The 112400-nt window shown below is 53.7% G+C and carries 117 protein-coding genes (2 of these 117 running past the window's edge); 63 read left to right on the top strand and 54 right to left on the bottom strand.

The annotated features are described in order from the left end of the window. Nucleotides 1–589: the 3' end of a DEAD/DEAH box helicase gene (locus BOP93_RS07760; protein ID WP_104502150.1), read on the top strand. 2102 nt of this gene lie to the left of the window's left edge; 589 of the gene's 2691 nt are visible here — the last part of the coding sequence; the start codon falls outside the window, past its left edge; it ends in the stop codon at nt 587–589. A gap of 101 nt (nt 590–690) precedes the next feature. Here BOP93_RS07760 and nagZ read toward each other — a convergent pair whose 3' ends face one another. Then, nucleotides 691–1701: a beta-N-acetylhexosaminidase gene (gene nagZ / locus BOP93_RS07755; RefSeq protein ID WP_104502149.1), complete on the bottom strand. Its 1011-nt coding sequence runs from the start codon at nt 1699–1701 to the stop codon at nt 691–693. A gap of 135 nt (nt 1702–1836) precedes the next feature. Further along, nucleotides 1837–2544 carry a TetR/AcrR family transcriptional regulator gene (locus BOP93_RS07750; protein ID WP_065886340.1) on the bottom strand — a complete coding sequence of 236 codons (708 nt, stop codon included), beginning with the start codon at nt 2542–2544 and terminating at the stop codon, nt 1837–1839. A 263-nt stretch (nt 2545–2807) separates the two neighbouring features. Between BOP93_RS07750 and lexA the strand changes: the two genes are divergently transcribed. Together lexA and sulA are read left to right on the top strand one after the other, a co-directional pair. Then, a complete protein-coding gene (gene lexA, locus BOP93_RS07745; RefSeq protein WP_017137423.1) occupies nt 2808–3416 on the top strand; it encodes a transcriptional repressor LexA in 609 nt (202 codons plus the stop codon). Between the two features lie 10 nt (nt 3417–3426). After that, entirely contained in the window at nt 3427–3900 is a 474-nt protein-coding gene (sulA, locus tag BOP93_RS07740; RefSeq protein ID WP_065886339.1) for an SOS-induced cell division inhibitor SulA, read from the top strand. A gap of 23 nt (nt 3901–3923) precedes the next feature. Here the strand turns inward: sulA and BOP93_RS07735 are convergent, their stop codons facing one another. The 7 genes from BOP93_RS07735 to BOP93_RS07705 all read right to left on the bottom strand — a co-directional run bounded on the left by BOP93_RS07735 (nt 3924) and on the right by BOP93_RS07705 (nt 12423). Further along, the gene (locus BOP93_RS07735; RefSeq protein ID WP_026136850.1) at nt 3924–4157 is read right to left on the bottom strand and encodes a hypothetical protein; all 234 of its coding nucleotides are present in this window, start codon (nt 4155–4157) and stop codon (nt 3924–3926) included. Nucleotides 4158–4220: 63 nt separating this feature from the next. Next, nucleotides 4221–4742: a DUF6586 family protein gene (locus tag BOP93_RS07730; protein WP_104502148.1), complete on the bottom strand. Its 522-nt coding sequence runs from the start codon at nt 4740–4742 to the stop codon at nt 4221–4223. 249 nt (nt 4743–4991) lie between these two features. Then, on the bottom strand, nt 4992–7613 hold the full coding sequence (gene topA / locus BOP93_RS07725) for a type I DNA topoisomerase (RefSeq protein WP_104502147.1): 2622 nt from the start codon (nt 7611–7613) through the stop codon (nt 4992–4994). Nucleotides 7614–7727: 114 nt separating this feature from the next. After that, entirely contained in the window at nt 7728–7964 is a 237-nt protein-coding gene (locus tag BOP93_RS07720; protein WP_065886336.1) for a DUF1653 domain-containing protein, read from the bottom strand. 97 nt (nt 7965–8061) lie between these two features. Beyond that, on the bottom strand, nt 8062–9237 hold the full coding sequence (gene fadA, locus BOP93_RS07715; RefSeq protein ID WP_024074080.1) for an acetyl-CoA C-acyltransferase FadA: 1176 nt from the start codon (nt 9235–9237) through the stop codon (nt 8062–8064). 29 nt (nt 9238–9266) lie between these two features. Continuing rightward, nucleotides 9267–11414, bottom strand: a complete 2148-nt coding sequence (gene fadB / locus BOP93_RS07710) for a fatty acid oxidation complex subunit alpha FadB (protein WP_104502146.1) — start codon at nt 11412–11414, stop codon at nt 9267–9269. A 571-nt stretch (nt 11415–11985) separates the two neighbouring features. Next, nucleotides 11986–12423 carry a hypothetical protein gene (locus tag BOP93_RS07705; protein ID WP_104502145.1) on the bottom strand — a complete coding sequence of 146 codons (438 nt, stop codon included), beginning with the start codon at nt 12421–12423 and terminating at the stop codon, nt 11986–11988. A 107-nt stretch (nt 12424–12530) separates the two neighbouring features. Here BOP93_RS07705 and BOP93_RS07700 point away from each other — a divergent pair, with 107 nt between their 5' ends. Continuing rightward, nucleotides 12531–12971: a universal stress protein gene (locus BOP93_RS07700; protein WP_104502144.1), complete on the top strand. Its 441-nt coding sequence runs from the start codon at nt 12531–12533 to the stop codon at nt 12969–12971. 182 nt (nt 12972–13153) lie between these two features. Here BOP93_RS07700 and BOP93_RS07695 read toward each other — a convergent pair whose 3' ends face one another. After that, nucleotides 13154–15073: an ATP-binding cassette domain-containing protein gene (locus tag BOP93_RS07695; RefSeq protein ID WP_104502143.1), complete on the bottom strand. Its 1920-nt coding sequence runs from the start codon at nt 15071–15073 to the stop codon at nt 13154–13156. 213 nt (nt 15074–15286) lie between these two features. Between BOP93_RS07695 and BOP93_RS07690 the strand changes: the two genes are divergently transcribed. Continuing rightward, on the top strand, nt 15287–17215 hold the full coding sequence (locus tag BOP93_RS07690) for a transglycosylase SLT domain-containing protein (RefSeq protein WP_065932330.1): 1929 nt from the start codon (nt 15287–15289) through the stop codon (nt 17213–17215). Nucleotides 17216–17880: 665 nt separating this feature from the next. Here the strand turns inward: BOP93_RS07690 and BOP93_RS07680 are convergent. After that, nucleotides 17881–19638 carry an ABC transporter transmembrane domain-containing protein gene (locus tag BOP93_RS07680; RefSeq protein WP_104502142.1) on the bottom strand — a complete coding sequence of 586 codons (1758 nt, stop codon included), beginning with the start codon at nt 19636–19638 and terminating at the stop codon, nt 17881–17883. Nucleotides 19639–19883: 245 nt separating this feature from the next. Between BOP93_RS07680 and BOP93_RS27590 the strand changes: the two genes are divergently transcribed. Continuing rightward, on the top strand, nt 19884–20057 hold the full coding sequence (locus BOP93_RS27590) for a PA1571 family protein (RefSeq protein ID WP_163001695.1): 174 nt from the start codon (nt 19884–19886) through the stop codon (nt 20055–20057). Nucleotides 20058–20111: 54 nt separating this feature from the next. Here the strand turns inward: BOP93_RS27590 and pdxB are convergent, their stop codons facing one another. Next, entirely contained in the window at nt 20112–21254 is a 1143-nt protein-coding gene (gene pdxB / locus BOP93_RS07675) for a 4-phosphoerythronate dehydrogenase PdxB (protein ID WP_104502141.1), read from the bottom strand. A 177-nt stretch (nt 21255–21431) separates the two neighbouring features. Here pdxB and BOP93_RS07670 point away from each other — a divergent pair, with 177 nt between their 5' ends. Then, nucleotides 21432–22835: an MATE family efflux transporter gene (locus BOP93_RS07670; RefSeq protein WP_104502140.1), complete on the top strand. Its 1404-nt coding sequence runs from the start codon at nt 21432–21434 to the stop codon at nt 22833–22835. Nucleotides 22836–22925: 90 nt separating this feature from the next. Here the strand turns inward: BOP93_RS07670 and tusA are convergent, their stop codons facing one another. Together tusA and rlmM are read right to left on the bottom strand one after the other, a co-directional pair. Continuing rightward, nucleotides 22926–23180, bottom strand: a complete 255-nt coding sequence (gene tusA / locus BOP93_RS07665) for a sulfurtransferase TusA (protein ID WP_065886327.1) — start codon at nt 23178–23180, stop codon at nt 22926–22928. Between the two features lie 125 nt (nt 23181–23305). Beyond that, nucleotides 23306–24382 (bottom strand): 23S rRNA (cytidine(2498)-2'-O)-methyltransferase RlmM, encoded by a 1077-nt coding sequence (rlmM, locus tag BOP93_RS07660; RefSeq protein ID WP_065895781.1) that lies wholly within the window; start codon nt 24380–24382, stop codon nt 23306–23308. Between the two features lie 191 nt (nt 24383–24573). Here rlmM and acnA point away from each other — a divergent pair, with 191 nt between their 5' ends. Beyond that, nucleotides 24574–27315, top strand: a complete 2742-nt coding sequence (acnA, locus tag BOP93_RS07655) for an aconitate hydratase AcnA (protein ID WP_104502139.1) — start codon at nt 24574–24576, stop codon at nt 27313–27315. A 130-nt stretch (nt 27316–27445) separates the two neighbouring features. Here the strand turns inward: acnA and BOP93_RS07650 are convergent, their stop codons facing one another. Further along, nucleotides 27446–28384, bottom strand: a complete 939-nt coding sequence (locus tag BOP93_RS07650; protein ID WP_104502138.1) for an aspartyl/asparaginyl beta-hydroxylase domain-containing protein — start codon at nt 28382–28384, stop codon at nt 27446–27448. Nucleotides 28385–28634: 250 nt separating this feature from the next. Continuing rightward, nucleotides 28635–29609: a cysteine synthase A gene (cysK, locus tag BOP93_RS07645; RefSeq protein ID WP_104502137.1), complete on the bottom strand. Its 975-nt coding sequence runs from the start codon at nt 29607–29609 to the stop codon at nt 28635–28637. A 125-nt stretch (nt 29610–29734) separates the two neighbouring features. On the opposite strand from cysK, the gene BOP93_RS07640 reads away from it, so the two are divergent. The 3 genes from BOP93_RS07640 to BOP93_RS07630 all read left to right on the top strand — a co-directional run bounded on the left by BOP93_RS07640 (nt 29735) and on the right by BOP93_RS07630 (nt 33049). Continuing rightward, nucleotides 29735–30811 carry a DUF748 domain-containing protein gene (locus BOP93_RS07640; protein ID WP_104502136.1) on the top strand — a complete coding sequence of 359 codons (1077 nt, stop codon included), beginning with the start codon at nt 29735–29737 and terminating at the stop codon, nt 30809–30811. A gap of 214 nt (nt 30812–31025) precedes the next feature. Then, the gene (locus BOP93_RS07635; protein WP_003189627.1) at nt 31026–31871 is read left to right on the top strand and encodes an AAA family ATPase; all 846 of its coding nucleotides are present in this window, start codon (nt 31026–31028) and stop codon (nt 31869–31871) included. Continuing rightward, nucleotides 31871–33049: a vWA domain-containing protein gene (locus BOP93_RS07630; RefSeq protein WP_065932335.1), complete on the top strand. Its 1179-nt coding sequence runs from the start codon at nt 31871–31873 to the stop codon at nt 33047–33049. Before BOP93_RS07635 ends, BOP93_RS07630 begins: the two co-directional genes overlap by 1 nt. A 136-nt stretch (nt 33050–33185) precedes the next feature. Here BOP93_RS07630 and BOP93_RS07625 read toward each other — a convergent pair whose 3' ends face one another. The 3 genes from BOP93_RS07625 to BOP93_RS07615 are packed head-to-tail and all read right to left on the bottom strand — an operon-like array spanning nt 33186 to nt 35538. After that, on the bottom strand, nt 33186–34100 hold the full coding sequence (locus tag BOP93_RS07625) for a biotin-dependent carboxyltransferase family protein (protein ID WP_104502135.1): 915 nt from the start codon (nt 34098–34100) through the stop codon (nt 33186–33188). Next, a complete protein-coding gene (locus tag BOP93_RS07620) occupies nt 34097–34801 on the bottom strand; it encodes a 5-oxoprolinase subunit B family protein (RefSeq protein ID WP_104502134.1) in 705 nt (234 codons plus the stop codon). Before BOP93_RS07620 ends, BOP93_RS07625 begins: the two co-directional genes overlap by 4 nt. Then, nucleotides 34798–35538 carry a 5-oxoprolinase subunit PxpA gene (locus tag BOP93_RS07615; RefSeq protein WP_104502133.1) on the bottom strand — a complete coding sequence of 247 codons (741 nt, stop codon included), beginning with the start codon at nt 35536–35538 and terminating at the stop codon, nt 34798–34800. The genes BOP93_RS07620 and BOP93_RS07615 overlap by 4 nt, the downstream gene beginning before the upstream one ends. 177 nt (nt 35539–35715) lie before the next feature. On the opposite strand from BOP93_RS07615, the gene BOP93_RS07610 reads away from it, so the two are divergent. Further along, nucleotides 35716–36627, top strand: coding sequence for a LysR family transcriptional regulator (locus BOP93_RS07610; protein WP_104502132.1), 912 nt, complete (start codon nt 35716–35718; stop codon nt 36625–36627). Nucleotides 36628–36746: 119 nt separating this feature from the next. Here BOP93_RS07610 and BOP93_RS07605 read toward each other — a convergent pair whose 3' ends face one another. Genes BOP93_RS07605 through BOP93_RS07595 form a run of 3 tightly spaced genes read right to left on the bottom strand, consistent with a single transcriptional unit; the run spans nt 36747 to nt 38640 of the window. Then, nucleotides 36747–37289, bottom strand: a complete 543-nt coding sequence (locus BOP93_RS07605; RefSeq protein ID WP_065886315.1) for a DUF2937 family protein — start codon at nt 37287–37289, stop codon at nt 36747–36749. A gap of 10 nt (nt 37290–37299) precedes the next feature. Continuing rightward, nucleotides 37300–38076: a class II glutamine amidotransferase gene (locus tag BOP93_RS07600; protein WP_053136626.1), complete on the bottom strand. Its 777-nt coding sequence runs from the start codon at nt 38074–38076 to the stop codon at nt 37300–37302. A 30-nt stretch (nt 38077–38106) separates the two neighbouring features. Beyond that, entirely contained in the window at nt 38107–38640 is a 534-nt protein-coding gene (locus BOP93_RS07595) for an MFS transporter (RefSeq protein ID WP_104502131.1), read from the bottom strand. A gap of 24 nt (nt 38641–38664) precedes the next feature. On the opposite strand from BOP93_RS07595, the gene BOP93_RS07590 reads away from it, so the two are divergent. Both BOP93_RS07590 and BOP93_RS07585 read left to right on the top strand, forming a co-directional pair. Then, the gene (locus BOP93_RS07590) at nt 38665–40707 is read left to right on the top strand and encodes a S9 family peptidase (protein ID WP_104502130.1); all 2043 of its coding nucleotides are present in this window, start codon (nt 38665–38667) and stop codon (nt 40705–40707) included. Between the two features lie 68 nt (nt 40708–40775). After that, on the top strand, nt 40776–41249 hold the full coding sequence (locus BOP93_RS07585; protein ID WP_104502129.1) for a cyclic nucleotide-binding domain-containing protein: 474 nt from the start codon (nt 40776–40778) through the stop codon (nt 41247–41249). Here the strand turns inward: BOP93_RS07585 and BOP93_RS07580 are convergent. Then, nucleotides 41246–41524 (bottom strand): hypothetical protein, encoded by a 279-nt coding sequence (locus tag BOP93_RS07580; RefSeq protein WP_065893510.1) that lies wholly within the window; start codon nt 41522–41524, stop codon nt 41246–41248. The genes BOP93_RS07585 and BOP93_RS07580 overlap by 4 nt on opposite strands. Before the next feature lie 78 nt (nt 41525–41602). Here BOP93_RS07580 and BOP93_RS07575 point away from each other — a divergent pair, with 78 nt between their 5' ends. The 4 genes from BOP93_RS07575 (at nt 41603) to BOP93_RS07560 (ending at nt 43798) form a co-directional block, all read left to right on the top strand. Continuing rightward, complete coding sequence (locus BOP93_RS07575) at nt 41603–42289, top strand: spermidine synthase (protein ID WP_104502128.1); 687 nt, start codon at nt 41603–41605, stop codon at nt 42287–42289. 59 nt (nt 42290–42348) lie between these two features. Beyond that, the gene (locus BOP93_RS07570) at nt 42349–42723 is read left to right on the top strand and encodes a YajD family HNH nuclease (protein WP_003210675.1); all 375 of its coding nucleotides are present in this window, start codon (nt 42349–42351) and stop codon (nt 42721–42723) included. A 176-nt stretch (nt 42724–42899) separates the two neighbouring features. Beyond that, nucleotides 42900–43367 (top strand): RNA methyltransferase, encoded by a 468-nt coding sequence (locus BOP93_RS07565; RefSeq protein WP_104502127.1) that lies wholly within the window; start codon nt 42900–42902, stop codon nt 43365–43367. An 80-nt stretch (nt 43368–43447) separates the two neighbouring features. Then, entirely contained in the window at nt 43448–43798 is a 351-nt protein-coding gene (locus tag BOP93_RS07560; protein ID WP_065935559.1) for a YgaP family membrane protein, read from the top strand. Nucleotides 43799–43941: 143 nt separating this feature from the next. Here the strand turns inward: BOP93_RS07560 and BOP93_RS07555 are convergent, their stop codons facing one another. Next, nucleotides 43942–45162, bottom strand: a complete 1221-nt coding sequence (locus BOP93_RS07555) for a hypothetical protein (RefSeq protein WP_104502126.1) — start codon at nt 45160–45162, stop codon at nt 43942–43944. A 12-nt stretch (nt 45163–45174) separates the two neighbouring features. Beyond that, the gene (locus BOP93_RS07550; RefSeq protein WP_003172524.1) at nt 45175–45624 is read right to left on the bottom strand and encodes a YcgN family cysteine cluster protein; all 450 of its coding nucleotides are present in this window, start codon (nt 45622–45624) and stop codon (nt 45175–45177) included. A 153-nt stretch (nt 45625–45777) separates the two neighbouring features. Here BOP93_RS07550 and BOP93_RS07545 point away from each other — a divergent pair, with 153 nt between their 5' ends. Next, on the top strand, nt 45778–46362 hold the full coding sequence (locus BOP93_RS07545) for a nitroreductase family protein (protein WP_104502125.1): 585 nt from the start codon (nt 45778–45780) through the stop codon (nt 46360–46362). A gap of 123 nt (nt 46363–46485) precedes the next feature. On the opposite strand, the gene BOP93_RS07540 is transcribed toward BOP93_RS07545, so the two are convergent. From BOP93_RS07540 to BOP93_RS07525, 4 genes are all read right to left on the bottom strand, one after another. Further along, on the bottom strand, nt 46486–47418 hold the full coding sequence (locus BOP93_RS07540) for a D-2-hydroxyacid dehydrogenase (protein ID WP_104502124.1): 933 nt from the start codon (nt 47416–47418) through the stop codon (nt 46486–46488). A gap of 107 nt (nt 47419–47525) precedes the next feature. Next, entirely contained in the window at nt 47526–47819 is a 294-nt protein-coding gene (locus BOP93_RS07535; protein WP_057723020.1) for a YcgL domain-containing protein, read from the bottom strand. Continuing rightward, nucleotides 47816–48949: a ribonuclease D gene (gene rnd / locus BOP93_RS07530; protein WP_104502123.1), complete on the bottom strand. Its 1134-nt coding sequence runs from the start codon at nt 48947–48949 to the stop codon at nt 47816–47818. Before rnd ends, BOP93_RS07535 begins: the two co-directional genes overlap by 4 nt. Before the next feature lie 122 nt (nt 48950–49071). Then, nucleotides 49072–49671 carry a class I SAM-dependent methyltransferase gene (locus BOP93_RS07525; RefSeq protein ID WP_104502122.1) on the bottom strand — a complete coding sequence of 200 codons (600 nt, stop codon included), beginning with the start codon at nt 49669–49671 and terminating at the stop codon, nt 49072–49074. 165 nt (nt 49672–49836) lie between these two features. Between BOP93_RS07525 and BOP93_RS07520 the strand changes: the two genes are divergently transcribed. Next, nucleotides 49837–50610 carry a transporter substrate-binding domain-containing protein gene (locus BOP93_RS07520; protein ID WP_104502121.1) on the top strand — a complete coding sequence of 258 codons (774 nt, stop codon included), beginning with the start codon at nt 49837–49839 and terminating at the stop codon, nt 50608–50610. On the opposite strand, the gene cynR is transcribed toward BOP93_RS07520, so the two are convergent. Beyond that, nucleotides 50585–51451 carry a transcriptional regulator CynR gene (cynR, locus tag BOP93_RS07515; RefSeq protein ID WP_104502120.1) on the bottom strand — a complete coding sequence of 289 codons (867 nt, stop codon included), beginning with the start codon at nt 51449–51451 and terminating at the stop codon, nt 50585–50587. The genes BOP93_RS07520 and cynR overlap by 26 nt on opposite strands. Before the next feature lie 112 nt (nt 51452–51563). On the opposite strand from cynR, the gene BOP93_RS07510 reads away from it, so the two are divergent. From BOP93_RS07510 to BOP93_RS07500, 3 genes are read left to right on the top strand one after another with little or no spacing between them, the layout of a single operon-like run. Then, nucleotides 51564–52205 carry a carbonic anhydrase gene (locus BOP93_RS07510; RefSeq protein ID WP_065886300.1) on the top strand — a complete coding sequence of 214 codons (642 nt, stop codon included), beginning with the start codon at nt 51564–51566 and terminating at the stop codon, nt 52203–52205. A 27-nt stretch (nt 52206–52232) separates the two neighbouring features. Continuing rightward, nucleotides 52233–52703, top strand: a complete 471-nt coding sequence (gene cynS / locus BOP93_RS07505) for a cyanase (protein ID WP_104502119.1) — start codon at nt 52233–52235, stop codon at nt 52701–52703. A gap of 56 nt (nt 52704–52759) precedes the next feature. After that, nucleotides 52760–53599, top strand: a complete 840-nt coding sequence (locus BOP93_RS07500) for a cache domain-containing protein (RefSeq protein ID WP_104502118.1) — start codon at nt 52760–52762, stop codon at nt 53597–53599. Between the two features lie 591 nt (nt 53600–54190). Here the strand turns inward: BOP93_RS07500 and BOP93_RS07490 are convergent. Continuing rightward, on the bottom strand, nt 54191–55693 hold the full coding sequence (locus tag BOP93_RS07490) for an MDR family MFS transporter (RefSeq protein ID WP_104502117.1): 1503 nt from the start codon (nt 55691–55693) through the stop codon (nt 54191–54193). Between the two features lie 66 nt (nt 55694–55759). Continuing rightward, entirely contained in the window at nt 55760–56953 is a 1194-nt protein-coding gene (pobA, locus tag BOP93_RS07485; RefSeq protein WP_104502116.1) for a 4-hydroxybenzoate 3-monooxygenase, read from the bottom strand. A gap of 180 nt (nt 56954–57133) precedes the next feature. On the opposite strand from pobA, the gene BOP93_RS07480 reads away from it, so the two are divergent. Then, nucleotides 57134–58000 (top strand): helix-turn-helix domain-containing protein, encoded by an 867-nt coding sequence (locus tag BOP93_RS07480; protein ID WP_104502115.1) that lies wholly within the window; start codon nt 57134–57136, stop codon nt 57998–58000. 178 nt (nt 58001–58178) lie between these two features. Here the strand turns inward: BOP93_RS07480 and BOP93_RS07475 are convergent, their stop codons facing one another. Then, entirely contained in the window at nt 58179–58358 is a 180-nt protein-coding gene (locus tag BOP93_RS07475) for a hypothetical protein (RefSeq protein ID WP_057723028.1), read from the bottom strand. Between the two features lie 100 nt (nt 58359–58458). Next, nucleotides 58459–59364, bottom strand: coding sequence for a LysR family transcriptional regulator (locus tag BOP93_RS07470; RefSeq protein ID WP_065886294.1), 906 nt, complete (start codon nt 59362–59364; stop codon nt 58459–58461). A 106-nt stretch (nt 59365–59470) separates the two neighbouring features. Between BOP93_RS07470 and BOP93_RS07465 the strand changes: the two genes are divergently transcribed. The 4 genes from BOP93_RS07465 to BOP93_RS07450 all read left to right on the top strand — a co-directional run bounded on the left by BOP93_RS07465 (nt 59471) and on the right by BOP93_RS07450 (nt 63532). Beyond that, a complete protein-coding gene (locus BOP93_RS07465) occupies nt 59471–60337 on the top strand; it encodes an MBL fold metallo-hydrolase (protein WP_104502114.1) in 867 nt (288 codons plus the stop codon). Between the two features lie 35 nt (nt 60338–60372). Further along, nucleotides 60373–60987 carry an NAD(P)-dependent oxidoreductase gene (locus BOP93_RS07460; protein ID WP_104502113.1) on the top strand — a complete coding sequence of 205 codons (615 nt, stop codon included), beginning with the start codon at nt 60373–60375 and terminating at the stop codon, nt 60985–60987. 284 nt (nt 60988–61271) lie between these two features. Beyond that, entirely contained in the window at nt 61272–62459 is a 1188-nt protein-coding gene (locus tag BOP93_RS07455; protein ID WP_104502112.1) for a cyanate transporter, read from the top strand. Between the two features lie 137 nt (nt 62460–62596). Next, on the top strand, nt 62597–63532 hold the full coding sequence (locus BOP93_RS07450; protein ID WP_104502111.1) for a LysR family transcriptional regulator: 936 nt from the start codon (nt 62597–62599) through the stop codon (nt 63530–63532). Nucleotides 63533–63538: 6 nt separating this feature from the next. On the opposite strand, the gene BOP93_RS07445 is transcribed toward BOP93_RS07450, so the two are convergent. Continuing rightward, the gene (locus BOP93_RS07445) at nt 63539–63901 is read right to left on the bottom strand and encodes a 5-carboxymethyl-2-hydroxymuconate Delta-isomerase (protein WP_104502110.1); all 363 of its coding nucleotides are present in this window, start codon (nt 63899–63901) and stop codon (nt 63539–63541) included. Between the two features lie 51 nt (nt 63902–63952). Next, nucleotides 63953–64876, bottom strand: a complete 924-nt coding sequence (locus BOP93_RS07440; protein ID WP_104502109.1) for a LysR substrate-binding domain-containing protein — start codon at nt 64874–64876, stop codon at nt 63953–63955. Between the two features lie 256 nt (nt 64877–65132). On the opposite strand from BOP93_RS07440, the gene BOP93_RS07435 reads away from it, so the two are divergent. Continuing rightward, the gene (locus BOP93_RS07435) at nt 65133–66440 is read left to right on the top strand and encodes an MFS transporter (RefSeq protein ID WP_104502108.1); all 1308 of its coding nucleotides are present in this window, start codon (nt 65133–65135) and stop codon (nt 66438–66440) included. Then, a complete protein-coding gene (locus tag BOP93_RS07430) occupies nt 66437–67195 on the top strand; it encodes a substrate-binding domain-containing protein (protein WP_104502107.1) in 759 nt (252 codons plus the stop codon). The genes BOP93_RS07435 and BOP93_RS07430 overlap by 4 nt, the downstream gene beginning before the upstream one ends. Here the strand turns inward: BOP93_RS07430 and BOP93_RS07425 are convergent. Continuing rightward, nucleotides 67187–68089 (bottom strand): LysR family transcriptional regulator, encoded by a 903-nt coding sequence (locus tag BOP93_RS07425; RefSeq protein WP_104505247.1) that lies wholly within the window; start codon nt 68087–68089, stop codon nt 67187–67189. The two genes, BOP93_RS07430 and BOP93_RS07425, sit on opposite strands and share 9 nt — an antisense overlap. Before the next feature lie 210 nt (nt 68090–68299). Between BOP93_RS07425 and BOP93_RS07420 the strand changes: the two genes are divergently transcribed. The 17 genes from BOP93_RS07420 to BOP93_RS27380 all read left to right on the top strand — a co-directional run bounded on the left by BOP93_RS07420 (nt 68300) and on the right by BOP93_RS27380 (nt 82877). Continuing rightward, a complete protein-coding gene (locus BOP93_RS07420) occupies nt 68300–68704 on the top strand; it encodes a ribbon-helix-helix domain-containing protein (RefSeq protein WP_104502106.1) in 405 nt (134 codons plus the stop codon). After that, nucleotides 68701–69003, top strand: a complete 303-nt coding sequence (locus tag BOP93_RS07415) for a type II toxin-antitoxin system RelE/ParE family toxin (RefSeq protein ID WP_104502105.1) — start codon at nt 68701–68703, stop codon at nt 69001–69003. Before BOP93_RS07420 ends, BOP93_RS07415 begins: the two co-directional genes overlap by 4 nt. 150 nt (nt 69004–69153) lie before the next feature. Next, on the top strand, nt 69154–70005 hold the full coding sequence (locus BOP93_RS07410) for an STAS domain-containing protein (protein ID WP_065886286.1): 852 nt from the start codon (nt 69154–69156) through the stop codon (nt 70003–70005). Between the two features lie 2 nt (nt 70006–70007). Further along, nucleotides 70008–70370: an STAS domain-containing protein gene (locus tag BOP93_RS07405; protein ID WP_017254285.1), complete on the top strand. Its 363-nt coding sequence runs from the start codon at nt 70008–70010 to the stop codon at nt 70368–70370. Beyond that, on the top strand, nt 70367–70771 hold the full coding sequence (locus tag BOP93_RS07400) for an anti-sigma regulatory factor (RefSeq protein WP_065886285.1): 405 nt from the start codon (nt 70367–70369) through the stop codon (nt 70769–70771). The genes BOP93_RS07405 and BOP93_RS07400 overlap by 4 nt, the downstream gene beginning before the upstream one ends. After that, entirely contained in the window at nt 70762–71769 is a 1008-nt protein-coding gene (locus BOP93_RS07395; protein ID WP_104502104.1) for an ATP-binding protein, read from the top strand. Before BOP93_RS07400 ends, BOP93_RS07395 begins: the two co-directional genes overlap by 10 nt. Further along, nucleotides 71762–72625: a sensor histidine kinase gene (locus tag BOP93_RS07390; protein ID WP_065886284.1), complete on the top strand. Its 864-nt coding sequence runs from the start codon at nt 71762–71764 to the stop codon at nt 72623–72625. Before BOP93_RS07395 ends, BOP93_RS07390 begins: the two co-directional genes overlap by 8 nt. After that, on the top strand, nt 72615–74540 hold the full coding sequence (locus BOP93_RS07385; protein WP_065886283.1) for a response regulator: 1926 nt from the start codon (nt 72615–72617) through the stop codon (nt 74538–74540). The genes BOP93_RS07390 and BOP93_RS07385 overlap by 11 nt, the downstream gene beginning before the upstream one ends. A 245-nt stretch (nt 74541–74785) precedes the next feature. Next, nucleotides 74786–76012, top strand: a complete 1227-nt coding sequence (locus BOP93_RS07380) for an MFS transporter (RefSeq protein WP_104502103.1) — start codon at nt 74786–74788, stop codon at nt 76010–76012. Nucleotides 76013–76690: 678 nt separating this feature from the next. After that, nucleotides 76691–76930, top strand: a complete 240-nt coding sequence (locus BOP93_RS07370; RefSeq protein ID WP_057723048.1) for a type II toxin-antitoxin system RelB/DinJ family antitoxin — start codon at nt 76691–76693, stop codon at nt 76928–76930. After that, nucleotides 76920–77207 carry a type II toxin-antitoxin system RelE family toxin gene (locus tag BOP93_RS07365; RefSeq protein WP_104502102.1) on the top strand — a complete coding sequence of 96 codons (288 nt, stop codon included), beginning with the start codon at nt 76920–76922 and terminating at the stop codon, nt 77205–77207. Before BOP93_RS07370 ends, BOP93_RS07365 begins: the two co-directional genes overlap by 11 nt. 260 nt (nt 77208–77467) lie before the next feature. Next, a complete protein-coding gene (locus BOP93_RS07360; protein WP_157943481.1) occupies nt 77468–79045 on the top strand; it encodes a DUF6538 domain-containing protein in 1578 nt (525 codons plus the stop codon). 353 nt (nt 79046–79398) lie between these two features. Next, nucleotides 79399–80217, top strand: a complete 819-nt coding sequence (locus tag BOP93_RS07355; protein ID WP_104502100.1) for a ParA family protein — start codon at nt 79399–79401, stop codon at nt 80215–80217. A gap of 13 nt (nt 80218–80230) precedes the next feature. Further along, the gene (locus tag BOP93_RS07350; protein ID WP_104502099.1) at nt 80231–80644 is read left to right on the top strand and encodes a hypothetical protein; all 414 of its coding nucleotides are present in this window, start codon (nt 80231–80233) and stop codon (nt 80642–80644) included. 209 nt (nt 80645–80853) lie between these two features. Continuing rightward, the gene (locus tag BOP93_RS27385) at nt 80854–81156 is read left to right on the top strand and encodes a hypothetical protein (RefSeq protein WP_157943480.1); all 303 of its coding nucleotides are present in this window, start codon (nt 80854–80856) and stop codon (nt 81154–81156) included. A 201-nt stretch (nt 81157–81357) separates the two neighbouring features. Further along, nucleotides 81358–82206 (top strand): N-6 DNA methylase, encoded by an 849-nt coding sequence (locus BOP93_RS07345; RefSeq protein WP_104502098.1) that lies wholly within the window; start codon nt 81358–81360, stop codon nt 82204–82206. Between the two features lie 125 nt (nt 82207–82331). Further along, the gene (locus BOP93_RS27380) at nt 82332–82877 is read left to right on the top strand and encodes a hypothetical protein (RefSeq protein WP_157943479.1); all 546 of its coding nucleotides are present in this window, start codon (nt 82332–82334) and stop codon (nt 82875–82877) included. A gap of 256 nt (nt 82878–83133) precedes the next feature. On the opposite strand, the gene BOP93_RS07340 is transcribed toward BOP93_RS27380, so the two are convergent. Beyond that, entirely contained in the window at nt 83134–84390 is a 1257-nt protein-coding gene (locus BOP93_RS07340; protein WP_104502097.1) for a Y-family DNA polymerase, read from the bottom strand. After that, nucleotides 84390–84821, bottom strand: a complete 432-nt coding sequence (locus BOP93_RS27375; RefSeq protein WP_157943478.1) for a LexA family protein — start codon at nt 84819–84821, stop codon at nt 84390–84392. Before BOP93_RS27375 ends, BOP93_RS07340 begins: the two co-directional genes overlap by 1 nt. Before the next feature lie 195 nt (nt 84822–85016). Between BOP93_RS27375 and BOP93_RS27370 the strand changes: the two genes are divergently transcribed. Continuing rightward, nucleotides 85017–85370: a hypothetical protein gene (locus tag BOP93_RS27370; RefSeq protein WP_157943477.1), complete on the top strand. Its 354-nt coding sequence runs from the start codon at nt 85017–85019 to the stop codon at nt 85368–85370. A 95-nt stretch (nt 85371–85465) separates the two neighbouring features. Then, nucleotides 85466–85801 carry a hypothetical protein gene (locus BOP93_RS27365; protein ID WP_157943476.1) on the top strand — a complete coding sequence of 112 codons (336 nt, stop codon included), beginning with the start codon at nt 85466–85468 and terminating at the stop codon, nt 85799–85801. 136 nt (nt 85802–85937) lie between these two features. Here the strand turns inward: BOP93_RS27365 and BOP93_RS27360 are convergent, their stop codons facing one another. Then, nucleotides 85938–86159, bottom strand: a complete 222-nt coding sequence (locus BOP93_RS27360) for a hypothetical protein (RefSeq protein WP_157943475.1) — start codon at nt 86157–86159, stop codon at nt 85938–85940. A gap of 405 nt (nt 86160–86564) precedes the next feature. Between BOP93_RS27360 and BOP93_RS07335 the strand changes: the two genes are divergently transcribed. From BOP93_RS07335 to BOP93_RS07325, 4 genes are all read left to right on the top strand, one after another. Beyond that, on the top strand, nt 86565–87080 hold the full coding sequence (locus tag BOP93_RS07335) for a hypothetical protein (protein WP_157943474.1): 516 nt from the start codon (nt 86565–86567) through the stop codon (nt 87078–87080). Nucleotides 87081–87624: 544 nt separating this feature from the next. Continuing rightward, nucleotides 87625–87876, top strand: coding sequence for a hypothetical protein (locus BOP93_RS27355; RefSeq protein ID WP_157943473.1), 252 nt, complete (start codon nt 87625–87627; stop codon nt 87874–87876). Nucleotides 87877–87980: 104 nt separating this feature from the next. Continuing rightward, a complete protein-coding gene (locus tag BOP93_RS07330; RefSeq protein ID WP_104502095.1) occupies nt 87981–88232 on the top strand; it encodes a hypothetical protein in 252 nt (83 codons plus the stop codon). A gap of 45 nt (nt 88233–88277) precedes the next feature. After that, on the top strand, nt 88278–88790 hold the full coding sequence (locus tag BOP93_RS07325; protein WP_104502094.1) for a hypothetical protein: 513 nt from the start codon (nt 88278–88280) through the stop codon (nt 88788–88790). Between the two features lie 48 nt (nt 88791–88838). On the opposite strand, the gene BOP93_RS07320 is transcribed toward BOP93_RS07325, so the two are convergent. The 4 genes from BOP93_RS07320 to BOP93_RS27350 form a co-directional block, all read right to left on the bottom strand. After that, nucleotides 88839–89327 (bottom strand): hypothetical protein, encoded by a 489-nt coding sequence (locus BOP93_RS07320; RefSeq protein WP_104502093.1) that lies wholly within the window; start codon nt 89325–89327, stop codon nt 88839–88841. Between the two features lie 86 nt (nt 89328–89413). Continuing rightward, entirely contained in the window at nt 89414–89650 is a 237-nt protein-coding gene (locus BOP93_RS07315) for a hypothetical protein (RefSeq protein ID WP_104502092.1), read from the bottom strand. Next, complete coding sequence (locus BOP93_RS07310) at nt 89647–90141, bottom strand: hypothetical protein (RefSeq protein WP_104502091.1); 495 nt, start codon at nt 90139–90141, stop codon at nt 89647–89649. Before BOP93_RS07310 ends, BOP93_RS07315 begins: the two co-directional genes overlap by 4 nt. Nucleotides 90142–90266: 125 nt before the next feature. Then, nucleotides 90267–91385, bottom strand: coding sequence for a hypothetical protein (locus BOP93_RS27350; protein WP_157943472.1), 1119 nt, complete (start codon nt 91383–91385; stop codon nt 90267–90269). Between the two features lie 520 nt (nt 91386–91905). Between BOP93_RS27350 and BOP93_RS07295 the strand changes: the two genes are divergently transcribed. From BOP93_RS07295 to BOP93_RS07255, 8 genes are all read left to right on the top strand, one after another. Continuing rightward, a complete protein-coding gene (locus tag BOP93_RS07295; RefSeq protein ID WP_104502088.1) occupies nt 91906–92532 on the top strand; it encodes a hypothetical protein in 627 nt (208 codons plus the stop codon). Nucleotides 92533–92657: 125 nt separating this feature from the next. Then, nucleotides 92658–93227 (top strand): hypothetical protein, encoded by a 570-nt coding sequence (locus BOP93_RS27345; RefSeq protein ID WP_157943471.1) that lies wholly within the window; start codon nt 92658–92660, stop codon nt 93225–93227. A 138-nt stretch (nt 93228–93365) separates the two neighbouring features. Beyond that, nucleotides 93366–94184 carry a hypothetical protein gene (locus BOP93_RS07285; protein WP_104502086.1) on the top strand — a complete coding sequence of 273 codons (819 nt, stop codon included), beginning with the start codon at nt 93366–93368 and terminating at the stop codon, nt 94182–94184. Between the two features lie 632 nt (nt 94185–94816). Further along, nucleotides 94817–95290, top strand: a complete 474-nt coding sequence (locus BOP93_RS07275) for a hypothetical protein (protein ID WP_104502084.1) — start codon at nt 94817–94819, stop codon at nt 95288–95290. A gap of 10 nt (nt 95291–95300) precedes the next feature. After that, the gene (locus BOP93_RS07270) at nt 95301–96080 is read left to right on the top strand and encodes a hypothetical protein (RefSeq protein WP_157943470.1); all 780 of its coding nucleotides are present in this window, start codon (nt 95301–95303) and stop codon (nt 96078–96080) included. Between the two features lie 2 nt (nt 96081–96082). After that, nucleotides 96083–96406 carry a hypothetical protein gene (locus tag BOP93_RS27340; protein ID WP_157943469.1) on the top strand — a complete coding sequence of 108 codons (324 nt, stop codon included), beginning with the start codon at nt 96083–96085 and terminating at the stop codon, nt 96404–96406. Between the two features lie 59 nt (nt 96407–96465). Further along, nucleotides 96466–97616, top strand: a protein-coding gene (locus tag BOP93_RS07260; protein ID WP_104502081.1) for an IS3 family transposase whose coding sequence is annotated in 2 segments (ribosomal slippage) — nt 96466–96700 and nt 96700–97616 — 1152 coding nt in all. Because the reading frame shifts where the segments join, the coding sequence is not laid out codon by codon here. A 48-nt stretch (nt 97617–97664) separates the two neighbouring features. Further along, entirely contained in the window at nt 97665–99725 is a 2061-nt protein-coding gene (locus BOP93_RS07255; RefSeq protein ID WP_162303209.1) for a hypothetical protein, read from the top strand. A gap of 22 nt (nt 99726–99747) precedes the next feature. On the opposite strand, the gene BOP93_RS07250 is transcribed toward BOP93_RS07255, so the two are convergent. From BOP93_RS07250 to BOP93_RS27320, 8 genes are all read right to left on the bottom strand, one after another. Next, nucleotides 99748–100815: a hypothetical protein gene (locus BOP93_RS07250; protein ID WP_104502079.1), complete on the bottom strand. Its 1068-nt coding sequence runs from the start codon at nt 100813–100815 to the stop codon at nt 99748–99750. 58 nt (nt 100816–100873) lie between these two features. Then, nucleotides 100874–101881, bottom strand: coding sequence for a hypothetical protein (locus tag BOP93_RS27335; protein ID WP_157943467.1), 1008 nt, complete (start codon nt 101879–101881; stop codon nt 100874–100876). 96 nt (nt 101882–101977) lie between these two features. Next, nucleotides 101978–102961, bottom strand: a complete 984-nt coding sequence (locus BOP93_RS07240; protein WP_157943466.1) for a hypothetical protein — start codon at nt 102959–102961, stop codon at nt 101978–101980. Between the two features lie 129 nt (nt 102962–103090). After that, nucleotides 103091–103636, bottom strand: coding sequence for a hypothetical protein (locus BOP93_RS07235; RefSeq protein ID WP_104502076.1), 546 nt, complete (start codon nt 103634–103636; stop codon nt 103091–103093). Nucleotides 103637–103794: 158 nt separating this feature from the next. Then, nucleotides 103795–105393 carry a hypothetical protein gene (locus tag BOP93_RS27670; protein WP_205885795.1) on the bottom strand — a complete coding sequence of 533 codons (1599 nt, stop codon included), beginning with the start codon at nt 105391–105393 and terminating at the stop codon, nt 103795–103797. Between the two features lie 67 nt (nt 105394–105460). Further along, nucleotides 105461–107380 carry a hypothetical protein gene (locus tag BOP93_RS27325; RefSeq protein ID WP_157943465.1) on the bottom strand — a complete coding sequence of 640 codons (1920 nt, stop codon included), beginning with the start codon at nt 107378–107380 and terminating at the stop codon, nt 105461–105463. Nucleotides 107381–107591: 211 nt separating this feature from the next. Further along, nucleotides 107592–108140 carry a hypothetical protein gene (locus tag BOP93_RS07220; RefSeq protein WP_104502073.1) on the bottom strand — a complete coding sequence of 183 codons (549 nt, stop codon included), beginning with the start codon at nt 108138–108140 and terminating at the stop codon, nt 107592–107594. A 66-nt stretch (nt 108141–108206) separates the two neighbouring features. Further along, nucleotides 108207–108548, bottom strand: a complete 342-nt coding sequence (locus tag BOP93_RS27320; RefSeq protein WP_157943464.1) for a hypothetical protein — start codon at nt 108546–108548, stop codon at nt 108207–108209. Nucleotides 108549–108712: 164 nt separating this feature from the next. Here BOP93_RS27320 and BOP93_RS07215 point away from each other — a divergent pair, with 164 nt between their 5' ends. Further along, nucleotides 108713–109027, top strand: a complete 315-nt coding sequence (locus BOP93_RS07215; protein WP_104502072.1) for a helix-turn-helix domain-containing protein — start codon at nt 108713–108715, stop codon at nt 109025–109027. Between the two features lie 262 nt (nt 109028–109289). Beyond that, nucleotides 109290–109586, top strand: coding sequence for a hypothetical protein (locus BOP93_RS27315; protein ID WP_157943463.1), 297 nt, complete (start codon nt 109290–109292; stop codon nt 109584–109586). 231 nt (nt 109587–109817) lie between these two features. Here BOP93_RS27315 and BOP93_RS07210 read toward each other — a convergent pair whose 3' ends face one another. Beyond that, the gene (locus tag BOP93_RS07210; RefSeq protein ID WP_104502071.1) at nt 109818–110336 is read right to left on the bottom strand and encodes a hypothetical protein; all 519 of its coding nucleotides are present in this window, start codon (nt 110334–110336) and stop codon (nt 109818–109820) included. A gap of 108 nt (nt 110337–110444) precedes the next feature. Further along, a protein-coding gene (locus tag BOP93_RS07205; RefSeq protein WP_157943462.1) for a hypothetical protein crosses the window boundary here: on the bottom strand, nt 110445–112400 show its 3' portion. It continues 447 nt past the right edge of the window; only the last 1956 of its 2403 coding nucleotides appear in the window; its start codon lies off the right edge, out of view; its stop codon occupies nt 110445–110447.

Raw genomic sequence — 112400 nt, 5'->3', positions numbered from 1 at the left:
GGTGTGCTGCGATTTGCGCCTGGTCAACGACGCCACCCTGCCCGCCCGTGGCAGCAGCTCGGGCAAGCTCGACAGCCTGATGCAGATGCTTGAGGAATTGTTTGCCGAGGGGCGGCGGATTCTGCTGTTCTCGCAGTTCACCTCAATGCTGAGCTTGATTGAGGTCGAACTGAAGAAACGCGACATCGCCTACGCCTTGCTGACCGGCCAGACCCGTGATCGGCGCACACCGGTGAAAGACTTCCAAAGCGGCAAGCTGCAGATTTTCCTGATCAGCCTCAAAGCGGGCGGCGTCGGCCTGAACCTGACCGAAGCCGACACCGTGATCCACTACGACCCGTGGTGGAACCCCGCCACCGAAAACCAGGCCACCGACCGCGCGTATCGCATCGGCCAAGAGAAGCCGGTGTTCGTGTACAAAATGATTGCCCGGGGCACGGTGGAGGAGAAAATCCAGCACTTGCAGAAGGAGAAGTCCGACCTGGCGGCGGGTGTGCTGGATGGGCGTACGACTGGGGACTGGCAGTTGGGTAATGAGGATATCGAGGCGCTGTTTGCGCCGTTGCCCAATAAGCAGGAAAAGCGCTGACTGTTGGATCGCCATCGGGGGCAAGCCCCCTCCCACACATTGAATTGCGAATACATTCAAATGTGGGAGGGGGCTTGCCCCCGATAGGCGCGACGCCGTCTTCAGTCGATCAACTGCGCATCCCGCAACGCGGTAAGCGCTGTCAACCAATGTGGATCCTGCTTGTAGTCTGTCGATGCAACCGCCTGCCCACGCATACGCGCAATCCGCGCCGACGGCGTGACCTTCATCCGCTGCGCCGCGCTCAGCGCCAGTTCGGCAGCCGCACGGTCATTGCACACCAGCCCCATGTCACAACCCGCCGTCAGTGCCGCCTCGATTCGACTCGCCGCATCGCCCACCACATGGGCGCCCGCCATGGACAGGTCATCACTGAAGATCATCCCGTCGAACTGCAACTCGCCGCGCAGGATGTCCTGCAACCAGCGGCGTGAGAAACCGGCCGGCTGGCTGTCCACTTGCGGGTAGATCACATGCGCCGGCATCACGGCGGCCAATTGCTTGCTCAGGCGCGCAAACGGCACCAGGTCATTGGCGCGAATCTGTTCCAGGCTGCGCTCGTCATTGGGAATCGCGACGTGGGAATCGGCCTCGGCCCAGCCATGACCGGGAAAGTGCTTGCCGGTGGCCGCCATGCCGGCGCTGTTCATGCCACGGATAAAGGCACCGGCGAGCACGGCGGCACGCTCGGGATCGCCTTCGAACGAGCGGGTGCCGACCACGGCGCTGCGCTGGTAATCAAGGTCCAGCACGGGGGCGAAACTCAGGTCGAGGCCCACGGCCAGCACTTCGGTGGCCATGACCCAGCCACACTGTTCGGCCAGGTGCTCGGCGTTGGGGTTATCCGCCAGCGCGCGCATGGCCGGCAGGCGCACGAAGCCCTGGCGCAGGCGCTGTACGCGTCCGCCTTCCTGGTCGACTGCCAGCAGCAGGTCCGGGCGCACCGCACGGATCGCCGCGCTCAACTCGCGGACCTGGCGCGGATGCTCGATATTGCGCGCAAAAATGATCAAGCCGCCCACTTCAGGTTGGCGCAACAGATGGCGATCCTCGGCCGTCAGCCAGGTACCGGCAACGTCGACCATCAAAGAACCTTGCAGGGCAGCAGTCATAAACCTTCCTTAAATAACGCGCACAACCCGTCATTCCTACCAGGTACGGTAAGCACAACGGGTTGCGCGTAAAGAGCTGAAATCGGCATGGCGGCTAGCTTAGCGGATGCAAGCGGCCACGCACACCCGCAGCGGTCAAACCTTGGCGAGGGCCGGCGTGGATTTACTGCGCGGACGCAATTGGGCCACGGCCATGGCCTGATCGGTCACGCCGGTTTCGGCGCGCATGCCTGCGGCGAGGAACGGCACCATCAGGCGCATCACCTGCTCGATGGAGGTATTGACGCCGAAATCGGTCTCGGCAATCGCGCGCAATGCCTTGATCCCGGACATGCTGAAGGCGGCGGCGCCGAGCATGAAGTGCACGCGCCAGAACAGTTCGATGGGCGGGATACGCGGGGCCGCTTCATTGACCAGCAACATATAGCGGCGAAACACCTTGCCGTACATGTCTTCCAGGTAACGTCGCAAGTGGCCCTGGCTCTGGCTGAACGCCAGGCCCAGCAGACGCATGAAGATCGACAGGTCATTGCCGCTGCGTGGTTGAACCACCAGCGCTTGCTCAACTAGGATTTCCAGCAGCTCTTCCAGGCTGGGCTTGTTGTCGGCTTTAGCCTGGCGACGTTCGAGTTCACGGTCGAGGCTGGCGCAGAACGGCCCCAGAAAGCGCGAGAACACCGCCTGGATCAGGGCCTTTTTTGAGCCGAAATGATAATTCACGGCGGCCAGGTTGACCCCAGCCTTGCTGGTGATCAGCCGCAATGAAGTTTCAGCAAATCCTTTTTCCGCGAACAACTGCTCGGCAGCATCGAGAATGCGTTCAACGGTTTCCGACTGGGCCATGGCTACTCCGCCTGACAAACACTTGTTTGAAACATACGTTTCAGGGTATGTCTTGTCAAGCCTGCGCGCCCGTTTTCCGGCCGGGCAGTCACCTGTTTCGTCGCTATTTAATCACATCCTCCATCGTCTGTAGGCAGCGCTGTCTTCGCCTCCCGGCGCAGCTGATGAATGACCGTCCAGCGGAGCCGCATAAAAGGATGATTGCCAAGCGCGATTCACTGTATATAATCCCAGTCACTGTATAAAAAGACAGAGCGATCAACATGCTAAAACTGACGCCACGCCAAGCTGAGATTCTGGCTTTTATCAAGCGCTGCCTTGATGACAACGGTTATCCACCGACACGCGCCGAAATTGCGCTGGAACTGGGTTTCAAGTCTCCCAACGCCGCTGAAGAACACCTCAAGGCCCTCGCTCGCAAAGGCGCGATCGAGATGACCCCGGGGGCTTCACGCGGTATTCGCATCCCTGGCTTCGAAGCCAAGGCCGACGAATCGACACTGCCGATCATTGGCCGGGTGGCCGCCGGTGCGCCGATCCTGGCGCAACAGCACGTCGAGGAATCCTGCAACATCAACCCGACCTTCTTCCATCCTCGCGCCGACTACCTGCTCCGTGTGCATGGCATGAGTATGAAGGACGTGGGCATTTTCGACGGCGACCTGCTGGCCGTTCACACCACCCGTGAAGCCCGCAATGGCCAGATCGTCGTGGCCCGGATCGGCGATGAAGTCACCGTCAAACGCTTCAAGCGTGAAGGCAGCAAGGTCTGGCTTATGGCCGAGAACCCGGAGTTCGCGCCCATTGAAGTGAACCTCAAAGACCAGGACCTGGTGATCGAAGGCTTGAGTGTCGGCGTCATTCGCCGCTAAAGGAGACATCATGCAGCTCGTGCACACCCCACAACACACACAACTGTCGCTGTTCGAGGCCTTCATGGCTCAACCCCTTGCGCCCATCCTCAAGGAAACGGTCGAAGCGCCCTGGAGCTGCGAACCCGAGGTATTCAGTGAATTGTCGTTGCGTGGTGCTGCCGGGAGCTGCTTGAGCCTGCTGGCGCCGATCCTTCGCGAGCTCAGTGAGGAGCAGGACGCGCGCTGGTTGACCTTGATCGCGCCGCCCGCCAGCCTGACCCAGGCCTGGCTACGGGATGCCGGCCTCAATCGGGAAAGGATTCTGTTGCTGCAGCCACGGGGCGCACAAAGTGCTCAACAATTGACGTGTGAAGCCTTGCGCCTGGGCCGTAGCCATACCGTGGTGAGCTGGTTGAACCCGTTGAACGCAACGGCCAAACAGCAGTTGATCAGTGCCGCACACACAGGTGATGCGCAGAGTTTGAATATTCGACTGGGATAAGGGATGAGCGGGTTACAACGGGCTCAGTGAAGAACCCTTGGACCATCGTCCTTTTCCGGCTCGCCTTCAGCCAGGCGACCGGCCATTTGCACCCCAACGCTCAACATCGCTTTAGCCACTTCCACATGCTGGCCTTGCAGGAACGCTTTTGCGTCTTCGGAGAAGTCCAGGGTAACCAGAGAACCTTCGTCCTCAGCCCGGCGCAGCTCGATTCGGCCGTCAGGCAGTTCAACAATTTCCAGAAAGGACGTTGGCATAAAAGTCTGTTCTCCACGAAAGCGCGGGATTATATCAGTGTTGTCGCGTGCAGGCTTGCCCGCTCAGCACTCGGACAGGCCTTCGCGAAAGCGCAATGCCAGCTTTTTCAGCGCCTGGCGCCAGCTTTCCAGCTCTTCGCGGCTCAAGGGCTTGGGTTCATCCGCCTCCAATGCAACCGCCACGATCAATGGCTGCGTCACATCCCCCTTGGGTACATGGGGAACGCGGGGCGGCTGGAACATGTCGGCATGTGCCTTGAGCAGGCGTGCTACCCAGCTGTCAGGGCTCTGGGCCATTTCCACCAGTTCGGCCAATTCCGGGATAGCCATGGTTTCCAACACTTCGCGGGTCATGATCATTTCAGCACGGGGCGAACCTGCCTGGGGCAGACGGTAGAACCCGGCGATTTCATGGCATAGACCCAGCAAGGCGCCGTACAGGTGAAACAAAGCGGCTTCACGCCCCGCCTGGACCAGCGCAATGGCATTCATCTCCTTCCCCACTTCGGCACGGCCAAGGGCTTCCAGGGACAAACCCGCAAAGTAAATTTTCTGATTGGTACGGGTATAGAGTTCGTTGGCCATGACGGCAATCTCCACAACGAATTAGGCGTGATGCTGGCTGAACAGTGTCACGGATCAGCCAAGACTACTGCAAGTGCAATAAACGGCCGCTCAGGCAGATCAAACCTCCACTCTTAAGAACCAGGCAGATCCAAATGTGGGAGGGGGCTTGCCCCCGATGGCGGTGTGTCAGTCACATAGATATCGACTGATATATCGCTATCGGGGGCAAGCCCCCTCCCACATTGGCTCCTCAGAGCATCCGATGGATCAAGCGCCCTGGCGCTTGTCCTCGACCTTCCACTTGCCACCGTCGTAGAACGCTTTCCAGCCGGTAGGCTTGCCGTCAACCTCGGTCTGCACGTACTGCTCCTTGGTCTTGCGGCTGTAGCGGATCACGGCTGGGCGACCATCCGGGTCCTTCTTCGGCGCTTCACACAGGAAGTGGTACTTGGGATCAATCTCGTCCTTGTGAGGCACGATCTCCAGCACCAGCGGTGCGCGGGTCTCGCGGTTTTTCGGGAACTGGCTGGCGGCCAGGAACAGGCCCGAAGCACCGTCGCGCAGGATATAGGTGTCGTTGACCTTCTCGCACTTGAGCTCGGGCATCTTCACCGGGTCCATCTTCGGCGGCGCCGCATCACCGCTTTTCAGCAGTTTGCGGGTGTTCTTGCAGGTCGGGTTGGTGCAACCGAAGAACTTGCCGAAACGCCCGGTCTTGAGCTGCATCTCGCTGCCGCACTTGTCGCACTCCAGGCTCGGACCTTCGTAGCCCTTGATGCGGTAGGTGCCCTCTTCGATCTCGTAGCCGTTGCAATCCGGGTTGTTACCGCAGATGTGCAGCTTGTGCTTTTCATCCAGCAGATAGGCATCCATCGCGGTGCTGCAGATCGGGCAACGGTGCTTGCCACGCAGTACCAGCGACTCGGATTCGCCCTCGTCGTCCGCGGCGATTTCATCGCCCGGCACCAGGTTGACGGTGGCCTTGCAGCGCTCTTTCGGCGGCAGGCTGTAGCCCGAGCACCCCAGGAACACGCCGGTGGATGCCGTACGAATCTGCATCGGCCGGCCGCAGGTGAGGCACGGAATGTCGGTCATGACCGGCTGGTTGGCGCGCATGCCACTCTCGGGGCTCTCGGCCACCTCGAGTTTCTTCTTGAAGTCGCCGTAGAACTCGTCCAGCACGTTTTTCCAGTCGCGTTCGCCCTGGGCCACGTCGTCGAGGTTCTCTTCCATGCCGGCGGTGAAGCCGTAGTCCATCAGGTTGGAGAAGCTCTCGGACAGACGCTCGGTGACGATATCGCCCATCTTTTCCGAATAGAAGCGGCGGTTGTGCAGCGCCACGTAGCCACGGTCCTGAATCGTGGAGATGATCGCCGCATAGGTCGAAGGACGACCGATACCGCGTTTCTCCATCTCCTTGACCAGGCTGGCTTCCGAATAGCGCGCCGGCGGCTTGGTGAAGTGCTGCGACGGATCAAGCTTGATCAGCTTCAACGTATCGCCCTGCGCCATATCCGGCAGTACATCGTCGTCGCCTGGCTTGGCGATTTGCGGCATTACGCGGGTATAACCGTCGAACTTGAGGATGCGGCCCTTGGCACGCAGCTCAAAGTCGCCCGCCCCCACGCTGACCGTGGTGGACAAGTATTGCGCCGGCAGCATCTGGCAGGCCAGGAACTGGCGCCAGATCAGCTCGTAGAGGCGTTCAGCGTCGCGCTCCATGCCGCTGAGCTTGCTCGGCTCGGTGTTGGCGTCGGAAGGACGAATCGCTTCGTGAGCCTCCTGGGCGCCTTCCTTGCTGCTGTAGACGTTGGGCTTCTCCGGCAGGTACTTCTTGCCGAATTCGCTTTCGATATAAGTACGCGCCATCGCCACCGCGTCTTGCGACAGGTTGGTCGAGTCGGTACGCATGTATGTGATGTAGCCCGCTTCGTACAGACGCTGGGCCATCATCATGGTCTTCTTCACACCAAAGCCCAGGCGGTTGCTCGCGGCCTGTTGCAGGGTGGAGGTGATGAACGGCGCCGACGGCTTGCTGCTGGTCGGTTTGTCTTCACGCTTGACGATGCTGTAGCTGGAGGCTTTGAGCTTCTCCAGTGCAGCCATGGCCTGGGCTTCGTTCAGCGGCTTGAACGCCTCGCCGTTCTCGCGGGCCACTTCAAAGCGCACGTTGTTGCCCTTGGCAGTGCCGAGGTCAGCGTGGACTTCCCAGTATTCTTCGGGGTTGAACGCACGAATTTCGCGCTCACGCTCCACCACCAGCTTGACCGCAACCGACTGCACACGGCCGGCCGACAGGCCACGGGCGATTTTCGCCCACAGCAGCGGCGACACCATGTAGCCCACCACGCGGTCGAGGAAACGCCGGGCCTGTTGGGCGTTGACACGGTCAATGTCCAGCTCGCCCGGCTTGGAGAAGGCTTCCTGGATGGCTTTCTTGGTGATTTCGTTGAACACCACGCGCTTGTAGCGGCTGTCGTCACCGCCGATGGCTTCCCGCAGGTGCCAGGCAATAGCCTCCCCTTCGCGGTCCAAGTCCGTTGCGAGATAGATAGTGTCGGCATCTTTGGCGAGCCGGCGCAGCTCTTCGATGACCTTTTCCTTGCCCGGAAGGATTTCGTACTTGGCCTTCCAGCCATGGTCCGGGTCAACACCCATGCGTGAGACCAGCTGCTTGCGCGCTTTCTCTTTAGGGGTGAGCACCGGACCTTCGCCCGCGGCCGCCTTGCCGCGCTTGGCGGCTGGCTCCTTGCTGGCGCTAGCCGAACCGCTGGTGGGCAGGTCTCGGATATGGCCGATACTCGACTTCACCACGTACTCGTTGCCCAAGTACTTGTTGATGGTCTTGGCCTTAGCCGGGGATTCCACAATGACCAGCGATTTGCCCATGGATCGGAAAATTCCTGAATTCGAGAAGTGAAAGGCAGTTGGCGCCTGTCGCGGCAACGCTATATATAGTGGCAACAAGATGAGGTCAAGCGCAGCATTCTGCGCGACCTGCCGTTATTGCCCTGAAAAAAGACTGGGTTCGGCCTGGACCAAAGCAAAGCGCGGGACCTGCTCGCCGTCAACTTCGACGGTCTCCAGGAACATACTCAAGGGACGCACCCAAAAGCCGTATTCGCCATACAGTGCTTGGTAAAACACCACTTCTTCTTCGGTTTCGGAGTGCCGTGCCACGCTGAAAACGCGGTACTGCGGCCCTTTGTAATGTTGGTAGAGCCCTGGTTCGACTTTCATGCTCTGGCCCTCGTACAAAATTTGTTGAAAAAAAATATTAAAAATTCCAAAAAACAAAAACCGGGGCACTGGGCCCCGGCTTCCGTCAAGCGAACGATTAAACGCGTTCGAAGACGGTGGAAATGCCTTGGCCGAGACCAATGCACATGGTTGCAACCCCAAGGTTGCCGCCATTTTGCTTCATCACGTTAAGCAATGTGCCGGAGATGCGGGCACCGGAGCAACCGAATGGGTGGCCCAGGGCAATCGCACCGCCGTGCAGGTTAACCTTCTCATTCATCTTGTCGAGTACTTTCAGATCTTTCAGCACTGGCAGGGCCTGTGCGGCGAAGGCTTCGTTGAGCTCGAAGAAGTCGATATCGGAGATGGTCAGGCCTGCGCGCTTCAAGGCTTTTTGCGTGGCCGGTACTGGACCATAGCCCATGATCGCCGGGTCCACACCCGCTACGGCCATCGAACGAATCACCGCCAGCGGCTGGATGCCCAGGTCCTGGGCACGCTGGGCCGACATCACGATCATGCACGAAGCGCCATCGGTGATCTGCGACGACGTACCGGCTGTAACGGTGCCGCCCTTGGGGTTGAAAGCCGGCTTGAGCGCCGCCAGGCTTTCCAGGGTGGTGTCCGGACGGATGGTCTCGTCGTAGTCGAACAATTTCAGGAAACCGTTCTCGTCATAGCCGTTCATCGGGATGATTTCATCCTTGAACTTGCCTTCCACGGTCGCCTTGTGGGCGAGTTGGTGGGAACGCAGGCCGAACGCGTCCTGGGCTTCACGGGTGATGCCGTGCATTTTGCCGAGCATTTCCGCGGTAAGGCCCATCATGCCCGAGGCTTTTGCCGCGTACAGCGACATGTGCGGATTAGGATCGACGCCGTGCATCATGCTGACGTGGCCCATGTGCTCCACGCCGCCAACCACGAACACATCGCCATTGCCGGTCATGATCGCTTGCGCAGCAGTGTGCAGCGCGCTCATCGACGAACCGCACAGGCGGCTCACGGTCTGGCCGGCCGCGGTGTGCGGGATCTGGGTCATCAACGACGCCATGCGAGCGATGTTCCAACCCTGCTCCAGGGTCTGGTTGACGCAGCCCCAGATCACGTCTTCGACCTCGTTCGGGTCAACCTTGACGTTGCGTTCCAGCAGCTTGCTGATCAGGTGCGCCGACATGTCTTCGGCGCGGGTGTTGCGGTGCATGCCGCCCTTGGAGCGGCCCATCGGCGTGCGACCGAAGTCGACAATCACGACGTCTCTTGGATTCAAGCTCATAAATATTCTCGCTCTAGTCGATTGGGCGCTTAACCGAAGAAGCTCTGGCCGTTCTTGGCCATCTCACGCAGCTTCGCGGTCGGGTGGTACAGCGGGCCCAAATCAGCGTATTTGTCAGCCAGGGCAACGAACTCGGCCACACCGATCGAGTCGATGTAACGCAGCGCACCACCACGGAATGGAGGGAAACCAATACCGTACACCAGGCCCATATCGGCCTCGGCGGCGGTCTCGACGATGCCGTCTTCCAGGCAACGTACGGTTTCCAGGCACAGAGCGATCATCATCCAGTTGATGATGTCTTCGTCCGACACCTCACGCTGTTCGTAGATGACCGGGGCCAGCACTTCGTGCACCGACGGGTCGGCCACTTTCTTCTGCTTGCCCTTCTTGTCGGCCTCGTAGGCGTAGAAACCCTTGCCGTTCTTCTGACCCAGGCGCTTGGCCTCGTACAGCGCATCGATCGCCGAACGACGGTCGTCTTTCATGCGGTCCGGGAAACCTTCAGCCATGACGTCGCGACCATGGTGGCCGGTGTCGATACCGACCACGTCCATCAGGTACGCCGGGCCCATGGGCCAGCCGAATTTCTCCATGACCTTGTCGATGCGCACGAAGTCCACACCGGCGCTGACCAGCTTGGCGAAACCGCCGAAGTACGGGAACAGCACACGGTTGACCAAAAAGCCCGGGCAGTCGTTGACCACGATCGGGTTCTTGCCCATTTTCTTGGCGTAGGCAACGGTGGTGGCCACCGCCTGTTCACTGGACTTCTCGCCACGGATCACTTCCACCAGCGGCATCATGTGCACCGGATTGAAGAAGTGCATGCCGACGAAGTTTTCCGGGCGCTTGAGGGCCTGAGCCAGCAGCGAGATGGAAATGGTCGAGGTGTTGGAGGCCAGGATGGTGTCGTCTTTGACCTGGGCCTCGACTTCAGCCAATACCGCCTGCTTGACCTTCGGATTCTCGACAACCGCTTCGACCACCAGGTCGACGTGGCCGAAATCGCCGTAGGACAGCGTAGGACGAATGCCGTTAAGCACTTCAGCCATTTTCGCAGCGGTCATGCGACCTTTATCAACGCGGCCTACCAGCAGCTTGGCGGCTTCCGCCAGGCCCTGCTCGATACCGTGCTCGTTGATGTCTTTCATCAGGATCGGCGTGCCTTTGGACGCCGACTGGTAAGCGATGCCGCCGCCCATGATACCGGCGCCGAGTACGGCGGCCTGTTTCACGTCGCGGGCGATTTCGTCGTAGGCCTTGGCCTTTTTCTTCAGCTCCTGATCGTTCAGGAACAGGCCGATCAAGCTCTGCGCAGCAGAGGTCTTGGCGAGTTTGACGAAACCGGCAGCTTCGATTTCCAGCGCCTTGTCGCGACCGAAGTTCGCGGCTTTCTGGATGGTCTTGATCGCTTCAACCGGCGCCGGGTAGTTCGGGCCGGCCTGGCCAGCCACGAAACCCTTGGCGGTTTCGAACGACATCATTTGTTCGATGGCGTTGAGCTTGAGTTTTTCCAGCTTCGGCTGACGCTTGGCCTTGTAGTCAAATTCGCCGCTGATGGCGCCCTTGATCAGGTTCAGCGCGGCTTCGGCCAGTTTGTCCGGGGCAACCACAGCATCGACGGCACCGACTTTCAGCGCGTCTTCAGCACGGTTTTCCTTGCCGGCGGCAATCCATTCAATGGCGTTGTCGGCACCGATGATGCGCGGCAGGCGCACGGTACCGCCAAAGCCCGGGTAGATACCCAACTTGACTTCAGGCAGGCCGATTTTGGCAGTGGCCGACATGACGCGGAAGTCCGCCGTCAGGCACATTTCCAGGCCGCCGCCCAGGGCGATACCGTTGATCGCAGCCACGGTGGGTACGTTGAGGTCTTCGAAATCGCTGAAAATCTTGTTGGCTTCAAGGTTGCCAGCCACCAGCTCGGCATCGGGCAGCTTGAAGTTGTCGACGAATTCGGTGATGTCAGCGCCGACGATAAACACGTCCTTGCCGCTGGAGACGATCACGCCCTTGACCGAAGCATCTGCTTTGATGGTGTCTACGGCCTGACGCAGTTCGTTCAGGGTTAGACGGTTGAACTTGTTGACGGACTCACCCTTGAGGTCGAATTTCAATTCGACGATGCCACTTTCAAGAGCCTTAACCGTGATGGCTTTACCTTCGTAAATCATCAACTGATCTCCACGATATGGAAGCTGAACAGTACACACCGGACGCTGGCCTCTGGTTGGACATTGACACCTGCATCAATGCTCACGCCAATCCGCCAGGCACACCCGCCAGTGCGATAGTCGGGGTTATGTCAGAGCTGTCTGTAGGACAAACGCTCAATTCATACGCCCGTTTGATTTGGGTACGCCACCTTCATCCAATTCCGGGCAATTGTCAATCGCTCCAAAGACTAGGAAAAACGCGACTTTCCAGTCAGTTCAGAACCCGAAGCGCAGGGTAGCAACCCGTCAATATTTAACTATTCACAGGATCAATAATAGGAAAGATAGGGGAAAAGCCTGTACAGAAAGGGATAGACGGCTAGGCTAACCGCAACTTGAGGATTTACCGGCCTGCCTGGCCAACTCCAGCCCGATGATGAGTCGGGCTTTTTATTGCGCGGTCTTCCGGTTTTTCTGTAGGAGCGAGCTTGCTCGCGAAAATCGCCACCATAACGCAGCTAACTGAGCTATAACGCGGCGCTCTCGGTTTTTTCGCGAGCAAGCTCGCTCCTACAGTGAGTGGGTTATGTCAGGCCAGGGCTTTGAGCAGTGCATCAATATCCTTCAACACGCTCGCATCGCCCTTCTCGCCCCAGTACAAGGCGATCATCTGCTTGTCCGCCTCGACCTTATAGACGTTGGCCGGCAGCGTTGAAAAATACGGCAACAACTTCTCGTCCACGCACACCTCGCGCCATTGGTTGACCCACACCCCCGGCTCCCACTGCCAGTAACTCCAGATGGCCGGCGCGCTGCCGCGTCGTGGCCGGCAGTACTGCGCGCAAGGGCTCGGCGGCTCTTGCTTGAGCCAGTGCGGCCATTCCTGGGGCGCCAGTTGCATGGCCAGCCCGATGCGGCGCGCCTCCATACGCAGGGCCATGCGCCCGCTCTGATGGCGCGAGGGACGCAGCCATGCCAGAGGGCTCAGCACCACAACAAGGATTGACACCACTATCCAGACCGTCATATGTGTACTCCCCAATTTCTAGATGAGCGGATTTGACCTGACGCAACCGCTTGCGCTTGAAAGCAGCCATACTGAACTTATTGCAGTCTCCCCTGGAGGAACGCCCCATGCCTTACACACATATTCTGGTCGCTGTCGACCTGACCGAAGAGTGCGATCCAGTGATCAAGCGCGCGCAGGAATCTGCATTGGCCAATGGCGCCATACTGTCGTTGGTGCATATCGTCGAGCCCATGGCCATGGCCTTTGGCGGTGACGTGCCGATGGATCTTTCTCAGTTGCAGCAACAACAATTTGACCAGGCCAAGGAGCGCCTGGATCGTTTGATTCTCAAATACCCGCACCTGAAAAAGGAAGACTGCCACCTGACATACGGCCAACCGCGCCAGGAAATCCATCACTTGGCCAAGGAAAAGGCTTGCGACTTGATCGTGGTGGGTAGCCATGGTCGTCACGGTTTGGCGTTGTTGCTGGGTTCTACTGCCAATGATGTACTGCACGGCGCGCCGTGCGATGTGCTGGCGGTGAAGCTGGTAAAAAATACGTAAGAACGTCGTAGATCCAATGTGGGAGGGGGCTTGCCCCCGATAGCATTCTGTCAGTTGATGCATCTGGTGACTGATACACCGCTATCGGGGGCAAGCCCCCTCCCACACTTGAACCGCATTTCATATGAAAAAGCCCGGCGCTCATAGAACAGCGCCGGGCTTTTTCATTGCGGGCCGATCACTCAGGCATCCAACTCGGCCCAACGCTCAACCAGCGCTTCCAACTCCTGGTTCAACGTCTCCAGGGTGGCGATGACCTTGGTGGTTTCCGCCGCCGGGCGCTGGTAGAAACCGGCGTCAGCCATCTCTGCCTCTACTGCGGCAATCTGCTGTTCCTTGGCGTCGATCTCACCCGGCAAGGCTTCCAGCTCGCGCTGCAGCTTGTAGCTGAGCTTTTTCTTGGCCGAAGGCGCAGCTTCCGGTGCCGGAGCGGCGGCGGCCACGGGCGCGACGACCGCAGAGGTCAGGTCGGCCTTGCCGGACTTGCTTTCGGTCACGCCCAAAAGGCGCGGCGAACCGCCCTGGCGCAGCCAGTCCTGATAACCACCGACATACTCGCGCACCTTGCCCTCGCCTTCGAAGACCAGGGTGCTGGTGACCACGTTGTCGAGGAATGCCCGGTCGTGGCTGACCATCAATACGGTGCCGTTGAAGGTCAACAGCACTTCTTCGAGCAACTCGAGGGTTTCCACGTCGAGGTCGTTGGTCGGTTCGTCGAGTACCAGCAGGTTCGCCGGCTTGCTGAACAGCTTGGCCAGCAGCAGGCGCGCGCGCTCGCCACCGGACAAGGCTTTCACCGGGGTACGCGCACGTTGCGGGCTGAACAGGAAGTCGCCCAGGTAGCTGAGCACGTGGCGGCTCTGGCCGTCGATGTCGATAAAGTCGCGACCTTCGGCGACGTTGTCGATGACGGTTTTCTCCAGGTCCAACTGGTGGCGCAACTGATCGAAGTAGGCGACGTCGATACGCGTGCCCTCTTCCACCGTGCCGCTGGTCGGCTGCAGACCGCCGAGCATCAGCTTGAGCAAGGTGGTCTTGCCGGTGCCGTTGGCGCCCAGCAGGCCGATACGGTCGCCGCGCGCCAGGACCATGGAGAAGTCCTTGATCAGGAACGGCCCTTCCGGGTGATGGAAGCTGACGTTTTCCAGCACCATCACTTGCTTGCCCGACTTGTCGGCCGTGTCGAGCTGGATATTGGCCTTGCCGGTGCGCTCGCGACGTTCGCTGCGCTCCACCCGCAGTGCTTTCAACGCACGCACGCGGCCTTCGTTACGGGTGCGACGCGCCTTGATGCCCTGGCGGATCCAGACTTCTTCCTGGGCCAGTTTCTTGTCAAACAGGGCGTTGGCGGTTTCTTCAGCCGAGAGTGCGGCTTCCTTATGCACCAGGAAGCTGGCGTAGTCGCCGTTCCAGTCGATCAGGCCGCCGCGGTCCAGTTCGAGGATGCGGGTGGCCAGGTTTTGCAGGAAGGAACGGTCGTGCGTGATGAACAGCACGGCGCCCTGGAAATCCTTGAGGGCTTCTTCCAGCCAGGCGATCGCGCCGATATCCAGGTGGTTGGTCGGTTCGTCGAGCAGCAACAGATCCGGCTCGGACACCAGGGCCTGGGCCAGCAGCACGCGACGACGCCAGCCGCCGGACAACTGGGCCAGGGTCTTGTCGGCCGGCAGTTGCAGGCGGCTCAGGGTGCTGTCGACCAGTTGCTGCAAGCGCCAGCCATCGCGGGCTTCGAGGTCTTGCTGGACATGCATCAGCTTGTCCAGGTCGGCTTCGGTGACGCAGTTCTGCGCCAGGTGATGGTATTGCGCAAGCAATTCGCCAACGCCGTCCAGGCCTTCGGCGACCACGTCGAACACTGTCCGCTCGTCGGCTACCGGCAATTCCTGCGGCAATTCGCCAATCTTGAGGCCCGGAGCGCGCCAGACAGAGCCCTCATCGGGCTTCTGGTCGCCTTTTACCAGCTTCATCATGCTCGACTTGCCGGTGCCGTTGCGGCCGATGATGCACACCCGCTCACCACGGGCGATCTGCCAGGACACCTTGTCCAACAACGGCATAGCGCCGAAAGCAAGGGACACATCGCTGAATTTGAGCAGGGTCATACGCTTCTCCAAAAACTGGGCGCGCATTCTACCTGAGTTGAGGGTGGGATGCGGCCTGCATTTTCGCTGCCGACACGTTCTGCAGGACATTTGCCGCGAACTTGAACCAACCGGCCGGCAAAGCTTTCGCCGGTCGCTGGCAAAAGGCTAAGCTAGGGGCAATCAGTGTCGGCGATGCCGGTGCTAGTCGTGATTTCTCTGCACGGACGTCTCATGCGCAGTCGCCTTTTCAACTTTTTATCCTGTCTGCTTCTTTCCACCACCGCCGTTCAATCTGCCCAGGCCGTGGACCTCACCACCCAACGTCAATATTACGATGAAGCCAAGCGCGCCCTCGCCAAGGGCGACAGCGGCCCCTACATGCAATACAGCCAGGCCCTGGCCGACTACCCGCTGACGCCGTACCTGGCGTATGACGAACTGACTGCACGCCTTAAAACCGCGAGCAACCAGGAAATCGAACAGTTCCTCGCCAAAAACGGCGACCTGCCCCAGGCCAACTGGATGAAGCTGCGCTGGTTGCGCTGGCTGGCCGAACGGGGTGACTGGCAGACCTTTGAAAAGTACTACGACACCAAGCTCAATTTCGTCGAGCTGGACTGCCTGCACGGCCAGTACCAACTGACCCACAACCTCAAGGCCGAAGGATACAAGACCGCCGAGAAGTTGTGGATGACCGGCAAATCCCAGCCGGCCGCCTGCGATGTGACCTTTGGCCAGTGGGCCTCTGACGGTCAGTTGACCGAACAGAAAATCTGGGACCGCACCAAGCTGGCCGCCGAAGCACGCAACTACGCACTGGCCAACAGCCTGGTGAAAACCCTGCCGACGCTCGGCGCCCAGGGCCGCCTGATGATCGACGTGGCGCAAAAACCCGACATGCTCGGCGACCCGTCGCGCTTCCTGCCGGCCACCGAGGCCATGTCCGACGCCGTGGGCCTGGGCCTGCGCCGACTGGCCCGCCAGGACCCGGACAAGGCCATGGCCCTGCTGGACGGCTACGCCAGCAGCATGCACTTCTCCCGTGACGAAAAAGTCTCGATTGCCCGGGAAATCGGCCTGACCCTCGCCCGTCGCTACGACCCTCGTGCGTTGGACGTCATGACCCAATACGACCCGGAGTTGCGTGACAACACCGTCTCGGAATGGCGCCTGCGCCTGCTGCTGCGCCTGGCGCGCTGGGAAGATGCCTACCAACTGACCCGCAAGCTGCCCCAGGACCTGGCCACCACCAACCGCTGGCGCTACTGGCAGGCGCGTAGCCTGGAGCTGGCCGAACCGAAAAACCCGCAGGCGCTGGTGCTGTATAAAAACGTGGCCAAGGAACGCGACTTCTACGGTTTCCTCGCCGCCGACCGCTCCAAGACCCCTTACCAGTTGAACAACAAGCCGCTGGTGATGAGCCAGGCGCTGGTCAATAAAGTGCGCAATACCCCAGGCGTGCGCCGTGCCCTGGAGTTCTATGCCCGTGGCCAGATCGTCGATGGCCGCCGCGAGTGGTACCACGTCAGCCGCCACTTCAACCGTGATGAAATGGTCGCGCAGGCGAAGCTGGCCTACGACATGAAGTGGTACTTCCCGGCGATCCGCACGATCAGCCAGGCGCAATATTGGGACGACCTGGACATCCGCTTCCCGATGGCCCACCGCGACACCCTGGTGCGCGAGGCCAAGGTGCGCGGCCTGCATTCGAGCTGGGTGTTCGCGATCACCCGGCAGGAAAGCGCCTTCATGGATGACGCCCGCTCCGGTGTCGGCGCCAGCGGCCTGATGCAACTGATGCCCGGTACCGCCAAGGAAACCGCGCGCAAGTTCAGCATTCCCCTGGCCTCCCCGGCCCAGGTACTGGACCCGGACAAAAACATCCAGCTCGGCGCCGCCTACCTGAGCCAGGTGCACAGCCAGTTCAACGGCAACCGTGTGCTCGCTTCCGCCGCCTACAACGCCGGCCCCGGCCGCGTGCGTCAATGGCTGCGCGGTGCCGATCACCTGAGTTTCGACGTGTGGGTGGAAAGCATCCCGTTCGACGAAACCCGCCAGTATGTGCAGAACGTGCTGTCTTATTCGGTGATCTACGGGCAGAAGCTCAATTCGCCGCAGCCTCTGGTGGATTGGCATGAACGGTACTTCGACGACCAATAAGGCACTGAATCTGCCGAATACCTGATGTGGGAGGGGGCTTGCCCCCGATAGCCATAGGTATCTACACAACGCTGTAGCGCTCAACCGTAACCACGATGCGAAGCGAGCAGCTCTTGATCTGCTTTTGATCTTAGGCGCCCCGTTAAACCACGCTGGCCGAACGCAGGCTTGAATCCGTGAGCAACCCCGCAGGACGCCGGGTCAGCCGCACTGGGCCATGGATGGCCCATTGCGGCGGCCCACGGATTCAAGCCTGCGTTCGGGCACACCGAGCCCAAGCGAGGTGCCGAGTGGTGGGGCAAGAGCGTTTTGCTTACTTTTGACTGGGCCGGCATTCCGGCTTTTCAAAAGTGAGCCGCTGTAAAAGCGGAACCCTAAGTAGCCGTTACCGCAGAAACGGATATGTACCCGGTCTGATCCAACATCCCGGCCAGCCTAGAGACCGCCATCGGGGGCAAGCCCCCTCCCACATTTGGATTGTGGAGCACCAGTAAGATACCTATAGGCTGCAGGGCCGCCACGGGAGCCAGCTCCCTCGCCACAGGTGCGGTGTCGCACCAAATTTGTGTAGATACCTATGCCCCGATAGCAGAATGTCAGTCAGCAGTTTCGTTGCTGACCCACCGCTATCGGGGGCAAGCCCCCTCCCACATGCTATTGGCGCGCTAGTGATCTGCACTGAACTGCAACGCCGCCAACCGCGCATACAGCGGATTGCTCGCAATCAACTGTTGATGCGTGCCCACGGCCACCAGTTTGCCCTGGTCCATCACCGCTATCCGGTCGGCGTTTTTCACCGTGGCCAGGCGATGCGCGATCACCAGGGTGGTACGGCCCCGCATCAATTGCGGCAAGGCTTGCTGGATCAGGTGTTCGCTCTGCGCATCGAGGGCGCTGGTGGCTTCGTCGAGCAGCAGGATGGGTGCATCCACCAGCAAGGCACGGGCGATGGCCAGGCGTTGCCGCTGACCACCGGAGAGGCCCAGGCCACCGTCGCCCAGGTGGGTCTGGTAGCCGTCGGGCATTTGCAGGATGAAGTCATGGGCATGGGCGATACGCGCAGCGGCCTCGACCTGTTCGCGGGTGGCGGTGGGGTTACCGTAGCGGAGGTTGTCTTCGATGCTGCCAAAAAACAGCGCCGGGCTCTGGGAGACCAGGGCAAAGTGGCGGCGCAGGTCCAGCGGGTCGAGTTCGGTCAGCGGCCTGCCTTCGAGCAGGATGCGGCCTTGCTGGGGGTCGTAGAAGCGCAGCAACAGGTCAAAGAGCGTCGATTTGCCCGCGCCGGAAGGACCCACCAGCGCGAGGGTTTCGCCGGGGTTGATGGTCAGGTTCAGGCCATCGATGGCGTAGCTGTCTGGCCGCGACGGGTAGGAAAAGCGCAGGTCCTCAAGCGTCATGCGCCCGCTGACACGCTCCGGCAAGCGTACGCTGCCGCTGGCCGGCGCCTGGATGTCGTTGCTCGACTGCAACAGCTCACCAATTCGCTCTGCCGCACCGGCAGCTCGCTGCAATTCGCCAAGCACTTCGCTCAAGGTGCCGACGGCGCTGCCGACGATCAGGCTGTAGAACACGAACGCCGCCAGCTCACCGCCGGAGATGCGCCCGCTGATCACGTCCATGCCGCCGACCCACAACATCACGCCCACGGCACCGAGCACCAGCATGATCACCAGGGTAATCAGCCAGGACCGCTGCAGGATGCGTTTGCGCGCCGTGGTGAACGCCTCTTCCACGGTCAGGGCGAAACGCTGTTCGTCCTGCACCTGATGGTTATAGGCCTGCACGGTCTTGATCTGGCCCAGGGTCTCGGCCACGTAGCTGCCGACATCAGCGATGCGATCCTGGCTCAGTCGCGAAAGGCTGCGCACGCGCCGGCCGAAGATGAGGATCGGCGCCAGCACCAGCGGCAACGCCACCATAACAATGCTGGTGAGCTTGGGGTTGGTGATGAACAGCAGCACGATACCGCCAATGACCATCAAGGCATTGCGCAGGAACAACGACAGTGATGAGCCGATCACCGATTGCAGCAAGGTGGTGTCGGTGGTCAGGCGTGACTGGATTTCCGAGCTGCGGTTGTTCTCGTAGAAACCGGGATGCAGGTAGATCAGGTGGTTGAACACTTGCCGGCGAATGTCCGCCACTACGCGCTCGCCGATCCACGACACCAGGTAGAAGCGCGTGAACGTGCCCACCGCCAGGCCCAGCACCAGCAGCATGAACAGGCCGATGGACTGGTTGAGCAGGTGCGGTGACTGGGTCATGAAACCCTGGTCGACCAGCAGGCGAATGCCTTGCCCCATGGACAAGGTAATACCGGCGGTGACGATCAGCGCCAACAGGGCGCCCAGCGCCTGCCAGCGGTAGGGCGCGATGAAGCGGCTGGCCAGGCGGATCGCGCGGCGTTGACGGGTTGAGAACATACGGGCTTCACCACTGACGGAGTCTAACCCTCAACATTGGGGGAACTTGCGCAAATAACAATGAGTCAGGTTAATTATGCCCGCCGATAGAGGCCGCTAGAGGCTATCGGTCTAAGACTGATCTGGAAATATGTGCCGGTTTCTGGTGGACTGGGTGTCCGAACCGGTGAACGTGTATGGAGTTGTAACAGCTCGGTCACGCGGGGGAATTAAAGTAGGTACACAACCTGATGAGGAGACAGGCCATGACCTTGCAGAACAGCAGCAATGCCAAGATTGAAGTGATCCGCCAACCGCAGGCGCTGCCTTGCTCGTACATCGATGCCAAGGGCCGCGAAGTGCAGATTACCGAAGAAATGATCCAGCAAGCGTGCAGCGAACTGGAACAGCGCCTGGTCAAGCCTGCGCAGCAAGGCTGAAACGCCGATGCTCTTTCAAACCCGGCCCAGGTGGCCGGGTTTTTTATTGGCTGTCTAAACGCAGGCCGCGCCCAGTGCGGTCACGATGTTCGACAACACGGCCGACTCGCCGTTGATGCGCACCTTAAGGCCATCAATCTCGCGGCGCTCCGGGTAGTGCTTGCGCAATAAGTCAAACGCCTTGCGCTGCTCGTCCACCGTTCCCACAAGGCTGCGGCGCAAATCCGCATCATCGCGGCGCGGGTCGTACACGCTGCGGCACAAGGTCGCCAACGCCCAGGCCGGGTCGGTCGACGCGTTCAGGTGCACCTCGGCCAGCCACGGTTGCGGCAGCAGGTCGCTCAAGTGGATGCTCGGCTCCAGGCCCTGGTGGGCACAGAACGCCTGATAGACCTGCGCCGTGCCGCGCTGCTTGCCGTCGAGGCTGTAGCCGGCGATATGCGGAGTGGCCAGTACGCACAGGTCAGCCAGGTCAGCATCCACCTGCGGCTCGCCCTCCCACACATCCAGCACCGCTTGCAGATCTTCGCGCTCAAGTAATACGTCGCGCAGGGCGGCGTTATCCACCACCGCGCCTCGACTGGCGTTGATCAGCCAGGTGCCGGGCTTGAGTTGTTCCAGGCGCTGGCGATCAAACAGATGCCAGGTGGCGCCATTGCCGGACTTGATCAGCGGCGTGTGCAGGCTGATCACGTCGCATTGCTCGATGATCTGTTGCAGGCTCACGTAGTCGCCGTCTTCGGCGATCTGTCGTGGCGGGTCGCAGACCAGCACGTTCCAACCCAGGCCCTTGAGCACCTGGACCAGCCGCCCGCCGACCTCACCGGCGCCCACGATGCCATAGGTACGCCGGGTGAGGTCGGCCCCTTCGATTTCGGCCAGGGTCTGCAAGCTGCCCAGCACATAATCCACCACGCCCCGCGCATTGCAGCCCGGTGCGCTGGACCACTGGATACCGGCCTGGCGGAAATAATCGAGGTCCAGATGATCGGTGCCGATGGTGCAGGTGCCTACAAAACCCACCTTCGAGCCCTCAAGCAGGGCGCGGTTGACGTTGGTCACCGAACGCACCAGCAGCACATCGGCCTGCTCCACCGTGGCGCGGTCAATCGAACGGCCGGGCACGCGGCGAATCTCGCCAAATCCCTGGAAAAATGCATCGAGCAGCGGAATATTTTCGTCGGCAACAATCAGCATGGCGGGCTCCTTTGGCGGATCAGCAGTGTACAGGCATGGGATTGAAGTGACACATGGGTTATGGGGGTGCCCGTGTAGTCGCATTACAAATCAGCAACACAGGTTTTTTCCTGACCGTTGCGTCAAGGCGTAGAATCCGCCGTCCTTGCGACTGCCTTTTTGATTGGACACCTGTACGTGAACACCGCTACCGCTACCCTCACCCGCCCCGCCCGCATCCGTCGGGAAGTGCGCGGCCTGCTGACGCTGGCCCTGCCGATCATGATCGGCCAACTGGCAACCACCGCGATGAGCTTTGTCGACGCGGTGATGGCCGGGCGGGTCAGCCCCAAGGACCTGGCGGCGGTGGGCCTGGGTAACTCGATCTGGATCCCGGTGTACCTGCTGATGACTGGCACCCTGCTGGCCACCACGCCGAAAGTCGCGCAGCGCTACGGTGCGGGCAAGCTCAACGAAATCGGGCCTTTGGTGCGTCAGTCATTGTGGCTGGCCGTGGTGGTCGGCCTGTGCGGCGGCCTGTTGTTGCTGTGCGCCGAGCCGATCCTGCATGCGATGAAGGTCGAGCCCGACCTGATCGAGCCGTCCATGGGCTATCTGCATGGCATCGCGGCCGGGATGCCGGCCATTGCGCTGTATTACGTGTTTCGCTGCTTCAGTGACGGCCTGGGCCGTACGCGGCCGAGCATGGTCATGGGCCTGATTGGCCTGGCGCTGAATATTCCGCTGAACTACGTCTTCATCTACGGCCATCTCGGCCTGCCGGCCATGGGCGGCGTGGGGTGCGGCTGGGCCACGGCGATTGCAATGTGGGTGATGATGCTCGGTCTGGCCGGGTGGACGCGCTGGGGCGCGGCGTATCAGAGCAGCGAATTGTTCAAGCGCTTCGACTGGCCACAATGGGCGGTGATCAAACGCGTACTGGGGATCGGCCTGCCGATTGGCGTGGCGATCTTTGCCGAATCGAGCATCTTCGCGGTCATCGCCCTGCTGCTGGGCAACCTGGGCGCCACGGTGGTATCCGGCCATCAGATCGCGCTGAATGTCAGCTCCCTGGTGTTCATGATTCCCTACTCCCTGAGCATGGCCGTCACCGTGCGCGTCGGCCAGGCCCTGGGCCGTGGCGAACCGCGTGAAGCACGCTTTGCCGCAGGCGTCGGCATGGGTACGGCGCTGGCCTATGCCTGCCTGTCCTGCAGCCTGATGCTGGTGTTTCGCGAACAGATTGCGGCAATCTACACCCCCGACCCGGTGGTGATCCACCTGGCATCGATGCTGATCGTGTTCTCGGCGCTGTTCCAGTTCTCCGATTCGATCCAGGTGACCGCCGCCGGTGCGCTGCGCGGCTATCAGGACACCCGGGTGACCATGCTGCTGACCTTGCTCGCCTACTGGGGCGTGGGGTTGCCGGTGGGTTACGCCCTGGGGTTGACTGACTGGCTGGGCGAACCCAGCGGCCCAAGCGGTTTGTGGCAGGGCCTGATCGTGGGCCTGAGTTGCGCGGCGGGCATGCTGCTGGTGCGTCTGGCGCGCAGTGCGCGCCGACGCATTCGGGCAGGCACCGCGCTCACGCGCGCCCTGTAGGAGCGAGCTCGCTCGCGAAAAACCTGAGAGCGCCGCGTTAAACCAGAAGCGCTGCGTGATCGTCAGCGTTTTTCGCGAGCAAGCTCGCTCCTACAAGGGTTCGGCGGCTTTCTTGCGGATCCAGTAAAGGTACGTGCCGGCCTCTTCTTGTTGACTGACCAGTTCATGGTCAAGGAACACACAGAACTTGGGAATATCGCGGCGGGTCGACGGGTCGGTCGCGATCACCTTGAGCAGGCCGCCCGGCGGCAGGTCACGGATGTGCTGGTGCAGCATCATCACCGGCTCCGGGCAGTTGAGGCCGGTGGCGTCGAGGGTGCCGTCAACGGGCAATTCAAGACTCATACTTCACTCCTAAACGAACCCGACTCCCTGTGGGAGGGGGCTTGCCCCCGATGAAGGGGGCACATTCAACATCAATTTCGACGGTTATACCGCTATCGCAGGCAAGCCAGCTCCCACATTGGGTATCAGTGTCTCTTGGGTTTCTTTACGTCCACGAGCCGACGCAGGTGGCACGTCACTTCCTCACGGTCGTGGTACAGCTGTTTGCAGCCGATTTCCACCCGAATGCCGCGGGCCTTGAAGCCCTCTTCGATGCGCTCAAGCAAACGCTTCACTTCGGCATAGCGCTGTTTCATCGGCAACTTCAAGTTGACCACCGCCTCGCGGCAATGTCCCTCGCCGATCCAGGTTTCCAGCAACGCGGCGTTACGCGCGGGCTTCTCGACGATGTCGCACACCATCCAGTCCACCGGCTGCTTGGGCACGAAGGTGAAGCCGTCGGCCATCAAGTGCTGCACCAGGCCAGTGTCCATCAGGCTTTCGGCCATGGGGCCGTTGTCGATGGCAGTCACCAGCATGCCGCGGTTGACCAGTTGCCAGGTCCAGCCTCCGGGGGCCGCGCCGAGGTCGACACCGGTCATGTCGCCGTGCAGGCGTTCGTCCCATTGCTCGCGGGGGATGAAGTGGTGCCAGGCCTCTTCCAGCTTCAAGGTCGAGCGGCTGGGCGCGTCACGCGGGAATTTCAAGCGCGGGATGCCCATGGGCCACATTGCCGAGTTGTTCGACTCGGCCAGGCCCATGAACACTTCGCGGCCGCTCTTGAACGTCAGCAGCAGGCGCGGCTTGCTCGGGTCGTCCACCAGCCGGCCGGCGTTAAGCAAGGCTTTGCGCAGGTGCACTTCGAATTTCTTGCAGAAGTTCGACAGTTCCTTGCCGTCGTTGGTATCGACCATCTCCAGCCACAGGCTGCCGCACACCGGAAACGCGCGCAGGTGGGCGAGGATCACGCTGATGCGGTCGGTTTCCGGCAGGTCGATAAACACCCCGCGCGCCCATTGCCTCGGGAAGATCAGCTCGGCGAAGCGCTGGCCGTGCATCAGGCGCTGCGCGCCGTCTTCTTCAGTGCAGACAAATTCGGCGCAAGCGCTGCCGGTCTTGGCCTTGGCGTAGCCGGACACGTTCAGGCGCGCGGCGTGTTCCGCGATCTCGGAACAGACTTCGCCTTCAAAACCCGGGCGGCAGTGCATAAAAAGGGTGTTCAATTGAATCTCCTGGCAACTGGATTGCTCTATCGCAATACCTGTCATGAAAACGCGCGCATGATAGCCGAGTTCGGAACCTTGGACTCAGCGATAGAGTCCAGTTATTAGCCTGCTAATGAAAACAGCGCTAAGTTGAACGCTCTGTTCGTCCCGTCAGGTCCGTGGCCGTGCGGATCATAAGGAGTCATGTAATGTCATCCCTCGATAGCCTGAGAACCCTTAAGACACTGCAAATAGACAGCAATACCTACCACTACTTCAGCCTGCCCGAAGCCGCCAAGAGCCTGGGTGACCTGGACAAGCTGCCGATGTCGCTCAAAGTGCTGCTGGAAAACCTGCTGCGCTGGGAGGACGACAAAACCGTCACCGGCACCGACCTCAAGGCCATCGCCGCCTGGCTCAAGGAACGCCAGTCCGACCGCGAAATCCAATACCGCCCCGCCCGCGTGCTGATGCAGGACTTCACCGGCGTGCCCGCCGTGGTCGACCTGGCCGCCATGCGCGCCGCCGTGGCCAAGGCCGGGGGCGATCCGCAGCGCATCAACCCGCTGTCGCCGGTGGACCTGGTGATCGACCACTCAGTGATGGTCGACAAGTTCGGCAACGCCGACGCCTTCGAGCAGAACGTCGATATCGAAATGCAGCGCAACGGCGAACGCTACGCCTTCCTGCGCTGGGGCCAGAGCGCCTTCGATAACTTCAGCGTGGTGCCACCTGGCACCGGCATCTGCCATCAGGTCAACCTCGAATACCTGGGCCGCACCGTGTGGACCAAGGAGGAAGACGGCCACACCTACGCCTTCCCCGATACCCTGGTAGGCACCGATTCCCACACCACCATGATCAACGGCCTCGGCGTACTCGGCTGGGGCGTGGGCGGGATCGAAGCGGAAGCGGCAATGCTCGGCCAGCCGGTGTCGATGCTGATCCCGGAAGTGATCGGCTTCAAGCTCACCGGCAAATTGAAGGAAGGCATCACCGCCACCGACTTGGTGCTGACCGTGACCCAGATGCTGCGCAAAAAAGGCGTGGTCGGTAAATTCGTTGAATTCTATGGCGACGGCCTGGCCGATCTGCCCCTGGCCGACCGTGCCACCATCGCCAATATGGCGCCGGAATACGGCGCCACCTGCGGCTTTTTCCCGGTCGATGAGGTAACGCTGGACTACCTGCGTCTGTCCGGTCGCCCGGCGGAAACTGTCAAGCTGGTCGAGGCCTACACCAAGGCCCAGGGTCTGTGGCGCAACGCCGGCCAGGAGCCGATCTTCACCGATACCCTGGCCCTGGACATGGGCAGCGTCGAAGCCAGCCTCGCCGGGCCGAAACGCCCGCAGGACCGCGTCGCCCTGCCCAATGTGGGCCAGGCGTTCAGTGATTTCCTCGACCTGCAATTCAAACCCACCAGCAAGGAAGAAGGCCGCCTGGAAAGCGAAGGCGGCGGTGGCGTCGCCGTGGGCAATGCCGACCTGGTGGGCGAGGCCGACTACGAATACGAAGGCAACACCTATCGCCTGAAAAACGGTGCCGTGGTCATCGCCGCCATTACGTCGTGCACCAACACTTCCAACCCCAGCGTGATGATGGCGGCCGGGCTGCTCGCGAAGAAGGCCGTGGAAAAAGGCCTGACGCGCAAACCGTGGGTCAAGAGCTCGCTGGCGCCGGGCTCGAAAGTGGTCACCGACTACTACAACGCGGCCGGCCTCACTCACTACCTGGACACACTCGGTTTCGACCTGGTGGGCTACGGCTGCACCACCTGCATCGGCAACTCCGGGCCGCTGCCCGAGCCGATTGAAAAAGCCATTCAGAAAGCCGACCTCACCGTGGCATCGGTGCTGTCCGGCAACCGCAACTTCGAAGGCCGTGTGCATCCGCTGGTGAAAACCAACTGGCTGGCCTCGCCGCCCCTGGTGGTGGCCTACGCGCTGGCCGGTACGGTGCGTATCGACATCAGCAGCGAGCCGCTGGGTAACGACCGGCAGGGCAACCCGGTGTACCTGAGGGACATCTGGCCCAGCAGCCAGGAGATCGCCGACGCGGTGGCCCAGGTCACCACGGGGATGTTCCACAAGGAATACGCCGAAGTCTTTGCCGGCGACGAACAGTGGCAAGCGATCGAGGTACCGCAAGCGGCGACCTACGTGTGGCAAGCGGATTCCACCTATATCCAGCACCCGCCGTTCTTCGACGATATTGCCGGCCCGCTGCCGGTGATCGAAGACGTCAAGGGCGCCAACGTACTGGCCCTGCTCGGCGACTCGGTGACCACCGACCACATCTCCCCCGCCGGCAACATCAAGACCGACAGTCCGGCCGGGCGTTACCTGCGCGAGCAAGGCGTGGAGCCACGGGACTTCAACTCCTACGGCTCACGTCGCGGCAACCATGAAGTGATGATGCGCGGCACCTTTGCCAACATCCGTATCCGCAATGAAATGCTCGGCGGCGAAGAAGGCGGCAACACGCTGTATATCGCCACCGGCGAGAAGATGGCGATCTACGATGCCGCCATGAAGTACCAGGCATCGGGCACACCGTTGGTGGTGATCGCCGGCCAGGAATACGGCACCGGTTCAAGCCGCGACTGGGCGGCCAAGGGCACCAACCTGCTGGGGGTCAAGGCGGTGATCGCCGAGAGCTTCGAGCGTATCCACCGCTCCAACCTGGTGGGCATGGGTGTGCTGCCGCTGCAGTTCAAACTGGACCAGAACCGCAAGGCGCTCAAGCTTACCGGCAAGGAAAAGATCGATATCCTCGGGCTGACCGATGCCGAGATCGAGCCACGGATGAGCCTGACGCTGGTGATTACGCGCGAAGATGGCAGCAGCGAGAAGGTTGAGGTGCTGTGCCGGATTGATACCTTGAATGAAGTGGAATACTTCAAGGCAGGTGGGATCTTGCACTATGTGCTGCGCCAGTTGATCGCCAGCTAAAGATCGCTGCAGATCAAATGTGGGAGGGGGCTTGCCCCCGATGGCAGTGGATCAGCTGAAGATAAGCTGACTGATCCACCGCTATCGGGGGCAAGCCCCCTCCCACATTGATGGCATTCCAGATCTCAGATCAGCCGAACAGCCACTTCCACAGCAGCACCAGGACAACCACCGCCAACACCGGCCGCGCAATGCGATAGGCCTTGGGATGCTTGCGCTTCCACTGCTTGACCTGGCCGCTGAACTTGTCGCTGAAGGTCTTGCTCCAGGCATACGCCTGGTTGATCCCGCCCACGCGCTCGTCGTCCAGGTTCTGCGGCGCGGTCGCACGCCCCAGTTGCTTGCTGACCCAACGGTTGACGCGGGTCATCAGGCGATTGCTCAGCGGGCGTTCAATGTCACAGAACAGGATCACACGGGTCTTGTCAGTCTCGTTCTTCACCCAGTGCACGTAGGTCTCGTCGAACATCACATCTTCACCGTCGCGCCAGGCATACACCTGGCCGTCGACGAAGATGCGGCAGTCGTCGGAGTTCGGCGTGGACAGCCCCAGGTGATAGCGCAGGGAGCCGGCGAAGGGGTCACGGTGCGGGTTGAGGTGGCTGCCGCCGGGCAACAGCGCGAACATCGCGCCTTTCACGTTGGGAATGCTGCTGACCAGCGCCACGGTTTTCGGGCACAGGGCTTCGGCCGATGGCAGGGGTTTGTCGTACCATTTGAGGTAGAAGCGCTTCCAGCCTTTCTTGAAGAACGAGCCGAAACCGGCATCGTTGTTCTTTTCGGCGGCGCGGATATAACCCTCGTCGAACAGGTGCATGGCCTCTTCGCGGATCACTTCCCAGTTGTCCTTGAGCACGTCCAGTTCCGGGAACTTGCTGCGGTCTAGGTAGGGCTTGGACGGCACCGCGGAAAACAGGTACATCAAGGCGTTATACGGGGCGAAGAGCGCCGAATGGTTGACGAACTGACGCAACATCGGCAAACGGGCCTTGCCGCGCAGGTGCACATACAGCGTACTGCCGATAAACAGCAGCAACACCGACAGTTTGGCGGCCAAAGAAAAGGTCATGCAGCAACTCCTGAAAATAAGCGCCTGGCCAACAGCTTCCCGTCGCGGGGAAACCAGACGTAGCAGCCGGCCATGATAAACACTTGGCGCATTATGCAGAAGGCCCCTGCCGACCGGCTGACCTGGATCAACACGCCTCCCCCCTGTAGGAGCGAGCTTGCTCGCGAAGAACGTCAACGATAACGCGGGTTGACTGATTCAACGTGGCGCTCTCAGGTTCTTCGCGAGCAAGCTCGCTCCTACAGCCGATTCACGCCTGGTTTTCCTGGTCGGTGAACAGGTCACTGAACAGCATGCTCGACAGGTAACGCTCGCCCGAGTCCGGCAGAATCACCACAATGGTCTTGCCCTGCATGTCCGGTTTCTCGGCCAGGCGCACCGCCACAGCCATGGCGGCGCCACAGGAAATGCCGCACAAAATGCCCTCTTCCTGCATCAAGCGCCGGGCCATGGCCTTGGATTCGTCGTCGGTGACCAGTTCCACACGGTCGACCATCGACAGGTCGAGGTTTTTCGGCACGAAACCGGCGCCAATGCCCTGGATCTTGTGCGGGCTGGGCTTGATCTCTTCACCGGCCAGCGCCTGGGTAATCACCGGCGACACGGCGGGTTCCACCGCCACCGACAGGATCGGCTTGCCTGCGGTGTGCTTGATATAGCGCGACACACCGGTGATCGTGCCGCCGGTGCCCACGCCCGCCACCAGCACCTCCACGGCGCCGTCGGTGTCGTTCCAGATTTCCGGGCCGGTGGTTTTTTCGTGAATGGCAGGGTTGGCCGGGTTTTCGAACTGGGCCGGCATAAAGTAGGTGCTCGGGTCGCCGGCGACGATTTCGCCCGCTTTGTCGATGGCGCCCTTCATGCCTTTGGCCGGTTCGGTCAGCACCAGCTCGGCGCCAAGGGCCTTGAGCACCTTACGGCGTTCGATGCTCATGGACGCGGGCATGGTGAGCAGCAGTTTGTAGCCGCGTGCCGCCGCCACGAACGCCAGGCCGATGCCGGTGTTGCCGGAGGTGGGTTCGACAATGGTCATGCCCGGCTTGAGTTTGCCGCTGCTTTCCGCATCCCAGATCATGTTGGCGCCAATGCGGCACTTCACCGAGTAGCCAGGGTTACGCCCCTCGATCTTGGCCAGGATGGTAACCCCGCGCGGTGCGATGCGGTTGATCTGCACCAGGGGCGTATTACCGATGGAGTGCGCGTTGTCTGCAAAAATGCGGCTCATGACGGGTCCTGTTTGGCAATGTCGGAAAGGCCCCAAGGGTATGCCTCGTGCCACTAGGCGTCCAGTCGCAGGAACGTTGCGCCGCTTGCAGCAGTCAATCTCCTACGAGCAAGGAGAACTGCCCCATGAAACGTCGCTACAGTTGGCCGCTCTGGACCGTCGCCGGGCTGGTGCTGGTCCTGGTTGCCGCAAACATCGCGCTGCCTTACCTGGTGCGCAACTACCTGAATGAAAAGCTCGCCGACATGGGCGATTACCGTGGCGAAATCGCCGATGTGGACCTGGCCTTGTGGCGCGGCGCCTACCGGATCAACGGGCTGCAGATCGTCAAGGTGGACGGCAAGGTGCCGGTGCCGTTCGTCAAGGCGCCGCTGATCGAGTTCGCGGTGAGCTGGCATTCGCTGTGGTACGACCATGCCGTCGTGGCCGAAGGGCATTTCGTACGCCCGGAAATCAACTTCGTCGACGGCGGCGCCAACAAGCAGGCGTCCCAGACCGGTAAAGGCACCGACTGGCAGGAACAACTGAGCAAGTTGTTGCCGATCACCCTCAACGAAGTGCGCATCGAAGACGGCAAGATCGCCTTTCATAACTTCAGTTCCAAGCCTGAGGTGAATATCAACGCCACCGGGGTCAATGCCAGCCTCTATAACCTGACCAACGTGGTGGACGTTGAGGGCAAGCGCGACGCGCGCTTTGAGGGCAAGGCGCTGTTGCAAGGCCAGGCGCCGCTGGAAGCCAGCGCCACCTTTGACCCGCTGAGTGATTTCGAAGAGTTCGAGTTCCGCTTTCGTGCCCGCGACCTGCAACTCAAGCGCATGAATGACTTCGCCTCGGCTTACGGCAAATTCGACTTCAAGGCCGGCACCGGCGACGTGGTGGTCGAAGCCCAGGCGGAAAAAGGCCAACTGAGCGGCTACATCAAACCGCTGTTGCGCGATGTCGAAGTATTCGACTGGCAGCAGGACGTGGAAAACAAAGACAAGAACATCTTCCGCTCGATCTGGGAGGCTGTGGTCGGCGCCAGCGAGACGGTATTGAAGAACCAGCGCAAGAACCAGTTCGCGACCCGGGTTGAACTGAGCGGCAGCGTGCATCAGCAGAATGTCAGTGCGTTTTCAGCGGTTATTGCGATTCTGCGCAATGGCTTTATCCAGGCCTTCAATGCCCGCTACGAACAACCCAAGCCTAGCGCCGATTAAAACTGTGGGAGGGGGCTTGCTCCCGATGACGGTGTGTCAGTCTATACATCTGTAACTGAACCACTGCTATCGGGGGCAAGCCCCCTCCCACATGTCCCCCAGTGACCAAGAGATTGAAGTGACCAGTCATTCAGAGACTGAATGCCCCGTCTGCGTTCACAGTCGCCGGGGCTGCGCGGTATAGTCGGGCATTGATGAATTCGAGGAATGACCGATGAAGTTCGAAGGCACCCAGGCCTATGTGGCTACCGATGACCTGAAACTGGCCGTCAACGCCGCCATCACCCTGGAGCGGCCGCTGCTGGTCAAGGGCGAACCGGGCACCGGCAAGACCATGCTTGCCGAGCAACTGGCCGAGTCCTTCGGCGCCAGGTTGATCACCTGGCACATCAAGTCCACCACCAAGGCCCACCAGGGCCTCTACGAGTACGACGCGGTCAGCCGCCTGCGCGACTCGCAGCTGGGCGTGGACAAAGTGCATGACGTGCGCAACTACCTGAAAAAGGGCAAGCTCTGGGAGGCTTTCGAGTCCGAAGAGCGGGTGATCCTGCTGATCGACGAAATCGACAAGGCCGACATCGAGTTCCCCAACGACCTGTTGCAGGAACTCGACAAGATGGAGTTCTACGTCTACGAAATCGACGAGACCATCAAGGCGAAAAAACGCCCGATCATCATCATTACCTCCAACAACGAGAAAGAGCTGCCGGACGCCTTCCTGCGCCGCTGCTTCTTCCATTACATCGCCTTTCCCGACCGCACGACCCTGCAGAAAATCGTCGATGTGCACTATCCGGACATCAAGAAAGACCTGGTCAGCGAAGCGCTGGATGTGTTCTTTGACGTGCGCAAGGTGCCAGGCCTGAAGAAAAAACCCTCCACCTCCGAACTGGTCGACTGGCTCAAGCTGCTGATGGCCGACAACATCGGCGAAGCGGTACTGCGCGAACGCGACCCGACCAAGGCCATCCCGCCGCTGGCCGGTGCGCTGGTGAAGAACGAGCAGGACGTGCAGTTGCTGGAACGTCTGGCATTCATGAGCCGTCGCGGTAATCGATAATGTTGCTCAACCTGTTCAATGAAATGCGTGCCGCCAAGGTGCCCGTGTCGGTGCGTGAGCTGCTCGACCTGATCAACGCGCTGAAACAGCGCGTGACCTTCGCCGACATGGACGAGTTCTACTACCTGGCCCGGGCGATCCTGGTCAAGGACGAGCGGCATTTCGACAAGTTCGACCGGGCCTTCGGTGCCTACTTCAACGGCCTGGAAAAGCTCGATGACCATTTGCAGGCGCTGATCCCCGAAGACTGGCTGCGCAAGGAGTTCGAACGCTCGCTGAGCGACGAGGAACGCGCGCAGATCCAGTCCCTCGGCGGCCTCGACAAGCTGATCGAGGAGTTCAAGAAACGCCTGGAAGAACAGAAGGAACGCCACGCCGGCGGCAACAAGTGGATTGGCACCGGCGGCACGAGCCCCTTCGGTTCCGGTGGCTACAACCCCGAAGGCATCCGCGTGGGCGATGCCGGCAAGCGCCAGGGCAAGGCGGTCAAGGTCTGGGACCAGCGCGAGTACAAGAACCTCGACGACCAGGTTGAGTTGGGCACGCGCAATATCAAGATCGCCCTGCGCCGCCTGCGCAAGTTTGCCCGCCAGGGCGCGGCCGAAGAGCTGGACATCGACGGCACCATCGACCACACCGCACGCGACGCCGGGCTGCTGAATATCCAGATGCGTCCTGAGCGGCGCAACACCATCAAGCTGTTGTTGCTGTTCGACATCGGCGGCTCGATGGACGCCCACGTGAAAATCTGCGAAGAACTGTTCTCGGCGTGCAAAACCGAGTTCAAGCACCTGGAGTACTTCTACTTCCACAACTTCGTCTACGAGTCGGTGTGGAAGAACAACCAGCGGCGCACCTCGGAACGCACCTCCACCCAGGATGTGCTGCACAAATACGGCGCTGATTACAAAGTGATTTTCATCGGCGATGCGTCCATGGCGCCCTATGAGATCACCCAGGCCGGCGGCAGCGTCGAGCACTGGAACGAGGAGCCTGGGTATGTGTGGATGCAGCGGTTCATGGCCAAGTACAAGAAACTGATCTGGATAAACCCGTATCCGAAAGATACCTGGGGATATACGGCATCGACGGCGATTGTGCGGGAGTTGGTGGAGGATCAGATGTATCCGCTGACGTTGCGCGGGCTTGAGGAAGGGATGCGCTTCTTGTCCAAATAGCCCACATGCCTCATCCAACACCTATCCAATGTGGGAGGGGGCTTGCCCCCGATGGCAGTGGTTCAGTCATAGATGTGTTGACTGACACACCGCTATAGGGGGCAAGCCCCCTCCCACATTTGGACCTCTGTGTTTATCAGCCAGTGCTCAGCCGCTGCAAATAGTTGACATGCTGCCGATGTGCCGTCTCCTGCACCATGGGCGCCAACCTTACTTTCTCCCCGGGCAAACACTGCGCCAACCGCGCCAGCGATAACGGCGTCAACGCGCCCAACCGGGGATAACCACCAATGGTCTGCCGATCATTGAGCAACACAATCGGCTGCCCGTCCGGCGGTACCTGGATGGCGCCCAAGGGAATACCTTCGGAAATCAACGATGGCCCCTGGTACTGCAGCGGCGTGCCCAGCAAGCGCATGCCCATGCGGTCGGCGCGGCTGTCCAGGGCCCATTCGGTGTTGAACGCATCGAACAGGCTTTGGCCGCTGAACCGGCCGATCTGAGCGCCGATGATCACGTCCAGTGATGCACCGGATGGCAAATCCGGCTTGGCCAGCACTTTCATTGCGCCGCCCGTACCGGAATAAGCCAGTCGCCCGCCTTCAGCCAACGCCTTGCCGAAACCGTCTACGCCACCCAGTTCCTCACGTACTACGGTGGCGCAACTGCCCAACACATCCGGCGCGTCGAACCCGCCCGGTGCCGCCAGGTAAGCCCGCGCGCCTTTGAACGGTTGGGTGAAGCGCAGGCGCTGGCCCTTTTGCAGGATAAAGCTGCGCCCCGGGCTGATCGCACGTTCATCAATGAAGGCGCCCAAGTCCGCACCGGCCAGGGCCAACAAACAGTAGTCCTCGGCCTGTACGGTAAAACCGCCCAGGGTAATTTCTATTACCGGCGCATCCAGGGCATTGTCCAGCAGCCAATTGGCCCATGACATCGACACCCAATCCAGCGCTCCGCCCTGGGTCACGCCAAGGTGGCGTACGCCGAAACGACCGGCGTCCTGCAACAGGCACAGCGGTGTGCTGGCCTCAATGATCAAGCGGCTCATGCGTGCGCCTCCAGAGGCGTGTCATCGCCGCCCAGGTTGACGAACTCAGCGTGGCCGACCGCCTCGAAACGCACCGTATCGCCGGGCTGCATCAGGCTGTAGCCGTCGCGTTCGCGGTCGAACAGTGTGGCCGGGGTGCGCCCGATCAGGTTCCAGCCGCCGGGGGATACGACCGGATAGGCGGCGGTTTGCCGCTCGGCGATGCCCACGCTGCCGGCCGCCACGCGTTTGCGCGGGGTGTTGAGACGCGGCGTGGCGAGGATGTCGTCCACCAGTCCCATGAAGGCAAAACCGGGGGCGAACCCCAGGGCGAACACTTGATACAGGTGGTCGCTGTGGCGACGAATCACTTCAGCGACCGCCAGCCCGCTGCGCTGCGACAGCAAGCTCAGCTCCGGCCCGACGCTGAGGTCGTACCATACCGGCAGCACATGGCAACGGCCGCCGCCCTGGGCCTGGGGCTGCAGGTTGGTCAGGGCCTGGTCGATCAACGTCCGTGCCTGGGCCGGGGTCAGGAGGGTGAGGTCGTAATGCACCATCAAAGTGGTGTAGGACGGCACCAGGTCAACCAGCGCGCTGCCGAACCCGCTGCGCAGACGTTGGGTGGCAGCGAGCATCCAGGGCATGTTGGCTTCGGCAATCACGTCAAACAAACGCACCATCAGGCAGTCGATGGCCACCACTTCAATCCGTGGCTTCATGCTGGCCTCAACGCCTCGCGGATACGCTGCACCGCGGCCATGGAGCTGGCGTTATCACCGTGTACACACAGCGTATTGGCCTGCAGGATCAGCGAGCTGCCGTCACTGGCAGTCAGCGCCTCACCACGGGAAAGGGTCAGGGCCTGCTGGACGATGGTGTCGGCGTCATGATGCACCGCGCCCGGCAACTGGCGCGAAACCAGATGGCCCTGGCTGTCATAGGCACGGTCGGCAAAGGCTTCGAACCACAGGGTCACGCCGTATTCATCGCCCAGGGCTTGGGCCCCGCTGTTGTCGCGCGTGGCCAGCAGCATCAGCGGCAGGTCGCCGTAAGCAGCCACGGCCTGCAGCACCGCGCGCAGCTGTGCGGGGTTGGCCATCATGTCGTTGTACATGGCGCCATGCGGTTTCACGTAACTGACGCGCCCGCCTTGGGCGCGGCAGATGCCCTCCAGCGCACCGATCTGGTAATGCAACAGGTCCTGGATTTCCTGAGGGGTGTACTGCATGGAGCGTCGGCCGAAACCTTGCAGGTCCTGATAGGCCGGGTGCGCGCCTACTTGCACGCCATGCTTGAGCGCCAGGCTGACGGTCTTGCGCATGATGCTCGGGTCGCCGGCATGGAAGCCGCACGCCACGTTGGCGCAGTCGATGAACGGCATGACTTCGGCGTCCAGACCCAGGGTCCAGTTGCCGAAGCTCTCGCCGATGTCGCAATTCAATAGCAGGCGGCTCACGGGGTCGCTCCTGTAGGCTTTGTTTTTTTGTAGTGTGGGATCTTTTACCAACATCTCGCAACGATGTTGTCCTGAACCCCAACGACGCTTATCGTGGAACGGCTCGATTTTTGGCGCCGCCACGCTGCGGCGTCCAACTAATAAAAACCGATCCATGCATAAGAAAAAGTTGATCCCATGAATTTGAAGTTCCTCGAAACCTTCGTCTGGGTGGCCAAGCTCAAGAGTTTCCGCCTGACCGCCGAAAAGCTGTTCACCACCCAGGCGTCGATCTCCAGCCGCATTGCGGTGCTGGAGAGCGAGTTGGGGGTGAAGCTGTTCCTGCGCGATTCGCGCGGTGTGAGCCTGACCCCGGAAGGCTTGAAGGTGCTCGATTATGCCGAGCAGATGATGGTGACCCTGCAGGGCTTGAAGCAGTCCCTGGAAACCACCAGCAGCAAGGTCGGACGCATTCGGATCGGCGCAATGGACACCGTGATCCATACCTGGCTCAGCCCGTTGGTCGCTGAACTGATGAACCTGTTTCCGCGGGTTGAAATCGAACTGGTCGCCGATACTGCGCTGAACCTCAGCGATCAGCTGCAAAAAGGCTTCCTGGACCTGATCCTGCAAACCGACCTGCTGCGCCTTGAGAGCGTGCGCAGCCTGGAACTGGGCAGTCACCCCATGGCCTGGATTGTCGCCAGCCAGTCGATCTATAACCGCGATTACGCCTCCCTCGCCGAACTGGCCCAGGAACGCATCATCACCTACTCGAAAAACTCCTGTCCCCATCAGGATGTGTTGAGTTTGATGCAGGCCAACGGCGTCGCCGCACCGCGCATGAACTGCGTCAACTCGGTATCAGCCATCACCCGGCTACTGCGCGATGGTTTTGGCATTGGCGCGCTGCCGCCGGTGCTGGTCAGCGAAGAACTGGCACGGGGGGAACTGGTGATGCTGGCGATGGCGCAGCAACTGCCGAACTTGCAGGTGGTGGTGTCGTGGCGCGTGGGGGTGGAGTTGGTGGAGGAGATTGTGGGGTTGTGCCAGAAGGTCGTCGCCCGCTATGCCGAGGAAGTCGGTAAAGAGCGGATGGTACTGAGTTAAACCGGATCCAAATGTGGGAGGGGGCTTGCCCCCGATCGCGGTGGGTCAGCTAAACATATGTTGGCTGACACACTGCCATCGGGGGCAAGCCCCCTCCCACACTGGATTTTTGTCAAGACTTAGAGCCCCTTCAAATCCCGCTCTTCAATCGGCCGGCTCTGGCGCAGGCGCCGGCCGCCCAGCACCACCCAGTCGATCAGGCGATACAGGCATTCGATACCGAACGACAGCAGCATCGCCCCGCCCAGGCCCCAGCCCATGGCCTCGGGCGTCAGCAGGATCTGGTAGCTGTAGCCATTCCAGGTTTCCAGGCGAATATCCGGATCAGCCGCCACCGCCACCTGCAGGGCGCGAATGTACCAGGGGCCCTGCATGGCCTGGAATTGCTTGTCCAACGCCAGCTGACGGTCGAGCATCGCGCCCAGGCTGCTGGCGTCGCTCTGGAACACCGGGTCATCACTGGCACGGTAATGCGCCACCAGGGCTTGCATGTCACCGTTGAAGAACTGCTGCGCGGTGGACTCGAACCCGCGCAGGCCCGTCTGGGCCTCGATCAGGTGGGCTTCGACGCGCTTGGCGTAATCGTTGATAAACCCCGGCACTTGCACGCCGACCAACAAACCTATGGCAAACAGCACCAACCGCAGATAGCTGAGCAACATGGTCGATTCCTTATTCGGTAACGCCCTGGCTGACGCATTCACCGCGTCGCCACAGGCTCCATTGGCCCGGTTCGTAGCGGGTCCAGTTTTCGTTGTCGGTCAGCGGTTCGGTGGCGATCACCGTTACCACGTCGTTGGGGGTGGTTTCGGCCTGAAAATCGACGATCACGTCGACATCTTTCAAGCGCGCCGGGCCAAACGGCGCACGTCGGGTAATCTGCGCCAGCTTGGTCGAGCAGTAGCAAAACAGCCAGTCGCCATCGCTGAGCAGGCAGTTGAACACGCCTTTGCTGCGATATTCGGCGCAGGCGGCGATCAGGTCCGGCAGCATCTGCTCGATATCCACCGGCTCGGGGAAGGCTTCGCGCACGCGGTTGAGCAAGTCGCAGAATGCCGCTTCACTGTCGGTGTCGCCCACCGGCCGGTAGAAGGTGGCGCGGGGGGTGAAGTCCGCCAGTTGGCCATTGTGCGCAAAACACCAGTTGCGCCCCCACAGTTCGCGCACGAACGGGTGGGTATTGGCCAGGCTCACCTTGCCCACATTGGCCTGGCGGATATGGCCGATCACCACTTCGCTCTTGATGGGATAGCGCTGCACCAGCAGGGCGACTTCCGACTCGCTGCTCGCGGCCGGATCCTGGAACAGCCGCAGGCCACGGCCTTCGTAGAAGGCGATGCCCCAACCGTCGCGGTGGGGGCCGGTTCGCCCGCCCCGCTGCATCAGCCCGGTGAAGCTGAACACGATATCGGTGGGGACGTTGGCACTCATGCCCAATAATTCACACATGCCAGGGCTCTCGCTGCAGGGCGGACAACGTTAAAGGCGCGGTTCGACCCGCATGCCGGAGGCGGGGGCCGGGGACGGGCGACGGAACGGTTCGTCTTCCTCAGGCTCCGCGGCCAGCGCGGCGTCCGTGGCGGCCTTGCGCTCACGGCGGGCGTTGGCGGCGCGCTCGATGGGCCAGCGGATCAGCACGAACACGATGTACAGCGCGAACACGATCATGGTGTACATGAACAGGTCGGAGATGGCGCGCCAGGCGTTATTGCCGACCTTGAGCAGCAGGTCCAGGGCGGTGATCGCCACGGCAGGCGCGAACTGGGTCTTGATCGGGTCGACAATGGTGGGGCTGAGCAACAGCACCGCCATCAGTAACTGCAACGGCTCACGCAGCCAGCGCCAGGTCCAGCGGGTCATGCGCCACCACACCAACAGGCAGCCCAAAGCGGCGAAGGCGTAAAGGCCCCAAGCGGTCAGATAGTCGTTCTCGGTCATGGTGTCCATGGCAAGGCTGGCAAAGAGGCGGCTATGATAACGGCTTTTGCGTGTCGCGGCTGCAATGCCGGCCACCGTCCGCCCGATAGAGAATTATCCATGCCTATTTCCACCGCACCGATTGCCCGCAAAGCCCCAGGTTCAGACCCGTACGCCTGGCTGCAGGAACGTGACAGCACTGAAGTCCTCGATTACCTCAAGGCGGAAAACGCCTGGCAGGAAACCCAACTGGCCGACCAGCAGGCACTGCGCGAGACGCTGTTCGAGGAAATCAAGGGCCGTATCCTGGAAACCGACTTGTCCCTGCCCTCCCCCTGGGGCCCGTACCTGTACTACACGCGCACCACCGCCGGTGACGAATACGCGCGTCACTACCGCTGCCGGCGCCCGGCCGATGACAGCAACCAGGTGGATGAGCGCAGCGAAGAATTGTTGCTGGACCCGAACGTGCTGGCCAATGGCGGCTTTTTCTCCCTCGGCGCGTTCAGCATCAGCCCCGACCATCAGCGCCTGGCCTACAGCCTCGACACCACCGGTGAAGAGATCTACACCCTGTACGTGAAGGAATTGTCGACCGACAAGGTCAGTGAGCTGGCATTCGACAACTGCGACGGCAGCATGACCTGGGCCAACGACAGCATCACGCTGTTTTTCGGCGAACTGGACGACACTCATCGTCCGCACAAGCTTTACCGCTACCGCCTGGACGGCACGGCGGCGCAGGAAGTGTTCCACGAACCCGACGGACGCTTCTTCCTGCATTGCTACCGCTCCAGCTCCGAGCGCCAGTTGCTGTTGGCCCTGGGCAGCAAGACCACCAGCGAGATCTGGGCCCTCGACGCCGACCAGCCGCACCTGGACTTCACCTGCCTGGCGCCGCGGGTGGAAGATCACGAATACGATGTCGATCACGGCCAGTTGAACGGCCAGTGGACCTGGTTTATCCGCAGCAACCGCGACGGTATCAACTACGCGCTGTTCGTCGCGCCTGACAGCGGCACGCCCCCGACCGAAGCCGACTGGCAGAACCTGATCCCCCACAGCGACGAGGTGATGCTTGACGGCGTCAGCCTCAACGCCAGCGCCATGACCCTGAGCCTGCGCATCGGCGGCCTGCCGGTGATCGAAGTGCATCCCGAGGGCGTACCGGCCTATCGCGTGGAACTGCCTGACGCGGCTTACAGCCTCTACGTACAGAACAGCCTGGAATTTGCCAGCGACAGGATTCGCCTGCGCTATGAAGCACTGAACCGTCCGGCCCAGGTGCGCCAGTTGGAACTGGCCAGCGGGGCACAGCAGGTGCTCAAGGAAACCCCGGTACTCGGTGAGTTCAACGCCGACGACTACGTCAGCCAGCGTCTGTGGGCCATGTCCGCCGACGGCACCCAGGTGCCGATCAGCCTGGTGGTCAAGCGGGACCAGCTCGGCCAGCCGACGCCGCTGTACCTGTATGGCTACGGCGCCTATGGCTCGAGCCTGGACCCATGGTTTTCCCATGCGCGCCTGAGCCTGCTGGACCGAGGCGTGGCGTTTGCCATCGCGCACGTGCGCGGCGGTGGCGAGCTGGGTGAGGCCTGGTACCGCAACGGCAAGCAGGAACACAAACAGAACACCTTCAGCGATTTCATCGCCTGCGCCGAACACCTCATCGCCCAGGGCCTGACCACCGCCAACCAGTTGGCGATCAGCGGCGGCAGCGCCGGCGGCCTGTTGATCGGTGCGGTGCTCAACCAACGCCCGGAGCTGTTCCAGGCGGCGATCGCCGAAGTGCCGTTTGTCGATGTGCTCAACACCATGCTCGACCCGGAACTGCCGCTGACCGTCACCGAGTACGACGAATGGGGCAACCCGCAGGAGCCCGAGGTGTATGCGCGCATCAAGGCCTATGCGCCGTACGAAAACGTGCGTGCCCAGGCCTACCCGCACATGCTGGTGATTGCCGGTTACAACGACAGCCGCGTGCAGTACTGGGAAGCGGCCAAGTGGGTGGCCAAACTGCGCGACACGAAGACGGACGACAACCTGCTGCTGCTCAAGACCGAGCTGGGCGCCGGTCACGGCGGCATGAGCGGTCGTTACCAGGGATTACGTGACGTAGCGCTCGAATATGCCTTCGTGTTCAAGGCGCTCGAGCTGATTTAGGAACTTAGTGAGGCGGCCCTGTCTGAACACAGGACCGCCTACAGAATTGATGGACCAAGATTGCAGCTATGTCACAACCCACTCTGCTTAACGACGAAATCCGCGACATGCTCATGGACTGCGGTTTGTTCGACCCGCTGCTGCCGGAAGATTTTCATATCGCCGCAGGCTATTTCAATATCAGCAGCATTGCCCGGGAAGAAGTGATTTTCCTCGAGGGCGATGCCGGCACCTTCATGTGCATCCTCCACAGCGGCCAGGTGGCGGTGCACAAAACCAACCCCGCCGGTCAACGCCTGACCATCGCCACCCTGCGCAGCGGCCGGGCCTTTGGCGAAATGGCGGTGCTCGACGGCGAACGGCGCTCGGCCAGTTGCATTGCGGCCACCGACTGCGTGCTGCTGAACCTGGGCAAGGACGCCCTGGAAAAGATGCTCAACGAAGCGCCCAGGGTCGCGGCCAAGATCATCCGCGCGATTGCCATTGCCCTGTCCAGGCGCCTGCGCATGGCGGATGGGCAACTGCTGGCGCAACAGTTTTAACCGCCGGGCGTCTTCGGCTTGCTGTCGTTCTGCTGCAGGCCCGGGACCGTCTGGTCCTTGGGCGGCGCCGGCAGCACGATCGGCGCCAGGGGCGGCGAGCCGTTGGTCTTGGGCACGGCGGGCGGCGTGACCTGCGGGTACAACGTGGGCGTTGGCGTGCCCGGCGCGCCGGGGGTTGGCGCGGGTGCGACCGGTACGGTTTGCAACTCCTGCGCCTGCGCCGCACCCAATGTGAGCGCGCCAAGCACAATGACCGTTAGAATGCTGCACTTCATCGATGGCTCCATGGCCTGACCGGAATGTCACAAGGCTACTCCCAACCGCGCAAGAATGCCCTTCCCAATGAGATTTCCATGAAACGTTTCGTTCTGCTGGACACCACTCCGATCCCCAACAACGGCGGTGCCTTGTGCCTGTTCGAATACGGTGAGGACTTCGTCATCAAGATCCAGGGCGGTGACGGCGGCCAGTTGATGAACACGCGCATGCACGGTTCCGAAGATGCCCTGGCGGAAATTCCGTGCCGCAAAGTCGCCGGTCGTCCGGGCTCACGGGTGCTGATCGGTGGCCTGGGCATGGGGTTTACCCTGGCCTCGGCGCTCAAGCACCTGGGCAAGAGCGCCGAAGTGGTGGTGGCGGAGTTGGTGCCGGGCGTGGTGGAGTGGAATCGTGGACCGCTCGGCGAAAAGTCCGGCCGGCCCTTGCTCGACCCGCGCACGGTGATCCGCCTGGAAGACGTGGCCAAGGTGCTGCAGGCCGAGCCCCAGGGGTTTGATGCGATCATGCTTGACGTCGATAACGGCCCTGAAGGCCTCACGCAAAAAGCCAACAGCTGGCTGTATTCCGCCGGTGGCCTGGCCGCCTGCGCCAAGGCCCTGCGCCCCAAGGGCGTGCTTGCCGTGTGGTCGGCCAGCGCCGACAAACTGTTCAGCGACAAACTGCGCAAGGCCGGTTTCAAGGCCGAAGAAGTGCAGGTGTTTGCCCATGGCAACAAAGGCACGCGACACACCATCTGGATTGCGGAAAAGCTCAAGGGCTAATTGCGCTGTGATTAGCTAGAATCAACCTGTCCGTGACCACCCAATAGCCAGGAGCCATGATGAGCTCGACCAACCCGCCCTCCCACACCGCCAAGCTGGACCGCATCCTCGCCGATGCCCAGCGCGACCGGGAAATGGGCTACCGCGACAAAGCCCTGAAAATGTACCCCCACGTGTGCGGCCGCTGCGCCCGTGAATTCGCCGGCAAGCGCCTGAGCGAACTGACCGTGCACCACCGCAACCACAATCATGACGACAATCCCCAGGACGGCTCCAACTGGGAACTGCTGTGCCTGTACTGCCATGACAACGAGCATTCGCGCTACACCGACCAGCAGTACTTCGGCGAAGGCTCCACCAGCAGCCCGACGATTGCCAAGGCGACGCACAACCCGTTTGCGGCGTTGGCGGGGTTGATGAAGAAAGACGACTGAGATCATCGTTGGCTGTACTGGCCTCATCGGGGGCAAGCCCCCTCCCACATTTTGGAATGCATTACCCTGTGGGAGGGGCGGTGCGACGATTCGACTTGCCGCCGATAGCGATCGCCCAAGCACCACACTGCCCAAGACCGTATAATCGCGGTTTTTCCTGCAAGGCACCCTTCCCCGTGGGCAATAAACGCTACAGCTGCATCGGTCTGTATAACCCCAAATCCCCCGAAAATGTCGGCTCGGTCATGCGCGCCGCCGGCTGCTACGGCGTGGCTTCGGTGTTCTATACCGGCGCGCGTTACGAGCGCGCGCGGGACTTCATCACCGACACCAAGAAGGTGCATCACGACATTCCGCTGATCGGCATCGATGACCTGAAGAAGATCCTGCCCCTGGGCTGCATCCCCGTCGCCGTGGAGCTGGTGGAAGGCGCCCGCCCGCTGCCCGAATACACCCACCCCGACCGCGCGCTGTACATCTTCGGCCCCGAAGACGGCTCGCTGGACAAAGAGATCCGCGACTGGTGCGAGGACGTGGTCTACATCCCGACCACCGGCTGCATGAACCTCGCCGCCACCGTCAACGTGGTGCTCTACGACCGCCTGGCCAAGGGCAATAACACCCGCTCGGGCCCGAAGTACTGAAATCAGGTATTCAAATAGCGGGAACAAGCGGCCCTTGCGAACAGTCAGCTAATGACACTTGCCTTTGTTGGAGACGGATCATGAGCGACAGCAAAACCCTGCGACCTGTGATTGAACACCTGCAGCCGGACGAGCAGCGCCCCCAGAATGTGCACGGCTGGGAACGCATCGGCTCGGTGGCCGGTGGCGTGATGATGGTCGGCAAAGGCCTGCGCCGTGGCGGGCTCTTCGGGCTGATCCAGGTGGCGATTGGCGGCGTGGCGCTGGCACGCGGTTTTACCGGCCACAGCTCGCTCAAGGACAAGCTGGAGCAAGGCCGCCAGGAAATGAACAGCGTACGCACGAAGATCGAGCGGGCGGGCGCGGAGCTGAAGAACTTGAAGACCAAGGCTGAAGTGGCGGCTGAAAAAGCGGTGAAAACCCCGGGCTGAGCCGAGTAATCGGGCCGCTGGAGATTTAAATGTGGGAGGGGGCTTGCCCCCGATAGCGGTGGGTCAGCGGAAGAGTTGCTGGCTGACACTCTGCTATCGGGGGCAAGCCCCCTCCCACATTTGTTTTGTGCAGGATTTTAAGATTACTGCAGCAGCTTGCTGTCGAGTACGGCGGATGAACCGTCAATGATGCGCTCGGCCAGTTGCACAAATTCCTTCGTGGTCACGCTGCCCGCGCGCATCACCGCTTGCGCCAGGTCATCCAGCGAGCGCTTGTTATGGGTCTTCACGCGGATCTCGCGGTCCAGTTCCTGCAACACCACCACCGCCCGTGACACTGTTGCGCCACTGACGTGTTCGCCACGCAGGCTGGTCACAGCCTTGCCCTCCTTGGTCAGGCGCGTCTGTATCGCCTGATACCGCTCGTCGGTGATCCCACCGGCGCGGCGTACCAGTTCAATGGAGTAGTAACGGGCCAGGCCTTCGCTGATCCAGTCACTGGTGTCGTGGTCATTGAAACGGGCAATGGCCTGCACCACTTCGCGGATCAACGGGCTGCTGCCGTCTTCACTGACCAGCGGCGTGCGGCTGTTGAGGTAGACCGAGTCACGCGCCGAAAAGGCGCCACGGCGCATCGGGTCGCTGGCGCCCACCACCAGCAGTTTGGCTGGGTGGCGCGGGAATGCGGCTTCCACTTGCGGCCATACAAAGGTCAGCAGCGTCAGCACATCCATGCGCCGCATGCCCTGGCCCTTGGGCGAGGTCACGGTGACGTCGGTCTGCCCCAGGCGCATGCGCCGGCTGCCCAGGCTACCGGCGAGCATCCAGCCGGTGGGGCGGTCGAACAGGCGGGACACGTTGTCGATGCGAAACCTGTTCTTGCCGATACGCGGCCAGGCGGTCTCGATGCTGTTCCAACCCGGCGGCAGGTCGAAGATCAGGCGCGCGACCAGCTCGACACCCTCCTGCTGGTCCAGCCGTGCGGTGGGCACCAGGTCGTCGCCGCGAAACAGCGCCCAGGCCGGCGTCATGCGCGCTTCGTAGGTGCCGGGTTTGTGCGCGTGGCCCAGACGTACGCGGTAGGTCAGGCTGGCCTTGTCGGCGCTGGGTTGCCAGTGACCCCGATGACCATCGACCTTCCATTGCCCATCGGCCTTGAAATCGCTGTAGTCGCCGTCGCGGCCAAGGTCGAAATCCAGGCTGCGCACCGCAGAGCCCTGGGACAGGCTCACGCGCACTTCGGCCTGATCGCTCTGGGGCAGAAGTTTGACGTGGTAATCCAGGTCGACTTTTTTGGCGCTCCACGCCGGCATGCTCAGCCCCAGTAACAGCGCCACTGTCGCCAGCGTGAATCCCACCTTCATACGCACTCCTGGTTAACCCGCGCGGAAGATCAGGTAATCCTCCCAGTCGTCCTCTGGCACGCTGCCTTCGCTGAGCATGCGCCCGGACTGGGAAATGCGTTCGTGGTGCACGGCGTCGCGGTCGCCGCAGACCAGGTGGTGCCACAACGGCAAATCCTTGCGCTCGCTGACCAGGCGATAGCCGCAGGTGGGCGGCAGCCACTTGAACTGGTCGGCCTGCCCAGGCGTGAGCTGGATGCAGTCCGGCACCGACGCCCGACGATTGGGATAGTCGGTGCACTGGCAGGTTTTCAGGTCCAGCAGTTTGCAGGCGATGCGCGTGTAATAGACGCTGTTGTCGTCTTCATCCTCAAGCTTTTGCAGGCAGCACAGGCCACAGCCGTCGCACAGCGATTCCCATTCCTCCTGGTCGAGGTGTTCGAGGGTTTTGCGTATCCAGAAAGGTTCGACTTTGGCGGCCATGGCTCTGCATCAGTATCGGTAGGTTCAAAGGCCGCCAGTCTAGTGCCCAAGCCCCTTGGGGCCAAGCGCTTGCGACTGGCGGTGTAACAACGCTTGTCAGTCTAGGAGTTGCGCAGTAGTTTTGAGCGCCGAATTGACGATCAGGAACTGCTCATGACCCGTGTTGCCGACTATCCGATCCACACCCAGTTCACCGAACGCTGGTCGCCTCGCGCCTTCACCGGCGAGAGCATCTCCCGGGAAACCCTGCTGAGCTTCTTCGAGGCGGCGCGCTGGGCACCTTCGGCTTACAACTCGCAGCCCTGGCGCTTTCTCTACGCCCGCCGCGACACGCCGGACTGGGAGCGCTTCCTGGGTTTGCTCAACGAGTTCAACCGGGGCTGGGCGCAGCATGCGTCGGCACTGGTGATCATCGCCTCGAAGACCGACTTTATCGCCCCCGGCGCCACGGAAGAAACCCCGGCCCTGTGGCACACCTTCGACACCGGCGCCGCCTGGGCTCACCTGGCCTTGCAAGCCAGCCTCACCGGCTGGCACACCCATGGCATGGCCGGCTTCGATCAGGAACTGACCCGCAAAGAGCTGAAGATCCCCGCAGGCTATGCGCTGCACGCCGCCGTGGCAGTGGGCAAGCTTGGCGACAAGTCGAGCCTGCCCGAGTACCTGCAAGGCCGCGAAGCGCCAAGCCCGCGCAAGCCGCTGAGCGAGCTGGTATCGGAAGGCGATTTCACTCTCTGAGTTATGCGCATACCCCATGTGGGAGGGGGTTTGCCCCCGATTGCGGTGGATCAGCCAACTTATGCATTGACTGACACACTGCTATCGGGGGCAAGCCCCCTCCCACATTTTTACCGCGTCGTATCAGTAGCCGCGCTCGAAGCTTACTTCCCCGCGCAGGGCTTGTTTAGCCTGGTACGCACGCACGTTCTGCACGAACAACTCCACCATCATTGCCGGCGAGGTCGGGGCCGAGCTGTGCCCGGTCAACAACAAGCCCCACGCCGTCCAGAACGGGTGGCGTTGCGGCAGCGGCTCCTGGCGACAGACGTCGATCACCGCTCCGGCCAGATGTCCCTCCTTGAGGGCTTCGACCAGATCGGCATCCACCACCGCCACACCGCGCCCGACGTTGATGAACAAGGCGGTCGGCTTGAATTGCTTGAACAGTGCGGCGTCGTACAGGTCATGGGTGTCAGGGGTGTTGGGCAGCAGGTTGATCACATAATCCACCTCGCCCACCAGCCGGCCCAATTGATCGAGCCCGGCGACTTCAATAAATGGCGCCTGCTCGCGGGCCTGGCTGGCGATGCCATACAGCTTGACGCCAAATGGCAGCAAGAACTGCGCCACACGCTGGCCAATGTCGCCGGTGCCGACCACCAGCACCTTGCGCCCGGCCAGGCTCTGGCCCTGGCGACTGTCCCACTTGCGCTCGACCTGGCTGACCAGCCGCGCCAACACTTCACGTTCGTGTCCCAGCATATAGGTGAGGACGAATTCGGCCATGACCTGGCCAAAGATGCCGACCGCTCGGGTCAGGCGATAATCACGCGGCAGGCCCTCGGCCAGCAGTGGCGTGATACCGGCCCAGGTCGACTGCAACCATTGCGGATGATGGCCCTGGCGCAACAGCGTCGCCAGCAGGTCCGGCTGGCCCAGCCACACCGGGCAATCGGCGGCCAGGCGTGAGAGTTCGGCCGAATCGCCGCTGGTCAGTACCTCAAGGTCCGGCGCGGCGTCGCGAAGCAATTGGGCGTAGAGCGGGTGATCCTGTTCAGCAATCAGAACACGCATGGTTCAAACCTTTCAAAAACAGTGCAGACGGCCGCCCGCATCCTTACGGCCACCGTCCTCTAATACAATTCCATTCAAGCCTGCGCCCTGATACGGGCGCTGATCGATCACATCGGGTCGTTGCGGCGCAGCAGCTCTTCAGGCAGGTGCTCGATGTACTCGTCCTCGGCGGGCGGCATTTGCAGGTGATAGCCCTGCTTGTCGAGGTTTTCCAGGACCACGGCGATGTCCTCGCGCGACAGTTTGCGCTCGGGTGTCAGCACCATGTCGAAGGCGTGATGCGGCTTGCCGAAAGCGACCATCAACGGCTCCGGCACCCGCTCCAGGGCGTCGCTCTTGAGGACATAGAGGTACATGCCGTCTTTTTTCAGGCTGCGATAAATCGAGCAGATACGTTTCAAGGCTGTTCTCCGGCATTGGCCAGGCTGTCGAGCAGCGCCTGGCCCATCAATTCGCGACGCCAGCCACGCAGCGAATCGGGTAATTGGTAAGGCCCATCGGGGTAGCCACTTTTAACCAGGGCTTCGAGGGTTTTCTTGCGCAGCATCAGTTCCGGTGCCATGTCCAGGCGCTCGGCGAACGTCTGGCCCAGGGCGCGCAGTTGCTTGATCAGCGCGGCGGCGTCGACCGGCAGCGGCTCAGGCACGGCGGGCGGCCATTGGTCCATGGGCACGCTGCCCGCGCGCTTGATCAGGTCGAGCAGGAACTGGCCATCCTGACGCACGGTGCGCGGGTGCATGTCCTCGATCTTGCCCAGGGCAGCGAGGTTATCCGGCTGGGATTTGGCCAGGGGCCATAACGAGTGCTCACGAATGATGCGGTTGCGCGGCAGGTCACGGGCGCGGGCCTGCTGCTCGCGCCAGGCGCACAGTTCACGCAATACGGCGAGCTGGGCGCGGGACAGTTTCCACGCCAGCTTGGCGTCGCGGTAGACCTCGTACGGGTCGACTTCGCGGCGCAGGTTGGCCACCAGTTCGGCACCGTCTTCCAGTACCCAGGCGTATTTGTCATCGCTCAATTGCGGGCGCAGGCGGATGTAGACCTCGGCCAGGTGCACGGCATCTTCGGCAGCATAGCTCACCTGGGTTTCGGACAAGGGCCGCTGCAGCCAGTCCGAGCGCGTCTCGCCCTTGGGCAGGTCGATATCAAGCACCGCCTGCACCAGTCGCGAGTAACCCATGGAGAAGCCCAGGTTCAGGTAAGCCGCCGCCAACTGAGTGTCGAACAACGGCGCCGGCAGGCTGCCGGTCAGGCGCAACAGCACTTCCAGGTCTTCGCTGCAGGCATGCACCACCTTGATCACGCCCGGGTTTTCCAGCAAGGCGGCCAGGGGTTGCCAGTTGTCGATGGTCAGGGGATCGATCAGGTAAGCGCGCACGCCATCACCGATCTGGATCAGCCCGGCAATGGGATAGAAGGTGTCGACCCGCATGAATTCGGTGTCGAGGGCGACGAATGGCAACTGCTGCCATTGGGCGCAATGCTGGCCGAGGCTATCGTTGTCGCAGATCCAGTGAATATCGATGGCCACACGGCTCTCCCTTGAAGAATGGCGCGCAGTATATATCGCGAAAGGGACTTGCGAGCATCCGCAGTGCACAGGCAACCATGAAAACTCAGACAGACTATGAGGAATAATCCGACAGGCGGGAGTTATCCCTTCTTACGCAGGACGTAAACACACCAGAGTTTGGAGCCGGGCAGGAACTCCCGGTGATTCAAGACCTTGAAGCCGGCCTGGCGAAACTCCTCCTCAACCGGCGTACGTGCGTCCACGGACACAATCACGGTGTCGCGACTGACCCGATGGAATTCGCGCAGCAAGGCCAGGCGCACCTCGGTATCGGGCGCATGACGAAACAACTCCAGGCAGAAGATGCAATCCACCGCATTGGCCGACAGCCCAATGGAAAACGCCGAGCCGGGGAATGTCTTGACCCGTTTGAGCAACGCCGCCGGGTGATGGGTGCGGGCATGGTCGAGCATTTGCGGGGAATGGTCCGATGCCAGGATCACCCGATTGACATGCTCTGCCAGCACCGGCCAGAACCGTCCGGAGCCGCAGGCCAGGTCGAGGATCAATCCAGGCTCCCCGGCGACCTTCAACGCATGGCGCACCAACCGCGCATCGCGCCACGCAGCCAGGCGCTGCAACAGCCCAGGCGGACACGTGTCACCACACACCCTGGCATGCTCACGGTCATAGCGCTCGGTGAATTCGGTCTCGATCGAGGATGGAGGTTGTGACGACATCGCGTGCTCATGTGGATATAGCTGAAGTGAACGACCTTGATCGGCAGCTTAACCACCGCAACGTGAAAAAAAGGTCGAAAGCCGCAGCACGGTAATCCGCTACCTTGCCACCCTGCCCCGCGCTGGAAATAATGACTGCCCGACCTGCCCCAAGGACTCGACCGCATGAAAGCTTCTCTAGCCCTGTGTGTACTGGCGAGCGTGGCAACCACCGCCCTGGCCGATACCAGCCCGTCACGCCTGGACGAGGTTATCCAGCGTGGCACGCTGACAGTGTGCACCACCGGCGACTACATGCCTTACACCTCACTGGGTGCCGATGGCCGCTACCAAGGCATTGATATCGCCATGGCCGAGTCCCTGGCCAAGAGCCTCAACGCGACGATCACCTGGGTGCCCACCACCTGGAAAACCCTGATGCCGGACTTTCTGGCCCAACGCTGCGACATCGCCGTAGGCGGGATTTCGGTGTCACTGGAGCGCCAGAAAAAAGCCTTCTTCAGCCAGCCGCTGGGTGTCGACGGCAAGATCCCGCTGGTGCGTTGCACCGACGTGCAGCGTTACCAGACCATCGAACAGATCAACCAGCCCCAGGTGCGCGTGATCGAACCGGCGGGCGGCACCAATGAAGCGTTTGCCCGCGCCCAGTTGAGCCAGGCGCAGATACGCCTGCACGACAACGTGAGCATTTTTGACGAACTGCTGGCAGGCAAGGCCGACGTGATGATCACCGACGCCAGCGAAGCGCGTTACCAACAAAAACAGAAACCCGGGCTGTGTGCGGTCAACCCCGAGCGGCAGATGCAGTACAGCCAGAAAGCCTTCCTGCTGCCGCGCGACGATGTGGCGTGGAAAAGCTATGTCGACCAGTGGTTGCATTTGAGCGTGGCGACCGGCGTGTACGACGGCATTGTCAGTCAGTGGCTGGCGGCGCCTTGATCAGCGCGATAAAGGCCGCGCACGCGGCGCTGCGATAGGCGCCTCTGCGGCTGAGCAGCCCCACTGTGCGGTGCGGCAACGGCGGCTCGATGGCCACGGCATGCAACCCGGCCTGCGCCTGGGCCAGTGCGTGGGGCAGGATGGTCGCCAGTGATGTGTTACGCACGATTTCAATGATCGCGCCGATGGAGTTGGCCTCCATGACCACGCGCGGTTTCACGCCTTGCTGGCGGCAATACTCATCGATATAGCGGCGCGTGGCAAAGCCAGGATCGAGCAGCACCAGCGGCTGCTCGAACCACGCCGACCGACTCCCCTGGGCATGATCGGCCCGTACCACCACGCTCAACGCCTCGGCGAACAGTGCCTCACACTCGATATCCGCGCCATGCTCGCCGGTAAAGCCGATGCCGATATCCAGCAAGTCCTCGCCCAACGCGGCTTCGATGCGGTCCTGAGTCAGCTCTTCGACGCTCAAGGTGATGCCTGGGTACAGCTCATGGAACCGCGCCAGCAACGGGCCGATCAGGTAGGCGGTAAACGTCGGGGTCATCGCCAGGCGCAGATGCCCGCGGCTCAAGTCCTGCACGTCGTGCATCGCACGCGTACCGGCCTCCAGGTCTTGCAACGCCAGCCGCGCAAAGCGCACATAAGCCTCACCCGCATCCGTCAGGCTGACGCTGCGCCCGGAACGATCGAGCAGCGGCGCGCCCAGGGTGTCTTCAAGTTGCTTGATCTGTTGCGACAACGTCGGCTGCGATACATGCAGCGCCTGGGCAGCACGGGTGAAATTGCGGTGCTCGGCAACGGCCAACAGGTAACGGATATGGCGCAGCAGCATCAATGACGCTCCAACTATAGGCAGGACTTATAAAAACCATAATAAGCCGGTCTTGGACGCTATAGTTAAAAACTTCCATCCTTGCCCCATCAGCCACGCAAGGAGAAACCTCATGCAGCACCTCATCGACGGCTTTCGCAAATTCCAGCGCGAAGCCTTTGCCCAACGCAGCGACCTGTTCAAACACCTGGCCACCACGCAAAACCCCGGCACGCTGTTCGTGTCGTGCTCCGACAGCCGTGTCGTCCCGGAACTGCTGACCCAGCAGGAGCCAGGCGATCTGTTCGTCATCCGCAATGCCGGCAATATCGTGCCGTCCTACGGGCCGGAACCGGGCGGCGTGTCGGCCACGGTCGAATATGCGGTGGCCGTACTCGGCGTGAGCGACATCGTGATCTGCGGCCACTCCGACTGCGGCGCAATGACCGCCATCTCCACTTGCACCTGCCTGGACCACCTGCCTGCGGTAGCCAACTGGTTGCGCCATGCCGAGTCGGCCAAGGTGATCAACGCCGCCCGCCAGCACGTCTCGGACGCGGCGCGCCTGGATGCCCTGGTGCGTGAAAACGTGGTCGCTCAATTGGCTAACCTCAAGACTCACCCGTCCGTCGCCCTGGCGCTGGAGCAAGGCCGGCTGAACCTGCACGGCTGGGTATACGACATCGAAACCGGTGGCATCGACGCACTGGACGGACGCAGCGCGCGCTTCGTGTCCCTGCTCGAACACCCGACCACCCGCGCTCACGCCGCCTGAACCTATTCAACCCAAGAGGACTTCATCATGCTGCAATCGAACTTTTCCCAAACCCCTCGCCTGGCCCTGGCCGACACCGTCATCGACCTCAAGGCGCGCAAGGACCTGTCCTGGCAGGACCTCGCCGACGGCACCGGCCTGAGCCTGGCCTTCGTCACCGCCGCCCTGCTCGGCCAGCATCCGCTGCCCAAGGACGCCGCCGACGTGGTGTGCGCCAAACTCGGCCTGGACGAGGACGCCAGCCGACTGCTGCAAAGCGTGCCCCTGCGCGGCAGCTTCCCCGGCGGCGTGCCGACCGATCCGACGATGTACCGGTTCTACGAAATGCTGCAGGTCTACGGCTCCACCCTCAAGGCCCTGGTGCATGAGCAGTTTGGCGACGGCATCATCAGCGCGATCAACTTCAAGCTCGACATCAAGAAAGTCGAAGACCCGGAGGGCGGTTCGCGCGCGGTAATCACCCTGGACGGTAAATATCTGCCAACCAAACCCTTCTGATCGTTCGCCGAACCGTCTACGCTCTGGTGATTCCAACAAGACCGAGGGACGGGTAGATGAACACACTGCTACGACTCGCCTGGCTGCTGCTGTTGTGCGGCAGCCAGGTGCACGCCGACACGGCCAATGACGCAGACGCTCAAGCGGCCAAGGCGTTGCTGGAAAAGGCCCTGGTGTACTACCAGAACAATGGCGACAAGGCGTTGGCCGCTTTCAGCCGCCAGGGCGAATTCATCGACCAGGACCGCTACGTCTTCGTGGTCGACACCAAAGGCGTGCTGCTGGCCAGCGGCGGCCCCTCCTCGGCCTTGATCGGTCGCGACGTGTCCGAAGTCCTCGGGCCTGACCTGCAAGCCTCGTTCAAACACGCCATCAGCGCGCCCGAAGGCCAGGGTATCCAGCAGGCCGATTATCGCTGGCAGAACTGGAATGACGGCAAGGTCGAACACAAGCACGTGTTTTACCAGCGGGTGGGCGAGCGCATCCTGGCGGTCGGCTATTACCTGCCACGGGCCACACCGGAACAGGCGCGGGCCCTGCGCAACAAGGCGGTGAACGCGCTGGTGAAGGATGAAGCGGGGACGCTCAAGGCGATCAACTCATTGGGCGGTGGTTTCCTGCAGGATGATCTCTATGTGTTCGTGGTGGACCTGGATACGCGGCGCTATGTGGCGCATGGCACCGATCTGCGTTTGATCAATACGGATTTCGCCAAGGTCAAGGACCCGGACGGCAGGCCCGTCGGGGAGCCGATCCTTGCGTTGATGGGGGAGCAGGATCAGGGCGAATACAAATACCGCTGGAAGAACCCGGTGACTGGGAAGATTGAGAATAAGCATGCTTATGTGCGCAAGGCCGGGCATTTGATGGTGGCGGTGGGGTATTACAGCCCTTGATGCGTCTGGCGAGTACTTATCTAACGGATATGTACGCTGTTGGCTTTATGTGGAAGGGGGCTTGCCCCCGATGAGGGAGGGTCAGTGAGTGCATCCGTAACTGACACACCGCCATCGGGGGCAAGCCCCCTCCCACATTTGGATCGCGGATCGACACACGATACCTGTCGGCTCTAAGGCCGCCGCGCTTTTGCTTCTGATCCTGGGCGCCCCGTTAAACCACGCTGGCCGAACGCAGGCTTGAATCCGTGGGCAACCCGGCAGGACACCGGGTTAGCCGCACTGGGCCATGGATGGCCCATTGCGGCGGCCCACGGATTCAAGCCTGCGTTCGGGCACACCGAGCCTAGGCGAGGTGCCGAGTGGTGGGGCAAGAGCGTTTTGCTTACTTTGGCGCTTTTCAAAAGTGAGCCGCCGTCAGGGCGGAACCCTAAGTGGCCGTTACCGCAGAAACGGATATGTACTCGATCTGATCCAACATCCTGGCCGGCCCAGAGGCCGCCATCGGGGGCAAGTCGAATCGTCGCACCGCCCCTCCCACATTTGGATCGGGGTCGACACAAAATACCGGTCGGCTCTAAGGCCGCCGCGCTAACGCCCCCGCAACACCCGATCAGGCATTGCAATAGCCGCCGCCAACCCCAGCACCGACACCCCCGCACTCACCATCAGCAAATGCCGAAACGTCATCGCCAACTCCCCCCGCAATGCATCCCGAGCCTCACCCGGCGCAGCATTGAGCCCATCGAGCAGCACATTACCGGAGCTGCCCTCGGTCAGCAGCGCACCACTGGTCAAGTGGGCAAAACTGGCATCGCGCAACAGCGCCAATAGCAATGCCGACATGCACGCCACCCCCACCGCCCCGCCCAGGGAACGGAACAGGTTGGTGGTGCTGGTCGCCACCCCAATATCACGCTGCTCCACCGAGTTCTGCGTACCCACCAACGAGGTCGGGAACTGCATGCCCGCAGCGATCCCGCACAACAGCATGAACAGCGAGGTCAGCCCGACGGCCTGGGGCGCGCTGAAAGCCATGCCGAGAATCGCCAAGGGACTCAACACGGCGCCACTGAGAATCATCGGTTTATAACGGCCGGTCACCGACGTCATGCGCCCGGCGAAATAAGCGCCCATCGGCAAGCCCATCGCCAGGGGCAGCAGGTGCAGGGCCGCGCTGTCGGCACCGGCGCCGGTCACGCTCTGGTAACGCAGGGGCATCAGCACGGTCAGGGAAATCGCCTGGAAGCTGGTGATGAAAATCGTGCACCAGCACAGCACCGCACTGCGATTGACGAACAAATGCATGGGCAACAGCGGCTCCCGTGCGCGGCGTTCATGCCAGACGAACAGGCTCAGCGCCAACAGCGCACAGGCCAGCAGCCCGAGCACCTGGTCGTCACGCCAGGCACGGCCCTGCCCGATTTGGGTGATGCCGAGCAACAAGGCGGTCAGGCCGATGATCATCAACACGGTGCCCAGGTAATCGATGACCGGCTTGCGCTGCGGCACTGGCAACCCCACCAGGGTGCGATGGGCCACATACCAGGCGACCGCGCCCAACGGCAGGTTGATCAAAAACACCCAGCGCCAGGACAGGTACTCGGTCATGTAGCCGCCCAGCACCGGCCCGGCGACGCTGGCCACCGCGTACATGCTGCTGAAATAGCCCTGGTAACGCCCGCGTTCACGGGGCGCGATGATGTCGCCGATGATCGCCTGGCTCACCGAAATCATGCCGCCGGCACCGATGCCCTGGATAATCCGCGCCAGCACCAGTTGCTCCATGCTGTGCGCCATGCCGCAGAACAGCGAGGCGACGGTGAACACGCCCATACCGATCAGCATCATCGGCCGCCGCCCATACAGGTCACCGAGCTTGCCGTAGATCGGCACTGCCACCGTCATCGCCACCATGTAGCCGGAGATCACCCAGGCCAGCAGGTTGACGTCATGGAACTGCGCGGAAATGGCCGGCATCGACACGGCGACAATGGTCTGGTCCAGGGCGCCGAGAAAGATCGCCAGCATCAGCGCGGCGAGAATGCTGCGCACGGCAGGAACGGTGGGAGTGGGCTGATTGAGAGGGGTCACGGCACAACCTTCGAGCAGGGCCCGCAGGCAACGGCAGCCTGCGCAAATGCTGAATACGATAGCAGGCTATTCGATAGCCTCGTAAGGAAGCCCGACGTAATTTTCCGCGATAGTTTTGCGCCCGGCCTCGGAACCCATGAAGTAATCCAGTTCGCTCTCGGCAATGCGCCGAGTGAAGCCGTCCGCCTGGGGAAACTGATGCAGCATCGAGGTCATCCACCAGGAAAACCGTTCGGCCTTCCACACCCGCCGCAGGCAGATGGCAGAGTAGCGCTCAAGCAAGTCCACGCGCCCCTCGCCGTATACCTTGAGCAGGATCCGAAACAATGTGCTCACATCACTGGCCGCCAGGTTCAAGCCCTTGGCCCCGGTAGGCGGCACGATATGCGCGGCATCGCCGAGCAGGAACAGGCGCCCGTACTGCATCGGCTCCACCACGAAGCTGCGCAGCGGAGCGATGCTTTTTTCAATCGACGGGCCGGTGACCAGCTGTTCAGCCAGCTCGACCGGCAGACGGGTCTTGAGCTCATCCCAGAAGCGCTCGTCCGACCAGTCGGCCAATGGCTCCTGTGCGGGAACCTGCAGGTAGTAACGACTGCGGGTCAGCGAACGCATGCTGCACAGCGCAAAGCCACGCGGGTGCGTGGCGTACACCAGCTCCGGGTGCACCGGCGGCGTATCGGCAAGCACGCCCAGCCAGCCGAAGGGGTAGACGCGCTCGAACACCTGCAGCGCCTCGGGTGGAATCGACTGACGGGCCACACCATGAAAACCGTCACAACCCGCGACGTAATCGCACTCCAGGCGAAAGGCCTGGCCCTGATGCTCGAAGGTCAGCCAGGGTTGATCACTTTTGAGGTCATGGGGTTGTACGTTCGAGGCCTCATAGAAGGTCGTGGCGCCGGCGGCCGCACGGGCCGCCATCAGGTCGCGGGTGACTTCGGTCTGGCCGTAGATCATCACCGACTGGCCACCGGTCAGGCTTTTGAGGTCGATGTGGGTGAGTCGGCCATCGCGCGCCAGGGCGAAACCGTCATGCACCAGGCCCTCGGCGTCCATACGTCGGCTGACGCCGGCGTCGCGCAGCAGGTCGACCATACCTGGCTCCAGGACCCCGGCGCGTATGCGGCCTTGTACGTGATCGGCGCTCTGGCGCTCCAGGACGAGGGTGTGAATGCCTGCATTGTGCAGCAGTTGACCGAGCAGCAATCCGGAAGGACCGGCGCCAATAATGGCGACTTGGGTTTTCAGCGTTTTCATTATTTTTGTGGCCTGCTGGCTTCACCCGAACCGAACGAGTGAAAGAGTTGTCATTGGACGTGTGGCTGACATTTTTCACGTGAGCGAGCAGCATAAGAAGGTGAAAACTGCTTAAAAGCCTGCGCTTTTTGCCAATCGGGGCGATTACCGCACCACTATCCTGAGTATCGGATTGAAAACATGACCAACACCGCGATTCCGGTCTTCAAGCTTTACGGGGAAAGCCAACAGTGGCCGACGCCCGATTTGTTGCACTGTGAAACCATTTCCCGGCGCAGCCGGGAATATCAGTGGGAAATCCAGCCCCACCGGCACGCGGACCTGTGCCAGTTGCTCTATGTGCATAAAGGCCAGGCACACCTGGAAATCGAAGGGCAGCGCACCACGCTCAACGAAGCAAGCCTGCAAGTGCTGCCGCCGCTGTGTGTGCACGGTTTTCGCTTTTCCGAAGATGTCCAAGGTTACGTGGTGACCCTGTCGGCGCCCCTGGTCAGCCATTTACAAGCGCAACTGGGCAGTACGGTCGATGGCCTGCACACCCTTGGCAACTACCCCGCGAGCAAGGACAGCGACTACCTCAACAACCTGTTCGCCCGCTTGCAGGACGAATACGCCGACGAACAACCGGCACGGGACATGATGATGCACGCCCTGGTCAGCGTGCTGCTGGTGTGGGTCAGCCGTCAGGCGATCCAGCGCCGCCACCCCAGGACACCGCGCAACCGTGAGTACTTCCGGCGGTTTACCCAACTGGTCGAACAGCATTACCGCGAGCACCCCAAGATTGAAGACCTGGCTCACAAACTGGGCATCTCGGTCTCCCATCTCAATGGCACATGTCGGGAGTTGGGCGGGCAGCCGGCCTTGCAGATCATGCATGACCGCCAGTTGCTGGAAGCCAAGCGTTTGCTGACCTACACCAGCATGACCATCAATGAAATGTCCGAGGTGCTGGGGTTTTCCGACCCGACCAACTTCTCACGGCTGTTTCGCCGCCGGGTGGGATTTTCGCCAAAGGCTTTTCGCGAGCAGTTGAAGCAGAACTGAATGTGCGAGGGGGCTTGCCCTAGCTTTTTTTAGGAGCGAGCTTGCTCGCGAAAAACTCACAGGCACCGCGTTCATTCAGAAAGCATGCGTTATCGTTAACGTTTTTCGCGAGCAAGCTCGCTCCTACAGACTGGCTTGAGGGCAAGCCTCCCACACTGGATTTGCGCTGCTTTGAGCATCAACGCAGGGCGCTGAAGCTGCCGGTGTGCGGGACGCATTGGTTCTGGTGGCAACTGATGGCGAACGCTGCCGGCTGCATTCGCGTCTGCTCGACGCGATAGGCGGCTGTGCCATACAGCGCCGTAGCCAGCGCGCACAGGCTGAAAATCGTCAGGTACTTTCTGGTTTTAATGCTCATGGCACAGACCTCTGCACGGATCTACAAGGTGCTGCTTAAAGCATAGGTCAGTTAGGGCAAGTTGCCATGATTGCAGGCCATTCAGCGCGCTTATGCCGCTTCAGAGACCGACATCCCACTCAGGCTCTTCGGGAAACCGCTGCACCAGAAAATCCAACAGGCTGCGCAACGCCAAGGGCATGTGTTTGCGCGAGGCGTATACCGCATAGATATTCATCTGCCGTGGCTGCGCATCCGGCAGCAGGCGCACCAGTTTGCCGCTGCGAATCAGCTCACCGGCCTCATAGCTGGGCAGCATCGCCACCCCGGCGCCGGCCAGAGTGATGCGCAATAACGTGCCGGCCTCGTTGGCGGTGATATTGCCGTGCACCGCCACCGACACATGCTCGCCGCGCTCTTCGAAATGCCACAGGCTCTTGCCAAAGTAGGAATGCGTCAGGCAGTTGTGCCGGGCCAGGTCTTCGACTTTCTGCGGTGCCGGATGCTCGCGCAAATAGGCTGGCGTGGCGCACACCACCGAGCGGCATACGGTCAACCGTCGGGCGATCAGGTTCGGGTCCAGGTCGTTACTGGTGCGGATCGCCAGGTCGATGCGCTCGTCCACCAGGTTCACCGTGCGGTCGAGCATTTGCAGGTCGACTGTCACCAGCGGGTAGCGTCTGACGTACTCGGCAATCGCAGCGCCCAACTGCGCCTGGCCGAACGAGGTGCTGACACTCAGGCGCAACAGCCCACGCGGGGCATCATCGGGCTCGCTGACGGCGGCCTGCATATCGCCACAGAGTTCCAGCAATTGCCGGCAACGCGGCAGGGTTTCACTGCCGGCAGCGGTGAGGCTGAGCTTGCGCGTGGTGCGGTGCAGCAGGCGTGCGCCGACCCAATCCTCCAGCTCGGCCAGGTAACGCGAGACAACCGGGCGCGACAGGTCCAGGTGGTCGGCGGCGGCGGATTGGCTGCCCAGGTCCACCACGGTGACAAACACGCGCATTGCTTGAAGACGATCCATGATTTGCCCGATTTCAGAAACAAACTATGTTCCAGCATCGCATTTTTTGTGGTGTTTTATGCAATTAAGCTCTGTTCACCCCTTACCGAAGGCAGGAGCTGCCCCGATGTTCTCGACGTTCAAACGCTTGACCCTGGCGACTGCCGCCCTGGCTTTCACTGCTCATGCCATGGCGGCAGACTTGAAACTTGACGTGTACAACCCGGGCGAAGCCGCCATCTTCCCGGTCAGCTCGGTACTGGTCAGCGGCGCCCGGGACGCGATCCTGGTGGACGCGCAATTCGGCAAGGGCCAGGCCGAGCAACTGGTGCAGAAAATCCGCGCCAGCGGCAAGCACCTGACCACCATCTACATCAGCCACGGCGACCCGGACTACTACTTCGGCCTCGACACCCTGACCGCCGCCTTTCCCGACGCGAAAGTGCTGGCGCCACAACCGGTGGTCGACCATATCAACGCCACCGTCGCCGGCAAGCTGGCGTTCTGGGGCCCGAAAATGGGCGCCGACAAACCGGCCAGGACCCTCGTGCCGCAAGTGCTCGAGGGCCACAGCCTGATGCTGGAAGGGCAGCAACTGGACGTCATCGGCCTGGACGGCCCGCAGCCGGACCGCAGCTTTGTGTGGATTCCGTCGATCAAGGCCGTGATTGGTGGCGTGGTGGTCGCGCAAAACATCCACGTCTGGATGGCCGATACCCAGACTGCACAGTCCCACAAGGATTGGCTGGCCACCCTGCAACGCATTGAAGACTTGAAGCCGACCACCGTGATTCCGGGCCACTACCTGGGCACCCCATCACCCGCTTCAGTCACGTTCACCGCCGACTACATCAAGGCCTTTGATATAGAAACCGCCCAGGCCAAGGATTCCGCCGCCCTGATCACGGCCATGAAAAAGCGTTACCCGAACCTCGCCGACGAGAGCTCGCTGGAATTGAGCGCCAAAGTCGCCAAGGGCGAAATGAAGTGGTGACTGGTTTTAAACCCTGACCTTTACTGGAGAACGTCATGAGCAAGATCGCAATTATTGGTGCCACCGGCCGTGCCGGTAGCCAACTGCTGGAAGAAGCGCTGCGCCGTGGGCATACCGTCACCGCCATCGCACGCAATACCGACAAACTGGCCGCACGCCCAGGTGTCACGGTCAAACAAGTGGATGCCCTGGAGGCCGATGCCCTGCAACAGGCCGTGAGCGGCAGCGATGTGGTGATCAGTGCCGCACACTTTGACACCTTGCCGGCCAGCGCCGTGCTCGGCCCGGTGAAAAAAGCCGGAGTCAAACGCCTGTTGGTGGTGGGTGGCGCCGGTTCGTTGCTGTTGCCCGACGGCAGCCGCGTGATCGACAGCGAAGGCTTCCCGGCGGAATACAAAACTGAAGCCAGCGCAGGCGCGGCGTTTCTCGACACGCTGCGTCAAGAGCAGGAACTGGATTGGACCTTCCTGTCGCCGTCGGCCCTGTTCGATGGCACCGAGCGCACCGGTCAATTCCGCCTGGGCCAGGATCATTTGCTAGTGAGCGACGACGGTCAAAGCTCGATCAGTTTTGCCGACTTCGCCATCGCCATGATCGATGAAGTGGAAACGCCGAAGCACTCGCGTCAGCGCTTCACCGTGGGCTACTGATACACCGGATCTGTACTGTGGGAGCGTACACCGCCGTCTGTAGGAGCGAGCTTGCTCGCGAAAAACTCACAGGCACCGCGTTCACTCAGAAAGTACGCGTTATCGTTGACGTTTTTCGCGAGCAAGCTCGCTCCTACAGACTGGCATTAGGGCTTGCTCCCTACCACATTTGAACGGTGGCATATCCGGCGCCTGCAATTTTTCAATAGGGCCAATGACTTTCTCATTTGCCCAGCCTCCCCCGTCCGTGGCCTGATTCGCCCTTGTTCATCCAAGGCAGGCCCATGCAAAACGTTCAGGCAAAACCCACCACCGCCGTGTGGCTGATGATCAGTGTGGTGCTGGTCGCCCTTAACCTGCGCCCGTCGATGGCGGCCGTGGGGCCCTTGCTGTCGTCGATCCGCGCTGATGTGCCGCTCAATTTCAGCAGCGCCGCATTGCTGACCATGTTGCCCGTGATGAGCATGGGCCTGGCGATGTTCTTTGGCATGGGCCTGGCCCGGCGCTTTGGCGAATACCGCAGTATCGTGGTGTCGCTGCTGGTGATTGGCGCAGCGACACTGTCGCGGTTGTGGCTGGATTCGGCGTTCGAGCTGATTGTCAGCGCCATGGCGGCAGGCGTCGGGATTGCGCTGATCCAGGCGTTGCTGCCGGCGCTGATCAAGTCGCGCTCGGGCGATAACGTTTCAGTGTTCATGGGCCTGTATGTCACTGCGATCATGGGCGGCGCCGCACTGGCCGCGTCGTTTGCGCCGTTTGTGCAAGTGCACACCGGCAGTTGGCGCATCGGCCTGGCGATATGGGCCGGGCTGGCGCTGCCGGCGCTGGTGTTCTGGTACGCCCAGCGCTCGGGGTTACCCGCCGCGCCTCAGGTCGACAGCGGCCCGCAGGTTTCCTTTTTCGGCAATCGCCGGGCCTGGTTGCTCGCACTGTTCTTCGGCCTCGGCACGGCGTGCTACACCTGCGTGCTGGCGTGGCTGGCGCCGTATTACGTCGAGCAGGGCTGGACTGAGCAGTATGCCGGCTTGCTGCTGGGTTTGCTCACCGCCATGGAAGTGGTCTCCGGCCTGGCAACGCCCGCCATCGCCAATCGCCGCCGGGACAAGCGCGGCGTGGTTGCCGTATTGCTGGTGCTGATCATGATCGGCTTCGGCGGCCTGATTCTCAGCCCCGGGCACCTGAGCCTGCTGTGGCCGTGCCTGCTCGGCCTGGGTATCGGCGGCCTGTTTCCAATGAGCCTGATCCTGTCCCTCGACCATCTCGACAACCCGCGCCGTGCCGGGGGCCTGACCGCGTTCGTGCAGGGGATCGGCTACCTGATCGCGGGCCTGTCGCCGCTGATCGCCGGGTTGATCCGCGACCAAATGGGCAGCTTCGAAGGGGCGTGGTGGTCATTGGCGGCTGTGGTGGTGGTGATGCTGCTGATGGTCACGCGCTTCAATCCAGTGCATTACGCGCGACATATCCGCTGAGGTCGTGTTGTAAACACTATTTGTCCCACTCAAAACATAGAAGAGTCCTACAGAGCTTTCTATTGGTACGAGCGTTCCGTTAACATTTTGCTCAGTCTTGTACTGAATTCGGTACAAAGGGTTTACGGACGAAACCGATGCTAAACAGTAACTTGCTCAGAAAGCTCGATATGCAGGACTTGATGGTGTTTGTCGCTGTCTACGACCAGAGCAGCGTTACCGATGTGTCCGAAACGCTATTCGTCAGCCAGTCCACCGTCAGCTACAGCCTGAAGAAACTGCGCACCAGTTTCGAAGACGAGTTGTTTATCAACACACGGGCAGGCATGCGCCCGACATTCAAGGCCACCACGATGTACGGCCACGTGCAGAAAATCCTTGAAAGCATCAACCTGTGCCACGCCGGTGACCAGGCCTTCGACCCGACCCGCAAGGCTGTGACCTTCAATGTGTGCGCCCCGGAATACTTCGAACACCTGATCCTGCCGCGCCTGCTGAAAAACTTCGACCGCGCCGACCTGCCGGTGATCGTCAATGTGCAAAAGCTGGAAGCCGACATTCCCGCCGACGACCTGCGCGAAGGCCGCCTCGACCTGGTGATCTGCTTCGGCCCGAATTTTCACCGCGCCCATAAAGACTTCAAAAGCCAAATACTGCTCGAAGACGACCTGGTGTGCGTCTTCGACAAGCGTTCGACGCCGCAGGAAGCCGCGTTCAGCCTGCAAGCCTTCGTCGAGCGGCGCCACGTGTTTCCCACGCCGTGGACGTCCGCCACCAACATGATCGACGGTTGGCTGGCGCGCCAGGCGCACAGACGCCAGGTGATCGCGCGGGCCAACAGCTACAGCGCGGCATTGAAGATGATCAGCGGCACCGACTTCATCGTGACCCTGCCGCGCCGCATGCAGAAGCTGCTGGCGTCGACCTCGGCGTACGGGTGTTGCGAAGCCCCCCAGGGTTTGCCGGGCTTCACCCTGGAGATGCAGTGGAACGAAACCAGCGAACAGGACAGCGCCAACACCTGGTTTCGCGAGCAGATGCTCAAGGTGTGTGCGGATCAGGGACTTGTATAGGAGGGGTCAGCCGATCGCCACTTTGCTGTAGGCATCGCGATCCATATCACGCAATTCGACGCTCAGTTGCACCTGCACACCCTCGGGCCAAGGGCCCAGATCCTGCAGCACCGCCAGCAGGCTTTGCGACAATTGCTGCTTGATCTGCGGCGAGCGCCCGCTGAGCAATGCCAGACGTACCGCGACAAAACCCCGCTCATTCAAGCCGGTGCCTACGCGAAAATTTTCGACTTTCAGCGCCCGGCTCTTGATGTCGAACTCGGCGCCAAACTGCCCGGAAGCCACCAGCGCATGGTTGAGGCGCAACAGGGCCTTGTCGGTGTCCAGTTGCGCCAGGTTGGCGGTGTATTCCAGGTGCAGATGCGGCATGGGGTTCTCCGAGTTTTTTGTAGGAAGACTCCTGAATATACATCATGCGTCTCACACCGGGAGCGCAAGCCCTCGATCACTCATGAACGCCTCCAAGCGTGAGCGCATCCAGCGTTCCGCCGGGTCGGTGTCGACGTGGCTGAGCCAGACCATCGACAAGTCCAGGGTCGGCGTTTCAAACGGAAACGCTTCGCAGAACAGGTTGCCGCCAGCGGCCATGGCGTGGGCCGCGTAGTCCGGCAGGCTGGCGATCATGTCAGTGCCGGCAAGCAAGGCCGGCAGCGAACTGTATTGCGGCACCGACAGCACCACGTGCCGCTTGCGACCGATTTCGGCCAGCCACTCATCGGCAAACCCGGCCACGTTGGCGGTGTGGGACACCAGCACATGGGGCCGTGCGCAATACTCATCGAGGGTCAGCGGTGTGTCGGACGCATCGGCGCGCAACAGGCACGGCCGGATATGCCGCAGCAGCTTGCGCTTGGCATTCGCCGGCAGGCCGCGGGTCTGGGTGATGCCGACAGTGATATCGCCGGAGGCCAGCAGGTCGGGAATGCGCCAGTAATCCACATGCTGGACCACGAACACCACCTGCGGCGCTTCCTGGCGCAGCGCCCGCAGCAACGGCGGCAACAGGCCGAACTCGACGTCATCGGACAAGCCGATACGAAAGGTCATGGTGCTGATGGACGGGTCGAAATCATGGGTCAGGCTCAAGGCCGACGACAGTGAATCCAGGGCCGGCGACAAGTGCTGGATAATTTGCTCGGCGCGCGCGGTGGGCTCCATGCGGTGGCCGACGCGAATGAACAACGGGTCATTGAACAAGGTGCGCAGACGATTGAGCGCCGAACTGATGGTCGGCTGGCCGAGAAACAGCTTCTCCGCCACCCGCGTCACATTGCGCTCGAGCATCAGTGCTTCGAAGACCACCATCAGGTTGATATCGGCCTTGCGTAATTCATTGCGATTCATCGGCGCCTGCCCCTTCCCCACGACAAGCCGCAGTTTAGAAAGGCAACGGGGCGGCGTCTATGTCGGTCGATGCATCGGTTTCTATGGGGGGTCGTATCGCAGAACAGGACCAACCCTCCAGACGATCCGTTGAATTGATAGCCCACGCGCATCAATCTATCCAAATTTGTCACTTATCATTTCTAAATGTGTCAGCCACTATCCCCAGTCTTAAGCGAAACAAGCACTTTAAAAAGAACGCTGGAGACACAAAACCATGACTAGCCCTTCCCGGCCTACGGCTGCCCCTTCGAAAGTAGGCGCCGTACTGCGCGTTACTTCGGGCAACTTCCTCGAACAGTTCGATTTTTTCCTGTTCGGGTTCTATGCCACCTACATCGCCGCCGCCTTTTTCCCCGCCGCCAATGAATTCGCATCGTTAATGATGACCTTTGCCGTGTTCGGTGCTGGCTTCCTGATGCGACCGCTGGGCGCGATCATTCTGGGTGCCTATATCGATGACGTGGGTCGTCGCAAAGGCTTGATCGTGACGCTGTCGATCATGGCCAGCGGCACATTGTTGATCGTGCTGGTGCCCGGTTATCACACCATTGGCCTGTGGGCACCGTTGCTGGTGCTGCTGGGTCGCCTGTTGCAGGGCTTCTCGGCAGGCGCTGAACTGGGGGGTGTGTCGGTGTACCTGTCCGAGATGGCCACCCCGGGCCGCAAGGGCTTCTACACCAGCTGGCAGTCGGGCAGCCAGCAAATCTCCATCGTGGTGGCCGCGGCACTGGGCTATGGCTTGAACGTGTGGATGGAGCCGGCGGTCGTTGCAGACTGGGGCTGGCGCATCCCGTTCGCCGTGGGTTGCGTAATCATCCCGTTTATCTTCGTGCTGCGCCGTAACCTGCAGGAAACCGAAGAGTTCGCCAAGCGCAAGCACCGCCCGACCATGCGTGAAGTGATGGCCACCCTGGTGAAAAACTGGACCGTGGTCATCGGCGGTATGCTGATGGTGGCCATGACCACCACCGCGTTCTACCTGATTACCGTGTACGCACCGACCTTCGGCAAAACCGTGCTGCAATTGAGCACCTCCGACGCGCTGCTGGTGACGTTGCTGGTGGCGGTGTCGAACTTTGTCTGGCTACCGATCGGCGGCACTCTGAGCGACCGCTTTGGCCGCAAACCGGTGCTGATAGCCATGACCGTGCTGACCGTTCTCACGGCTTATCCCGCGTTGTCCTACGTGGTCAACGCGCCAAGCTTTGCACACATGCTGGAAACCCTGCTGTGGTTCTCCTTCCTCTACGGTATGTACAACGGCGCAATGATCCCGGCGCTGACTGAAATCATGCCGGTGGAAGTGCGCGTGGCGGGCTTCTCCCTGGCCTACAGCCTGGCAACCGCCGTCTTCGGCGGCTTCACTCCCGCCATCTCGACCTGGTTCATTCACATCACCGAAGACAAGGCTTCGCCCGCCTACTGGATGATGTTCGCTGCACTGTGCGCCCTGTGTTCCACCCTGGCGCTGTATCGCCGCGCCAACACCCGTGGCCAGGTCATGCAGGGGGCCGTGCAATGAAGCCGCTGTTCAAAACCCTCACCGCCTTGGTCCTTGGCGCTCTGGCGCTGTCAGCCCAGGCTGAAGAACTCAAAGTGATGACCTCCGGCGGCTTTACTGCCGCCTATAAACTGCTCGGTCCGCAATACGCCAAGCAAAGCGGTGATACCCTCGACACCATCCTCGGCCCCTCCATGGGCAAGGCGCCGGAAGCGATTCCCAACCGCCTGGCCCGTGGCGAACATGCCGATGTGGTGATCATGGTCGGCTACGCCCTGGATGAGCTGATCAAACAAGGCAAGGTCGACCCCGCGTCCCGCGTGGAGCTGGCGGATTCGCGGATTGGGTTGGTGGTGAAGGAAGGCGCGGCAAAACCATCAATCAATACTGACGCCGAACTCAAAGCCGTGCTGAGCAAAGCTAAATCCGTGGCGTATTCGGACAGCGCCAGCGGCGTATACGTCGAGAAGGAGCTGTTCAAGAAACTCGGCATGCCGGCCAAGGGCACCATGATCGAACGCGTACCGGTGGGCGAACAGGTGGCCAAGGGCGACTACGAAGTCGGCTTGCAGCAGGTGGCGGAATTGTTGCCGGTCAAGGGCGTGACGTTCGTCGGCAAGATCCCGGAAGACGTGCAGTCCGTTACGCGTTTCGCGGCGGGTATCCCGGTCAACGCCGAACACCCGGAAGAGGCCAAGGCATTGCTGCAGTTCATGGCATCACCCGAGGCACAACCGGTGGTGCGATCCACCGGCCTGGACTCGGTGTCACGCTGACCGAAACGGCATCTCCCGCACCAACCGCTCCAACTCCAGCGCCGCCGGCGGCAATGTCCGCCCGCGGCGCTTGATCAAGCCCACATTGCGCATCACCTGCGGTTCCACCAGCGGCACACTCACCAGAATCGGGTGCTCACACGCCGGCATTGCAATCGACGGCACCATCGCCACGCCCAGCCCCGCCTCCACCAGCCCGATCATCGTGGTCACGTGGTGGGTCTCGCAGATACTCGGCTTTTTCACCCGCACACCGCGCAGGGCCTGGTCCAGCAGAAAGCGGTTGCCCGAGGTTTTGTCCACGCTGATGTAATCGTGCTCGTAGGCTTCGGTCCACGTCACGCTCTCGCGTGCGGCCAACGGGTGGTCACGACGACAGGCCAGCACATAGCGCTCCTGCAGCAATAGCTCGAACTCCACTTCATCGGCCAGGCTGCCGCTGAAACTCACGCCAAAATCCGCCTCGCCACTTTCCACCGCACTGCACACCTCACCGGCACTGGCATCCAGCACCCGCAGGCGAATTTTCGGATACAGCTTGTGGAATTCGGAGATGACGTGAGGCATGAAGTAATACGCCGTGGACGGCACACAGGCGATGGTGACATTTCCCATGCGCGTGGACGCGACGTTGCTGATGCCCATCAGGGCGATGTCCAGGTCGTCGAGCATGCGTTCGACCTGAGGCAGGAATGCACGGCCGACCATGGTCAGGCTGACTCGCCGCGTGGTGCGTTCGAACAGCTTTACATCCAGGGCCGACTCGAGCTTTTCGATGCGCCGGCTGAGCGCGGGTTGCGAGATTCGGATGGCCTCGGCGGCACCGCGAAAACTGCCCTTGTCTACCACGGCGCGGAAGGCTTGGAGGTCATTGAGGTCGAAGTTGATGATCACGGAAGGCAAGCCAGGATGGACGATGTGGCGGGCATTATCGTATGGGAGCGGGCAGGACGCCATGCGGACCGGGTCGGGTCTGCGGACATATTCCAGTTACACATATGAAGTTATACATATCAGCAGGTTATCGGCTGCCTACGGCCACGCAATTGCCGAAACGGGTCAATACTTGCTGCCTGATCTACACAACGGGAGCGGTAACACCTCATGCAAACCTATCACTTTTGGGCAGACGACGAGTCGCCGGACATCGGCATTGATCTGCTGCTCCTTGCATCGCGCCAATGGTTCAGTAGGATTGAATCCTACTCAACCTCGGCGGACCTCCAGATGCGCTCGACCCAGCAAATGAGCATTACACTGCCAATTGAAATGGCCACCTTGGTCAAAGCCAAAGTCGCCTCCGGCGAATATGCCACCGAAAGTGAAGTGATTCGCGACGGCCTGCGGGCCTTGCTGGCGCGCGACCGTGCCATGGAAGACTGGCTGCGCGACGAGGTGGTGCCTGCGGCTGCTGCCCTTGAGGCAGAGCCTGAGCGGGCCTTGTCCACCGAGCAGGTTCGCGAACACATGGCGGCTAGACGCCAGCGAAAAAACCCAGGTAAACCGTGAGCTACTCGGTGGTTTTCGCACCGCAAGCCCTGGCTCATCTCGATGCTCTTGAAGACTTCATCAGCGATGCAGCCTCTGCGGCAGTGGCTGCACGCTTTGTCGACAGACCCATCAGCCTCTGCGAAAGCTTTTCTCTGTTTCCCTTGCGTGGTACGCGCCGAGACGACCTGCTGGCTGACTTGCGCATCACGCATTACCGACACAGCACCGTCATTGCCTTTACGGTAAACACCGCGAACAAAACAGTGTTGATCCTCGGCGTGTTTTATGGAGGGCAACGCTATGCAGAGTTGCTTTAGCTTCGGCAGGGTTGATGTCCACGGGTCCAATGCGTTCGGAATAGGCGAAACCTGCGCAACTTCGATACGAAAGCACTCGAAATACTTCTAAATCCTGCGGTTTAGTATAAATTGCGTGCAGCTTATTCAAGGCACTCAAGGAGGTTACCCGTGGCAACTCTGCAAACGAACACAATCCAGGCGCTGCATGAAAACCGTAACGCTCTCCTTGACGAATGGAACACCAGCCTTGAGGCTTCGGGTGCCACGCGTAATGTAAAGGGCGACGATGTCAAACAGCAGACCCGCGAATTCCTCGAACTGCTGAGCGCCGCCTTGCACCAGGGCGGCTCGCAAAATACCAACCATGAAAACTGGGCGCAAACGCGAGTATTCCTGGAGAAGCTGTCCCACAGCCGTGCCCTGGCCGGGCAGGACTCGCAACAGACCGCCAGCTTCATTTTCGCCCTCAAGGGCCCCCTGTTTGCATTGCTGCAACGCGAGTACGCCGAACAACCGGCGCAACTGGGCGAACAACTCTGGGAAATGTCCGAGCTGCTCGATGCACTGGGCATGCACACCATCCGCACCTTCCAGAAATCCCGTGAGTCGGTGATCAAGCGTCAGCAGGAAGAACTGCTGGAACTCTCCACTCCGGTGGTCAAGCTGTGGGATGGCGTACTCGCCCTGCCGATGATCGGCACCCTGGATTCGCAACGCACCCAGGTAGTGATGGAATCGCTGCTGCAGCGGATCGTCGACACCGGCGCGGAGATCGCCATTATCGATATCACCGGCGTGCCAACCGTGGATACCCTGGTGGCCCAGCATCTGTTGAAAACCGTTACCGCCATCCGCTTGATGGGTGCCGATTGCATTATCAGCGGCGTGCGTCCGCAGATCGCCCAGACCATCGTGCACCTGGGCCTGGACCTTCAGGGTGTGGTGACCAAAGCCAATCTCGCCGATGCATTGGCTCTGGCGCTCAAACGCCTGGGTGTCAATATCACCAAGGCTGTTTAAGCATGGAACGCATCCCTATTTTGCAGATGGGCGAGTTTTTGCTCGTGACCATCCAGGTGGACATGCACGACCAACTCGCGCTGACCTTGCAGGACGACCTGTCCGAGCGTATCAGCCGCACCTCGGCGCGCGGCGTGCTTATCGATATCTCGGCGCTGGACATGGTCGACTCCTTCATCGGCCGCATGATCGGCACCATCTCCGGGTTGTCCCGGATCATGGATGCACAAACCGTACTGGTCGGCATGCAGCCTGCGGTCGCCATTACCCTGGTGGAGTTAGGCATGACCCTGCCCGGCGTCGCGACCGCACTCAACGTCGAGCGCGGCATGAAGCTGTTGCGCGACCGGGTAGAACACTCATGAACCAAGCCAGCAGCGGCACACACCCTGTGCTGATAGAACAGGACGTTGTGCTGGCTCGACAATTGGTACGCAGACTGGCCCAGGACTGCGGCATGCGCTTGATCGACCTGACCAAACTGGTCACGGCGGTCAGCGAGTTGGCGCGTAATACCGTGGTCTATGGCGGTGGTGGCTACATGGACTGGGCAGTGCTCGAGAAAGACCACCGCCCCGGCGTACGCCTTACGTTTCGCGACGAAGGGCCGGGCATTCCCGACCTCAAGCTGGCGATGACCGACGGCTGGACCTCCGGCGGCGGCCTGGGCCTTGGGCTCACCGGAGCCAAGCGCCTGGTGGACGAGTTTGAACTGGACACCGAGCCTGGCAAGGGTACCCGCGTGACGATCACCCGATGGGCCTGAATATTCCCAGCGCGCTCACGCACGTGCTGTTGATTGAAGATACCAGCCAGATCGGCCACGCCCGGCGCACGGCCCAGCACTTATCCGAGTCGCTGGGCTTCGATGAGACCGATGCGGGACGCGTGGCGCTGGTCGCCACCGAGCTTGCCAGCAATATCCTCAAACATGCCACGCACGGTGAGTTGCACCTGCGCGCCACCGGCAACGGCGGCGTCGAAATGATCGCCATCGACCGTGGGCAGGGCTTTGATATCGACAGCGGGCTGGTGGACGGTTTTTCCACCGGGGGCACCCAGGGCATCGGGCTGGGGGCAATATCGCGCCTGGCGCAGGTGTTCGATGCCCATGCCGATCAGCGTGGCGCAGCGATACTGGCCAGGCTGACGCCGCGTGCCGCAACGACCCGGGATATTCGCTATGGCGTCAGCCAGCACTCGCTGCATAACGATCCTCACTGCGGTGATGCCTGGCACCTGGCGATCGAGCCTGGGCGGTTCAGCGTAATGATGGCCGACGGGCTCGGCCATGGCGAATACGCCGAGCAGGCAGCCCGAGCGGGAGAGGAGGTGTTTGCACAGAATGCCTTCATGGATTCGACCGTACTGATGAGCGATATGCACATCGGCATGAACGGCACCCGTGGCGCCGCCATGGCGGTAGCCCAGTACGATGCCGTGTCCGAGACGCTCAGGTTTACCGGCATCGGCAATATCGGCGGCAGCCTGATCGGGCCTGGCAAGCCGCGCGGCCTGGCCTCCCACCCGGGTATCATCGGCGTGCAGTTTCGCAAGGCCCAACCCTTCGACTATGCTCAGGTGGCCGATCAGTTGCTGATCCTGTACAGCGACGGCCTGCAATCACGCTGGAATCTTTCGGACTATCCGGGGCTCGTCCACCGCCACCCTGCCCTGATTGCCGCAATCCTGCACCGTGACTTCTGTCGCGGCCGGGATGACGTTACTGTCTTCGTGATTGCCCTGGAGGCCATCGATGGCTGAAACCACCGCCTCGCTCGCCGCTGAAATCCAACGCCTGCGCCAGGAAGCGGATGCCCTGCGCGCGGAGTTGGATGAAACCAACCAGGGCGTGCTGGCACTGTATGCCGAACTGGACATGCAAGCCGACCAACTGCGAGAGGCGTCAGACCTCAAGAGTCGTTTCCTGTCGTACATGAGCCATGAGTTCCGCACGCCCCTGGGCTCGATCCTGAGTATCACCAGCCTGCTTGCCGACGAACTGGACGGCCCGCTGAGCCCGGAGCAACACACCCAGGTCGGGTTTATTGCCAGCTCGGCGCGCGAATTGCGCGAAATGGTCGACGACTTGCTCGACCTGGCCAAGATCGAAGCCGGGCGCATCACTATTTCTCCGGCCTGGTTCGATATGTTCGACATGTTCTCGGCGCTGCGCGGAATGTTTCGCCCGATTGTGGACGCATCATCGGTCGACCTGATCTTCGAGAAACCTTCCGGCCTGCCCAAGCTCTATACCGATGACAAAAAACTCGCGCAAATACTGCGCAATTTCATTTCCAACGCCTTGAAATTCACCCTGCAGGGCGAAGTGCGGGTCTCGGCGCGCATGGAGAGCGAACACGAGATCCGTTTTGCGGTGCAGGACACCGGCCTGGGCATACCCGCCGAGTTGCACAACAACCTGTTCGAAGACTTTTCCCAGATCGACTCGCCGCTGCAGAAACGCCTGCGCGGCACCGGCCTGGGCCTGTCACTGTGCAAGCGTTTTGCCCAGTTGCTGGGCGGCAGGGTCGGTGTTGAAAGCACACCCGGCGTAGGCTCGCTGTTCTTTGTCGTTATCCCTCTCTCCATTGCCAGCGAGAACGTCGATGAAACGTGACATCCAGCTGCTGATCGTCGACGACAATGCCGCCACGCGCTACGCCCTGCGCCGACGCCTCGAGCGCCATCACTACCTGGTGCTTGAAGCCGGCACGGGCCAGGAGGGGCTGGACCTGATCGCCACGGGAAAAATCGATGCGTTGATCCTCGACGTCAACCTGCCGGACATGAGTGGCTTCGACATCGTGCGCCGTTTGCGTACCGACCCGAACACCGCCTTGCTGCCGGTGGTGCACGTGTCGGCGGCGTCCATCGAGACCGGCGACATCATCACCGGCCTGGACGCCGGGGCCGACGCCTACCTGATCCACCCGATCGACCCCGAGGTCCTGCTGGCGACCCTGCGCACCCTTTTGCGCGTACGCGACACCGAATACGCGTTAAGGCAAAGCGAGGCACGTTTTCGAGAAATCTTCTTTAATATCAGCGCGCCGATTGCAGTGCTGGATGCGCAACTGAAGGTTCACGAGTGCAACCACGCGTTCGCCCAATTGATTCACGACAACCTCAACCCCGATGCCCTGCTTGAGTGCTTCGCCGGCGACCAGTATGCAGTGATCCAGGAGCTGTGCCTGCGCCTGGCGGCCGGCGAACGCTGGAAAGGCACGTTGCAGATGAAAGTCGACGGCCAGCTGCGCGAAACCGAATGGCAGATCTCGCCCTATGACCGTGCCGAGCTGAGCCTGGTATTTGTCGAGGACGTGACTGAATACCGCCATCGCGAGCGTCATCAACAGGCCGAACTCGCCAACGCGGCGACCCGTCTGGCACGCACTGAGGCGCAACTGCTCCAGGCCCAGAAAATGGACGCCCTGGGCAAACTCACCGGCGGCATCGCCCACGACTTCAACAACTTGCTCACCGGTATCATCACCAGCCTGGAGTTGATCAAGAAGCGCATTGAAAGCCAGCGCACCGATAAGGTCCTGGGGTATGCCGACGCCGCACTCAGTTCAGCCCTGAGCGCCGCCGGCCTGACCAACCGCCTGCTCGCCTTCGCCCGCCAGCAGCCGTTGGACACGCGGCCCATCGATATCAACGCGCATATCCGCTCCCTGGAAGAGTTGCTGGTGCGCACCATCGGCGAGCACATCACCTTGAAACTGGAGCTGACCAACAACGCTGCCGTGGCGATGGTCGACCCGATCCAGCTGGAAAGTGCAGTGCTGAACCTGGTAATCAACGCCCGCGATGCGTTGCCCAAAGGCGGCAACATCTGGGTGACCACCTACCCTGCCTACTCTAACGGCAACCTCAAGCTGGAAGACGGTCCCTACATTGCGCTGTCGGTACGCGATAACGGCGTGGGCATCGAGCACAGCGTCATCGACAAGGTGTTCGATCCCTTCTTCACCACCAAGCCAGTGGGCCAGGGCACCGGCCTGGGCCTGTCGACCATCTACGGTTTCGCCCGCCAGTCCGGCGGCGATGCGCAGATCCGCAGCGTCACCCGCCAGGGCACTGAAGTGACGATCATGCTGCCGGCCGCAGAAGGTCCTGCCTCGGTAACCACCAGGACGTTGGCAAAACCGGGCAAGAGCAACGGTGAACACATACTCATCGTCGAGGACATGCCTTCGGTGCGCAGCTTTGTCGCCGAAGTACTGGCAGACGCCGGTTACCGCTGCAGCCTGGCAGCCGACGGTGACGAAGCGCTTGCCCGCTTGAAGACTGACCTGACAATCAATCTGCTGCTCACCGATGTCGGCCTGCCCTACATGACCGGCCGCGAACTGGCTGACTTCGCCCGTGGCCTGCGCAACGATTTGCCGATCCTGTTCATGACGGGCTACGCCGAGAATGCAGCCAATCGGCAAAACTTCCTGGGTGAGCGCATGGACCTGATCACCAAGCCGTTTCATATCGATGAACTGCTCGAGAAGATTCGCCAGGGCCTGGAGGCAAAGCCTTAGCGCTGCTGACTGCACCTGAACGGCGCCACTACTTGGTTCAGCGAAACCACCAACTGCACCAGCTCGCGACTGCCAGCTGGCGTTTGCTGTTTTCGCAGCGCCTGCCAGAGCGACGCATCGATTGCACTGATGATTACTATCGAACCGAGCGCCTGCTCAATTACCACAACTGGTTTCTATAATCGGCTCCAAATTCCCTCCCCCTCGCCTGACTTCAGGCGACGCTCACCCCGGAACTGAACGCCATGCCAAATGCCAGCCAGGCCCCTCGCGGCCTTCCCGAACATAATCAACAAAGTGTCAAACAGCAGTGGTTGGCGATTCTTTCGGTCGCCGTGGGCGCGTTCGCCCTGGTAACCAGCGAGTTTCTGCCGGTGGGCGTGCTCAACGACGTTGCCAGCGACCTCGGCATCAGCGCCGGCCACGCGGGCCTGATGGTGACCCTGCCGGGCATCATGGCCGCCCTCGCGGCGCCGCTGCTGTCGGTGATCATCGGCAAGATGGATCGCCGTTATCTGCTGATCGGCCTGACATTGGTCATGATCATCGCCAACCTGGTGGTGTCTTTGGCCAGCGACTTCAGCCTGCTGCTGTTCGGGCGCGTGTTGCTGGGCATCAGCATCGGTGGTTTCTGGGCGACGGCCATCGCCCTCAGCGGCCGCCTGGCCCCCAGGGGAGTGGACGTCGCGAAAGCCACCTCAATCATCATGATGGGCGTGACCCTGGCCACCGTACTGGGCGTGCCGGTCGGTACCTGGCTGAGTGGCCTGATGGGCTGGCGCATGACCTTTCTGGTCACCGCCCTGCTCGGCGTACCGGTACTGCTGGCGCAAGTCTTCCTGTTGCCTCGGCTCTACCCGGAGAAGGCCATCCTGGTGCGTGACTTACCGGCGTTGTTTATCAACCCACGTGCCCGAGTCGGACTGATCGCCGTGTTGCTGATCGGCCTCGCGCACTTCGCCGCCTACACCTATGTCGCGCCGTTCTTCAAGAACAGCGCCGGCTTCGACGGGCCGACGATCGGTTCACTGTTGCTGATGTTTGGCGTGGCCGGTGTGGCAGGTAACATTTTTGCCGGTTTCGCCGCCAATCGCAGCGTGCGTCACACCCTGCTGCTGGTCGCGCTGATGATCGGCACCAGCACCGCCCTGTTCCCCTTCTTCGCTACCGGCATGATCGGCGCCACGATGCTGATCGCACTGTGGGGCTTCGCCTTCGGCGCCTTCCCGGCATGCGCCAGTATCTGGATGTTCGTGGTCGCGCCCAAGGACGTGGAACGTGGCATGCCGCTATTTGTTGCGCTGTTCCAGGTGATCATTGCACTGGGGTCGTTCTTCGGTGGACAGATCGTTGACCACCTGGGCACTTCGGTGTTGCTGAGCCTGGCCACAGCCTTGGTGGGCGTAGGCTTCGTCACCGTGTTGGTGCTGGGGCGTAACATCAGCAATCGCCTGACGGCGCAACCGGCCTGACCAGACCACACACTGAAAAGCCTGCTGAGCATTGATCGTTCCCACGCTCCGCGTGGGAATGCACCCCGTGACGCTCCGCGTCACTATTACGCAGGTGCCGGATTTTGCGCTGAAAGCAGGACGCGGAGCGTCCTGGGCGGCATTCCCAAGCAGAGCGTGGGAACGATCATGTAAAAAGCCTGCTGAGCATTGAGCTCGGCAGGCTTTTTTTGTTTCAGTGTCCCGTCCTGAATAAGGTGTAAGCCTTATGACCTGTCTTCAGGAGGACTCAATGGATACGGGAAAAGACGTAGCCAGCGTGATTACACGCTCGCTTTTAAAGTCGTAAGCGGCTATTTCGGAAAGGCTTGGTAACGAGAATTCCTGCAGTGAAACTTGAGCATCCAGGCCGCTAAGCTAGCCTCAAAAGAGTCGCCGGTTTGGCGACTTGCTTGCCAGGGAGCTTATATGCCAACGAGATATCGCGACGCGGTCACAGGAGAATACGTGACAGAAGGTGAGGCAAAAAAAAGGCCGCGGGAGACGGTCAAGGAAACGGATAAAAAGCCGCCAGCAAAACCGAAGGGTAAAAAGTAGGATCAAAGAATGAGAGCGATTGCCGTATGTCCAGACAGACTTGCCAAAGGAACGCATCTGACTCAATGTAATGACAAACGTCATTACACGAGGACCTTTCCCATGGCATCTATCAACGTTCGTATTGATGACGACCTGAAAGCGCGCGCCTATCTCGAATTGGAGAAGCTCGGCGTCACGCCCTCCGAGCTGATGCGTCAGGCGCTGCAGTACGTAGCCGAGCGTGGTCAGCTGCCATTCAAGCCCGTGCTGATGACGGAGGAAGATGAAGCCTTGATGGCCACCGTACGTGAACGCTTGGCATCTCCCCAGCGAGTGAAGGTTTCGTTGGATGACTTATAGCCTTGATTTTGATGCATGCGCATTGAAGGAATGGCAAAAATTCGGCGACACCCTGCGCCAGCAGCTCAAGAAGAAGCTGGTGGAGATTCTGAACACCCCCCGCAACGAAGCCAATCGCCTGCATGGACTCCCTGACTGCTACAAGATCAAATTACGCAGTAGCGGCTACAGACTGATCTATCAAGTGATCGATCAGGAAATTACCGTCGTCGTGGTGGCCGTGGATAAGCGGGAGCATGATCAGGCCTATCGCAAGGTGAATGAGCGCTTAAGCTAACCGTGGGTTGATAGCCCAAAAGACGCCCCAAACGGAAAAGCCCCGTAGCTTATGCAGCTACGGGGCTTTTCATGTAATGGCGGAGAGATAGGGAGAAGAAGCCAAACGAGCTACAACCCCTAAAAACCCAGCGTTTACAGGCACCCCAGCCAGCTTTGCTACAGAATTCTGCTACAGAAAATGCTAAACTGTGTACATTATAACAATCTTTGAAAAAAATGACTCAACACAGTGAAAAAACGCATATAGGTAGTGAAGACATGGGCATCGACAATCTGACGCTTCGCAAAGGAACGTATCACGTTCGTGTTTCAGTACCTCCAGAGCTTCGTAAAAGCCTTGGAAAAACCGAGATCACCAGATCCCTAAAGACAGGCTCAAAAACAGAAGCAAATCTAAAAAAGCTTCCGATCCTTGAAGCAATTCGTCTTGAAATTGAAAAACATCGTAAAGCTCATAATCCTGAAAAAATCTATGATTTGTTCGAAACCGCCCACAAATTCAGCAAAGAATCTGAAAAAGAAGAACATTTAACAATTTCTGAAATTATGGCTAATGGCAAAAATGACGAATGGTATTATAAAGGATTCTTTATAAACGACCTTTCAGAAATGCTCATTAAAGGCTTTCAGAATCCACTAATTAATGGAAGTGAAAAGAAACCAAAACGTATTGAGCATGAGCGTGAAGTTACAGAAAAACTGAATGATTGGAAAAATCGTTGGAATGAAACCGCTTCTCAAAAAACAAAGTTGACCATTGGCGATCAAATCGAAGCTTCAAGCGAACTCAACGAAATTTGGAATAATAAATTTATTGAGTCATTGGAGTTTGCAGGCAAGAAATTAACACCAGTAGAAAAATCAAATGTTAAAGAAATCATTGCCGATTCGAAATTCTTCACGCCAAACACTGAATTCAGTGATAGCCGTTTAGAGGACTTCCAAGAATATCAAATAAAGATACGCAAAGTGATTCAAAAAACGGTTGACATGCAAGTCAGTCGCTTAAAGACATTGCGTGAATTCTTTACTGCCAATAAGCTTGAATTGAACCATAAATCAGTACGCACATGGTTAGAAAAAGAACAGGTATTATCCGCCAAAACAAAAAAACAGTATATTCTTGCTGGGAACACTTTTTGGAAATGGGCATTAAACAATGTGCCTGAGTTTGAAGAAAAATATGGTGAATCAAATCCTGCATTTGTTGGGCATGAATTCCCAATGAACAGGAAAGGTAAAGCGCAAGTTGAGAAAGAACGTAAAAAATATAGCGTCAAACAGGTAGAAGAAATATTTGCAAAGTCAAAAGAACTGAACGGCAAAAATCGTCAACACCTAATGGACGTTATACGCATTGGCGCTTATTCAGGAATGCGTATTGAAGAAATTTGTATTTTGGAATTTGACCGTGATTTAATTGAAGAAGAAGGCATTTACAGCTTTTCACTAGATGAAGCTAAAAACCGTTCTTCAATACGCACTATACCAATACACCCTGACCTGTTACCAATCATTGAACGTCTAAAAAACGAAAGCACAGATGGTTATTTAATACCATCACCAGCAGGAAACAAATATGGAATTCGTTCAGACTTTTTAAGCAAGGCATTTGGACGTTTAAAAACCTCTATGGGCTTTAATGAACAATACGTATTCCATAGCTTGCGAGGAACGGTGATTACACAACTACAACGCGCTGGAGTTATCGACACCACCGCAAAATGTATTACAGGGCATGAGATTGGTGATGTGCATAATGACGTGTATTCAGATGGTGCATCAGCACAACAGAAATATGATGCAATAGTGAAATTAAAATACAATTTTGAATAATTTTCAAAAACAGAAAGCCCGCCTAGTGCGGGTTTTTTATTGAATAGAATAAAGCAAAATCAAAGTCAAAAGCGGTTAAAGCCATTTTAGTTAAGAGCAAGAGCAACAGCAACAGCAACAGCCCCTATTGGTAGATTCTACACTCAAATCATTTTTCTCAAAATGTCGCATTCGCGACTGAAAAATGACATGAACATCACAACATTCATTTACCCCAGCGCTACCCGAGCGCTACCCCAGCGCTACCCCACTATTTCAAAACAAAACAACAAATTGATAAACAATTCATCGTTAACTCTTCATTTAATAAAACAAAATGCTACTATTATATTAACAAACAAATAAACTCAGCAATGCAAAAATCTAACAGCAACAAGAAAGCAAAAACCATTCTTCTAACGTCAGTTAAAGGAGGTGTTTCTAAAACAACAACCTCATACAACCTTGCAACAAATTTAGCAAACAAAGGATACTCAGTTCATATTTTAGATTTGGATATTCAACGTTCATGCGCAAAAACATTTGAAAACCGCATCACAACATTTGATTCTGAAACGAAAGAAACTGAGTTAAAGATTGAGCTTGAAGAAACCAATCCAAATTACCTTTCAAACTTCAACATAAAAAGACTTAACCAGAAGTTAGAGGAAATCCAACATTACAAATCTCTAAACCTCTATGTCAGCAGCGTGAACATAGAATCAGATGTAGCCTCTTACGTCAGGTCTATCCAGAGTGAATATGACTTTATTATATGCGATTCAAAATGTGAAGTAACTCAAACAACGACTATCGACATTATGAACATAGCTGACCTTGTGATTTTCCCTTATTTAGATTCTGCCTTAGACCTTGAAACAGTTGGAGAAATTGACCTACTTGTTAAATCCAATATCATCAAAAACAAATACACCAACACGATTTATAGAAGCATATTGATTTGCGATAACACCATTTCAAAGAACGAAGAAGCTGAATTTGTACAGTTCTTTAAATCTTTCTATTCAGAGTCCCAGCCTTTACTTAACCACACCATCAAGAAAAGAAAGGCTTACAAAGAAGCTATCTTTGCTGGGAAAGGTGTATGCGAAGTGAAAACCACACCATCCACTGTGAAAGCTCAAAATGAGTTTTTGGCAGTGGCACAAGAAATCTTAAACCTATTGAAATAAAGGAGACAATAAAATGAGCAAGTTTAATATAATGAATAAAAAAGCTGAATTAGAAATAAACCAAAATCGCCTTTCCAATGAGATTCTTTTAGCAGTCCAAAACGCCACACCTAAAACAGTAGCCGAAAAGAAATCAGAGATACTAAAAAACTATCTCAGTGCAAATGAAGGCACTAACACCAAAGACAATATTGCCAAGGGCAATGATTTTAACTTATTGCTTGAAGGGCTTGATGAATTCAATATGCCATACAAGCAAATACACAAAGAAAAAAACTGGCAGTTTTCCTACCTTGCAAAACTAGGGGCTTTGCTACTTTTGGATATGGAAGGTGAAACTGATAAAGTGACTTTAGAACGAATCAATAATTTGAAGAAAATGGCTTTAAGACCTAAAGACCGAGCAATGCTAGATTTTGATGTTTAACACCAGCCCTTTTGGGCTTTTGTTGTTTCTAACAGGCGCTCTGTGTTGAATACTTTTTTACGAATCCACTCAATACAAGAAACTATTCAACACATCGAGTGTATAGCATGGAAAATAAAAATCTTATTTACTGCGCAAATACTATGGGTTAACGCAGTAAATCAAATAAAAAATGGTAAAATTTTACTATACAGACAAACTCTTTAAGCATGAAAACAAAAACTCTTACAGCCATTGCCCTTTTCATTATCAACATTACATCAGTAGAAGCCAAAGAAAAGATTGAACCTAAACAGGTTCGCACCCCAGCAAGCCTAAGTATTTTCAAAAGTGAGAAAAGAGAAAGCCAAACCTTCACATGCGATTGGTACAACAATGCACAAGAAGGCACATTCTCAGGAAACGTAATCATCACCAGCGATACTAAAAGAACATTTAACGTACCCACAGGACTTGAAGAAGTAGCAAGAACGAACCCGAGCATTAACGACAGCCAATGCGTGGAAATCTAAAGCCCCTGAAAAGGGGTTTTTTAATGCCTTGTAAAAACCATAATAAAATTTAAAGATTTTCTAACCTATTAAGACTTCTATTTTGGGGTAGGACTGGGGTAGGTACAGGGTATTAACAGGGTATTGGTGTACTATAATAATAACCTTGACATTCATTTCAAAATCATTATATTCAGAGCCTCACAACTGAATAGGTGCAAAATGAATGAACAAGTAAAAGAGTTGAAAAAGCAGATTTTTAAAATCACCGCCCATCGAAACGATTCAAACAGAAGCAATGAAACCCTAGCCTTTAGATCATTTATTGCCTATAGCTTCGCCATTCAATTCAGTGAATTTATCAAACGATACAAGCACTATGGAGTTACAGAAGCTGTTCTTGAAGAAAGTATCTTTGTACGCCCTTCCCATTTCGAAATAGACGAGAAGCTTTTTAACTCGTTTGACCTCGACGCTTTGATCCAAGCAACCAACATCTATAGTCAAATTGTTAAAGACTTACCGCCATTCACTGACGTGTTGTCTATGCTTTTGGAAGAAATTCTATTGACTCATAAAAGAGGATCGGAGCTAGGTCAATTTCTTACACCTACTGATATAGCTGATTCATTAACAGAATTATTCAACGAAGAACAGTTATTAAGAACGGAACCCTACAGTATTGGTGATATATGCGTTGGGGCAGGCAGCCTTATACTACCGCCCTTAAAAATGAAAGCTATTAATACGCCTGAAAAGATTGGGCTTATAAAACTAGTGCTTAATGATATTGATCCAATCATGTGTACTGCCGTAGCCCTTCAATTAATCACAAATACCGTTCAGCATAATATTGACTTAAATGGTCTCACAATAACTTGTGCAAATGCTATTACTAAATACAATAAAAAAGACACAATGGTATTTGGCTTTAAAACACCATCAATTGTTTTTGAACGTATTAACGAAATCAAAGAGCACAAGAAAGCAGCAACCCAATATGATCATCTTTCGTCAATGATTCGCAATGTATTAACAACTGAAAGATCAATACACCAAAACAATAATTAAAAATAAATTGCATTTACTGCGCAAATACTATGAGTTAACGCAGTAAATCGAAAATCAAATGGTATAATTAATAGTAAGGAAGGAGATTAACCCTTTCAACAAATAACAATAACGGAGAACAATCCATGAAAAATTCAATCATAACTATTCTAGAACAAGCAAAATTATCCTTAAGAGAAATACACCCTGAAGGCGAGTTTGATAATGCACGCAGATGGTATCCATCTGAAAGATGTGAATGCTGTGATTACATCAGAACCCCAAGCAGAGCGCACCCGTTTAGCTTGATGGTTCATGCAAGAACTTTAGAACACGTTGCTTGCCAGAATGATGCAAACATTGAAGATGTTAAGAGAATTAAGAAGTATTTGAACCAAGTTTCAAAAGGCATATTCTTACAAGCCTTTAACACACTTAATCCAGAACAAAGAAAAGTAGCACTTGCAGAATTCAACGTTAATCTAACCAATGAAAAAACAAACCGCAAATACAAAATCTCTGCAGAAGAAGCTTCTGACTTAATAAAAGACCAGTTTGAAAATATAAACAGCCCATCAGGGCTTTTTTTGTGCCTGTACTATTTTCGTACCCCACTCCTACCACATTCCTACCCCATTCCTACCCCGCCTGTACCCCAGAGCAAAGATCTACATAAATGCTATGATTATTAAAACAACTGCATTCATCATGACAATAGAAAACGATCTAATCGAAGTTACACCAGCAGAATTTGAAGCTCTGAATTTTATATTTTCAATCCCAAAATCTGGTAAAGAAACCATTTATAAAAATCAGCCTTACGCCAAATTGAAGATTCAAAGCATACTCGAATATAATCTATACCAAATAACAGAACATAAAACGCATTGGTTTGTTAATTACAGAATGAAACCAAAGAAAAGATAAAGCCTAATGGGCTTTTTCTTTTTAGCATTTCACGCTTCTCAATTGATTCCAGTCTGTCAAAAAACTATCTGACAAGTAATCACGTTTCATACCCCAACTTGCAATTTGCGGTTCAGTAGCTAACCGCATTGTTCCTCTACCCCAACGAAGATTTATCGAATCCATAATGTTCATCAATTCTTCTGAATTTTTCCGTGGCGCTGGTGCAAACAAATCAGGTTGATAAGATTTACCATCGCAAAATTGCGTGAGTATTATCCCGGCTTTTGCATACCGATAGCCCTTAATAAAGATTCTATCCAAGCCCTCAAGAGCCAAAGAAACGAATTCTCTTGTGTCATTCGTTGGAGTCGTCAGCGCACAGATTGCAGATCTGGAATAGGGTTTGTCATCGAATCGGCTTGTCTGAATGAAAACTTGGAGACATGAACACAGTTGACGTTCGCTACGAAGCTTCACAGCGGCTCTACTGGCGTAAGTCGTTACCGCTTCACGCAATCCCTGCAGTTCAGTAATACGAGTCCCAAACGAACGTGTAGAGGCTATTGATTGCTTTGGTTCTGAATTCTCTTCAAGCCTGTAGCAAGACACACCACCAAGTTCTGTTGCAGTTTTTTCAACATTCACATTGAACATTTTTCTGAGTGATTTTTTATCATAATCACGTAATTGAATGGCTTTCTTGATACCCATTATTTCAAGACGTGCTGAAATCTTTCGACCAATTCCCCAAATTTCAGAAACTGGCAACCATTTCAAAAGCTTTTCAATTTTCTCAGGATCATCAAGAACAACAACACCACCAGTTTTTAGACGCCATTTTTTCGCTGAAAAATTAGCCATCTTGGCAAGAGTCTTGGTTTTTCCAAAACCTACACCAACACCAATACCCGTCTGCCTTAAAACTTCTTTCTGAATTTCTTTTCCTATTTTCTCCAAATCACCAGAGATTCCAGAAAAATCTAACCAACTTTCATCAATTGAATAAACCTCAATTCTTGGAGCAAAACCCGCAAGAATCTTCATCACTCTATTTGAAATTTCCTGATAGAGCGCATAATTTGAAGAAACTACCTTTAGCCCTTGCGTTTCCATCAGGTGTTTAATCTCAAAAAATGGTTGCCCCATTTTTACACCAAGCGCTTTACATTCCAATGATCTTGAAACAACAGCACCATCACTATTAGAAAGCGCTGCAACTGGAACATTTCTCAATTCAGGTTGAAACAATCTTTCACAAGAAACGTAGAAGCAATCACAATCGACAAGACAAAACATTATCTTGAAAGCCTATGAAGATTCCACAAAACAACGCCCCAAAGCTGAATTTCTTCCCAATCACCAACTTCAATTGAAGCGTTTAAAGGATTATGAGAAATCAATAAAGGTGCTTTTCCGGGTCTTTCACGAAATTCTTTCGCCACAAAATCTGCACCAATGCACACAACCACCACATCACAATCAATTGGCTCTAACGCTTTATCCACTATCAACACATCCCGGTCATAAACACCCAGGCCAATCAGAGATTCGCCTGAAGCCCTCAGAAGCCACCGTGAAGGTTCACGTAGTCCCACCAGTTCATCAAGGCTTAAAGGCGGCTCGCTGTACTCCATAGCCGGGGATGGAAACCCACAGGAAACCTTGCCCTGAATGGCTTTTCGTGTGGGATCTGGATCTATTAGGAGCGGACCAAGGACGGTAAGCATGTGCATAACTCGACTACTGTACGTCTATCCAGTATGAGTCATTTCATGATTCTTGTTCAACCAGTCCCGCCGAACGGTTTTAAAAAAATAATTCAATTTACTGCGCAAATACTATGAGTTAACGCAGTAAATGAAAAACAAAATGGTATAATTATTATAAGAAAGGAAATTCATCTTTTCTAAACGAGACAATCAATGCAAAAACAATTCAGAATCGAACAAATAAAACAAACTAAACAAGACAAATGCGAACAAAGATTCTTCACTGAAAATGGCGAGGCTTGGAAAGTCATTAATAAGGTTGAAGGTGTTGCACGAATTACCAACGACGATGTTACTTTAAAGTTCCATTGGACTGGTATAAGCGAAACAGATTTAGATTCACCATCATATAATTTTGAAGTTCACTTTGCAGAATTTTGGGATTGTTTCTCAGCAGACAACAACAGAACAACCCCTGAAATTCAAAGGGTTTATCAAGAAGTAGCAAACCTTTGCCAATGGGACAAACAAGTAAAATCACTTATTAACGATTTAAAATACTTCTAATACAGAAAGCCCTTCAGGGCTTTTTTCTTGTCTGCCTTCCAAGCAATTATTTTATAACGTGATATTATTAAAGTATAAACAACCACACAACAATCATGAATTCAATTTACAGAAAGACACTAAACACACTTAAAACCTATCCAGCAACAGCATTTTTTTCCCTAGGTCTTATTGCTTCATTAGCCGTTTACGAAACAAACATAATGTCAGCCATTTCAGTTTTATTTATTGCATCTGCTTTACTTATTAATTTATTTGAAGAACGATTAAAAAAAAATGGACCTAAAAGATCCTTGATTAAGAATCTTCCTGAACCTGCAATAGTGGCAAGTATGAATGAAGCTTTTAAGATCTCAGGAATTGTTGCAATCAGACAACGACAAGACTTTGAGTCTGCGCTAACAAAACACAACAAGACGCCGGCTAAATAAGCTGGTTTTTTTTGTTATGGTTAAATTCAGGTAAATTAATATGGTAAAATTAAGTTATCAAACAAACATTTATTATCATGCAAAAATCAAAATTCATCACAGCTTCAATAATATTAGCATTATCAACAATCTTTATTTACATGGCTTGCGCTGGAAGCAACATAGCAGTGAAATTTATTTTCGCAGTTGCTAATGGAATTTTTCTAACAGCAATCAAAGGCACGTATCTTCTATCACAATCCCCACTTGCAATAGGTTTATTTTTGTTTGCAGCATTTCTTTTCATAACGCTGGTAGACAACAAAAACGAAAAGGTATGACCGAGCAGAATACAACAGCCGAAAGGCTGTTTTTTCATGCCAAGCAGAAACCTCTAAAGATGATAAAATGAAGGTATCAAATAAACAAAATAACCATGAAGAATAAAATAACAATCCCTGAACCAGTCAAGAAATTCACAAGAAATCTTTTAGCAGCATTATTGTTGGTTTCTTTTTCTTACCTCATAATATTAACTTTGAAGGCGACAGGAACCGAGGCTATTATAAAAACCCTACGAATATTACTAGAGCAATTATCGACTTTAGGCACAATTCAAATGATAATTTTCTCTCTAATAATTTCTTTAGTTTTCATTGCAATTAATTCATTGATTAGAATTCATAAGATTTATTTTCAGCTTCTGTTCAATAGAAATCATACCAAGTGAAGACTCCAGGTCTTCACCACTGGTGAAGCTCTACATTGAACCCAGTGCCAGCAAGTGGCAAAATCCCCATCAGACCGCACCACCGCACGGCACACAGGACGCAGTATCAAGCCCATGGACAACATCAGAAGAATCTTCAACGTTGCTCACAGCGACTTCAAGAAGCTTAGAAAGTCAGTCTTTCAGACCTACACAATTAATGAATTCAAAGAATTGCTCACAACTGAAACAGTTATGGCTGTTGAGATCGGAGCGATTTATTTTGATGTGATGTTTGAAATTTACGACAAAGACAAGAATCTTAAAAATAAGGTTGGCAAGAAAGAGATTCTTGAAAGCTACCTAAAATATCTTTCAGATTTGAGATTTGACGAAGAATTGATTTTCAAATCTTTTTGGAAGATTCTTGATAGAAATCCTTATGATTTTGAGATTGATTATTTTCTAAAACCAGAAATCTCAAAAACTAATTGGGTAGTAGAAAACCGAAAAGCTACGATTCGTTTTGAAACCGATCTGAAAAACCTCATGAAACGGTTGGAGTACAAAGCATCTGTCTGTAGTGCGTAGTAGCTTCCTACCCCACTCCTACCCTATGCGTACCACAACGAGGGTAACGCCGTAGTACGGTCATACCCACACCACAGCAACCACCAGATCGATCACCTGCAGGCTTACCAAGCCTTGGCATGTCTTCCTATGATTGAGCCTTCTATATAGAAGAAGACTCAACCCACACACAGATCCGATCCAGTACCCACAACACAGGCAACCGATACCCCAGCCGGGGTAGCGTCCTACCCTCATGGAGTAGGAACAGGGTAAGCACGTACTACCGCCCTACCCCACTCCTACCCCGTACCTACCCACCCATCTATATAGGTACTGGTCTGCCGTGCGCAAAAATCAAAAATACAAAAAATCACAATTTTATTTCAGGAGAAAATCTTCACGTTTGTTTTTTCATTTTTAACTCATTTTAAAATCACTAAAAAAAATAATAAAATAGTTCGATTTATTTTATATTCTACTATTGACAATCTTTTTTCAATCATTATAATTCGACTTAAGAAAAACAAACAAAGGGGATTATCCTTTAAAAAAGAGAAAGAAAATGACAGAAAATGAAAAGATTAGATTTTTAATGAAGGCTGAAAAGAAATTTTTGAAAGAAATATTTACAACAAGTAAAGCAGAAGCCTTTCAGCTATACAGCCCACTGCTTACCAGAATGCGTGAACAACAAGAAACGAATTCACCATTTTTTGAAAATCGTCATCACTATGAAATCAGCAGCATCGAATCCGTATTTATGGAAACCCTTGATCGGCTTCCACATCGTTTTGAACGGCTTAATTTTTCGTAAAATATTGAGCAAAACCTAAGTGTTAACGCACTAAACTACAATTTATTAAGAACCATAAAAAGTAACACCTAACTGGCGAAAGCCTCCAACAACGAGAACGGGAAATGTCTAAAAGATTAAACAAAAAGAAAGTAAAAATTATTACTAATATAGTATACGCATTCAATAATTTCAAAGATGTGATGCATAGGACTTACGGGGTTGTTCCGCAAGAAGGCATAGAATGGCTCACATCCATTAACGCAAAAGATTTGACCGATAAGATTCTAGCAATAACTTATGCCACCTCGATTGAAGAAATAGAAGAACTTAAAATATATGATAATTTCATATTTTGGAAATGCAATTGGCAATAACAGAAATAACTAACGGCTAAAGCCCACAAACAACGAGAACAGGAAATGAAACCAACATCATATTTGTATCATAAAGAAACCTTGACAAGCTTCATTCAAGAAGAAGCTTTATCGTTCCTATACTTAGATCTGACAAGTGAACAAGTCTCGCAATGTTTATCAGTTTTAGATCAAACCATTAAGTTCTTTAACCACGAAAATGAATCCATTATTTTCAATACGATGTACTACTCTGATGACAGAAAGAGCATTGTGAACATTAGTGTGCCGCCTATCAACGCTATGCACTACTACTTACTATCGCAACGTGCAGATGATTTAATTGAGCTACCGGCTACATGTAGTGATCCCGATGTTGAAGAAGTGTATAGCGAATATCTGAACTACCAGATCGCTTATAATGAACTTCATTCAAAGTACCGTAAGCAGTTCATAGAGGCTTGGAAAGCAAACCACAATGCTCTTTACAGTTACAACGAGAAAAATGTAATACGAGGTTTTCTGAAGGTTCTAAATCGAAAGCCCACTCCAAATGAATTGAAAGATTTCACCAAGTAAAGAACAAAAAAGCCCGGTTGGGCTTTTGTTTTTTCCACTCAGATAAAATCAGGTTGGAGTATTCAAAAGAAATTTACCGACCTTTCTATCTACAATTTCTTTCCTATCAGTATCAGCCTCTATATCAAGTCTGTATTGAAGCAAGCCCTCAAGAAAAGAAAATATGAACTGATCAAGATTCACAAAGACGAAGTCTTCACCTGAAGTCAAAACAGGCTTCTCCATCTTTCTATAAAATATAATCCTATCGGCATTCCTTTCTTTCCAACGGTCTGATTCAGCCGTACCCATATGCAACAATGAGTTTCTACCTTCCCAAAGATCGTTAGAAGTACACCCTAGATCTCTATTCCGTAGCATGTACTTATCAACCCATGCTTTGAAATCAGAAGGCGAATTCTTGCCATCTACAGACAGCCAGCACATGTGATCGATGTAAATAAATGCCAGTGATGCAGACTGAACCCACATGCCGTTTACGTGAAGCAGTTCAACAGCGCCTAGGCATTGAAAAACATATTTGTCGAAGCGTTCCATACCTTGATCCTGATTGAGTCCTGTACGCGATTATAGAAGCTTTCAACACCACACACCATCAAACCGTAAAAAAACCGCCTTGGCGGTCATCTTATTTGAAGCTCTTGCTTTTCAATTTTCAAATGCTGTTGGGCTTGAAGAACTCTATAATCACGTTTGTTCTGGATCTGTTCTTTGATGTGTCTATCATTCGACCAAGAGGAATAAAAGAACATGATTAATATAAAGGCACCTAACATAAGCAGACCATACTTCTTCACAAACGCCACCGCCTTCAGGATTTTTGCAAACCATTCGCGTGGTTCTCTTTTATCAGAATTCATTTTGCCACCTTCGAAGTTTTATCAAAGTGCGGCTTCAATTGTTCTTTAACAATGCTCAACTCAGCTTTGTAATTTGCAGTGTGAGTGAAAATAGAAACTGAAACTACTTGTAGAATTGTAGCCACCGCAAAAGTAACGAACACTGATTTTATGTTTACGTCTTTCTTTGTAATGAGACACTTCATTATCTTGTAAGCAAAGACAACGAAAGCTATCAGAGCAATCAAAATACTTAAACCGTTCAAACCAAATAAGAACCAGTTGAACGTTTGCATTGCTTTAAAATTGGCACAGGCTTCGGGAACAAGTTGTGTAAATGTACACACATTGCCCATGGTTATGAAATCGTAAGGCTCGAAGTTTGTTCTTGTGAAAAATATTAAAGCAATGAATGCAGCAACCCAAGCGCTTTTAGGTATTTTCTTAACAAAGGAAAGAATCTTTGTTAGCTTACTGATTTTTTCTGTAGAGGTTTTTTTAAGGTTAATCATTTTATAAATGTTTGTTTGTTAATATAATAGTAGCATATGCCTTACACAAAACAATTGATTAAGCAATAATAAAAACAAAAAAGAGCCAGAAGGCTCTTAATGAATTCTCAAATCATTGAAGATTATTATTTGCTGAACAGCTTTGAGATTAGCAAGCCAGTTGCCGCAGCACCAACGACAACACCAGCAACAAACGACCAGTTGAGATCCTGGAGATCGTCTACAGGCGCGCTGATGTGATTGGATGCGTTGGACTGCGCTACGTCTTCAATTACATCTGTAACACTCTCTAAAGGCTTTGGAAGTGGCTCACATGGAAGAGGAACAGCAACTGGAATTGGAAATACCCACTCTTCTAATGATTCTGCTTCTTGTCTATCCCATTCATGAATAACAAAATCGTCCATGTCAGCCCATTCCTGTTGTTCTTTTTCACTCAAACTTGAATTTGAATGTGAATATTTATTGTTGGATTTTTTTTCTTCAACAGGAATTTCTTCAAGTGATTCTAACAACGCACCGCCTTCATCAATCCAAGGTTTTATGTAAACAACAGGTTCTTTGAATTTGATTTCATGCTTACCTAAATATTTTAAAAGCGTATTTGTGTGATGATTGCTGTAACCTTTTTCTCTAGCGGAATCAACTCTATCTGTGAACGTTGAAGCTCTTTTATGAAACGCTAGAAATGATTCTGCTGCTGTAGGACCGTAGAGCACTGAACCATCTTCTTGCTTTGAAAATAAGTCCTGAGATACATACCAATGCTTGCGAATAATTTCTCTAAATCCACCTTCAGACAAATGACAAGGAATTAGTTTTTGCATTCTAGCTAGATAATGCTCAAAACTTTCGAATGGATAAGCAGTGATATTCTTTTCTGCTTTTCTTGGAATTGTATTGGTCAGATTGTTATAAACCTTAACACCATGCATGAATTGTTCAACAGTATTTGTTGCAGCGTTAAATGCAAAACTAAACTCTTTAGCGCGTTCAAGATCTCTAAAATATAGTTCAAGATGTTCTTCTGTACCTTCTCTAAATACGCAAATCTCATTAAAACGATCTGTAAGTTTATGTCTAAGTGTAATTTCATCAAACGTGGACAAAGAGCCAAATGCTCTAGCCGCTTTTAATTCTAAAATTTCAATAGGAGTGGTTACTATTGATGAAGGAGAAGTCTTTATAATAGCTTCATTTGTAGATAGGTTTTTACGTTGTTGACTGGTGTAATCTGTAATCATTAGTTGACTCAGTTGTTATGAGAACAGTGTAGCATTTTTATTTGGTCTAGCTTGTGCCTAGAATCCAGTTGAAAGAACCAGCCTACACCTATAGGACAACTCATTAAATCTGATTAGGAATGGTCAAAATGGAAAATACTGATTTGTATGACGTTCGTGAAAAGCCCTTGAAAACAGATAATTCAAAATACTGAAAACTTGCTATATAAGTTGTATGACGTTGAAGATCAAAATCTTTTTTATTTTAAAATCAAAAGAAGCAAGGACGGGTGTAAAGTCAGACAAGTCTGAATTTACGTTACTCTTGCGCACTCCGTTTGCATACACCTTCAAAGTCAGACAAGACTGATTTGAGAGGTATTCTATTTTCATGTAAACGAAAATTTGTAGAGGCAAGTAGTCAATCATAAAAGCAGATCCATATAGTGATATTATACCATTTATGGGAATATTTTTCGTTAAAGGTAAATTTTGAAATCAACGTATGGTATTATTAAGTTATCAAACAAACTTATAAGCAATGGAAAATTCAAAGCAGTACGATAAAGTAAAAGCAAAATTCGAAAAGATAACCGCTAAGTTCACACCTGAAACAACTTGTGAAGAAATGGATGAGGTTCTAGAGAGAAAGAATTTATTTGTCTTTCACAAAGAAGGTGGATTGATTACTGAAATTACAAGATTCTTTAAGGATGAAAGCAAAGAAGAAGTGACAATAAACTACATCACTAGAGACTTACTGAACGGAGAATTGGTGTATCAGGTTTTCGAAGAGTTCGACAAACAAGAAGCCATACTTCAATCATCTGATGATTTGTACGTTCGTTATAATGCAGTTGCACCATACGTAACTGAAGACATGACATATAGCCAAACAGAAAAGCTTTTTGAAAAACACGATATGGTGATATTGAATCGCCCTGACTGCATATATTCAGAAATTTGGGACAACAAGAACTCAGGTAATGCAATAAAAGCTTTATCAGAAGATTTGTTAAACATGGATATTATTAAAAGCAAAAAAGTAACATGGGACGACTTTTCAAAAATGGAAAAGTTAATGATGCCTATCGTTATACTTGTAACATTCGGATGGTTCCCGGCGCTAGTATTAGGCGGATTATATTTAGTACGCCCAATTCACTAAGCACTGATGAAACAAAAGACCGTGATACAAGCTCACGGTTTTTTTTCATCTGAAATAAACCCACAAAACCGAAATTCAAGAAATCATAAATGCTACTATTGTAGTATCAAACAAATATTATCAACATGAAAGAAAACTTTTCAATCGACCATAATCCACAATTTCAAATGAGACTTAAAAAAGAATTTAACAAAATTGCATCTGGAATCTCAGATAAAGATTCTAATGAAATAATTATCAATAAATTCAGCACAGCAGGTTTAAGAATAACATACCAGTCCAATGGCACTATTACCGCAGTTGCTAAACAGAACTCTTATGATAGATGGGAAACGGCAATCTACCCTTCAAATGAATTGAGCCTTGGCGTAACTATCTACAAAGCACACAAAGAGTTTCATTATGAAAAAAAGCAACAAGCATTAGAAGCCAAAGCAAGACTTGATAGAAGAAATATGGTTGAGCAAAACAGAATCGCAAATTTGCCACCTAAAAAACCAACGTATCTTGATAGAGCCACATTGGCAATCTTCAACTTCTTGATAGTTCGCATTATGAAAGATGATCCAGAGCACGCAAGCCATGAAACAATACTTTTAAAATTCATGATCAAGTCAACTTTATTCTTCATGCTTTTGGCATTTTTGGTGAAGCTGGCTTTTTTTATTTCACTGTTGTACATTAAATTTAATTAACATCAATACAAACCTGCAAATAAGCAGGTTTATTTTTCCTTAACTCTATTAATCAAAATATAAAATGCTACTATTGAAATAACAAACAAGCAAATATTAAATATTATGAGAGAAGTCAAAGCAAGAAACCCACTTAACATGCTTGAAGACATTGATAATGCAATGGAGGGAATTGAAAGCGAAAAGAGTTTAATAAAAAGATTCGACAAGGTGTCAACCAAAATATTTGAATCAGAGAATAATTACTCAAAAGAAGAATTATTAGGAATCTTTAAACTTAAAAACCTGTTGATTTCATTTAGAAGCAATGGCGAAGAAATTGCGTTCATTCAGTCTGCAAGAGTAACAACAGTAATTCCAACATCCGAATTTAAACATGGCGCATTTATAGCCAAAGCGTTTGAAGTACCAGCAACAAAGGAAGATGAAAATGAATTCCCAATACTTGGCTTTTTAGTTGTTATCGCATTTTTCATGGTTATGTTTAACTTCACAGTCTTAAAAATTAAGAAAGAACAGGACACTGCCCAACGTCAATTCTGCATTATCGAAAACCCTACATTAGAATTCGTTGGAAAATCTGATATTGATATGTCTATCATTAAAGGCAAGTTAAATTGCAAGTCAGGAATGACTGAAAGTGAAACTCAAGCCTTTGAAGCTCAGCACGCTATGGATGAATTAAACTCAGTAATAACTTCAAAGCCTCAAGTGAACAGCGGCATTGAGTATCTTCCAAAAGAAACTAAATTCTATGCAGACCGTAAGGTTATGAACGAACAGTTTGATAAAGAGGTTGCCAGACGTAAAGCATTAGACCCGAAATTTGATGAGAAGACATATTCTAATGATGGCTCAAAACCAACTGAGGTAAAAATAAATACACAACCGCCAGCACCCGGTTACGTTTCTATCATCGCATTCGCACAAGAAAACATCACCATCAAAAACGACTAAAGCCCACAGGGCTTTTTTTGTGCCCAAGCAAAAAATTATACCAGTGCTACAATATTAATAAACAAACACCTCAAAGAATGTTCAGTAAAATATCCAATGCTTCTAAATTCTACATCCGCCTCTGGCGCGTAGGTTCAAAACTTAAACACAAAGATATTGTGAAATATCAACGTGAAAGAATTGCATCAACACAATCAGCAATCAACACTCTTAAATCTGATTACAAGAATTCTCTATCTAAATGGAGAAAATACCTATGGCGCAATTCCAAGAAATCAAATGAACTACTTACAGAAGCCAGCTTTCAGAAAGAACAGTTAATTGAAATGCAAAAGAGTTACATTTTTTACCAAGAAAATTACATGCGAAACCCCATTAAGCAGAGAGCTATAAAACTCTACAATAAAACTCCTTACGTCATTTTGTACTCTACTCTATACAGCGTATTCCTCTATCACCTCATACCAAAGCTATTTATGCATGGTTACTCATGGAGCGATATAGGTTCAGAATTCGTAGCATTCACTATACTGTTTTTACTTTTCTTAATACCACAGATTTCAAAATGAGGTTCCAAGCAATTTTCTATACAAGTGTTAAACTATTCATAGCAAACAACAATAGTTAACAATATGAACGCAGAAATATTACAAACAGAAAAAGAAATAGCTGAATTCAATAAAGCAATTGACGAACACACAGCCAATATAGATTCTCTAAAGAAAAAACTTGTAGAGAAAGAAAAGATTGCTACTGATGCATTAAGAGCTACTAAAGCCGCGAAGTATGATGATGCTGAATATGCATTGGAAAAAGGATTAGATGTTAAGACACACGTTTCAAAGAAAACTACCGCCCTCATAAAAAAGGAAGATATTGCTTATGAAGCAGAAGTGACTGCCAGCAAGGCAGTTGATGAAGAAATTGAAAAGCGCAGAATCCTTGAAGAACAAGTTAAGTTGAAAGAACAAGAATTGAGATTGTATAACCTTGCGCCTCAAATGGAAGAACTATTTGTGATGGCAAAAGTTACTAATTTCCAAGATTTGAAAAACAAGCTTGTGCCATTGCTTTCACAAAACAATTCAAACCAAGCACCTAATTAATAGGTGCTTTATGAAAAGAATCAATTTCAGATGCAGTACAGAATATAAAACTCTTTTTATGGCGTTGCTTCATGAAACCGGGCACACCAACAAGTCTAATACGCTCTACAAGCACGGTATAACACGCTTTGCCAATAACCTGTTGGGTGATTCAGCTATCTACGTTGAAACCGTTGAGAAGCCTTCTAGGCGCGCTAATAACAGTTCAAATTTAAAGCAACTGCTTTCACTGTCAAAAGGTAAATCAGTGGTCAGGACTGACACCAAGACTGGGACAAAAACAACCTTGGATCTGTTCGCCCTGGCCTCAGAGATTCCACGCCTGAATGCCGCTATGAGCGTTCTGAAGGAAGAATCTAAAGCAGTGGTCATAAGTAGCGTACCTTTCGTTTCAGAACGTCTAGAAGCCCTCAAAGCAAGCCTTGTGCGTGCAAGTGATGCAGGAGATTTGGAAACGAGTATTACTATACGTTTAGAAGATAAATTTATAGCCCGTGTAGAAACTCTACGTCTCAAAATGTCTATTCCTGAACAGAAAATACCCGGAAACCGAGAAGTCTTCACCAAAGAATTAGCTTTTGCAAAAACCAAGAGAGTTGTGAAAAAGAAGCCTGATGTAATAGGTAACAAGCTGAAAGAAATATATGACTATCTTAATGACAGTCTTATCAATATACATGAGCAAATCAAAACTGGGCAAGATCCTATAAAAAGCCTTGCAATGTTGCTACACAAGTTAAAAGCAATGTTTGAAACAGAAATAAATAATCATAAGAATAATAAAGGTTAATAATGTCTATAATATCAGTCTCATTTGAAAACACCGAATTATCAAAGCTTGGCAAGTCAGTAAAACGGTCAATAGAAAAAGCTGGATGTGAATTGTCAGGAAGACAGAGAGTTTTTGATTTTGTCATGTATCTATTATCTGAACAGTACAAGAATAAGCCTGATGCTTTTAACGATGATTCACACGAAGGTAATCAATGGTTCAGAACAAACATTGACATTACAATGATGAGTCATTTTGAAATGAACGAAATGGATGCCTTTGCAGATCAACAAGAATATGAAAATTACCGCATAGCTTTTGCATATCACATAACTGATGCTTGAATCGCCCCTAGTTTCGTAGACACCTCCAAGCCTTAAAATGAGGCCCATTAGGAGGTGCCATGAGCAACCAGCGTTATCCCGAAGAATTCAAAATCCAGGCGGTCAAGCAAGTGACCGAAAAGCAGCTTCCTGTCTCGGAGGTGGCTGCACGATTGGGTGTGTCTGTGCACAGCCTCTATGCCTGGGTTAAGCGCTACACCAAGCCTCAGGAACAGCGCGTTGAGGAGGATGATCAGAGCGCTGAGGTTCGTCGTCTACGTGCCGAGCTGAAACGGGTGACGGAGGAGCGAGACATCTTAAAAAAGGCCGCCGCGTACTTTGCCAAGGAGTGCGGCTGAAGTACGCCTTTATTAAGCAGCAAGCGGGTCATTACGCGATTCGACGGCTTTGCCTGACGCTCAAGGTTCATCCCAGCGGCTACTACGCGTGGCTATCAGAACCAAAATCTGCGCGAGCCAAGGACGATCAGCGACTGCTTGGATTGATCAAACACTCCTGGCTGGAAAGCGGTGGCGTTTATGGCTATCGAAAGATCCATGATGACCTGCGAGAGGTTGGTGAGAGCTGTGGCCGTCACCGGGTGGCTAGGTTGATGCGCCTTGAAGGTTTACGTTCTCAGACTGGGTATCGACGGAGGCCTGGAAAATACGGCGGTAAGCCAGCCGTTGCCTCACCGAACTTACTGAAGCGCCAATTCGATGTCAGAGAACCCAACAAAGTTTGGGTCACAGACATTACCTACATCCGAACATATGAAGGCTGGCTGTATTTGGCCGTGGTGCTCGATCTGTTTTCACGCCAGATCATTGGTTGGTCAATGAAGTCGCAGATGACCAGCGACGTAGCCATTGATGCACTGCTGATGGCGGTTTGGAGACGTAAGCCGAAGCAAGAGGTGATGATCCACTCGGATCAAGGCAGTCAGTACAGCAGCTCAGACTGGCGAAGCTTCTTGAAAGCTAACAACCTGGTAGCCAGCATGAGTCGTCGAGGTAATTGCCACGACAACGCTGTGGCGGAGAGCTTTTTCCAGTTGCTGAAGCGGGAACGGATCAAGCGTAAAATCTACACTACACGCCAGGATGCTCGAGATGATGTGTTCGATTACATCGAGATGTTTTACAACCCAAAACGACGCCACAGTTTCAACAATCAGCTGTCACCGGTAGAGTTTGAAAAGCGTTACGCAGCGAGCCTTGAGAGTGTCTAGAAAACCCGGGGCGATTCAGCTTTGCTAGAGTCTTCAGCTTGTAGATTTTTGCGCACAGATGGCAACCAGTTTGACACTGGTAGATACATTATTGCCTGTAAAGATGAAGAACTTGCGGTGTTTAAAACTACGAAAGAAAAAGCTGAATTTTTAATGGATTATGCCGAAAAAACCTTAATGGCGTTAAGCAATTGCAAAACACCTGAAGAAATAAATTTTCGATACATGATAGTCCCAAACATGAAAGCGGAATGTCCAGATGTTCACATTCACTTTGCTGCTTATGATTTTGATCAAAAACCTGTTGCGTTCCATAGACAAGGTGAAGACGGAGTTCTAAAGAAATTCCAAAACGTTAAGTATGAAATGGAACAAGAGTTTCCAAATCTCGATCAGATGGAAACCATATACAGAAAAAACAGAATCAAGATTGATGAAAACAAGAAAGGTTACGACGCTACTATAGTGAGTGAATTGAAAAGACTTTCAGCAAAATACTCTGGTACAAACTATTACCATCCAGACGCAAAAAAAGATTTTGAAGAAACTGGCTTGAAAACCTTGTTCCAGAAAAAACCTAAGAAATTGCTAATCAGCCTTAAAGGTGGACCGTTTAAATCATTTGAAGATTTGTCAGTTGATATGAAACGATTAATTGAGCAGTTCGATGAAATGGAATACTTCTCAAAAAAATCCGATGTAGATATTTCACTTGTCGTAAAACAAGCTTCTGAGTACATAAATAATCATATTGCGAAAGGCAACCCGGTTGATTTTGAAACTCTCAACAGTCAGTTGAAAGAACAATTTGGCGTTTGCTTATCTGCAAATGAGGTTGTCAGAAATGATAAAACTGGAGCATGGGATTATAAAAAATGGTCGTTGCATTTCTTGGGTATGGACGTAAAGGTTTCAGCCCAAAAATATGGCATAGACGTTAATAATCTCTTACTAACAAGAAAGCAGGTATTGCAAATGCAAGAAGAAATAAAATCTCTTGAAGAAGAGAGAAAAGAAAAAATCAGACTGAATGGCTATGAAAAATGGAAAAAAAGAGAAAAAGAACCGTTCATGATGCAGGAAGGTGAGACACATGCTGAATGGGTTGCACGTACTGAAAAAGACGGTTGGAAATCTTCATTACACAACGCCATAGTTGAAGGCAACAAAATGTTTGGTAAAAATCACAGAGAGCTTTTAACAATGCTTTCTCACAACAAGGTTCAAGTAAATAGAGGTGGTGAATTAGAAGCTGTTCTTCATTATATCGCTAATGGCTATAAATCAATCGAATTTACAGGACCAGACAACCCAGCGATTCAAGCCAAGATTTACAAATATTCAGTTCAGAATGGATTGGCTATCAAAAACTACACCCCACCTGAACACATCAGGGCAGAAGCTCAACAAGCATTAGACGCGGTTTATAATCAGATCCTTGGAAAAAATACGGTAATGATTGATATTAAACGTAAAGAATTTGTAGATTATGCAAAAATGATTGAAAAGAATCCAGAATTGGCAAAAGATAAATCATTAAAACCTAAAGCAATTCTTTTAAGCACAAACTACAAATGGGAAAGAGAAATAGATTCAAGACCAAAGGTTTATGCATACCTTTACGGCATCTATAACGGTTTATCGCCTGACGCATTTCAACACGCCGGTTCGATTCTTGAATCGACGGATAAAGAATCTTTGAAGAAAATCATTGCTGATTTCCAACAATCGTTTTCGATTACTGACAGCCAAATGTCTGAAATTCTTAAAGATGCGCAGATCGATCCAGAAGCCGAACGTAAGCCAGAAATGAAGCTTGTAGCGCCAAAGCAGTACGATCCACAGTCAGGTATCCAAGCACCTTCACAGCCAGCTCCAGGTTCAGCCCATGCACCTGCAGTTACTCATGATGATACTGAACAGGCTCCAATCCACGACAACGGCAAACGCTCTGGCGGTGGCGTGAAGGCTAAACCTATGAAGATGGTCGCAGCTAAAACCGAAGCTCCGTATGCAGGCGCTCAGGAAGCAGGACAAGCACCACAGGAACAACCCAAGGGTGATGAAGCCTTATCGAAATTCAAGAGAGGTGCCAAGAACAAGATCTAAAAATAGCCCATCAGGGCTTTTTTTAATAATCCAGCAATCTGAACATTTTTACGTAATCACCAAGCATTGGTGATTGAATAAATTCTAGAAACGTTAAATCTATTTCTGAATGGTGAAATATCCAATCCGCCAGCAATTCATCGGTAGAAAATGATTCATTTTCAGTGCTAAGCTGAAAATCAAAACCTTCGACATATTTCACTTTACCTTCCAAGATGTTTATCTGCAAGCCTTGTATATCTTCTTCACCACAGCATTCAGTAATTACAACTTGTACCCTTGGGAAATCTTCGTCTTTGAAATAAACAAGGTAATGATCCGTGGTCATATTCACGCTTGTGCATGACAACGAAACCAACGGCTTTATTTTGAGATTCTTGAAAGCGTCTTGAATAGTTTCACAAGAAAGCTTTGAATAATAAGCGCCTTTAAACAATCCATAAATATAAGAGGCAATTTTAGTGTGCTTCCTTTCAGGCTCACCGACGATCTCATAGGTTCTAAAATCTTTCTCAAAATGGGACGGCTTTTCAAAACCAGATAGTCTATCAATTCTCTGCAATACATCACCTAAATGAGAATCCCGCAATAATTCTAAAACGCTTGTGGCTTTTTCAGATTCAAGATTTACCAAGGTATTATACCTAATAATATCACCCATACCAAAATCAAAACAGTTGCTGCTGATTGTCCTTAATCCGTTCATACAAAAAGAATCGACAAAATAGCTGTCATAAAGGCGAACGTCAGAGATTCTATTGAACAACCCTTTTTGAAACTCCACCTCTAACACGGCAAATCTATCACTGAATGGAACAAACACTTGATAAAAAGCTTTATTGAATCTTCCATTCTGGAATGCACATAGGAATTCAAATTCACGCTCAGGCACATCACCCATTATTTGCCGGATGCTGGCTGAAAGGTTGAGTCTGATTTTCCAAGAATCTACAACATCATGCTTGTAGTCATCGAACACAGACACAGTAGCTTGTGAAATTGCATCATTGATTTGAGAAAATGAAAGGCTATCTTTCAAATTGAGTTCATAGCCTTCATTGGGAAAGGTACAGCTTTTGATTTTATACATTTAACAAGAGTTTGTTTGTTACTCTTAATAATACCATTTTTAAATTCCAAACCAAGCATTAGTAATTAATTAATCTTTCATATCTCATTAATTCTAAAAAGTCATCATGAGCAATAAATTCTTCAATCGTCAAATGACTTAATTCAGATTTTGCTATATACTTCCAAACATCAACTATTGAAACTATTACGTCATCATAAACAATTGAGTGAGGGTGAAGAAAATCAAAGTCTTCAACATATTGCATATGCTCAACTAGAAAATTATACCCAGTGTCCTTTATGGTCAGAATTAAGATGTATTCACAACCATTCCGCCCTACCACAAACAAAGCAATGCAGTGATAATTCAGATCATCATTAACATCAGCGTAGCTATAAAGATATTGTGCCGTAGTGCCTGAAACGTCACCACATTGACGATCTATCATGTTATAAAAAAGATCGTAATTGTGAATGTCATAGTATTCTTCATTCATCAACATGAAGCTATCACGATCTTTTAAGAAAGAACTAAAATTGTTGTATATTGAAGGCGGCTTGAATGATAACAATCTATCCTCATAATTTTGTATGCGATGTGAATAAACATCAACATAGCGATAAGGACTTTTTGACAAAGAGTTATATTCAGACTCAAAAACGTAAGAATTAATAAATTTACAAAATGAGACTTTTGAAAGGGTCTGTTGTAAAAATTGTGTGTATAGATAAACTGCTTTGTAAATACCACGCCCTACCCCACCAACATTAAAGGTTGCTTTGCGCTTGTGCATTTGCATTTGAAGCTTTGACATTGTAAGGTAACGGCAACATACGAAAGACTTTGAAGGTACACATTGCCCATTATAAATGGACAACTGAAAAATTCCTGAACATTCCAAATCTGAGTTTATAACGTAATAAACGTATTGTTTGTAATTCTGCATATCATACGAGAATAGGAAATTGAGTTTAATTGCTTTGTCAACTTCGTCACAAACCAAATCACCAAGCAAAGCCTTGTAATAATACTCGCAAGTATCATAACTATATTTAGTTCTTGTTTTGACAATATGTTTAAGCACGAATTCATCAGGAATTACATTGGTGAAAGATAGTTGTAGATTTTTCATTTGTTTAATATGTTTGTTAATATAATAGTAGCACATGCAAAGGCTAAATTAATAAATTGCGATTTTATAATATTGCATATACTCACTAAAAAGTTCAGAGTTTAGCATTTCATAGAAACTTAACTCAGGCGCGTATCTTTTCATTGCGAAAAGTATGTGATCAATCCAATATTCATTACCTTTAACATTAAACACCTGAACATCACATTTAACAAAATCACCAAAACCTTCATTAAACGCGACAGTAGGTTTATCCTTAACAATTTCAACACCAACCATATAACCAGTTTCATCACTTAAATTTTTATCCATAACACTAAACATATGAAAGACTTTTCCGTTTAATTCTTCAAAACTGTACAAATATCCGAAATCCACCTCTTCAATACTTTGATTTGGTGAATTTATTAGCCTAAAAAAATTATCGTAATTATCGTTCTTGTAGAAGCTTTGCTCATTAGCCTTCCAATTTTCTGCGTCTGACAATGCATCTCTAATCATTACCGTAGTATCTAGCTTGGTAAAAAATAAAGTTCTATAGTTGAAACCATATTTACTATAAAGACTAATATCTTTCGGCTTGAAAAAATTTATGTAGTGGGGTTTAAACAATCCATATGTGAAATATCTTTCAAAGCTCACAAAACCATCAAGCTCATTGCAAACTCTATGGACAGGAAATAATTCTCTTATCATTCTCACGTACAGGGCATAAATTAAATACATACTGTACTTTTTACCATCCACTTTAATTTTTCTTTCTATGTTGCCTTTCACGTCCTCTAGTCTTCTAACAGTGTGAAATCTTGTTGTATAGGAAGATTTTGATTTATTAAAATAAACATCTAACACCCCATAGCAACCGTGTAGAAAGTCTTCGACATAAAAAACTAAATGAGCGACTTTATCCGTCTCAAAACAGATTAACAATTGGTGAATTAAACAATATTGAGTATGATGTACATCAGTTTCACACCAAAGATGGGACATCATACCAAACCGTGGACCCAGCCCATGCAATACTTTATTCATGTCTAAATCAAAATAATCAGGCAAATCGTATCTTACATTCATAAATAATAAATCTTGTTTGTTAATACAATAGTACCATTCCGAAAATCAAAATCAGGCACTTAAAACAAAAAACCCACATTTGTGGGCTTATCTGATTGAGTTGTAATAACTTTGTTTACTTTTTTGCGCTTTATAAAAGGCTTTTAGATTTTTAATTCTAGTTTCCATATCCCTGAAGGGTCTGATAAATTCTTCTGTTGCTTGTCCATCAAACCATACACACATCGCGAAATTCTCGACCTCATCGACATTACGAGTATTGACGCCTTCTACAAGCTCACTGATGAAATCAAAATCTCCACGCCCTATGGCTACATCCCTTTTAACGCGAGACGACCCGTACAGGTCAGCAAAGAGCTTCAAATCTACGAACATGAACAGTTCAACGATGGTCTTATTATAGTTCTGAACAGAATCTTTGATAAACGCTAAAGATTCTTTCTCATAATCTGAAACGCTTCCAAAAATGAGCTTTCCAGCAAGAGGGTTTATCACCGTCTTGTTTTCTGGACGTTCAAAATCTTCTTGATCACGTTCAGGCTGTGTCAATTCAACATAGCGCTGAATAAATTCTTTGTGGTAAGTGATAGTCCATTTGTTGTTAATGAGAGGTGTTGCTAATGAATTGTGCATAATCTTATTTATTGTTTGTTACTACAATATTAACATATTAAATATAGATAATAAGACTTAAGGAACAAAAAAAGCCTCATTAGAGGCTTTTATTTTCAATTCACTATAATTCTTTAACCACCCTTCAGCCAACATTCATAACACCTTAATAACATTTTTTACTTAAAGTTAAAGCTTGATAAAGACGAATCAAATATAGGAACAATAATTTCACGCTCTACAGGCATTGTCATAGATTGTGATGGTAATACCTCAATGTATTTGACTACTAATTTATTAGATTCATTGAGGGTAACACTTGTTAGGGTTTTATTCTTAACATCTGTCAAACCACCATTCCCAACAAACTTGTCTAAACTAGACGGCAACACAAGATTTATATCTGCATTTTGTCCAACAGCACTTTTGAAAGATGTTATGACTTGTGAAGTATTAAAAACGCTATATTTACCAGCTGTCAAATCATCAATAACCAGATTAAATTTATGCATTTCACCTGCCTTAATATTTTGAGATTTAAGCATATCTACAATCTGTTTTGATTTTATCGAATCAGCAAGCATAGATGTTTTAAGCGAAAGATTAGATATAAGACTTGTTTTTGCTTGGGGAACAACATTCGCGGTCGTTTCAGCTATAGCTACAGAAGAGCATGTATTGCTAACCTGAGTATAGCTTGTGCCAAATGGATATGTAACATTCCCTGATTTGTCTATGGCATATGTTCTGTTCAAGACTATTGATCCATTTTGACCCGCTGGACAAGCAGCGCTGTAGCTATCATTTTTAATTGTTTTGTCCGAATCAGCCTTGCACTGAGTAACATCAACAGACGTAACGTTAAAAACCGTGTTTGTCTGTTTTGTATTTGAGTCATATCCCGAAACGTAGTTTCCATATTTATAAACTGTTCCGATATAAGTACCTTTAACGCTGTTGTAATACGCGTCGCAACTCATGGTTTCATTTCCGGGCTTTGTAGATACTTGTTGCGTAGGTATCAACGTACAGGAGTTTGATTCTAAGATTTCTTGCTGGTGTGGCGTAGAAAGCGTGTAAGTGATAATTCGACCATCAGCGTCAGTAGCGCTGTAGTTATCGTTCGTATAATAAACTACCCATTTATAGGTAATTTTACCCGTATAGCCCGCTTGGCAAAGTTCAGCACGTTTTGAAGGATTTACGGTGATAGGATTAGCAGTGCATGAATTACCTGAAATGTTCCATGCACTGTAGTTTCTAACGCTTCCATCACTCCACACTTCATAGGTTCTTGCTTGCGTGATGGTGCCTGTTTGACCGGCTGGGCATGAATAACCACGAGACTCAGATCCCGTTGATTGAACCACTGGTGGAGGCGGTGGCGTTGGTGCTGGCGGGGCTGGCGGTGGCGTAGGTTGGGTAGGTGGTGCAGGCGGCGTAACAGAAGGTCCGCTCACATAGTAATAGGATACGTCATAGTCAAAAACTGATGGTCCAGTTCTGCAAGTTGTGATCAATGCCCCTCTGGTGTAAGTAATGCCCTGATAATTGAAAGTATTGCTGGGAGTCGTAAAGGGGTCAGGACCAAAGAACAATTCATTATAGGTGATTAGAACAATGTTGCTTTTTGGGTCTCCCATTACCGACCAGCTATTAGCCGGAATCGAGAATTCGCTACACAAGGCAGCGTGTACATTAAATGATAATGATGAAAGTCCAATGGCACCTAAGAACGCTGCAGGTTTGATATATTTGTTTAAAGAAGTGTTTTTCATTTATTGCATGTTTGTTGTTACTGAAAGTATACCATTAAAAACAGGCTCATGCGCGAGCCTGAATAATTTAACGAATTCGGTTAGCCAAACTTGCAGATGTATTATAATCAAAAAGGGTAACTGACGCAGTAAGACTTCTTGGGCTTATTAAGCCTTTAGGCTTTTGAGAGTATTCAATATCAATTGATCCTTTGTCTTGATTAAACTTAACGGATTTAAGCATTGTTTGCTGTGCGTTTTCGGTGCTAATATTTCCAATGCCAATGAATGCGTTGGGGCCTTGTGGCAATCCGGCAACGTGAACAATACCTCCAGTTTTTAAAATCCATATGTTTGCTAATTCTGTCAATAATTTAGAATCGTAATTTAGGTTATCAATAATGACATTTAACTTGTAAGTGTTTACATCTCCAGTTGCTGCTTTTATATACGCTATCATCGTTTTAATTTGTGAAGCATCAGATGATTTAATGCTTTGATTCGCTAGAATTCCTTTCGCTTTAGTTTGAGCCACACTGTTAGCAATGTCTTCATCTGAAAGCGACTCACAGTGGTTTTCGAAAACATCATACGCACCGTTATTAGGGTATGACTCTTTGCCGTCTGATCTAGTCGTTTTATATCTTACTAATGTTATATACCCGTTGTTACCATTTGGGCAATTTTCATTTTTAAATTCAGGCTCTAAATTTTCTTTTATTGGTACGCAGTTATTTTGTCTATTGGATTCCTCAAATATTGTCCCGCTTAATGAGTAAGTAATATACTGTCCTGAAATCACTATCGTGCCTGACTGTCCAATCGGGCAGCTCTCATTTATCTGACCGTCTTTCCTTTGAATTATTTCATCCTTTATTTCTTTGCATGTATCTGAAGCTAAATCTTTGCTTACATATTTCAGATTCTTTTTTGTACCATCTTTATATAATTCATATGTCCATAATTCTTTGTAAGTCTTTACGCCAGTCTGTGCTTCTTGGCAAATTCCATACGACGTTTGATATTCTTCTATTAACGTAAATGCTGGTTCTTCGGGTATAACAGGCGGAAGGACAATAGGAGGTTCATCAGGTGTAACAACAGGAGGAACAACTACAACAGGTGGTTCCACTGGGACAACAGGCGGGGTTATCACAGGAGGCGTTACGATGATTGTCTCACAAGTATTTGACGTTACTTTCCAGTCTCCTAATGGTTCTATTACTCCATCTGACCAAAGTTTATAATCTCGTAAATAGCTGATTAAACCGATTTGATTCATTGGACAATTTTCTGATTTTGATTCTTGTTTTATTGCAAAAGTCCTTGTCTTTATACATTCTTGATTACTGTCTTTATCCCAAACGCCGAATTTATCTATTATTGATTTGCCAACGTTCCATTTAGGGGCTTCATAACCGATCAAATCTGAATAGCTGAATTGGCTAAATTCGCCCGAGGCTGCAGATTTAAAATAATCAATTTCACCAACGTAATAGTCATATGTATTCCAAACTTCAACTGTACCGTGCCTTTCTGTAAGTCCGTTTTCTTTCCCGCCTACTGTGTAACCGTTAGGACATGCTTCATACCCATCTTCGATCCATGCGAACTGAGGCGGTAAGGTTTCAGGTATAACTATTTCTACGGGTTTACACTCTTCTACTGAGTCAGATTGAAACTGCCCATATTTCAAAGCTAACTCTTTAGTTGCCGTGGGATACGGAATCAACCCAGTTGCACTTTTAACTGTGTAAAACACATCAAAAGTACCTCCTGAATTTTGTTTCATTGAATAATAAGTATTGCTATCTACTGGATCATAACTGATGTAGATGGGGATAACAGCTATTCTTGAAGTTCGCGCATCTTGAATCCCACCAACTGTTTGACCAGAAGCACAAGATTCAAAATATTTAGTTTGGGAAATTGCTACGGGTGCTGATGGTGCAGCTTGCGCGGTATTATATAAAGCGCCTAATAGCGCTACTGAAATAAGTTTCTTCATTTTAAGAATTGTTTGTTGTTGTAATTATTATATCATACGGGCAACCTAGAATTGATATTAGCAAACAGAATATTTGCAATTAAAAAAGCCCCTCAAAGGGGCTTCAATAAAACTATAGGCAAATAAACATAGGTTGAAGCTATTAACAATAAAACAATGCAGACTAAGAAAACGAAGAAAAAATCTATCAATTTTACCGCTAAGCATCGCTTCATTGTTTGTACTCAGTAAAATAATAACCGTCTCGAATTAACGCTTTTGAAAAACTAACATTCAATTTCGGCGTGTACATCTGGTCAATATTCTTTCTCACTATATAGATGTACAAAGCAGACTTCTTACCCTGTGCGACGGATTCAGAAGAATATTGCTTGAAAGCCTTACGCTGTTGCTGTTCATGTTCATCAATTGTGATAATTGTTGGTGTTGCTACACCAGTAGCGCCATTTGGCAACCTTATTGAAAGATTTTTGTACAACGGTTTCTTAATTCTTTTCCAATCAGCATCATCAACGATGTAATTGAAATATGCCGTAAAATTATGGGATTCACCCGGCAATGCTTCTGAACATTGAGCGTTCATCATTTTAAAATCATTAATTTCCTTTGATGATTCTAAAGCTTTATCTTCCAAGATTTGCCAATTCTTAATGTTAATCGGCAAAGATTTTGATTCGTAATAATAGTATCTATCCGCGCACTTTGCGTTTACTAAACCTGAAACCAACGCCAGTAATCCAAAAGCCAAGATTTTTTTCATGTTCAATCATCCACAAAAAAGCCCCATTCAAGGGGCTGATATGACGTACAAGGAAGCGTTAGCTCACTAGCGTGAGAACAGACCACGCACGGTAGAACGCACCGTGCTACCAGCCTCGGATTTGACGCTATCCGTGGCGGTTTTCATGAGATCACCCATGAAGGATGGTTCTTCTGTTGTGGCATTTGCTTGGTAGGAGCTATTAGCTCTTGTAGTGGCTTTACCTGTACCAGTGCCGGGAATGTACTGCACTGGTTGCCCACCTTCGACCGCTACGGCTTGTGGTTGATTCTGAGCGCTACCAGCACCTGCAGGGAGGTAGCCAGAGGCTTGTTTTTGCAGATCTGCACAACCAACCATTGCCACAGCCAGGCCAGCTACACACACCATCGAAATTACACGTTTCATAGTCCGTTACTCGCGAAAAATTGGAGGATGAGCCAGCCAGATCGGCGGTCATGCTCCAATCATACGATCCCCGTATAATTATACGCAAGGATTCAACGGAACACGTTGTTACAAGCTAAACGGAAATGGATTTAACTGCTTGTTTCTCATCAGAAATTTGCAGAATGAAAACCGTAGCGTTAGGGCAGGCAATCAAGCGTCTCAGAACCGCACAAGGCATGAGCCAATCACGCCTTGGGAGCCTTGCAGGCTTTGATCCCAATACGATTAGCCGTTTTGAGACTGGTAACTACCCACCCAGCGTTGAAGCCCTGTACAAAATTGCTCAGTCGCTGAACGTATCAGTGCGGGATTTTTTCGTTGACATGGAAAATGATGATGAAAAAAGATCTTATCTTTTTAACATCATTTGCAATTCATCATCAGAAGAATTAGATAGATTGGTTGAATTGGTCAGCCTTCCCGACAAGAAAGACTGAATAATATATTCGTTTAAACCGATTCAATGCTAGCTTTTTATCATGAAACAAAAAATACCCGCCGAATGGCAGGTATCTTTTCTAACAAACAATCATTTCAATGCAAAAGTAAATAGATCCTCTTTTAATCTATCCACCCAATCAACATATCATTTATATAAATAATTGCAAGATTAAAACAATAAATTTAAATATGATCATTTAGTGGGAATATATGCCCGCTATGAAAATGGTATAATTATAGAAACAAAATCACAAACACATGAAAAACAACAACGATACCTTTTCTAAAGGGCTAGATAATTACAATACACAAAGAACAAAATTAAAAAACCAAAAAATAGAACAAATCAAAAGAATTGCAAAGGAAGAAAGTCTTGACTTAACAGTCACACTAGCAAAGAGATTGTTCATCGGAATCTTTGATCAGTCAATAAAATACGAATTATTGGTTGAACATTTCGGAACACCGAACAGAACTGCCAGTGCCAAATCTGAGGACTCAGGTAGGATTGATTCGATTATTCGCAGAAATAAACCATCTTCTAAAACGCTTTAACAGCCTTAAAGCATGAGGTTGAATGGTGTTGGGATGTACTGGACCGACTGACTCTGTAAGGCGCTGTACAATAGTATAGGCGTCTTCTTGTACAAGTGAGTGTATCGGGTTGGATAGTACAAAAGATGTTCCTGTGTGTGATTTGCAGGGGGGTGAATTCGTGTTGGCTGGACGATTTTCACAGGCATAAAAAAGCCCCCGGTTAAGGAGGCTGATTAGTGTAGGTTTGGCTTAACGTGTGCTACGGCGCAATATTGCCAAGGCGCTGTAAACTACTGCCGTAACGATTGGGAAGATAATAGCTACGTTAGTAATTACTGCTGTGTTGTGTGCGTAGTTGAACGTTGTGCGGGGCAAATGACCCAATAAATACAGTTCAGGCAGAATGGTATCTACGTTTACTTTGAGGTATCCAGTCAGCAAGATTCTGTACAACACGAACAAGAAGAACACGAACGCACCTGTACGGACAAAGGACATAAGACCATCAATATGGTTTGTTCTAGCGCCGTTCTGGTCGATTAAGTAGGCATCTACTCTGTTGAACAACCAAGAGATAAACGCATATCCAACCATCAAGAACGACATACAAACAACAATGCTCATTGCTGATGTTACTGAACCAACAAACTTGGAGTTAGCAGCAAACACAAACGGATACGCAACCATTGAACCAAAAAAAGCTTTGAGCAACTTAATGTCCAAAAAGTTTTGTACTGCAGTCCAGCGGTTTGTATTTGTGTATAACATGGCTTTTTCTCCAAGAGATTAGATTCTCTTTCTTTTGTCATTATAGCACATAGCATATTGCAAACAAGATCTAAGGACTTAATTAAAGGTCCTTTCGTCGTTATTCTTTTATTTTATTCTTGCTTCAATTGCATTTTCCGCTTTAGAAGAAGCTCTAACTGCGCTCATTGCACTATCAGAAGAATGTTTAACTTGGAACCAATTTTCAAGAACTTCAAATATTTTATTGGTTTTGATAATTATTACACTCAATAATCCCGTAACAACAACTATCGTAATAAATATGTAAGCTAACAAAGCTATTACACCAGTGAAAACGCCATAATCACCAAACCTTCCAGACTGAACAACGTAATACACACTGTTATTCACTAGCGTTAGTAAAAGCGCATATATGGCTTGATTCACGTAAAACAAAGAAGCAGCGAACATTGGAGACATAGCAAGCCAAGCACATTTTTTAAACACACTAACTAAGATATTTGTCTTTTCTGTTTCGTCCTCTGCTGGCATCAGGTTATTAGCCATTTCTTTAAATAGCTGGATGTATTGAATCCAAAAATTATACAACCAATAAAAAAGGTGATACACAAAAGCCATGTATAGCAAGGAACTTTGAAAGATCATTACGATAGTATAAAACCATATGATATTTTTGGTTAAGCTTGCGACCTGCGCCAACTGGCGCACATTCGCATCAAGTTTCGCAGATTTTAAATAATCATTCTTTCTGAAAGCACTTGTTGAAGTTTGTTCAAAAAAGGATTTAGTTACTTCAACACTCAAATAAAAACTAGTAACGTATCCGAGCATTTTCTGCCCGTTCTGATATTGAATCGCTGGTTGATTCAACATTGGAGTAATACACGAAATGCCTTCTTGAAAACAATCTGTGAAATTCTGACCCGAGTTTTCGAAATATCCAGCCATTACAATGTCAGAAGCCATCAACCCAAATTGCGAATAATCCCTATCTTTAGAAGACAGAACACCGACAGTTTGATCATAAACCTTATCGAAGTTGATTAACTGTTGACGTGTAACGTTCGTGTTGTATTCATCAGAATTGTTTGATGAGCCACTAATCATTCGCGCCACTTCTGCTGAAACACTTGATTGGGTTTCAGACTGAATCAATATTTTATTAACTTCCTCCTGCGCAGTCATCGTTACATCATTCTCAGCAACATATTCAGTTCTTAATGTAGATATTGCCAGAGAAATCATGTCGCTTGGGTATGTGTTGTCATAGACTTGCTTATCTCTTTCTATGGCTTGAAGCTCTTTAATATAAGCAGAAAAAGACGAGTTCAAATCAGCAACAGCCGTGGCAAATAAAGAATTTATTTCCTCAACGGATTTGCCACTATTATATAGCTGTACTTCTCCATTTTCCTTCAATACGGAACCGTCAGCCTGCATTGCAGAGCATTGGTTGTAAATCAGAGACATGTCGCTTAATCGCGCTCTATTATCATCTTTGTTAAGAACTGAGGAACAAGTAGATTCAATTAAAAGCAGTGCAATTGGTCTAGAGGCTTCCCAAGCTCTTACTAATCCTGCTTGAATTGTTGGGTTATTTCCGCCGTATGCCAACGTAGAAGGAATATAAGAATCTATACCTGCCTGTTTCATACAGGAAACAGTTTTATCAAACTCAGGGTTTACAAATTGTTCATCAACGAAGCTAACACCACCAACCTTTGCAGAAATACATTCAGCATAGCCTTTAAACACACGATCAATTGTTCTTGTGTCGATTGTTACCTGACCTGTTTCCTTTTGATACTCGTAAAATTTACCATTTCTTTTTTCAACGCTGAACCCACCGTAAGCACCGATCCTTTGTTGTTGATCGAGCCTTGAAGCGTTTATCATCTGCCCAATAATAGTAGGTGTTGATTTCATCAGTGCGTTAAGGGTTTGGGTATAAGCATGAGATTCATCAAGCTTTGTTGATGTGTAATACAAAGGCTGAATCTTAATCATGCCTGCGGTCGTCATGTACAGCCCAATTAACATAGATGCTCCAAGCATGGCGAACACTCCACCCATACCCACACC

Origin of the sequence: Pseudomonas orientalis, from assembly GCF_002934065.1 — a bacterium.
Taxonomy (GTDB): domain Bacteria; phylum Pseudomonadota; class Gammaproteobacteria; order Pseudomonadales; family Pseudomonadaceae; genus Aquipseudomonas; species Aquipseudomonas orientalis_A.
Note: the sequence above shows the minus strand (reverse complement) of the source record. Positions and strands in the feature narration are given on the sequence as shown.

Excerpts from the sequence above, each read along its gene's own strand:
- nagZ (WP_104502149.1), bottom strand. The coding sequence starts at position 1,701 with ATGACTGCTGCCCTGCAAGGTTCTTTGATGGTCGACGTTGCCGGTACC.
- BOP93_RS07750 (WP_065886340.1), bottom strand. The coding sequence starts at position 2,544 with ATGGCCCAGTCGGAAACCGTTGAACGCATTCTCGATGCTGCCGAGCAG.
- lexA (WP_017137423.1), top strand. The coding sequence starts at position 2,808 with ATGCTAAAACTGACGCCACGCCAAGCTGAGATTCTGGCTTTTATCAAG.
- sulA (WP_065886339.1), top strand. The coding sequence starts at position 3,427 with ATGCAGCTCGTGCACACCCCACAACACACACAACTGTCGCTGTTCGAG.
- BOP93_RS07735 (WP_026136850.1), bottom strand. The coding sequence starts at position 4,157 with ATGCCAACGTCCTTTCTGGAAATTGTTGAACTGCCTGACGGCCGAATC.
- BOP93_RS07730 (WP_104502148.1), bottom strand. The coding sequence starts at position 4,742 with ATGGCCAACGAACTCTATACCCGTACCAATCAGAAAATTTACTTTGCG.
- topA (WP_104502147.1), bottom strand. The coding sequence starts at position 7,613 with ATGGGCAAATCGCTGGTCATTGTGGAATCCCCGGCTAAGGCCAAGACC.
- BOP93_RS07720 (WP_065886336.1), bottom strand. The coding sequence starts at position 7,964 with ATGAAAGTCGAACCAGGGCTCTACCAACATTACAAAGGGCCGCAGTAC.
- fadA (WP_024074080.1), bottom strand. The coding sequence starts at position 9,237 with ATGAGCTTGAATCCAAGAGACGTCGTGATTGTCGACTTCGGTCGCACG.
- fadB (WP_104502146.1), bottom strand. The coding sequence starts at position 11,414 with ATGATTTACGAAGGTAAAGCCATCACGGTTAAGGCTCTTGAAAGTGGC.
- BOP93_RS07705 (WP_104502145.1), bottom strand. The coding sequence starts at position 12,423 with ATGACGGTCTGGATAGTGGTGTCAATCCTTGTTGTGGTGCTGAGCCCT.
- BOP93_RS07700 (WP_104502144.1), top strand. The coding sequence starts at position 12,531 with ATGCCTTACACACATATTCTGGTCGCTGTCGACCTGACCGAAGAGTGC.
- BOP93_RS07695 (WP_104502143.1), bottom strand. The coding sequence starts at position 15,073 with ATGACCCTGCTCAAATTCAGCGATGTGTCCCTTGCTTTCGGCGCTATG.
- BOP93_RS07690 (WP_065932330.1), top strand. The coding sequence starts at position 15,287 with ATGCGCAGTCGCCTTTTCAACTTTTTATCCTGTCTGCTTCTTTCCACC.
- BOP93_RS07680 (WP_104502142.1), bottom strand. The coding sequence starts at position 19,638 with ATGTTCTCAACCCGTCAACGCCGCGCGATCCGCCTGGCCAGCCGCTTC.
- BOP93_RS27590 (WP_163001695.1), top strand. The coding sequence starts at position 19,884 with ATGACCTTGCAGAACAGCAGCAATGCCAAGATTGAAGTGATCCGCCAA.
- pdxB (WP_104502141.1), bottom strand. The coding sequence starts at position 21,254 with ATGCTGATTGTTGCCGACGAAAATATTCCGCTGCTCGATGCATTTTTC.
- tusA (WP_065886327.1), bottom strand. The coding sequence starts at position 23,180 with ATGAGTCTTGAATTGCCCGTTGACGGCACCCTCGACGCCACCGGCCTC.
- acnA (WP_104502139.1), top strand. The coding sequence starts at position 24,574 with ATGTCATCCCTCGATAGCCTGAGAACCCTTAAGACACTGCAAATAGAC.
- BOP93_RS07650 (WP_104502138.1), bottom strand. The coding sequence starts at position 28,384 with ATGACCTTTTCTTTGGCCGCCAAACTGTCGGTGTTGCTGCTGTTTATC.
- cysK (WP_104502137.1), bottom strand. The coding sequence starts at position 29,609 with ATGAGCCGCATTTTTGCAGACAACGCGCACTCCATCGGTAATACGCCC.
- BOP93_RS07640 (WP_104502136.1), top strand. The coding sequence starts at position 29,735 with ATGAAACGTCGCTACAGTTGGCCGCTCTGGACCGTCGCCGGGCTGGTG.
- BOP93_RS07635 (WP_003189627.1), top strand. The coding sequence starts at position 31,026 with ATGAAGTTCGAAGGCACCCAGGCCTATGTGGCTACCGATGACCTGAAA.
- BOP93_RS07630 (WP_065932335.1), top strand. The coding sequence starts at position 31,871 with ATGTTGCTCAACCTGTTCAATGAAATGCGTGCCGCCAAGGTGCCCGTG.
- BOP93_RS07625 (WP_104502135.1), bottom strand. The coding sequence starts at position 34,100 with ATGAGCCGCTTGATCATTGAGGCCAGCACACCGCTGTGCCTGTTGCAG.
- BOP93_RS07620 (WP_104502134.1), bottom strand. The coding sequence starts at position 34,801 with ATGAAGCCACGGATTGAAGTGGTGGCCATCGACTGCCTGATGGTGCGT.
- BOP93_RS07610 (WP_104502132.1), top strand. The coding sequence starts at position 35,716 with ATGAATTTGAAGTTCCTCGAAACCTTCGTCTGGGTGGCCAAGCTCAAG.
- BOP93_RS07605 (WP_065886315.1), bottom strand. The coding sequence starts at position 37,289 with ATGTTGCTCAGCTATCTGCGGTTGGTGCTGTTTGCCATAGGTTTGTTG.
- BOP93_RS07600 (WP_053136626.1), bottom strand. The coding sequence starts at position 38,076 with ATGTGTGAATTATTGGGCATGAGTGCCAACGTCCCCACCGATATCGTG.
- BOP93_RS07590 (WP_104502130.1), top strand. The coding sequence starts at position 38,665 with ATGCCTATTTCCACCGCACCGATTGCCCGCAAAGCCCCAGGTTCAGAC.
- BOP93_RS07585 (WP_104502129.1), top strand. The coding sequence starts at position 40,776 with ATGTCACAACCCACTCTGCTTAACGACGAAATCCGCGACATGCTCATG.
- BOP93_RS07580 (WP_065893510.1), bottom strand. The coding sequence starts at position 41,524 with ATGAAGTGCAGCATTCTAACGGTCATTGTGCTTGGCGCGCTCACATTG.
- BOP93_RS07575 (WP_104502128.1), top strand. The coding sequence starts at position 41,603 with ATGAAACGTTTCGTTCTGCTGGACACCACTCCGATCCCCAACAACGGC.
- BOP93_RS07570 (WP_003210675.1), top strand. The coding sequence starts at position 42,349 with ATGAGCTCGACCAACCCGCCCTCCCACACCGCCAAGCTGGACCGCATC.
- BOP93_RS07560 (WP_065935559.1), top strand. The coding sequence starts at position 43,448 with ATGAGCGACAGCAAAACCCTGCGACCTGTGATTGAACACCTGCAGCCG.
- BOP93_RS07555 (WP_104502126.1), bottom strand. The coding sequence starts at position 45,162 with ATGAAGGTGGGATTCACGCTGGCGACAGTGGCGCTGTTACTGGGGCTG.
- BOP93_RS07550 (WP_003172524.1), bottom strand. The coding sequence starts at position 45,624 with ATGGCCGCCAAAGTCGAACCTTTCTGGATACGCAAAACCCTCGAACAC.
- BOP93_RS07545 (WP_104502125.1), top strand. The coding sequence starts at position 45,778 with ATGACCCGTGTTGCCGACTATCCGATCCACACCCAGTTCACCGAACGC.
- BOP93_RS07540 (WP_104502124.1), bottom strand. The coding sequence starts at position 47,418 with ATGCGTGTTCTGATTGCTGAACAGGATCACCCGCTCTACGCCCAATTG.
- BOP93_RS07525 (WP_104502122.1), bottom strand. The coding sequence starts at position 49,671 with ATGTCGTCACAACCTCCATCCTCGATCGAGACCGAATTCACCGAGCGC.
- BOP93_RS07520 (WP_104502121.1), top strand. The coding sequence starts at position 49,837 with ATGAAAGCTTCTCTAGCCCTGTGTGTACTGGCGAGCGTGGCAACCACC.
- cynR (WP_104502120.1), bottom strand. The coding sequence starts at position 51,451 with ATGCTGCTGCGCCATATCCGTTACCTGTTGGCCGTTGCCGAGCACCGC.
- BOP93_RS07510 (WP_065886300.1), top strand. The coding sequence starts at position 51,564 with ATGCAGCACCTCATCGACGGCTTTCGCAAATTCCAGCGCGAAGCCTTT.
- cynS (WP_104502119.1), top strand. The coding sequence starts at position 52,233 with ATGCTGCAATCGAACTTTTCCCAAACCCCTCGCCTGGCCCTGGCCGAC.
- BOP93_RS07500 (WP_104502118.1), top strand. The coding sequence starts at position 52,760 with ATGAACACACTGCTACGACTCGCCTGGCTGCTGCTGTTGTGCGGCAGC.
- pobA (WP_104502116.1), bottom strand. The coding sequence starts at position 56,953 with ATGAAAACGCTGAAAACCCAAGTCGCCATTATTGGCGCCGGTCCTTCC.
- BOP93_RS07480 (WP_104502115.1), top strand. The coding sequence starts at position 57,134 with ATGACCAACACCGCGATTCCGGTCTTCAAGCTTTACGGGGAAAGCCAA.
- BOP93_RS07475 (WP_057723028.1), bottom strand. The coding sequence starts at position 58,358 with ATGAGCATTAAAACCAGAAAGTACCTGACGATTTTCAGCCTGTGCGCG.
- BOP93_RS07470 (WP_065886294.1), bottom strand. The coding sequence starts at position 59,364 with ATGGATCGTCTTCAAGCAATGCGCGTGTTTGTCACCGTGGTGGACCTG.
- BOP93_RS07465 (WP_104502114.1), top strand. The coding sequence starts at position 59,471 with ATGTTCTCGACGTTCAAACGCTTGACCCTGGCGACTGCCGCCCTGGCT.
- BOP93_RS07460 (WP_104502113.1), top strand. The coding sequence starts at position 60,373 with ATGAGCAAGATCGCAATTATTGGTGCCACCGGCCGTGCCGGTAGCCAA.
- BOP93_RS07455 (WP_104502112.1), top strand. The coding sequence starts at position 61,272 with ATGCAAAACGTTCAGGCAAAACCCACCACCGCCGTGTGGCTGATGATC.
- BOP93_RS07450 (WP_104502111.1), top strand. The coding sequence starts at position 62,597 with ATGCTAAACAGTAACTTGCTCAGAAAGCTCGATATGCAGGACTTGATG.
- BOP93_RS07445 (WP_104502110.1), bottom strand. The coding sequence starts at position 63,901 with ATGCCGCATCTGCACCTGGAATACACCGCCAACCTGGCGCAACTGGAC.
- BOP93_RS07440 (WP_104502109.1), bottom strand. The coding sequence starts at position 64,876 with ATGAATCGCAATGAATTACGCAAGGCCGATATCAACCTGATGGTGGTC.
- BOP93_RS07435 (WP_104502108.1), top strand. The coding sequence starts at position 65,133 with ATGACTAGCCCTTCCCGGCCTACGGCTGCCCCTTCGAAAGTAGGCGCC.
- BOP93_RS07430 (WP_104502107.1), top strand. The coding sequence starts at position 66,437 with ATGAAGCCGCTGTTCAAAACCCTCACCGCCTTGGTCCTTGGCGCTCTG.
- BOP93_RS07420 (WP_104502106.1), top strand. The coding sequence starts at position 68,300 with ATGCAAACCTATCACTTTTGGGCAGACGACGAGTCGCCGGACATCGGC.
- BOP93_RS07405 (WP_017254285.1), top strand. The coding sequence starts at position 70,008 with ATGGAACGCATCCCTATTTTGCAGATGGGCGAGTTTTTGCTCGTGACC.
- BOP93_RS07400 (WP_065886285.1), top strand. The coding sequence starts at position 70,367 with ATGAACCAAGCCAGCAGCGGCACACACCCTGTGCTGATAGAACAGGAC.
- BOP93_RS07395 (WP_104502104.1), top strand. The coding sequence starts at position 70,762 with ATGGGCCTGAATATTCCCAGCGCGCTCACGCACGTGCTGTTGATTGAA.
- BOP93_RS07390 (WP_065886284.1), top strand. The coding sequence starts at position 71,762 with ATGGCTGAAACCACCGCCTCGCTCGCCGCTGAAATCCAACGCCTGCGC.
- BOP93_RS07385 (WP_065886283.1), top strand. The coding sequence starts at position 72,615 with ATGAAACGTGACATCCAGCTGCTGATCGTCGACGACAATGCCGCCACG.
- BOP93_RS07380 (WP_104502103.1), top strand. The coding sequence starts at position 74,786 with ATGCCAAATGCCAGCCAGGCCCCTCGCGGCCTTCCCGAACATAATCAA.
- BOP93_RS07370 (WP_057723048.1), top strand. The coding sequence starts at position 76,691 with ATGGCATCTATCAACGTTCGTATTGATGACGACCTGAAAGCGCGCGCC.
- BOP93_RS07365 (WP_104502102.1), top strand. The coding sequence starts at position 76,920 with ATGACTTATAGCCTTGATTTTGATGCATGCGCATTGAAGGAATGGCAA.
- BOP93_RS07360 (WP_157943481.1), top strand. The coding sequence starts at position 77,468 with ATGGGCATCGACAATCTGACGCTTCGCAAAGGAACGTATCACGTTCGT.
- BOP93_RS07355 (WP_104502100.1), top strand. The coding sequence starts at position 79,399 with ATGCAAAAATCTAACAGCAACAAGAAAGCAAAAACCATTCTTCTAACG.
- BOP93_RS07350 (WP_104502099.1), top strand. The coding sequence starts at position 80,231 with ATGAGCAAGTTTAATATAATGAATAAAAAAGCTGAATTAGAAATAAAC.
- BOP93_RS27385 (WP_157943480.1), top strand. The coding sequence starts at position 80,854 with ATGAAAACAAAAACTCTTACAGCCATTGCCCTTTTCATTATCAACATT.
- BOP93_RS07345 (WP_104502098.1), top strand. The coding sequence starts at position 81,358 with ATGAATGAACAAGTAAAAGAGTTGAAAAAGCAGATTTTTAAAATCACC.
- BOP93_RS27380 (WP_157943479.1), top strand. The coding sequence starts at position 82,332 with ATGAAAAATTCAATCATAACTATTCTAGAACAAGCAAAATTATCCTTA.
- BOP93_RS07340 (WP_104502097.1), bottom strand. The coding sequence starts at position 84,390 with ATGTTTTGTCTTGTCGATTGTGATTGCTTCTACGTTTCTTGTGAAAGA.
- BOP93_RS27375 (WP_157943478.1), bottom strand. The coding sequence starts at position 84,821 with ATGCTTACCGTCCTTGGTCCGCTCCTAATAGATCCAGATCCCACACGA.
- BOP93_RS27370 (WP_157943477.1), top strand. The coding sequence starts at position 85,017 with ATGCAAAAACAATTCAGAATCGAACAAATAAAACAAACTAAACAAGAC.
- BOP93_RS27365 (WP_157943476.1), top strand. The coding sequence starts at position 85,466 with ATGAATTCAATTTACAGAAAGACACTAAACACACTTAAAACCTATCCA.
- BOP93_RS27360 (WP_157943475.1), bottom strand. The coding sequence starts at position 86,159 with ATGAAAAAACAGCCTTTCGGCTGTTGTATTCTGCTCGGTCATACCTTT.
- BOP93_RS27355 (WP_157943473.1), top strand. The coding sequence starts at position 87,625 with ATGACAGAAAATGAAAAGATTAGATTTTTAATGAAGGCTGAAAAGAAA.
- BOP93_RS07330 (WP_104502095.1), top strand. The coding sequence starts at position 87,981 with ATGTCTAAAAGATTAAACAAAAAGAAAGTAAAAATTATTACTAATATA.
- BOP93_RS07325 (WP_104502094.1), top strand. The coding sequence starts at position 88,278 with ATGAAACCAACATCATATTTGTATCATAAAGAAACCTTGACAAGCTTC.
- BOP93_RS07320 (WP_104502093.1), bottom strand. The coding sequence starts at position 89,327 with ATGGAACGCTTCGACAAATATGTTTTTCAATGCCTAGGCGCTGTTGAA.
- BOP93_RS07315 (WP_104502092.1), bottom strand. The coding sequence starts at position 89,650 with ATGAATTCTGATAAAAGAGAACCACGCGAATGGTTTGCAAAAATCCTG.
- BOP93_RS07310 (WP_104502091.1), bottom strand. The coding sequence starts at position 90,141 with ATGATTAACCTTAAAAAAACCTCTACAGAAAAAATCAGTAAGCTAACA.
- BOP93_RS27350 (WP_157943472.1), bottom strand. The coding sequence starts at position 91,385 with ATGATTACAGATTACACCAGTCAACAACGTAAAAACCTATCTACAAAT.
- BOP93_RS07295 (WP_104502088.1), top strand. The coding sequence starts at position 91,906 with ATGGAAAATTCAAAGCAGTACGATAAAGTAAAAGCAAAATTCGAAAAG.
- BOP93_RS27345 (WP_157943471.1), top strand. The coding sequence starts at position 92,658 with ATGAAAGAAAACTTTTCAATCGACCATAATCCACAATTTCAAATGAGA.
- BOP93_RS07285 (WP_104502086.1), top strand. The coding sequence starts at position 93,366 with ATGCTTGAAGACATTGATAATGCAATGGAGGGAATTGAAAGCGAAAAG.
- BOP93_RS07275 (WP_104502084.1), top strand. The coding sequence starts at position 94,817 with ATGAACGCAGAAATATTACAAACAGAAAAAGAAATAGCTGAATTCAAT.
- BOP93_RS07270 (WP_157943470.1), top strand. The coding sequence starts at position 95,301 with ATGAAAAGAATCAATTTCAGATGCAGTACAGAATATAAAACTCTTTTT.
- BOP93_RS27340 (WP_157943469.1), top strand. The coding sequence starts at position 96,083 with ATGTCTATAATATCAGTCTCATTTGAAAACACCGAATTATCAAAGCTT.
- BOP93_RS07250 (WP_104502079.1), bottom strand. The coding sequence starts at position 100,815 with ATGTATAAAATCAAAAGCTGTACCTTTCCCAATGAAGGCTATGAACTC.
- BOP93_RS07240 (WP_157943466.1), bottom strand. The coding sequence starts at position 102,961 with ATGAATAAAGTATTGCATGGGCTGGGTCCACGGTTTGGTATGATGTCC.
- BOP93_RS07235 (WP_104502076.1), bottom strand. The coding sequence starts at position 103,636 with ATGCACAATTCATTAGCAACACCTCTCATTAACAACAAATGGACTATC.
- BOP93_RS27670 (WP_205885795.1), bottom strand. The coding sequence starts at position 105,393 with ATGAAAAACACTTCTTTAAACAAATATATCAAACCTGCAGCGTTCTTA.
- BOP93_RS27325 (WP_157943465.1), bottom strand. The coding sequence starts at position 107,380 with ATGAAGAAACTTATTTCAGTAGCGCTATTAGGCGCTTTATATAATACC.
- BOP93_RS07220 (WP_104502073.1), bottom strand. The coding sequence starts at position 108,140 with ATGAAAAAAATCTTGGCTTTTGGATTACTGGCGTTGGTTTCAGGTTTA.
- BOP93_RS27320 (WP_157943464.1), bottom strand. The coding sequence starts at position 108,548 with ATGAAACGTGTAATTTCGATGGTGTGTGTAGCTGGCCTGGCTGTGGCA.
- BOP93_RS07215 (WP_104502072.1), top strand. The coding sequence starts at position 108,713 with ATGAAAACCGTAGCGTTAGGGCAGGCAATCAAGCGTCTCAGAACCGCA.
- BOP93_RS27315 (WP_157943463.1), top strand. The coding sequence starts at position 109,290 with ATGAAAAACAACAACGATACCTTTTCTAAAGGGCTAGATAATTACAAT.
- BOP93_RS07210 (WP_104502071.1), bottom strand. The coding sequence starts at position 110,336 with ATGTTATACACAAATACAAACCGCTGGACTGCAGTACAAAACTTTTTG.